General features: G+C 67.4%; 103 protein-coding genes, 4 tRNA genes, 2 pseudogenes and 1 riboswitch (2 of these 110 only partly in view). Of the genes and pseudogenes, 46 read left to right on the forward strand and 63 right to left on the reverse strand.

Annotated elements, in window-relative coordinates:
* On the reverse strand, positions 1 to 268 hold the start of the coding sequence (locus LXN00_RS02760) for an NAD(P)H-hydrate dehydratase (RefSeq protein WP_234504449.1). It extends 1178 nt beyond the left edge of the window; the window shows 268 of its 1446 coding nt (coding positions 1–268); it begins with the start codon at positions 266 to 268; its stop codon lies beyond the left edge, outside the window.
* Positions 269 to 302: 34 nt separating this feature from the next.
* Between LXN00_RS02760 and LXN00_RS02765 the strand changes: the two genes are divergently transcribed.
* Both LXN00_RS02765 and LXN00_RS02770 read left to right on the forward strand, forming a co-directional pair.
* Positions 303 to 1040 carry an SIR2 family NAD-dependent protein deacylase gene (locus tag LXN00_RS02765; protein ID WP_234504452.1) on the forward strand — a complete coding sequence of 246 codons (738 nt, stop codon included), beginning with the start codon at positions 303 to 305 and terminating at the stop codon, positions 1038 to 1040.
* The gene (locus tag LXN00_RS02770) at positions 1027 to 1545 is read left to right on the forward strand and encodes a hypothetical protein (protein WP_234504455.1); all 519 of its coding nucleotides are present in this window, start codon (positions 1027 to 1029) and stop codon (positions 1543 to 1545) included. The genes LXN00_RS02765 and LXN00_RS02770 overlap by 14 nt, the downstream gene beginning before the upstream one ends.
* Here LXN00_RS02770 and LXN00_RS02775 read toward each other — a convergent pair.
* The 11 genes from LXN00_RS02775 to LXN00_RS02825 form a co-directional block, all read right to left on the reverse strand.
* On the reverse strand, positions 1542 to 3026 hold the full coding sequence (locus tag LXN00_RS02775; protein ID WP_234504457.1) for an ABC transporter permease: 1485 nt from the start codon (positions 3024 to 3026) through the stop codon (positions 1542 to 1544). The two genes, LXN00_RS02770 and LXN00_RS02775, sit on opposite strands and share 4 nt — an antisense overlap.
* A 3-nt stretch (positions 3027 to 3029) precedes the next feature.
* Positions 3030 to 4064 carry a thiamine ABC transporter substrate-binding protein gene (locus LXN00_RS02780; RefSeq protein WP_234504460.1) on the reverse strand — a complete coding sequence of 345 codons (1035 nt, stop codon included), beginning with the start codon at positions 4062 to 4064 and terminating at the stop codon, positions 3030 to 3032.
* 19 nt (positions 4065 to 4083) lie between these two features.
* Positions 4084 to 4177, reverse strand: a riboswitch (TPP riboswitch).
* Positions 4178 to 4182: 5 nt separating this feature from the next.
* Positions 4183 to 5031: an alpha/beta fold hydrolase gene (locus LXN00_RS02785; RefSeq protein WP_234504462.1), complete on the reverse strand. Its 849-nt coding sequence runs from the start codon at positions 5029 to 5031 to the stop codon at positions 4183 to 4185.
* Positions 5001 to 5240 carry a hypothetical protein gene (locus LXN00_RS02790; RefSeq protein WP_234504464.1) on the reverse strand — a complete coding sequence of 80 codons (240 nt, stop codon included), beginning with the start codon at positions 5238 to 5240 and terminating at the stop codon, positions 5001 to 5003. The genes LXN00_RS02785 and LXN00_RS02790 overlap by 31 nt, the downstream gene beginning before the upstream one ends.
* A complete protein-coding gene (locus tag LXN00_RS02795) occupies positions 5237 to 5815 on the reverse strand; it encodes a fuculose-1-phosphate aldolase (RefSeq protein WP_234504467.1) in 579 nt (192 codons plus the stop codon). The genes LXN00_RS02790 and LXN00_RS02795 overlap by 4 nt, the downstream gene beginning before the upstream one ends.
* A gap of 57 nt (positions 5816 to 5872) precedes the next feature.
* Positions 5873 to 10447 carry a DNA-directed RNA polymerase subunit beta' gene (gene rpoC, locus LXN00_RS02800; RefSeq protein ID WP_234504470.1) on the reverse strand — a complete coding sequence of 1525 codons (4575 nt, stop codon included), beginning with the start codon at positions 10445 to 10447 and terminating at the stop codon, positions 5873 to 5875.
* Positions 10448 to 10458: 11 nt separating this feature from the next.
* Positions 10459 to 13815 (reverse strand): DNA-directed RNA polymerase subunit beta, encoded by a 3357-nt coding sequence (locus LXN00_RS02805; protein WP_234504472.1) that lies wholly within the window; start codon positions 13813 to 13815, stop codon positions 10459 to 10461.
* 192 nt (positions 13816 to 14007) lie between these two features.
* Positions 14008 to 15276, reverse strand: a complete 1269-nt coding sequence (gene aspS / locus LXN00_RS02810; RefSeq protein WP_234504475.1) for an aspartate--tRNA(Asn) ligase — start codon at positions 15274 to 15276, stop codon at positions 14008 to 14010.
* A gap of 111 nt (positions 15277 to 15387) precedes the next feature.
* The gene (locus LXN00_RS02815) at positions 15388 to 15687 is read right to left on the reverse strand and encodes a hypothetical protein (RefSeq protein ID WP_234504479.1); all 300 of its coding nucleotides are present in this window, start codon (positions 15685 to 15687) and stop codon (positions 15388 to 15390) included.
* A complete protein-coding gene (locus tag LXN00_RS02820; RefSeq protein WP_234504482.1) occupies positions 15674 to 16990 on the reverse strand; it encodes a phospholipase D-like domain-containing protein in 1317 nt (438 codons plus the stop codon). Before LXN00_RS02820 ends, LXN00_RS02815 begins: the two co-directional genes overlap by 14 nt.
* Entirely contained in the window at positions 16975 to 17727 is a 753-nt protein-coding gene (locus LXN00_RS02825) for a TatD family hydrolase (protein WP_234504485.1), read from the reverse strand. The genes LXN00_RS02820 and LXN00_RS02825 overlap by 16 nt, the downstream gene beginning before the upstream one ends.
* Before the next feature lie 78 nt (positions 17728 to 17805).
* Here LXN00_RS02825 and LXN00_RS02830 point away from each other — a divergent pair, with 78 nt between their 5' ends.
* Entirely contained in the window at positions 17806 to 18792 is a 987-nt protein-coding gene (locus tag LXN00_RS02830) for a lipocalin family protein (RefSeq protein ID WP_234504487.1), read from the forward strand.
* A 45-nt stretch (positions 18793 to 18837) separates the two neighbouring features.
* A complete protein-coding gene (locus LXN00_RS02835; protein WP_234504488.1) occupies positions 18838 to 19491 on the forward strand; it encodes a flavodoxin family protein in 654 nt (217 codons plus the stop codon).
* Here LXN00_RS02835 and tsaB read toward each other — a convergent pair.
* Positions 19488 to 20036 carry a tRNA (adenosine(37)-N6)-threonylcarbamoyltransferase complex dimerization subunit type 1 TsaB gene (gene tsaB / locus LXN00_RS02840; RefSeq protein ID WP_234504491.1) on the reverse strand — a complete coding sequence of 183 codons (549 nt, stop codon included), beginning with the start codon at positions 20034 to 20036 and terminating at the stop codon, positions 19488 to 19490. The two genes, LXN00_RS02835 and tsaB, sit on opposite strands and share 4 nt — an antisense overlap.
* A 31-nt stretch (positions 20037 to 20067) precedes the next feature.
* On the opposite strand from tsaB, the gene LXN00_RS02845 reads away from it, so the two are divergent.
* Genes LXN00_RS02845 through LXN00_RS02860 form a run of 4 tightly spaced genes read left to right on the forward strand, consistent with a single transcriptional unit; the run spans position 20068 to position 25663 of the window.
* A complete protein-coding gene (locus LXN00_RS02845) occupies positions 20068 to 21261 on the forward strand; it encodes a carbohydrate ABC transporter permease (RefSeq protein WP_234504494.1) in 1194 nt (397 codons plus the stop codon).
* 49 nt (positions 21262 to 21310) lie between these two features.
* Complete coding sequence (locus tag LXN00_RS02850; protein WP_234505148.1) at positions 21311 to 22444, forward strand: carbohydrate ABC transporter permease; 1134 nt, start codon at positions 21311 to 21313, stop codon at positions 22442 to 22444.
* Between the two features lie 53 nt (positions 22445 to 22497).
* Entirely contained in the window at positions 22498 to 23748 is a 1251-nt protein-coding gene (locus LXN00_RS02855; protein WP_234504496.1) for an ABC transporter substrate-binding protein, read from the forward strand.
* A gap of 52 nt (positions 23749 to 23800) precedes the next feature.
* Complete coding sequence (locus LXN00_RS02860; protein ID WP_234504498.1) at positions 23801 to 25663, forward strand: aldehyde ferredoxin oxidoreductase family protein; 1863 nt, start codon at positions 23801 to 23803, stop codon at positions 25661 to 25663.
* Here LXN00_RS02860 and LXN00_RS02865 read toward each other — a convergent pair.
* From LXN00_RS02865 to hisF, 5 genes are read right to left on the reverse strand one after another with little or no spacing between them, the layout of a single operon-like run.
* Entirely contained in the window at positions 25634 to 26308 is a 675-nt protein-coding gene (locus tag LXN00_RS02865) for a DUF58 domain-containing protein (RefSeq protein ID WP_234504501.1), read from the reverse strand. The genes LXN00_RS02860 and LXN00_RS02865 overlap by 30 nt on opposite strands.
* Positions 26305 to 28065 carry an adenosylcobalamin-dependent ribonucleoside-diphosphate reductase gene (locus LXN00_RS02870; RefSeq protein WP_234504504.1) on the reverse strand — a complete coding sequence of 587 codons (1761 nt, stop codon included), beginning with the start codon at positions 28063 to 28065 and terminating at the stop codon, positions 26305 to 26307. The genes LXN00_RS02865 and LXN00_RS02870 overlap by 4 nt, the downstream gene beginning before the upstream one ends.
* A 9-nt stretch (positions 28066 to 28074) precedes the next feature.
* A complete protein-coding gene (glpX, locus tag LXN00_RS02875; protein ID WP_267962558.1) occupies positions 28075 to 29043 on the reverse strand; it encodes a class II fructose-bisphosphatase in 969 nt (322 codons plus the stop codon).
* 18 nt (positions 29044 to 29061) lie between these two features.
* On the reverse strand, positions 29062 to 29688 hold the full coding sequence (hisIE, locus tag LXN00_RS02880) for a bifunctional phosphoribosyl-AMP cyclohydrolase/phosphoribosyl-ATP diphosphatase HisIE (RefSeq protein ID WP_234504507.1): 627 nt from the start codon (positions 29686 to 29688) through the stop codon (positions 29062 to 29064).
* 4 nt (positions 29689 to 29692) lie between these two features.
* Positions 29693 to 30451 (reverse strand): imidazole glycerol phosphate synthase subunit HisF, encoded by a 759-nt coding sequence (gene hisF, locus LXN00_RS02885; protein WP_234504511.1) that lies wholly within the window; start codon positions 30449 to 30451, stop codon positions 29693 to 29695.
* 55 nt (positions 30452 to 30506) lie between these two features.
* On the opposite strand from hisF, the gene trmFO reads away from it, so the two are divergent.
* Entirely contained in the window at positions 30507 to 31835 is a 1329-nt protein-coding gene (gene trmFO, locus LXN00_RS02890; RefSeq protein ID WP_234504517.1) for a methylenetetrahydrofolate--tRNA-(uracil(54)-C(5))-methyltransferase (FADH(2)-oxidizing) TrmFO, read from the forward strand.
* Here the strand turns inward: trmFO and LXN00_RS02895 are convergent.
* The 6 genes from LXN00_RS02895 to uvrC form a co-directional block, all read right to left on the reverse strand.
* A complete protein-coding gene (locus LXN00_RS02895; RefSeq protein ID WP_234504518.1) occupies positions 31816 to 33258 on the reverse strand; it encodes a Mur ligase family protein in 1443 nt (480 codons plus the stop codon). The genes trmFO and LXN00_RS02895 overlap by 20 nt on opposite strands.
* Entirely contained in the window at positions 33255 to 33863 is a 609-nt protein-coding gene (locus LXN00_RS02900) for a deoxynucleoside kinase (protein ID WP_234504520.1), read from the reverse strand. The genes LXN00_RS02895 and LXN00_RS02900 overlap by 4 nt, the downstream gene beginning before the upstream one ends.
* 1 nt (position 33864) lies before the next feature.
* The gene (locus tag LXN00_RS02905) at positions 33865 to 34464 is read right to left on the reverse strand and encodes a deoxynucleoside kinase (protein ID WP_234504523.1); all 600 of its coding nucleotides are present in this window, start codon (positions 34462 to 34464) and stop codon (positions 33865 to 33867) included.
* Between the two features lie 3 nt (positions 34465 to 34467).
* Entirely contained in the window at positions 34468 to 35511 is a 1044-nt protein-coding gene (locus LXN00_RS02910) for a S1C family serine protease (protein WP_234504524.1), read from the reverse strand.
* A gap of 4 nt (positions 35512 to 35515) precedes the next feature.
* Positions 35516 to 37294: an arginine--tRNA ligase gene (locus tag LXN00_RS02915; RefSeq protein WP_234504526.1), complete on the reverse strand. Its 1779-nt coding sequence runs from the start codon at positions 37292 to 37294 to the stop codon at positions 35516 to 35518.
* Between the two features lie 64 nt (positions 37295 to 37358).
* Complete coding sequence (gene uvrC / locus LXN00_RS02920) at positions 37359 to 39146, reverse strand: excinuclease ABC subunit UvrC (RefSeq protein ID WP_234504529.1); 1788 nt, start codon at positions 39144 to 39146, stop codon at positions 37359 to 37361.
* Between the two features lie 14 nt (positions 39147 to 39160).
* Between uvrC and LXN00_RS02925 the strand changes: the two genes are divergently transcribed.
* Positions 39161 to 40123, forward strand: a complete 963-nt coding sequence (locus LXN00_RS02925; protein WP_234504532.1) for a dipeptidase — start codon at positions 39161 to 39163, stop codon at positions 40121 to 40123.
* Here LXN00_RS02925 and LXN00_RS02930 read toward each other — a convergent pair.
* Positions 40106 to 40510, reverse strand: a complete 405-nt coding sequence (locus LXN00_RS02930) for a PaaI family thioesterase (RefSeq protein ID WP_234504535.1) — start codon at positions 40508 to 40510, stop codon at positions 40106 to 40108. The genes LXN00_RS02925 and LXN00_RS02930 overlap by 18 nt on opposite strands.
* Positions 40511 to 40531: 21 nt before the next feature.
* On the opposite strand from LXN00_RS02930, the gene LXN00_RS02935 reads away from it, so the two are divergent.
* From LXN00_RS02935 to LXN00_RS02945, 3 genes are read left to right on the forward strand one after another with little or no spacing between them, the layout of a single operon-like run.
* The gene (locus tag LXN00_RS02935) at positions 40532 to 41158 is read left to right on the forward strand and encodes an alpha/beta fold hydrolase (RefSeq protein WP_234504538.1); all 627 of its coding nucleotides are present in this window, start codon (positions 40532 to 40534) and stop codon (positions 41156 to 41158) included.
* Positions 41155 to 41520 carry an alpha/beta fold hydrolase gene (locus LXN00_RS02940; RefSeq protein ID WP_234504541.1) on the forward strand — a complete coding sequence of 122 codons (366 nt, stop codon included), beginning with the start codon at positions 41155 to 41157 and terminating at the stop codon, positions 41518 to 41520. The genes LXN00_RS02935 and LXN00_RS02940 overlap by 4 nt, the downstream gene beginning before the upstream one ends.
* 1 nt (position 41521) lies before the next feature.
* A complete protein-coding gene (locus LXN00_RS02945; RefSeq protein ID WP_234505154.1) occupies positions 41522 to 41938 on the forward strand; it encodes a hypothetical protein in 417 nt (138 codons plus the stop codon).
* Here the strand turns inward: LXN00_RS02945 and truD are convergent.
* The 8 genes from truD to LXN00_RS02985 are packed head-to-tail and all read right to left on the reverse strand — an operon-like array spanning position 41935 to position 51303.
* Positions 41935 to 43011 (reverse strand): tRNA pseudouridine(13) synthase TruD, encoded by a 1077-nt coding sequence (gene truD / locus LXN00_RS02950; protein ID WP_234504544.1) that lies wholly within the window; start codon positions 43009 to 43011, stop codon positions 41935 to 41937. The two genes, LXN00_RS02945 and truD, sit on opposite strands and share 4 nt — an antisense overlap.
* A 14-nt stretch (positions 43012 to 43025) precedes the next feature.
* Positions 43026 to 44738, reverse strand: coding sequence for a M3 family oligoendopeptidase (locus LXN00_RS02955; RefSeq protein WP_234504547.1), 1713 nt, complete (start codon positions 44736 to 44738; stop codon positions 43026 to 43028).
* 17 nt (positions 44739 to 44755) lie between these two features.
* Positions 44756 to 45823 carry a branched-chain amino acid ABC transporter permease gene (locus LXN00_RS02960; protein ID WP_234504550.1) on the reverse strand — a complete coding sequence of 356 codons (1068 nt, stop codon included), beginning with the start codon at positions 45821 to 45823 and terminating at the stop codon, positions 44756 to 44758.
* Between the two features lies 1 nt (position 45824).
* Positions 45825 to 47678 (reverse strand): AMP-binding protein, encoded by a 1854-nt coding sequence (locus LXN00_RS02965; protein ID WP_234504552.1) that lies wholly within the window; start codon positions 47676 to 47678, stop codon positions 45825 to 45827.
* A gap of 3 nt (positions 47679 to 47681) precedes the next feature.
* On the reverse strand, positions 47682 to 48431 hold the full coding sequence (locus LXN00_RS02970; RefSeq protein ID WP_234505158.1) for an ABC transporter ATP-binding protein: 750 nt from the start codon (positions 48429 to 48431) through the stop codon (positions 47682 to 47684).
* Positions 48431 to 49207: an ABC transporter ATP-binding protein gene (locus LXN00_RS02975; RefSeq protein ID WP_234504554.1), complete on the reverse strand. Its 777-nt coding sequence runs from the start codon at positions 49205 to 49207 to the stop codon at positions 48431 to 48433. The genes LXN00_RS02970 and LXN00_RS02975 overlap by 1 nt, the downstream gene beginning before the upstream one ends.
* Positions 49207 to 50082, reverse strand: coding sequence for a branched-chain amino acid ABC transporter permease (locus tag LXN00_RS02980; RefSeq protein WP_234504556.1), 876 nt, complete (start codon positions 50080 to 50082; stop codon positions 49207 to 49209). Before LXN00_RS02980 ends, LXN00_RS02975 begins: the two co-directional genes overlap by 1 nt.
* 36 nt (positions 50083 to 50118) lie before the next feature.
* Positions 50119 to 51303 carry an ABC transporter substrate-binding protein gene (locus LXN00_RS02985; protein WP_234504557.1) on the reverse strand — a complete coding sequence of 395 codons (1185 nt, stop codon included), beginning with the start codon at positions 51301 to 51303 and terminating at the stop codon, positions 50119 to 50121.
* Between the two features lie 86 nt (positions 51304 to 51389).
* Between LXN00_RS02985 and LXN00_RS02990 the strand changes: the two genes are divergently transcribed.
* Complete coding sequence (locus LXN00_RS02990) at positions 51390 to 52826, forward strand: lyase family protein (RefSeq protein ID WP_234504560.1); 1437 nt, start codon at positions 51390 to 51392, stop codon at positions 52824 to 52826.
* Between the two features lie 196 nt (positions 52827 to 53022).
* Here the strand turns inward: LXN00_RS02990 and LXN00_RS02995 are convergent, their stop codons facing one another.
* Together LXN00_RS02995 and uvrA are read right to left on the reverse strand one after the other, a co-directional pair.
* Positions 53023 to 53955 carry an NAD-dependent epimerase/dehydratase family protein gene (locus tag LXN00_RS02995; RefSeq protein ID WP_234504561.1) on the reverse strand — a complete coding sequence of 311 codons (933 nt, stop codon included), beginning with the start codon at positions 53953 to 53955 and terminating at the stop codon, positions 53023 to 53025.
* Between the two features lie 66 nt (positions 53956 to 54021).
* A complete protein-coding gene (uvrA, locus tag LXN00_RS03000) occupies positions 54022 to 56880 on the reverse strand; it encodes an excinuclease ABC subunit UvrA (RefSeq protein WP_234504563.1) in 2859 nt (952 codons plus the stop codon).
* 61 nt (positions 56881 to 56941) lie between these two features.
* On the opposite strand from uvrA, the gene LXN00_RS03005 reads away from it, so the two are divergent.
* Positions 56942 to 57973: an SIS domain-containing protein gene (locus LXN00_RS03005; RefSeq protein ID WP_234504566.1), complete on the forward strand. Its 1032-nt coding sequence runs from the start codon at positions 56942 to 56944 to the stop codon at positions 57971 to 57973.
* Here the strand turns inward: LXN00_RS03005 and LXN00_RS03010 are convergent.
* Both LXN00_RS03010 and LXN00_RS03015 read right to left on the reverse strand, forming a co-directional pair.
* Entirely contained in the window at positions 57970 to 58299 is a 330-nt protein-coding gene (locus tag LXN00_RS03010; protein WP_234504568.1) for a tRNA-binding protein, read from the reverse strand. The two genes, LXN00_RS03005 and LXN00_RS03010, sit on opposite strands and share 4 nt — an antisense overlap.
* Positions 58300 to 58343: 44 nt before the next feature.
* Positions 58344 to 58420: transfer RNA gene (locus LXN00_RS03015), tRNA-Ile, on the reverse strand.
* Positions 58421 to 58495: 75 nt separating this feature from the next.
* On the opposite strand from LXN00_RS03015, the gene LXN00_RS03020 reads away from it, so the two are divergent.
* Both LXN00_RS03020 and LXN00_RS03025 read left to right on the forward strand, forming a co-directional pair.
* Positions 58496 to 58687 carry a YgaP family membrane protein gene (locus LXN00_RS03020; RefSeq protein WP_234504571.1) on the forward strand — a complete coding sequence of 64 codons (192 nt, stop codon included), beginning with the start codon at positions 58496 to 58498 and terminating at the stop codon, positions 58685 to 58687.
* Complete coding sequence (locus tag LXN00_RS03025; protein ID WP_234504574.1) at positions 58684 to 59208, forward strand: DUF402 domain-containing protein; 525 nt, start codon at positions 58684 to 58686, stop codon at positions 59206 to 59208. Before LXN00_RS03020 ends, LXN00_RS03025 begins: the two co-directional genes overlap by 4 nt.
* Here the strand turns inward: LXN00_RS03025 and LXN00_RS03030 are convergent.
* The 4 genes from LXN00_RS03030 to LXN00_RS03045 all read right to left on the reverse strand — a co-directional run bounded on the left by LXN00_RS03030 (position 59205) and on the right by LXN00_RS03045 (position 62953).
* Entirely contained in the window at positions 59205 to 60224 is a 1020-nt protein-coding gene (locus tag LXN00_RS03030; RefSeq protein WP_234504576.1) for a hypothetical protein, read from the reverse strand. The genes LXN00_RS03025 and LXN00_RS03030 overlap by 4 nt on opposite strands.
* Before the next feature lie 7 nt (positions 60225 to 60231).
* Positions 60232 to 60780 carry an NYN domain-containing protein gene (locus LXN00_RS03035; RefSeq protein ID WP_234504579.1) on the reverse strand — a complete coding sequence of 183 codons (549 nt, stop codon included), beginning with the start codon at positions 60778 to 60780 and terminating at the stop codon, positions 60232 to 60234.
* A gap of 58 nt (positions 60781 to 60838) precedes the next feature.
* On the reverse strand, positions 60839 to 61846 hold the full coding sequence (locus LXN00_RS03040; protein ID WP_234505161.1) for an NAD(P)/FAD-dependent oxidoreductase: 1008 nt from the start codon (positions 61844 to 61846) through the stop codon (positions 60839 to 60841).
* A gap of 75 nt (positions 61847 to 61921) precedes the next feature.
* Entirely contained in the window at positions 61922 to 62953 is a 1032-nt protein-coding gene (locus LXN00_RS03045) for a zinc-binding dehydrogenase (RefSeq protein ID WP_234504582.1), read from the reverse strand.
* 116 nt (positions 62954 to 63069) lie between these two features.
* Between LXN00_RS03045 and LXN00_RS03050 the strand changes: the two are divergent.
* From LXN00_RS03050 to ttuA, 9 genes and pseudogenes are all read left to right on the forward strand, one after another.
* Positions 63070 to 64813 (forward strand): annotated as a pseudogene (locus LXN00_RS03050) (ABC transporter substrate-binding protein).
* 54 nt (positions 64814 to 64867) lie between these two features.
* Positions 64868 to 65851, forward strand: a complete 984-nt coding sequence (locus tag LXN00_RS03055) for an ABC transporter permease (RefSeq protein ID WP_234504585.1) — start codon at positions 64868 to 64870, stop codon at positions 65849 to 65851.
* A 9-nt stretch (positions 65852 to 65860) separates the two neighbouring features.
* Positions 65861 to 67216 carry an ABC transporter permease gene (locus LXN00_RS03060; protein ID WP_234504588.1) on the forward strand — a complete coding sequence of 452 codons (1356 nt, stop codon included), beginning with the start codon at positions 65861 to 65863 and terminating at the stop codon, positions 67214 to 67216.
* A 72-nt stretch (positions 67217 to 67288) separates the two neighbouring features.
* Positions 67289 to 68308: an ABC transporter ATP-binding protein gene (locus LXN00_RS03065; RefSeq protein ID WP_234505162.1), complete on the forward strand. Its 1020-nt coding sequence runs from the start codon at positions 67289 to 67291 to the stop codon at positions 68306 to 68308.
* Complete coding sequence (locus tag LXN00_RS03070; protein WP_234504590.1) at positions 68305 to 69282, forward strand: ABC transporter ATP-binding protein; 978 nt, start codon at positions 68305 to 68307, stop codon at positions 69280 to 69282. Before LXN00_RS03065 ends, LXN00_RS03070 begins: the two co-directional genes overlap by 4 nt.
* A gap of 48 nt (positions 69283 to 69330) precedes the next feature.
* Positions 69331 to 69957, forward strand: a complete 627-nt coding sequence (locus LXN00_RS03075; protein ID WP_234504592.1) for a CBS and ACT domain-containing protein — start codon at positions 69331 to 69333, stop codon at positions 69955 to 69957.
* On the forward strand, positions 69951 to 71078 hold the full coding sequence (locus LXN00_RS03080; RefSeq protein WP_234504596.1) for an acetoin utilization protein AcuC: 1128 nt from the start codon (positions 69951 to 69953) through the stop codon (positions 71076 to 71078). Before LXN00_RS03075 ends, LXN00_RS03080 begins: the two co-directional genes overlap by 7 nt.
* Positions 71079 to 71082: 4 nt before the next feature.
* The gene (ttuB, locus tag LXN00_RS03085; RefSeq protein WP_234504598.1) at positions 71083 to 71280 is read left to right on the forward strand and encodes a sulfur carrier protein TtuB; all 198 of its coding nucleotides are present in this window, start codon (positions 71083 to 71085) and stop codon (positions 71278 to 71280) included.
* A gap of 1 nt (position 71281) precedes the next feature.
* On the forward strand, positions 71282 to 72241 hold the full coding sequence (ttuA, locus tag LXN00_RS03090; RefSeq protein ID WP_234504601.1) for a tRNA-5-methyluridine(54) 2-sulfurtransferase: 960 nt from the start codon (positions 71282 to 71284) through the stop codon (positions 72239 to 72241).
* Here ttuA and treS read toward each other — a convergent pair.
* From treS to otsA, 3 genes are read right to left on the reverse strand one after another with little or no spacing between them, the layout of a single operon-like run.
* Entirely contained in the window at positions 72238 to 75141 is a 2904-nt protein-coding gene (treS, locus tag LXN00_RS03095) for a maltose alpha-D-glucosyltransferase (protein ID WP_234504603.1), read from the reverse strand. The genes ttuA and treS overlap by 4 nt on opposite strands.
* 17 nt (positions 75142 to 75158) lie before the next feature.
* Positions 75159 to 75848 (reverse strand): trehalose-phosphatase, encoded by a 690-nt coding sequence (otsB, locus tag LXN00_RS03100; protein WP_234504607.1) that lies wholly within the window; start codon positions 75846 to 75848, stop codon positions 75159 to 75161.
* Entirely contained in the window at positions 75845 to 77194 is a 1350-nt protein-coding gene (otsA, locus tag LXN00_RS03105) for an alpha,alpha-trehalose-phosphate synthase (UDP-forming) (protein WP_234504609.1), read from the reverse strand. Before otsA ends, otsB begins: the two co-directional genes overlap by 4 nt.
* Positions 77195 to 77338: 144 nt before the next feature.
* Between otsA and LXN00_RS03110 the strand changes: the two genes are divergently transcribed.
* From LXN00_RS03110 to LXN00_RS03125, 4 genes are read left to right on the forward strand one after another with little or no spacing between them, the layout of a single operon-like run.
* Positions 77339 to 78280 (forward strand): ATP-binding cassette domain-containing protein, encoded by a 942-nt coding sequence (locus LXN00_RS03110; protein ID WP_267962560.1) that lies wholly within the window; start codon positions 77339 to 77341, stop codon positions 78278 to 78280.
* A complete protein-coding gene (locus tag LXN00_RS03115) occupies positions 78277 to 79866 on the forward strand; it encodes an alpha-amylase family glycosyl hydrolase (protein WP_234504617.1) in 1590 nt (529 codons plus the stop codon). The genes LXN00_RS03110 and LXN00_RS03115 overlap by 4 nt, the downstream gene beginning before the upstream one ends.
* Positions 79867 to 79870: 4 nt before the next feature.
* Positions 79871 to 80512: a class I SAM-dependent methyltransferase gene (locus LXN00_RS03120; protein ID WP_234504618.1), complete on the forward strand. Its 642-nt coding sequence runs from the start codon at positions 79871 to 79873 to the stop codon at positions 80510 to 80512.
* Positions 80503 to 81252 carry a class I SAM-dependent methyltransferase gene (locus tag LXN00_RS03125; RefSeq protein WP_234504619.1) on the forward strand — a complete coding sequence of 250 codons (750 nt, stop codon included), beginning with the start codon at positions 80503 to 80505 and terminating at the stop codon, positions 81250 to 81252. Before LXN00_RS03120 ends, LXN00_RS03125 begins: the two co-directional genes overlap by 10 nt.
* A 20-nt stretch (positions 81253 to 81272) precedes the next feature.
* Here LXN00_RS03125 and LXN00_RS03130 read toward each other — a convergent pair.
* Positions 81273 to 81360: transfer RNA gene (locus LXN00_RS03130), tRNA-Leu, on the reverse strand.
* The gene (lnt, locus tag LXN00_RS03135) at positions 81339 to 82670 is read right to left on the reverse strand and encodes an apolipoprotein N-acyltransferase (protein WP_234504622.1); all 1332 of its coding nucleotides are present in this window, start codon (positions 82668 to 82670) and stop codon (positions 81339 to 81341) included. Before lnt ends, LXN00_RS03130 begins: the two co-directional genes overlap by 22 nt.
* Positions 82671 to 82731: 61 nt before the next feature.
* Between lnt and LXN00_RS03140 the strand changes: the two genes are divergently transcribed.
* The gene (locus tag LXN00_RS03140; protein WP_234504625.1) at positions 82732 to 83427 is read left to right on the forward strand and encodes a metallophosphoesterase family protein; all 696 of its coding nucleotides are present in this window, start codon (positions 82732 to 82734) and stop codon (positions 83425 to 83427) included.
* Here the strand turns inward: LXN00_RS03140 and queG are convergent.
* Positions 83344 to 84489: a tRNA epoxyqueuosine(34) reductase QueG gene (queG, locus tag LXN00_RS03145; RefSeq protein WP_234504629.1), complete on the reverse strand. Its 1146-nt coding sequence runs from the start codon at positions 84487 to 84489 to the stop codon at positions 83344 to 83346. The two genes, LXN00_RS03140 and queG, sit on opposite strands and share 84 nt — an antisense overlap.
* Positions 84490 to 84512: 23 nt before the next feature.
* On the opposite strand from queG, the gene LXN00_RS03150 reads away from it, so the two are divergent.
* The 4 genes from LXN00_RS03150 to LXN00_RS03165 are packed head-to-tail and all read left to right on the forward strand — an operon-like array spanning position 84513 to position 87214.
* Positions 84513 to 85517 carry a homoserine dehydrogenase gene (locus tag LXN00_RS03150; RefSeq protein ID WP_234504631.1) on the forward strand — a complete coding sequence of 335 codons (1005 nt, stop codon included), beginning with the start codon at positions 84513 to 84515 and terminating at the stop codon, positions 85515 to 85517.
* 24 nt (positions 85518 to 85541) lie between these two features.
* The gene (gene thrC / locus LXN00_RS03155; protein WP_234504634.1) at positions 85542 to 86597 is read left to right on the forward strand and encodes a threonine synthase; all 1056 of its coding nucleotides are present in this window, start codon (positions 85542 to 85544) and stop codon (positions 86595 to 86597) included.
* A gap of 9 nt (positions 86598 to 86606) precedes the next feature.
* Positions 86607 to 86921, forward strand: a complete 315-nt coding sequence (locus LXN00_RS03160; protein ID WP_234504636.1) for a hypothetical protein — start codon at positions 86607 to 86609, stop codon at positions 86919 to 86921.
* Positions 86918 to 87214, forward strand: a complete 297-nt coding sequence (locus tag LXN00_RS03165; RefSeq protein WP_234504638.1) for a hypothetical protein — start codon at positions 86918 to 86920, stop codon at positions 87212 to 87214. Before LXN00_RS03160 ends, LXN00_RS03165 begins: the two co-directional genes overlap by 4 nt.
* Here LXN00_RS03165 and LXN00_RS03170 read toward each other — a convergent pair.
* Both LXN00_RS03170 and LXN00_RS03175 read right to left on the reverse strand, forming a co-directional pair.
* Entirely contained in the window at positions 87187 to 87525 is a 339-nt protein-coding gene (locus LXN00_RS03170) for a hypothetical protein (RefSeq protein ID WP_234504640.1), read from the reverse strand. The two genes, LXN00_RS03165 and LXN00_RS03170, sit on opposite strands and share 28 nt — an antisense overlap.
* Positions 87518 to 88948, reverse strand: coding sequence for an ATP cone domain-containing protein (locus LXN00_RS03175; RefSeq protein WP_234504642.1), 1431 nt, complete (start codon positions 88946 to 88948; stop codon positions 87518 to 87520). The genes LXN00_RS03170 and LXN00_RS03175 overlap by 8 nt, the downstream gene beginning before the upstream one ends.
* Positions 88949 to 89031: 83 nt before the next feature.
* Here LXN00_RS03175 and LXN00_RS03180 point away from each other — a divergent pair.
* The 3 genes from LXN00_RS03180 (at position 89032) to LXN00_RS03190 (ending at position 89651) form a co-directional block, all read left to right on the forward strand.
* A tRNA-Cys gene (locus tag LXN00_RS03180) sits at positions 89032 to 89106 on the forward strand.
* Positions 89107 to 89113: 7 nt separating this feature from the next.
* Positions 89114 to 89190 (forward strand) — tRNA-Val (locus LXN00_RS03185).
* Between the two features lie 71 nt (positions 89191 to 89261).
* Positions 89262 to 89651 carry an NADH-quinone oxidoreductase subunit 15 gene (locus LXN00_RS03190; protein ID WP_234504644.1) on the forward strand — a complete coding sequence of 130 codons (390 nt, stop codon included), beginning with the start codon at positions 89262 to 89264 and terminating at the stop codon, positions 89649 to 89651.
* Here LXN00_RS03190 and LXN00_RS03195 read toward each other — a convergent pair.
* From LXN00_RS03195 to aceB, 7 genes are all read right to left on the reverse strand, one after another.
* Positions 89648 to 90046: a PaaI family thioesterase gene (locus LXN00_RS03195; RefSeq protein ID WP_234504645.1), complete on the reverse strand. Its 399-nt coding sequence runs from the start codon at positions 90044 to 90046 to the stop codon at positions 89648 to 89650. The two genes, LXN00_RS03190 and LXN00_RS03195, sit on opposite strands and share 4 nt — an antisense overlap.
* Positions 90047 to 90074: 28 nt before the next feature.
* Positions 90075 to 91193, reverse strand: a complete 1119-nt coding sequence (hemW, locus tag LXN00_RS03200; protein ID WP_234504657.1) for a radical SAM family heme chaperone HemW — start codon at positions 91191 to 91193, stop codon at positions 90075 to 90077.
* Between the two features lie 5 nt (positions 91194 to 91198).
* Positions 91199 to 92419 (reverse strand): glycerate kinase type-2 family protein, encoded by a 1221-nt coding sequence (locus tag LXN00_RS03205; RefSeq protein ID WP_234504659.1) that lies wholly within the window; start codon positions 92417 to 92419, stop codon positions 91199 to 91201.
* Between the two features lie 98 nt (positions 92420 to 92517).
* Positions 92518 to 93783 (reverse strand): glycolate oxidase subunit GlcF, encoded by a 1266-nt coding sequence (gene glcF, locus LXN00_RS03210; RefSeq protein ID WP_234504661.1) that lies wholly within the window; start codon positions 93781 to 93783, stop codon positions 92518 to 92520.
* Positions 93784 to 93787: 4 nt separating this feature from the next.
* Positions 93788 to 94837, reverse strand: coding sequence for an FAD-binding protein (locus tag LXN00_RS03215; RefSeq protein ID WP_234504665.1), 1050 nt, complete (start codon positions 94835 to 94837; stop codon positions 93788 to 93790).
* A complete protein-coding gene (locus tag LXN00_RS03220) occupies positions 94830 to 96206 on the reverse strand; it encodes an FAD-linked oxidase C-terminal domain-containing protein (protein ID WP_234504666.1) in 1377 nt (458 codons plus the stop codon). Before LXN00_RS03220 ends, LXN00_RS03215 begins: the two co-directional genes overlap by 8 nt.
* A 71-nt stretch (positions 96207 to 96277) precedes the next feature.
* Complete coding sequence (aceB, locus tag LXN00_RS03225) at positions 96278 to 97840, reverse strand: malate synthase A (protein ID WP_234504670.1); 1563 nt, start codon at positions 97838 to 97840, stop codon at positions 96278 to 96280.
* A 99-nt stretch (positions 97841 to 97939) separates the two neighbouring features.
* On the opposite strand from aceB, the gene LXN00_RS03230 reads away from it, so the two are divergent.
* From LXN00_RS03230 to LXN00_RS03240, 3 genes and pseudogenes are all read left to right on the forward strand, one after another.
* The gene (locus LXN00_RS03230; protein WP_234504672.1) at positions 97940 to 98698 is read left to right on the forward strand and encodes an IclR family transcriptional regulator; all 759 of its coding nucleotides are present in this window, start codon (positions 97940 to 97942) and stop codon (positions 98696 to 98698) included.
* A 59-nt stretch (positions 98699 to 98757) separates the two neighbouring features.
* Positions 98758 to 99093: pseudogene (locus LXN00_RS03235) on the forward strand (heat shock protein transcriptional repressor HspR); the annotation flags it as partial.
* Positions 99090 to 100409, forward strand: a complete 1320-nt coding sequence (locus LXN00_RS03240) for a dipeptidase (RefSeq protein WP_234504676.1) — start codon at positions 99090 to 99092, stop codon at positions 100407 to 100409. The pseudogene LXN00_RS03235 and the gene LXN00_RS03240, both read left to right, overlap by 4 nt.
* Here the strand turns inward: LXN00_RS03240 and LXN00_RS03245 are convergent.
* Together LXN00_RS03245 and LXN00_RS03250 are read right to left on the reverse strand one after the other, a co-directional pair.
* Complete coding sequence (locus LXN00_RS03245) at positions 100403 to 101119, reverse strand: 2-phosphosulfolactate phosphatase (RefSeq protein ID WP_234504677.1); 717 nt, start codon at positions 101117 to 101119, stop codon at positions 100403 to 100405. The genes LXN00_RS03240 and LXN00_RS03245 overlap by 7 nt on opposite strands.
* 12 nt (positions 101120 to 101131) lie before the next feature.
* The gene (locus LXN00_RS03250; RefSeq protein WP_234504680.1) at positions 101132 to 101782 is read right to left on the reverse strand and encodes a Crp/Fnr family transcriptional regulator; all 651 of its coding nucleotides are present in this window, start codon (positions 101780 to 101782) and stop codon (positions 101132 to 101134) included.
* A 48-nt stretch (positions 101783 to 101830) separates the two neighbouring features.
* Between LXN00_RS03250 and LXN00_RS03255 the strand changes: the two genes are divergently transcribed.
* Genes LXN00_RS03255 through LXN00_RS03270 form a run of 4 tightly spaced genes read left to right on the forward strand, consistent with a single transcriptional unit; the run spans position 101831 to position 104919 of the window.
* Positions 101831 to 102460 (forward strand): ABC transporter ATP-binding protein, encoded by a 630-nt coding sequence (locus LXN00_RS03255; protein ID WP_234504682.1) that lies wholly within the window; start codon positions 101831 to 101833, stop codon positions 102458 to 102460.
* Positions 102461 to 102474: 14 nt separating this feature from the next.
* Entirely contained in the window at positions 102475 to 103182 is a 708-nt protein-coding gene (locus LXN00_RS03260) for a purine-nucleoside phosphorylase (RefSeq protein ID WP_234504684.1), read from the forward strand.
* A gap of 1 nt (position 103183) precedes the next feature.
* Positions 103184 to 103999 carry an enoyl-CoA hydratase/isomerase family protein gene (locus tag LXN00_RS03265; protein ID WP_234504686.1) on the forward strand — a complete coding sequence of 272 codons (816 nt, stop codon included), beginning with the start codon at positions 103184 to 103186 and terminating at the stop codon, positions 103997 to 103999.
* A 44-nt stretch (positions 104000 to 104043) separates the two neighbouring features.
* Positions 104044 to 104919 (forward strand): phosphohydrolase, encoded by an 876-nt coding sequence (locus LXN00_RS03270; RefSeq protein WP_234504688.1) that lies wholly within the window; start codon positions 104044 to 104046, stop codon positions 104917 to 104919.
* A 22-nt stretch (positions 104920 to 104941) separates the two neighbouring features.
* On the opposite strand, the gene LXN00_RS03275 is transcribed toward LXN00_RS03270, so the two are convergent.
* The 5 genes from LXN00_RS03275 to LXN00_RS03295 all read right to left on the reverse strand — a co-directional run bounded on the left by LXN00_RS03275 (position 104942) and on the right by LXN00_RS03295 (position 109220).
* Complete coding sequence (locus LXN00_RS03275; protein WP_234504690.1) at positions 104942 to 105379, reverse strand: DUF2267 domain-containing protein; 438 nt, start codon at positions 105377 to 105379, stop codon at positions 104942 to 104944.
* A gap of 79 nt (positions 105380 to 105458) precedes the next feature.
* Positions 105459 to 105665 (reverse strand): dodecin, encoded by a 207-nt coding sequence (locus tag LXN00_RS03280; protein ID WP_234504693.1) that lies wholly within the window; start codon positions 105663 to 105665, stop codon positions 105459 to 105461.
* A 9-nt stretch (positions 105666 to 105674) separates the two neighbouring features.
* A complete protein-coding gene (locus tag LXN00_RS03285; RefSeq protein WP_234504695.1) occupies positions 105675 to 107321 on the reverse strand; it encodes a long-chain-fatty-acid--CoA ligase in 1647 nt (548 codons plus the stop codon).
* A gap of 58 nt (positions 107322 to 107379) precedes the next feature.
* On the reverse strand, positions 107380 to 108333 hold the full coding sequence (locus LXN00_RS03290; protein WP_234504698.1) for an MBL fold metallo-hydrolase: 954 nt from the start codon (positions 108331 to 108333) through the stop codon (positions 107380 to 107382).
* Positions 108330 to 109220 (reverse strand): phosphoglucomutase, encoded by an 891-nt coding sequence (locus tag LXN00_RS03295; RefSeq protein WP_234504701.1) that lies wholly within the window; start codon positions 109218 to 109220, stop codon positions 108330 to 108332. Before LXN00_RS03295 ends, LXN00_RS03290 begins: the two co-directional genes overlap by 4 nt.
* 34 nt (positions 109221 to 109254) lie before the next feature.
* Between LXN00_RS03295 and LXN00_RS03300 the strand changes: the two genes are divergently transcribed.
* A protein-coding gene (locus LXN00_RS03300; protein ID WP_234504704.1) for an ATP-dependent helicase crosses the window boundary here: on the forward strand, positions 109255 to 110172 show its beginning. 1164 nt of this gene lie beyond the right edge of the window; 918 of the gene's 2082 nt are visible here — the first part of the coding sequence; it begins with the start codon at positions 109255 to 109257; its stop codon lies beyond the right edge, outside the window.

The raw sequence follows: 110172 nt of genomic DNA on the forward strand, positions 1-110172 counted from the left end.
GCATGAGGAGGGCATCCCCCCCTTGCCCGCTGGCGGCGTGGACCCGCACGGGCACCCCCCCAAGGTGGAGGTGCCGGGCCAGAGCCAGGCCGTCCCCGCCGTTATTCCCCTTGCCGGCGAGGACCACCGCAGGGGCGTCGCCGAAGAGCTCCCGGTAGACCAAGGCCGCCTTCATCCCCGCCCACTCCATGAGGAGGAGGGTGGGGTAGCCCATCTCCGCCGCTTTCCCGTCCGCTTCCCGCATGGCCTCGGGGGTGAAAAGCCGCATCCCCTTTAGCCTACCGCGCTAGGATGGGGTGGGGATGGAAAGGCTTTCCGAGGCAAGGAAGCGGCTTTCCGAGGCCAAGCGGGTGGCGGTCCTCACGGGGGCGGGCATCTCCAAGCCCTCGGGCATCCCCACCTTTCGGGACGCCGAGGGGCTTTGGCGGAACTTCAACCCCCTGGAGTACGCCATCCCCGAGGCCTACGCCCGGGACCCGGAGAGGGTCTGGGCTTGGTACGCCTGGCGCATCGCCAAGGTGCGGGAGGCCAAGCCCAACCCCGCCCACCACGCCCTGGTGGAGCTGGAGCGGAGGGTGCTCGCCCGGGGGGGGAGCTTCCTCCTGGTGACCCAGAACGTGGACGGCCTCCACGCCCTGGCGGGGAGCCAGAACCTGGTGGAGCTTCACGGCAACATCCTCAGGGCCCGGTGCGAGGCGTGTGGAAAGCGTTTTCCCCTCCCCGAGGCCTTCACGCCCCCGCCCTTTTGCCCGGCCTGCGGCCACCGGGCCCGGCCCGATGTGGTCTGGTTTGGGGAGTTCTTGCCCGAGGGGGCTTGGGAAAGGGCGGAAAGGGCCTTTGCCGAGGCGGACGTGGCCCTGGTGGTGGGCACCAGCGCCGAGGTGGAGCCCGCCGCCTCCTTGGGGCGCATCGCCTTCGCCGCCGGGGCCTACCTGGTGGAGGTGAACCCCGAGCCCACCCCCCTCACCCCCTTGGCCCACCTCTCCTTGCGCCAGGGGGCGGTGGAGGGGCTTGGGGCCTTGGTCTATGGGGAAGGCTAGCCTGCGCCTCCTCGCCGACCTCTGCACCCTGGGCCGGGGTGGGGTGGTCCTCCTCCTCTTGGGAAGGGTGGGGGAGGGGCCGGAGGCCTTGGAGGGGGTGGTGTACCTCCTCCTTCTGGGCTGGACCCTGGACGTTCTGGACGGGGTTTTGGCCCGGGCCTCGAGGCGGCCTTCCCCCCTTGCCCTCTGGGACTACCCCCTGGACGCCGGCCTCGCCTGGGCGGGCTTCGCCTACCTGGTGGGGGCGGGCCTGGTGCCCGTGGGCCTGGGCCTTTCCTGGATGGTCCTGGCCCTCACCCTTCTCCTCCGTTACCCCCACAAGAGCCTCTCCATGCTCCTCCAGGTGCCCGCCACCTTCGCCCCCTTTTACTTCGCCGCCTCCCTCGCCCCCGAGGCCTTCCGCATGGCCTTGCTCTGGGGCCTTTTGGCCCTCCTTCTGGACGGGCGGCGCTTCCTTGGGGTGGTGCGGGAGTTCCTGGAGGGGTTCGGCGCTAGGGCCGCCTAGCCCACCCTGCCCCGCCCCCGGTCCAGGAGGTAGAAGAGAAGCCCGGAGAGGAGGGCGAGGAGGGCCGCCATGGCCAGGGCCTCCCGGAAAGGCCCTTCCCCAGGCCGGCCCAGGCGCTCGTAGATGGCGAGGGTAAGGGTGGTCCACTCGGGCCGCCAAAGCACCAGGCTCGCCCCGAACTCCCCCAGGATGGCGGCGAGGGCCAGGGCTACCCCGGAGGCCAGGGCGGGGCGGAGGAGGGGAAGCTCCACCCTTAGAAAGGCGCGGAAGGGGGTGGCCCCTAGCGTCCTCGCCGCCTCCAGAAGGCTTGGGGGGAGGCTTCGTAGGGCAGGGAGGAGGGCCCGGGCCAGGAGGGGGTAGGCGAGGAGGGCGTAAGCGGTGAGGAGGAGGGCCAAAGAGCCCCGAAGGCCCGGGTAGGCCACCAGGTAGCCAAGCCCCACCGCCACCGGGCTCACCATGAGGGGAAGGAGGCCCAGGAGGTCCCAAAACCCGCTCCGCCTCGCCGCCACCCCGTAGGCCACCCCTAGGGGCAAGGCCAGGAGGAGGGCGAGGAGGCTAAAGCGCAGGGTGTTCTCCAGGGCCAGGGAAAGGGGGGTGAAGTCCTCCGAGGCCCAGGCGGCACGGAGGGCCAGGGGGCTTGCCTGGAGGAAAAGGGCGAGAAGGGGGGCGTAGAGGAGGAGGAAGAAGGCCCCAAGCCCCACGGGATAAGCCCAGGAGGCGGTGGGGAGGAGGGGGCCTGGGGCGAGGGGGTAGGCCCGCAGGCGCAGGTAGAGGAAGACCGCCAGGGCCAGGGTGAAAAGCTGCCAGGCCATGAGGGCGGCCGCCTCGGGGAAGGCCAGGCGGTGGGCCAGGAGGGTGTAGACCTCCACCTCGAGGGTGGCGTGCCGAGGCCCCCCCAGGAGGAGGGGCACCCCGAAGGCGGAGAAGGTGTAGAGGAAGACGAGGAGCCCCGCTCCCCCCAGGGCGGGGAGGAGGAGGGGAAGCCCCACCCTTAGGAAGGCGCGAAAAGGAGTGGCCCCCAACGTCCTCGCCGCCGCCAGGGGCCCCTCGAGGCCCAAGGCCACCGGCAGCAAGACCCTTAGGGCAAGCCCCAGGTTGTAGAAGACCGCCGCCAGGAGGAGGAGGGCGAAGGTGCCGTAGAGGTCCACCCCCAAGACCCCCCGGGGGCCTAGGAGGGCCAAAAACCCCAGGGCCACCACCGGGGTGGGGAGGACGAAGGGGAGGGTGGAAAGGGAAAGGAAAAAGGCCCTTAGGGGAAAGCGCCGCCGGAAAAGGAAGGCCAAGGGGAGGGCGAGGGTGAGGGTGAGGAGGGCCGAGGCCAGGCCGTACCCCAGGCTAAACCGGTAGCGTTCCCAGTAATAGGGGTTGGTCCAGGCGCTCCAAAACCCCTCCCCCAGGCCCAGAAGGAGGACCCGGAAGAGGGGGTAGAGGAGGGCGAAGCCCAGGAAAAGGAGGACCACCCCCCCGGGGAGCCGCGCCATCCCTTAGCGCCGCCCCCGGCGCACCGCCTCCGGGCTTTGCCCCTGGAGGACCACCTTGGTCCACTCCTCAATCCAGCGCTCCCGGTTCTCCGCCATGCGCTTGGGATCTAACCGGACGCTGCCTACAGGTTCCGGGGCGAAGCGGAAGACCTCGGGGAGCCTGGCGTCCCGCCGGGCGGGGTACATCCACATCTCCGTGGGGATGTTCTCCTGTACGGGGCGGGAGAGGAGCCAGTCCACAAGCTTTTTGGCCCCCTCCAGGTTCCTGGTGCCCTTCAGGATGCCCACGAACTCCACCTGGAAGAAGGCGAGCTCGGGGAAGAGGTTCCCCGTGGGGGGCTCTTGGTACTTGCCCTCGGAGTAATAGACCTCGGCGGCGGGGCTTGTGGTGTAGGAGACCACGATGGGCCTGTCCCCCTTGTACAGGGTGAAGTGGGTGTAGTAGGCCTCGCTCCAGCCCTTGGCCACCCGCACCCCGCCGTCCCTAAGCCTGGCCCAGAAGTCCAGGTAGCCGTCCTCGCCGAAGCGGGCCACGGTGGCCATGAGGAAGGCCAGGCCCGGGGAGCTGGTGGCGGGGTTCTGCACGGCGAGGAGCCGGGCGTACTCGGGCCTTGCCAGGTCCTCGGGCCCCTTGGGCAGGGGCCTATTCTGGAAGTAGGCCTTGTCGTAGTTCAGGCTCACCCAGCCGTAGTCCACGGGGAGGGCCCGGAAGGTGGGGTCCAGGAGCAGGGTGGCCTTGAGGTTCCTAATCTCCGGGCTCCGGTAGGGGAGGAGGATGTCCGCCTCGAGGGCCCGGGAAAGAAACGTGTTGTCAAAGCCGTAGAGCACGTCGGCGATGGGGGCGTTCTTGGTGAGGATGGCCCGGTTCAGGGTCTCCCCGGCATCCCCCGCCTTGAGGATGCGAAGCTTGAGGCCCGTTTCCCGCTCAAACTGGGCGACGAGGCCCTTGTCCAGGGAGAAGCTTTGGTGGGTGAGGAGCGTGACCTCTTGGGCCAGGCCGAAGGCCAAAAGCAGAAGGAGCGCCAAGGCTTTCCGCATAAAACCCCTCCTTGTCACCGGGAGGGGCCCGTCACCTTCCCTACGCCGGCATTACCCGGATCAGGTTCCAAGGGTATTTCTCAGCCCCTTTTGGGGCACCCCCGGTGACGCCCTTAGTCTACCACCCTTGGGGGGCGAGGACCTGGGCGAGGGCGGCGCGGAAGGCCTCGCCGAAGGCCTCGGGGGCGTCTATCCAGGGGTAGTGCCCGGCTCCCGGCACCACGCGGATGGGCGCCCTAAGGCGCTCCGCCACCTCCTCGGCGTAGGGGTAGCTGGTGCCGTCCCGCTCCCCCACCACCACCGCCAGGGCTTTGGAGGAGGGGGTGAGGTAGGGGGTGTAGTCCAGGCGCCAAAGCCCGTTCCGCAGGAAGGCCAGGGCGGGGGTGTCGGGCCCGAGGATCCCCGAGCCCTCCGCCAGCCACTCGTACTCCATGCGCCCCCTGGGGCTTGGGAACATGAGCCGGTCAAAGAGGAGCTTGGGCTCGGCCTTTTCCAGGGCGGCCTTGAGGTTTTCCTCGGGGTCTTCCCCTGGGGTGAGGCCCGCCGCCTCCGCCAGGCGGGCGGCAAGCCAAGGGAAGCTCACCCAAGGCCCAAGGAGCAGGGCGCCTTCCGCCTCGGGGTAGCGGCGGAGGACCTCCAGGGCCACCACCGCCCCGAAGCCGTGGGCCAGGAGGCCGAACCGCTCAATCCCCAAAGCCTCGGCCAGGGCCAGGGTGTCCTCCACCAAGGCGTCAACGGTGAAGAGCCTGGGGTCTTGGGGAAGCTCCAGGCTCCGCCCCGAGCCCCGCTGGTCAAAGTAGACCACGCGGAAGCCTTCCAGGTAGTCCTGGAGCCCTTCCCGGAGGACGTAGGCGTTGCCCCCGGGGCCCCCGTGGAGGACCAAGAGGGCGGGGGCGTGCTCGTCCCCCACGTCCTCCACGTAAAGCTCCGCCTCCCCTACGGGGATGTAGCCGATTTCTTCCCGCATCCCCTATAGACTACCCCATCCTCCAGGGTAAAGGCCCAGACCCGAGCCCCCGGGAGGCCTTCCGCCAGGGCCTGGGCCTCCTCCGAGGCCCCGAAGACCTCCAGGAGAAAGACCCCTTCCCCCGCCAGGAGCCAGTAAGGGTGGGGAAGCTTCTGGGCCAGGGCCTCCAGGGCCTTCCGGTCCTTGGCCTCCACGAAAAGCACCCTCATCCCTTCCCCCAAAGCCGATGGTAAAGGAGGACCTCGGCGCTTTCCTCCAGGGTGGTGAGGAGGCTATAGGCCTCTAGAAGGGCCTCTTCCGGCTTCTCCTTGGTTCCCTTGGCGAAGGCCCCGTGCCCCTTGAGGAGGCAGACGGGGTGGTCCCGCAGGGCCTCGGCCACCGCTAGGGCCGCCTCTTCCGTGGCGGAGGTGGTCTTGGGGGAGAGGACGGGGACCTCCTTGAGGTAGATCTGGCCCTCGAGGTCCAGGGGCACAAGTCTTTCCAAGCTTAAGGAAAGGGCCACCGCCACCCGAGGGTGGGCGTGGGCCAGGGCCACGGCGTCCGTGCGCCGGTAGACCTCGCGGTGGATGATGCTCTCCACGCTGGCGCCCGGGGGAAAGGGGCCCTCCAGGGGCACCTCCACGAGGTCCTCCGGGGTAAGCCGCGCCTTCTGCACCCCGCTTTTGGTGATGAGGAAGCCCTCCTTGGTGCGGGCGGAAAAGTTGCCGGCGGTGGCGGAGATGAGGCGCTGGGCGAAGAGGTCTTCCCCCACTTGGCGGAAGGCGGTGTAGAGCCTAGCCAGCATGGCCCCATTATGCGGGAAAAGGCGGCGGGAAAGCCCCGCCGCCCCATAAGCCCGTCCTTAAGCCTGCTTGCCCGGCTGCTCCCGGCGGGGGATGCGGCGGGCAGGGGCCTCCTTGGTGGCCTCCACCGCTTCTTTGCGGGCCTCCTCCAGGGCCTTCAGCGTCTTTTGGTCCACCACCTGGGTGAAGCGCACGAAGTCCGAACCGGTGCCGGCGGGGATCAGGCGGCCCAGGATGACGTTTTCCTTGAGGCCGATGAGCTCGTCCTTCTTCCCGGCGATGGCCGCCTCGGTGAGGACGTGGGTGGTGTTCTGGAAGCTGGCGGCGGAAAGCCAGCTCTTGGTGGAGAGGGCGCTCTTGGTCACCCCCATGAGGAGGGGCTTCCAGGCCACCGGGGTCTTGCCCTCGGCGATGAGCCTTTCGTTCAGGGCCTCCACGTCCCACTTCTCCAGGACCTGGCCTTCCAGGAGGCGGCTATCCCCGGGGTCGGTCACCTCCACGTACTTGAGCATCTGCCGCACCACGATCTCAATGTGCTTGTCGTGGAGCTTCACGCCCTGGGCCCGGTAGACCTTCTGGATCTCGTCCACCAGGTAGCGCTCCACCGCCTCGGGACCCTTGGCCTCGAGGAGCTGGTGGGGGTCAATGGCCCCGCGGGTGAGGGGCTGGCCCGCCTCCACGTAGTCCCCGTCCTTCACCACCAAGCGGGCGTCCTTGGGGAGCTTGTACTCCTTGGCGAAGCCTTCGGACTCCACGAAGACGGAGAGCTTGTCCTCGGTTTCCTCAATGCGCACCACCCCGTCAATCTCGGAGATGACCGCCTTGGCCTTGGGCCTGCGGGCCTCAAAGAGCTCAATGACCCGGGGCAGACCCTGGGTGATGTCCGTGCCCGTGGCCACGCCGCCCGTGTGGAAGGTGCGCATGGTGAGCTGGGTGCCGGGCTCCCCGATGGACTCCGCCGCCACCACGCCCACCGCCTCGCCGATGGACACGGGCCGGGCCATGGAGAGGTCGTAGCCGTAGCACTTCTGGCAGACCCCGTAGCGGGTCTGGCAGGTGAGGGGGCTCCGCACCGGCACCTCCTTGATCTCCCCGGCTTCCGCCCCCTTGATGAGGAGGTTCACGTCCTCCATGGAGAGGTAACGCCCCTCTTCCAGCCGTACCCCCTGCACCTCCACCTCCCGGGCCAGGACCCGGCCATAAAGCCCCGCCTCAATGTCCGAGCGCTTCCTCAGGCGCAGGGAGCGGGTCACCTCGTCGGGCTGGAAGAGGGGGACGGAGATGTAGTTGGTGGTGCCGCAGTCCGCCTCCCGCACCACGATTTCGTGGGCCACGTCCACCAGCTTGCGGGTGAGGTACCCGGAGTCGGCGGTCCTAAGGGCGGTGTCCGCCCCGCCCTTCCGCGCCCCGTGGCTGGAGATGAAGTACTCCAAAACCGTGAGGCCCTCGCGGAAGGAGGAGCGCACGGGCACCTCAAAGGTTTCCCCCGAGGGCTTTTGCATGAGGCCCCGCATGCCGCAAAGCTGGCGGATCTGCTGCGGGTTACCCCGGGCCCCGGACTGGGCCATCACGTAGAGGGGGTTGAAGGGGTAGTTCTCCTCAAAGTTCTTGAAGACCGCCTGGGTGACCTTTTCCGTGGTTTCCGTCCAGAGCTGGATCACCTGGTCGTACCGCTCCCGGTCCGTGAGGAAGCCCATCTCGTAGGCCTGCTCAATCTGGCGGAGCTTGCGGTCGGCCTCCTCCAGGTACTTCTGCTTCTCTGGCGGGATCACGGCGTCGTCAATGCCGATGGTGATGCCGCTCGTGGTGGAAAGGGTGAAGCCGTAGTACTTGAGGGCGTCCAGAAGCCGGGCCGTTTTCTCAATGCCCAGGCGCAGGAAGGACTGGTAGACCAGGTCCTTGAGGGAGTTCTTTTCCTGGGGGACGTCCATCTGCAGGAGCTCCTGGGCCACCTTCTCGTCCCCCACCGCCTCGCCCACGATGCGGGCGAAGAGGATGCGGCCCGGGCTCGTCTCCAGCCGCTTGCCCAGGTAGCGCACCGTGACCACGTCCTGGAGGTCCAAAAGCCCGTGGGCCACGGCCAAAAGGGCCTCGTCGGGGTTGGCGAAGATGAACTTGAGCCGGCCCACGCTGGTTTCCTTGCCCGCCACCTTGATGGGGGCGTTCAGAGCCACCTCGCCCCGTTCGTAGGCGGCCAGGGCCTCCTCGGGGGTGGCGAACTCTAGGCCCGCCCCCTTCTTCTCCCGCCGCACCTGGGTGATGTAGTAAAGCCCCAGGATGATGTCCCGGCTGGGCTTGGCCAGGGGCTCGCCGGAGGCGGGGGAGAGGAGGTTGTGGGCGGAGAGCATCTGGATGCGGGCCTCCGCCTGGGCGAAGGAGGAAAGGGGCACGTGCACCGCCATCTGGTCCCCGTCAAAGTCGGCGTTGAAGGCCTCGCAAACCAGGGGGTGGAGCTGGATGGACTGCCCTTCCACCAAGACGGGCTGGAAGGCCTGGATGCCCAAGCGGTGCAGGGTGGGGGCCCGGTTCAGGAGGACCACCTTCCCGTGGATCACCTCCTCCAGGGCGTCCCACACCTCGTCCTTGATGTCCCGTTGCCGCTCCAGCATGCGCCTCGCCGCTTTGACGTTGGGGGCGATGCCCTTTTCCTCCATCTTCTTGAGGAGGAAGGGCTTGAAGAGCTCCAGGGCCATGCGCTTGGGCAGGCCGCACTGGTGAAGCTTGAGCTGGGGGCCCACCACGATCACCGAGCGGCCCGAGTAGTCCACCCGCTTGCCCAAGAGGTTCTGCCGGAAGCGGCCCTGCTTGCCGGAGAGGATGTCGGTGAGGCTCCGCAAGGGGCGGTCGGAGCCGGGGTTGGTCACAGGGGCCCCGCGGCGGCCGTTATCGATCACGGCGTCCACCGCCTCCTGGAGCATGCGCTTCTCGTTGCGGATGATGATCTCCGGAGCCCCTTGGGCGAGGAGCTTCTTCAGGCGGTTGTTGCGGTTGATGAGGCGGCGGTAGAGATCGTTGAGGTCGCTGGTGGCGAAGCGGCCCCCGTCCACCTGGACCATGGGGCGGAGGTCCGGGGGCAGGACGGGGACGGCCTCGAGGATCATCCACTCGGGGCGGTTGCCGGAGTCCAGGAAGGCCCGCACCACCTCGAGGCGCTTCCGAGCCTTGGCCCGGCGGGCCCGGGAGGGGTGCTTCATCTCCTCCAGGAGTTCCTTCTCCAGCTTCTCCAGGTCCAGCTCCTTGAGGAGGGCCTGGATGGCCTCGGCCCCCATCCGGGCGTCAATGTCGTAGGACTCCACCACCCGCACCACGTTGCGGACCAGGTCCACCTCCACCCGGCCATAGATCTCGCTCTTGACCTTGCCCCCGTCCGCCAGCACGTCCCCGGGGGCTACCCGGTCCCCGGTGGAAACCTCCACGTCGTCCTCAAAGGGGTAGAGCTTGGCCTTCATCACCACGATGCTGGCGGGCTCGTGCAGGTGGACCACGCCTTCGGCCTCGGCGATGACCTCCTCCTCGGGGTCAATGGCGGCCACGATCTTGTCCCCCGCCTCCACCTTGGCCCCCTCCGGCACCACCACGTTCATGTGGGGGGCCACCCGGTACTCCTTGGGCTCGGTCCACTCCAGGGAGAGGGTGAGGTAGACCTGGTCCCCTTCCTCTTCCGCCCCCACCACCTTGGCGTGCATGTGGCGGGGTAGGCGCAAAAGGCCCTTGCCTTCCGCCAGGGGCTGGCCCACCTCCACGATCTCCCCGTGCACCACCTGGGGGGCAAGCCCCACGGGGAGGAAGTAGCGGGCCACGGGCTCCTCGTCTTGCAGGAGGGTGAGGAGGTAGCCTTCCTGGAGTTCCTTAAGCTCCACCACCCCCTCTTCCTCGGCCCGGAGGAGGTAGGGCTCGGGGAGCTCCGCCAGGATCTCCCCGGGCTTGTAGGCCTCCTTCTCCACCCAGGCGGCGAGGGGCAGGCGCAGGGCGGCCCGTTCCTTCTTCAGGTAGTCCACCACCACCCGGCGGGGGAAGCGGTAAAGGGCCACCCCGTCCATCCGGCTCACCACCCCGGGGGCGAGTTCTTGGCCCTTCACCACCTCCTCCCCGTCCTTCACCAGGGCGTCCACCCCCGCGGGCAAGGGGTAGGTTTCCTGCTTGCCGTAGCGGAGCTCCCGGTACTCCTCGTCGCTGAGGAGCTGGCGCTTCTCCACGGGGACGCCGTTCAGGATGGCCCCCTTGGGGTCTAGGACGATGTACTTGCTGAAGTAAAGCACCTGCTCCAGCTCGGTGGCGGAGAGGTCCAAGAGGGTGCCGATCTTGGAGGGTACGTCCTTGACGAACCAGATGTGGGCGGCGGGGGTGGCGAGCTCAATGTGCCCCATGCGGTAGCGGCGCACGATGCTCTTGGTCACCTCCACGCCGCAGCGCTCGCAGACCTTGCCCTCAAAGCGCTGGCGCTTGTACTTGCCGCAGGCGCACTCGTAGTCCTTGATGGGGCCGAAGATGCGCTCGTCAAAGAGGCCGTCCCGCTCGGGTTTGAGCGTGCGGTAGTTGATGGTTTCCGGCTTCTCCACCTCCCCGTAGCTCCAGGAGCGGATCTTCTCCGGGGAGGCCAGGGCAATGCGGACCTTGCGGACTTCCTTTTTCATCTTTCCTCCAGTTAGCGCTTGGATGCCAGCCCCTCAAAGATGTCCACGGGGTTGTCCTTCTCGTCCAGGGTCTGTACGTCCAGGGCCAGGGCTTGCAGCTCCTTCACCAGGACGCGGAAGGACTCGGGCACGCTGGGCTCGGGCACGTCCTCACCCTTGATGATGGCCTCGTAGGCGGCGTTCCTGCCTTCAATGTCGTCGGACTTGATGGTGAGCATCTCCTGCAGGGTGTGGGCGGCCCCGTAGGCCTCGAGGGCCCACACCTCCATCTCGCCGAAGCGCTGGCCGCCGAACTGGGCCTTGCCGCCCAGGGGCTGCTGGGTGATGAGGGAGTAGGGGCCGGTGGAGCGGGCGTGCATCTTGTCCTCCACCATGTGGTAGAGCTTCATGATGAACATCTGCCCCACCACGATGGGCCCCTCAATGGGCTCGCCGGAGCGGCCATCGTAGAGGACCACCTTGCCCTGCATGAAGAGTTCCTTGAGTTGCTCCTCGGGGCTTAGGCCAGGGCTCACCAGGCCAAGTTTTTCCGCCCGGGCCAGGACCTCCCGCTCCCGCTTGTCTACCCCGAAGCCCTCGGCCTTCCGCTTGCCGAAGTAAAGGTCAAAGGCCTCGGCCAAGAGGGCTTTGATCTCCGGCTCCGTGGCCCCGTCAAACACCGGGGAGATGTAGCGCTGGCCCAGGAAGTAGCCCGCCAAGCCCAGGTGGGTTTCCAGGATCTGCCCCAGGTTCATCCGGCTGGGCACGCCCAAGGGGTTCAGGATCACGTCCACGGGGGTGCCGTCCGGCAGGTGGGGCATGTCCTCCACCGGGAGGATCTTGGCCACCACGCCCTTGTTGCCGTGGCGGTTGGCCAGCTTATCCCCCACCTGGAGCTTGCGCTTTTGCGCCACGAAGACCCGCACCACCTCCCGCACCCCGGGCTTGAGCTCCACCCCTGGATCCCCCCGCCTGAGGCGCAGGGTGCCCACCACGATGCCCCCTTCCCCGGGGGGCACCCGCAAGGAGGTGTCCTTCACGTCCCGGGCTTTCTCGCCGAAGATGGAGCGGAGGAGGCGCTCTTCGGGCGAAGGCTCCTGCTCGCCTTTGAAGCTGGTGCGGCCCACCAGGATATCGCCGGGTTTGACCTCGGCGCCGATGCGCACCACGCCTTCCTCGTCCAGGTCGCGCAAGGCGGCCTCGGAGAGGTGCGGGATGTCCCGGGTGATGCGCTCGGGGCCCAGCTTGGTGTCCCGGGCCTCTATCTCGTAGCGCTCAATGTGGATGGAGGTGTAGAAGTCCCGCTTCAGGAGCTCCTCGCTGATGACGATGGCGTCCTCAAAGTTGTAGCCGTCAAAGGGCATGATGGCCACCAGGACGTTCTGCCCTAGGGCCAGGAAGCCCCCCTCCGAGGCGGGGCCGTCCGCTAGGAGGTCTCCCTTCTTTACCCTTTGCCCCACCACCACCCGGGGGCGTTGGTCCAGGGCGGTGCCCTGGTTGGAGCGCACGAAGCGGCGCAAGGGGTGCTCCACCAGGCGGCCATCGGCGTAGCGCACGGTGATGCGGCGCCCATCCACCGCCACCACCTCGCCGTCCTCCTCGGCGTAGAGGGCGGCCAAGGAGTCCCGCACCACCCGCTCCTCGAGGCCCGTCATCACCACGGGGGCCTGGGCGCGGATCAGGGGCACCGCCTGGGTCTGCATGTTGGAACCCATCAGGGCCCGGTTGGCGTCGTCGTGCTCCAGGAAGGGGATGAGGTTGGTGTTCACGGAGAAGACCTGCTTGGGGGAGACGTCCATGAACTCCACCTCCTCCGGGCTCACGATGACGGGCTCCCCCCGCCTCCGCGCCACCACCCGGTCCGTGGCGATGCGGCCTTCCTCCACGGGGGTGTTGGCCTGGGCGATGGTGTAGCGGTCCTCCTCCGTGGCGGTCATGTAGACCACCTCGTCCGTCACCACCCCGTTCACCACCCGGCGGTAGGGGGTGCGGATGAACCCGAGCTCGTCCACCCGGGCGTAGGCGGCCAAGGAGGTGATGAGGCCGATGTTGGCCCCTTCCGGGGTCTCCACCGGGCAGATGCGGCCGTAGTGGGTGCGGTGGACGTCGCGCACATCAAAGCCCGCCCGCTCCCGGGTGAGGCCGCCAGGCCCCAAGGCGGAGATCCTCCGCTTGTGGCGCAGGGAGGAGAGGGGGTTCGTTTCGTCCTTAAACTGGGAGAGCTGGCTGCGGCTGAAGAACTCCCGGATGGCGGCCTCGAGGGGCCGGTTGTTCACCAGCTTGGCCGGGGTCAAGGTGTCCCCACCCATGACCATGCGCTCCCGCACCCCGCGGGCCAGGCGGCTTAGGCCCACCCGGAACTGGTCGGCCATGAGCTCCCCCACGGTGCGGATGCGCCGGTTGCCCAGGTGGTCAATGTCGTCCACCTCGTGGCCCGGCGCCCCTGCGGTGAGGGCGAAGAGGTAGCGGAGGGTGGGCAGGAAGACCTCGTCCTTGAACTCCCCGTCCTCAAAGCGGGCCAGGGTGCGGCCCGAAAGGCGGATGCCAAGCTTCTCCTCGGCCTTGTACCGCCCCGCCTCCCCCAGGTCGTAGCGCCGGGGGTCGGCCAGGAGGCCGTAGAGGTAGGCCAAGGCCTTGTCCTTCTTGGGCGGGTCCCCGGGGCGGAGCAGGGTGAAGAGGCGCACCAGGGCTTCCTCGGGGCGCATGGAGAGCACCGCCTCGTCCAGAAGGCCTTGCACCAGGTCCCCGTAGGCCCCAAGCTCCCGGTTCAGGGTTTCGGCATCGTACCCCAAGACCCGGAGGAGCAGGACCAGGGGGAACTTGCGCTTGTTGACCTTCATGGAGACGGTGCCGTTTGGTTCCAACTCTAGGTCAATCCAAGGCCCCCGCTTGGGCAAGGGGATGATGCTGGCGATGTACCGCCCGGGGCGGGCGGGGTCTGGGGTGAAGTACACCCCGGGGGAGCGGTGGATCTGGGAAACGATGACCCGGTCAGCCCCGTTGATGATGAAGGAGCCGTCCTCGGTCATCAGGGGGATGTGGCCCAAGAAGACCTCGTCCTCCTTGATAAGCCCCGTGTCCTTGTGGATGAGCTGGAGCCGGGCGTAAAGGGGGGCCTGGTAGGTGAGGTCCTTCTGCCGGCACTCATCGGGTGGGAAAGGCGGCTCGCCGATGCGGTACTCCAGGAAGTCCAGGACCAGGCCGCCCTTGCCCTTGTCTCCTTCCTCAATGGGGAAGGTCTCCTTGAAGGCCGCCTGGATGCCCACGTTCTCCCGCTTTTCCGGGGGCACGTCGGCCTGAAGGGCCTTTTTGTAGGAAGCCACCTGGATTTCCGTAAGGGGAGGAAGGGGAATGACCTCTCGGATGCGACCGAACCGCTTAATCTCCATGCGTCACCTCAAAGGGGTAAGCGGGCCGCCCGAGGTAAGCTAACAGGGTTCTTCCGCAAGGGGAGCGCCCCTTGCGGTGGCTGGTTCTTACCGTGCTCCCTTGGCCCGACCAAAGAGCACAAACTCTACCTTACCCCAAAAGCACTTTCCCGTCAACTTAGGACGGGTGCTTTCCCTTAGCAAGCCGTTGGGCTAAGGGGTAAGCCGGTGCCGGTCCCGGGGGAAGGCCCGGGCGTAGCGCACGTTGGGCAGGCCGAGGAGCTTTTGCGTGAGCCGCTCCGCCCCGATGGCGAAGCCCCCGTGGGGGGGCATGCCGTACTTGAAGACCTCCAGGTACCCCTTGAAGCCCTCGGGGTCCATGCCCTTGGCCTTAAGGCTTTGCAAGAGCTCCTCGTACAGGTGGATGCGCTGGCCCCCTGAGGTGATCTCCAGGCCGCGAAAGAGGAGGTCAAAGCTCCGGGTGGTGCCGTCGGGCTCGGGGTAGGTGTAGAAGGGGCGCACCGCCCTTGGGTAGCGGGTGAGGAAGAGCCAGTCCGTGCCCCAACGCTCCTTGGCGTACTGGCCAAGGAGCCTTTCCGCCTCCTCGGAGAGGTCCTGGCCGGCGGGGTAGCCCAGCTCCTCCTTCAGGATGCGCCGGGCCTCGGCCAGGGTCAGGCGGGGGATGTCCTTGGGGAAGGAGGGCCACTCGGCCCCAAGGAGCCGGATCTCGTTCCCGGCAGCGGTGAGGGCTTCTTCCAGCATCTCCTGGAGGAGCGCTTCCTCCAGGCGCATGAGGTCTTCCTCGCCCTCAATGAAGCCCATCTCCACGTCCAAGGAAAGGTACTCGTTCAGGTGGCGGCTCGTGTTGTGCTCCTCCATGCGCCACACCGGGGCCACCTCGTAGACCCGCTCAAACACCCCCACCATGATCTGCTTGTAGAGCTGGGGGGACTGGGCCAGGTAGGCCCTTTGCTCAAAGTAGTCCACGCCGAAGAGCCCCGACCCTCCCTCGGCCCCGGCCCGCACCACCTTGGGGGTGAAGATCTCGGTGAAGTCCTGCCGGTCCAGATAGCGGCGGAAGCCCCGCACCAAGGCGGCCTGCACCTTGAGGGGGGCGCGGGCCTTTTCCCCCCTAAGGGTCACGTAGCGGTATTCCAGGAGGGTGTCGGGGTGGGCCCGCCACTCCTCCTTGGGGATCTCCACCGGGGTGGGTTCCAGGGCGGGGGAGAGGACCTCAAGGTCCTGGGCCTGGACCTCGAGGCCCCCCGGGGCCTTGGGGTTTTCCACCACCACCCCCCGCACCCGCAAGGAAGACTCGGGCAGGGGAAGCTTTCTTCCCCCCGTAACCACCTGCACCACCCCGCTTCGGTCCCGGAGGAGGAGGAACTGCACCTTGCCCAGGTCCCGCCGCCAGTGGAGAAAGCCCAAAAGCTCCACCTCCTCGCCCACGTGCCGCTTCAGGTCCTTCACCAGTACGCGCATCCTTCCCTCCTAAGCGTTTGCCCCCCCGGCCATGGGGGACCGGGGGGGCCAGGTGCACCGCCCCCCAGCTAGCCGTTGTTAAGAAGGCGCGGGCGCATGTTGGGCCTAAGTTTAGGAGGTTTCCCTTGGGAGGTCAAGTTGCTCAAAGGCCAAGACGAGCTCGGGAAGCCGCTCGGGTTCGGCCACGGCGAAGAAGTTCTCCTCCAGCTCCAGCCGGGCCGCCCACTCCCCTGCCACCCCGGCCAGGGTCCTGGGGCCCGCCTCCTCCCGGAGGAAGCGGCGCCTCCGAAGCCGTAAATCCCCTCCTTCCCCGTAGAAGACCTGGTAGACCACCCCGCCCCGGCGCTTTTCCGCATACCACCCCCCCTCAATGGGGCTCACCTCGTAGCCCAGGGCTTTAAGGGCTTCCATCCAGGACCTCCAGGGCCTCGGGGCTTTCCAGGACGATCTCGTAATACCCGGCGTAGAGGACGATGCGCCCCTTGGCCCGCACCCGCTTGCCCAGGTAGCTTTGGGGGAAGGGTTGCTGGAAAAGCCCATAGTTACGGGGGAAGGCCACCAGGCGCAGGTCGCTTTCCCCCGTGCCGAAGTGGAGGAAGGCCACGGTGCCCCGGTCCTCCACCCGCTGGATGACCCCTTCCACCCGGGCCACCCGGCCGAAATGCTTCGGGGCCTCCTGCCAGGGGATGACGCCTTCCACCTCGGGGAGGGCGAAGGGGTTTTCCTCTAGTCCCGCCTGGAAGTCCTTCTCCAGGGTGGCGAGGAGGCGGGCGAAGGCCTCGGGGGCCTCCTTGCGGGCAAGGAGCACGGCGAGCTCCCGGTTGGCGTTCAGGGAGTTGGCGCTCAGGTTCAGGCTTCCCAAAAGGGCCACCTCCCCGTCCTTGACCAGGACCTTGGCGTGGACATAGGGGTCGGGGAGGAAGCGCACCTCGGCCCCCGCCGCCTTGAGCGCCTCCGCCCCCGCCAGGAAGTAGGTGTCCCCGGGCTCGGCGGGGCTTCCCACCAGGCGCACCTTTACCCCCCGGGCCAGGGCCTCCTTCAGGGCCGCCACCACCTCGGGGTCCGCCATGGCCTGGTGTTCCAGGAAAAGCTCCTTCTTGGCCCCCTGGATGAGGGAGAGGAGGACCTCGCGGGCGTTGCCCTCCTTGACCCCGCCCAGGGTGCGGCTTGGGGCCCAGACGAGGAGGGAGCGGGAGAGGTCTAAGCGCTCCCCCTTCCAGTCCGCCTCAAAGACCCGGGCCACCTCGGCCACCTGCTTGGGGTCGTCCAGGATGAGGGCGTATTCCCGGTTGGCGCCGAAGGAGCTTCCCGTGAAGTTCATCGTCCCCACCCAGGCCCACCTCCGGTCCACCACCACGCTCTTCTCGTGGACGAAGACGAAGCGGAAGGGGGTGGTGAGGCGCACCTCCACCCCCCGGTCCTTCAGGGCCTGGTAGACGGCGAGGTCCACCCGCCCGCCCGCGGGCTCCCGCTCCAGGAGGACCCGTACCCTAACCCCCCGGGCCGCCGCCTCGCCCAAGGCCTCCACCAGGTCCATGCGGCTTGGGGTCCAGAGGTAGACCTTGACCAGGATCTCCTCCCTGGCCGAACGGATGAGGTCCAGAAGGGGCTTTACCCCGTCCTCGGGCTCCACCACGAGCCGGGGGGCCGCCAGGGCGGCGAGGAGGAAAAACGCTAGGGCAAAAAGAAGCCTGCGCATCACCACCCAAAGCATACCTGGGCGTTATGGTCCGTGAGGGCCTCCGCCTCGGCGAAGCTAAGCCCCCGCACCTCCGCAAGCCGCGCCAGGGTGAAGCGGACGTAGTGGGGGCGGTTGCGCTTGCCCCGGTGGGGCTCGGGGGGGAGGAAGGGGGTGTCGGTTTCCACCAGGAGGCGGTCTAAGGGGAGGCGCTTCGCCACCTCCCTTAGGGCCTCGTTCTTCTTGTAGGTGAGGGGGCCTGCCAGGCTGAAGTAGGCCCCCACCTCGAGGCCCGCCCGCTCCAAGGCGGGGTGGCCCCCGAAGGCGTGGAGGACCACCCGCTTGGGGCGGTGGAGGAGGAGCCAGGCGGCGAGGTCCTCCTCGGCGCTCCCGTCCTTGCTCCGCACGTGGAGGACCAGGGGAAGCCCCCTTTCCTCCGCCAAGGTCGCCTGGAAGTCCAGGGCCCTTCCCTGGGCGGCCTTGGTTTCCGGCGTCCAGTAGTAGTCCAGGCCCGTTTCCCCGATGGCCCGCACCCGTTCGTGGCGGGCGTAGTGGCGGAGGGCCTCCTCCACCTCGGGGGAGAGGAGCTGGGCGCTCGTGGGGTGGAGGCCGAGGGCGGCGTACACGTTCCCTTGGGCCAGGGCCAGGGTTTTCTCCCAGCGGCCCGGGTCCACCCCGAGGGTGAGGACGGCCCGGAGTTCCGGGAGGTGGGCCTTCACCTCCGCTAGCTCCTCGGGCTCCAGGAAGTCCAGGTGGGCGTGGGTATCGGTCACGGGGATAAGCTTAGCCCAAGGGCCCTGTTGCCGGGGCCACGCCCGCCCCTTCCCGTCCCGGTAGGCTAAGGAGAGGCTATGAAGCGGTTGGCCTTTCTCGCCCTTCTCCTTCCCGCCTGCGCCCCCGCCCTTTTGGGGGTGGACCCCGAAAGGCTTCCCGACCCCAAGGACTGGGACCCGAGGCCCGCTCCCCTGGAGTGGTGGTACGCCTCGGGCCATGCCGAGCCCTACGCCTTCCACTTCGCCTTCTTCAAGGCCTACGCCCCTCCCTCCTACCGCATCCTGGGCTTGCCGGGAAGCCTCTTTGGCGCCTTCCACGCCGCCCACCTGGCCCTCACGGACCTGCGCACGGGGGAAAGGCGCTTTTTGGAGGTTTCCGACCAGGACCTCCTGGCCCCCCGGGGCCGGGCGGAGCCGGGGCCCAGGCTGGAGGTGGGGGGGTGGCGCCTGGAGCGGGAAGGGGAAGGCTTCCGCCTCTTGGCGGGCCCCCTCGAGCTCCTTCTCCTCCCGGAGAAGCCCCCCGTGGTCCACCCGCCCGGCTACTCGGGCACGGCGGAAACGGGGCGGATGTACTACCAGTCCTACACCCGGGCCCGGGCCGCGGGCAGGATTCTCGGGGAAAAGGCCGAAGGGGAGGCCTGGCTGGACCACCAATGGGGGGAGCAGCTTTCCGGGGTCCAGGCCACCTGGGACTGGTTCGGCCTCCACCTTTCGGACGGCTCCGAGCTCATGGCCTACCAGGTGAAGGACGCCCGGGGCCGGGTGGTCCAGGTCCTGGGAAGCCTTGTGGACCCCTTGGGGCGGGTTGAGGCCCTGGACCTCGCCTTCGTCCCCTTGGAGGCTTGGCGAAGCCCCTCGGGCCGGACTTACACCCTTTCCTGGCGCCTCGAGGGCCCGGCGGTTTCCCTAACCCTCAGGCCCCTCTTCCGGGAAGGGGAGATCCTCTCCCGCACCACCCGGGTGGCCTACTGGGAAGGCCCCGTGGCGGGGGAGGGGAGGCTTAGGGGCTACCCCGTGCGGGCCCGGGGGATGGGGGAGTTCGTGGCCGGGGCCTTCCGCCCGTAAATGCGCGTGCTATACTAAAAGAGGTTTAGTGCGTGGGTGATATTTATGGGCTTACGCGTGCTCGGCGTCAACGCATCGGCACGGACGGACGGGTTTACGGCGGAGCTTTTGGACGAGGTTTTGGAGGCGGCCAGGCGCAAGGGCGCCACCACGGAGCGCCTGGACTTGGTGAAGCACCCCTTTCCCTTATGCGTGGGGAACTACTCCCAAGACCCTTCCTCCTGCGGCCCCGAAACCTGCGTGCAGGGGCCTTGGGACGGGTTTGGCAAGGTGGCGGAGCGGATCCTGAACGCCGACGCCGTGGTCTTCGCCACCCCCGTGTACTGGTTTAGCGTTTCCGCCCGGATGAAGGCCCTCCTGGAGCGGATGACCTCCATGGAGAACCAGGGGCTCTTGAACCTGGGCAAGCCCATGGCCCTCCTGGCGGTGGCCGAGGAGGAGGGGGCGAGCCAAGCCTTGGCCCAGATGCTCCTGCCCCTTTCCTACATGGGCTTCGTCCTTGCGCCCCTGGGCCTCGTCTATGCCCACCGGCGGGGGCTTGCCACCTTTAAGGAGAACCCGGAACTGGTGGAGGACGCCCGCATCGCCGGGGAGAACCTGGTCCTCCTGGCGGAAAGGCTTAGGGGGGCCCCCTTCCAGGAGCCCCCTCCCAGCTACACCTACCGGGTTCCCCGCCTCCCGGGGGTGGCCGCCGACTAGAGGTAAAGGGGCTCCACCCCTTCCTGGGCGAAGGGGAGGAGCTCGTAAAGGGCCCGGGGGTCAGGGGGCGGGTCCAGGAGGAGGCCCGCTTGGGGAAGCTCCTCCGCCTTGAGCTTTCGGGGCGGGGCTAGCTCCAAGGGCTTCCCCTCCCGCTTGGCGTAGGTGGCCCCGTAGTAGAGCCGGTTCCTGGCGGTGAAGAGGGGGGTGAGGGGCGGCCCTCCTTCCGCCAAGAAGGGCCAAGAGGCGGCGAGGAGGGAGCTAACCCCATAGACCCGGGCCCCTTGGGCCAAGGCGATGCCAAGCCCCGCCGCCAGGGCGATGCGGAGGCCCGTGTAGGAGCCTGGGCCCGTGCCCAAGACCAGGGCGCCGATCTCCTCCTTTTTCGCCCCCGCTTCGGCCAATACCTCGTCCAGGAGGCCAAAAAGCGCCTCCTCGTGCCGCCTTCCCAGGCGCACCACCCGGCCCACCCCCTCTTCCCCCCGGAAGGCGCCCAGGGCCAGGTAGGGGGTGGCGGTGTCCAGGGTCAGGGTCCACACAAGCCCCATCCTAAAGGGGGTTGGTATACTCCGGCACGGGATGCGGGGGTACCCGTTGCACCTTCTCCTCTCCTTTGGGGTCCTTTGGGCCTTGGCGGTGCTGGCGGAAAGGCTCGGCTTTGCGCCGGCCTTTTTGGTTCCCCTTGGGGCTTTGGCCTATGGCGGTTTGGCCCTTTACGGCCTCCGCTTTGGCCTCCGCCATGCGCTTTTGCTTTTGGGGCTTCTCGCCCCCTGGTTTCCCTGGGCTTCCGTCCTCGTCCCCCTCGCCTTCGCCCTCCTCTTTGGCCGGCGCATGGGGGAGAAGGAGCAGGCGGCCTTTTACGGGTGGGCTTTGGTCTGGCCCGCCCTGGCCCTTCTCTTGGTCTGGCAGGTCTTTCCCACCTTTTACGCCTTTTACCTGAGCCTTTTTGAGAAGGTGAACTTCCTGCGCCCGGCGGCGTTCGCTGGGCTTGAGAACTACCAGATCCTCCTTAGGGACCCGCTCTTTTGGCGGGCTTTGGGCAACACCTTCTGGTACGTGCTCTTCACCGTGCCCACAGGGCTTCTCCTGGCCACCGCCATCGCCATCCTCTTGAACACGGGGGTGGCCTTCCAGGGGTTTTACCGCACGCTTTACTTCCTCCCCTACATCACCGCCCTCACGGCGGCGGCGGCGGTGTGGCGGTGGATCTACCACCCGGAGTTCGGTTTTCTCAACTGGCTTCTCGGCACCCCGGGCCTGGACTGGCTCAACACCCCCACGGGGGTCTTTGCCCTTCTCCTTAGGCCCCTGGGCCTCGAGCCCCAGGGCTTTTGGGCGGGGCCGAGCCTGGCCTTCGTGGCGGTGATGGCCATGAGCGTCTGGCACTTCCTGGGGTACCAGGTGGTGATCCTTTTGGCGGGGTTTCAGGCCATCCCCAAGGAGTACTACGAGGCGGCGGCGCTGGACGGGGCCAACTTCTTCCAGCAACACCGCCTCATCACCTGGCCCCTCCTTTCCCCCACCACCTTCTTCCTCTTCACCCTGGGGGTGATCGGGGCCTTCCAGGTCTTCACCCAGGTCTACGTCCTCACCCCCACGGGGGGGGTCTTGCAGGACACCCTGACCCTGGCCTTTTACCTCTACAACAAGGGCTTCCGCGATTCCGACTTCTCCTACGCCAGCGCCATCGCCATGGTGACCTTCCTGATCATCCTGGTCCTTACCCTGGTGCAGCGGCGGGTCTTGGAGCAGCGGGTGAACTATGAGGTTTAGGATTTCCACCTTCTTGGTCCACGTTCTTCTCCTGGCAGGGGGGCTCTTGATGGCCTTCCCCTTCTACTGGATGCTGGCCACGAGCCTCAAAAGCCCCCAGGAGGCCCTCCAGGCCAAGCCCATCTGGGTGCCGGAGAGGATGAGGCCGCAGAACTGGGTGAAGGCGGCAAGGCTTGGGGATAGCCCCTTGTGGGGGGGCTTGGGCCCTGGGCGGAGCGTGGAGCTTGCCTTCCCGGGGGAGGAGGAAAAGCCCCCCAGGGCCTTCGTGCCCCGAACCCCGGGGGCCTTTTTTGACCCGGTGGCGGACGGGACCCGGGTGGAGGTGGCCTACCGGGAAGGGGCTTGGCGGATCCGCCTCACCAACGCCACGGAAGGGGCCTTCCGGGTCCTGCCCTTGGTGGTCCTTTGGCCCAAGGAGGTGCCCCTTTCCCCGCCCTTGCCCCCCGACGCCCTCCGCTCCCAGGGGGAGGCGTGGCGGCTGGAGTGGGTGAACGCCGTGCCCGGGGCCTTGGGGTACGTGTTCCACAACTACCTCGAGGCCTGGCGGGCCGCCCCTTGGGGCCGGTACTTCTTCAATAGCTTCTTCACCGCCCTGACCCAGGTGGCGGTGGGCCTTTTCCTGGCGGCCTTGGCCGCCTTCGCCCTGGCCCGGGTGCCCTTCCCGGGCAAGGAGGGGGTCTTCGTCCTCATCCTGGCCACCATGATGGTGCCGGGGGAGGTCCTCCTCATCCCCAACTACGTCCTCTTGGCCCGGCTCGGCTGGCTGGACACCTACTACGCCCTGATCGTGCCCTGGCTGGCCTCCGTCTTCGGCATCTTCCTCCTTAGGCAGTTTTACCTCTCCTTGCCCCAGGACCTCTTTGACGCCGCCCGCATAGACGGGGCCGGGTACCTCACCCAGCTTTTCCGCATCGCCTTGCCCCTTTCTTTGCCGGGGCTTGTGTCCTACGGCATCTTCACCTTCCTGGGGGCCTACAACGCCCTCCTCTGGCCCCTCATCGTCACGCAAAGCCCAGAGATGCGCACGGTGCAGCTCGGCCTCCAGGCCTTCGTTTCCGAGGCGGGCTCGGACTACGGGGCCTTGATGGCCGCAAGCACCTTCGTCATCCTCCCGGTCATCCTGGGCTACTTCGTGGCCCAAAGGCAGTTCATCCAGGGCATTGCCCGCTCGGGGCTCAAGTAGCTGACCCTGTTCTGACGCCGGGCGGTATACTCCTATGGGAGGTGTAGAGGCGTATGAAGAAGGTATTACCGCTTGTAGCCCTTCTAGGGCTCGCCCTGGCCCAGCAGGCCAAACCGGAGGACGTCATCAAGGAGCAGTGCGCCAAGGCCAGGGTGGTGGCCGAGCTCTGGCACGGCTTTACCGGCGGGGCCCCGAAGCTCGCCTTGGAGAACCTGGTGGTGGAGTTCAACAAGACCCAGCAGGGCCGTTGCGTCCGCCCCGTGCCCCAGGGGGGGTACCGGGACCTCTCCACCAAGATCAAGGCCGCCTTCGCCGCCGGGAAGGTGCCGGCCATGGCCCAGGCCTACGAGAACAACATCGCCCTCTACCTGGAGGCCAAGGCCCTCTTGCCCATTGAGTCCTTGGGGGTGAAGCTCCAAGGGGTGAACCTCACCTTCCTGAACGCCGTGCGCTTCGGGGGCGTGGTCTACGGGGTGCCCTTCAACAAGAGCATCCAGGTCCTCTACTACAACAAGGACCTCCTGAGGAAGCACGGGGCCAAGGTGCCCACCACCCTCGAGGCCTTCGTCTCCCTGAGCAAGCGGCTTTCCCAAGCGGAAGGGGGCCCCGTGTACTGGTTCCAGCCCGACGCCTCCACCTTCGCCTACTTTTTCTTCAACCTGGGGGGCAGTTACCTAAAAGACGGCAAGCTCGTCCTGAACTCCAAAGAGGCGGTGGAGGCCCTCACCCTCCTGCAGAACGGGGTGAAGGAGGGCTGGGCCAAGGCCATCACCTCCGGCTACATCAACCAGAACCTGGGCTCCGGCCCTTACGCCTTCAGCGTGGACACCTCCGCCGGCTACACCTACTACCGCCAAGGGGCCAAGTTTGACCTGGGGGTGGCCACGCTTCCGGGGAGCAAGGGGCAGGCGGGCTTTGGCCTGGTCCAGGGCACCAACCTGGTGGTCTTCCGCCAGGCCTCCAAGGAGGAGCAGGCGGTGGCCAAGGACTTCCTGCAGTTCGTCCTAAGCCCCAGGGCCCAGGCGGTCTTCGCCACGGCCACGGGGTACGTGCCCGTGACCGAGGCCGCCCTCAAGGACCCCGTCTACCAGAGCTACGTGGCCGAGAACCCGGACTACGCCACCATCGTCCGGCAAAGCCGCTACGCCAAGTTTGAGCCCGCCTTGGCCGAGTGGGAGCAGATCCGCTTTGACATCCTGGGCCAGGCCATCAAGGAGGCCATCCTGAACAAGGTGGACCCCAAGGCGGCCCTGGACAAGGCGCAGAAGCTCGCCGAAGACCTCCTTTCCGGAAAGACCCGCTAGGCCAAAAGCGCTTAGGCCGCCCGCCCCAAGGCGGGCGGTTTAAACTTAGGGCATGCCCAAGGGATACCATGACCGCGTGGCCTTCGTGGACCTCACCACGGGGCGCATCTGGTACGAAAGCTACGGTGAGGGCTTTTGGCGCCGGTGCCTGGGGGGTAGGGCCCTTGCCGCCTACCTCCTCCTCAAGCACGTGCCCAAGGGGGCGGACCCCCTGGGACCGGAAAACGCCCTCGTCTTCGCCCCCGGGGTCCTCACCGGCACCCCCATCTCCGGCTCGGGGCGGAACACCGTGGCCGCCAAGAGCCCCTTGACCGGCGGGTACGGGGACGCCGAGGGGGGCGGCTTCTTCGGGGCTGAGCTGAAGAACGCCGGGCTGGACGCCCTGGTGGTCTTGGGCCAGGCGGAAAGCCCCGTCTACCTGCACGTGGAAGGGGGGGAGGTGGCCATCCACCCTGCCCCCCACCTTTGGGGCAAGGACCCCTTGGAGGTGGAGGCCCTCCTCAAGGAGGCGCACGGGGGGAATACCCGCATCGCCCAGATCGGCCTGGCGGGGGAGAACGGGGTCCTCACCGCCAACGTGATCCACGACCTGGCCCACTTCGCCGGCCGGGGAGGCTTGGGGGCGGTGATGGGGGCGAAGCGCCTCAAAGCGGTTTCCGCCCGGGCAAGGAAGGAAACCCTTCCCCCCTACCACGACCCCGCCCTCCTCAAGGAGCTTGCCCGGCGCATGGCCAAGGAGCGCATGGAGCGGGCGGCGGGCCTGGTCACCATGGGCACCGTGGGCACGGTGAAGCCCTTTAACCTCCGTGGGGTCCTTCCGAGCCACAACTTCCTGGATGGCTTCTTGGAGGGCGCCGAAGCCCTGGACGGCACCAGCCTGGACGCCCTGGGCATCCGCATCGGCCGGGACACCTGCTACGCCTGCGCCATCCGCTGCAAACAGGTGGTGAAGATTGAGGGCACGGGCAAGTACGACGTGCGCCCGGAATACGGGGGGCCGGAGTACGAGGGGCTTGGGGCCCTGGGCTCCACCTGCGGGGTCACCGACCCCTACGCCGTGACCAAGGCCAACACCCTCTGCAACCAGTACGGCCTGGACGTGATCGGGGTGGGGGTGACCATCGCCTGCGCCATGGAGGCGGTGGAGAAGGGCTATTTGGACGATGAGGGCCTGGGCCTCCGCTTCGGCAACGGGGATGCCCTCATCGCCGCCATTGAAAAGCTCGCCCGCAAGGAGGGGCGGCTTGGGGCCCTTTTGGCCCTAGGGGCGAAGCGCTTGGCGGAGGCCCTTGGCCACCCCGAGCTCGCCATGCACGTGAAGGGGCAGGAGGTGCCCATGCACGACCCCCGGTACAAGCGGGCCCTGGGGGTGGGCTATGCCCTTAGCCCCACGGGGGCGGACCACAACCACAACCTCCACGACACCGCCTTCGCCAAGGAGGGGAAGGCCCTAAAGGAGCTCCGCTTCTACGGGGAGGAGTTCCCGCCCTTGCCCATAGAGGACCTTTCCGAGACCAAGATCCGCATGCTCTGGACCAAGACCCGGGAGCGGGGCTTCGTGAATAGCCTAGTGCTTTGCGACTTCGTGCCCTGGACCCCCGAGGAGTGGCAGGAGGCGGTTTACGCCGCCACGGGCTGGCGCCTTACCCCCGAGGAGATGCTGGCGGTGGGGGAGAGGACCTTGCAGCTCACGCGCCTCTTCAACCTGCGGGAGGGGATCTCCCCGGAGGAGGACCGGCTTCCCGAGCGCTTCTTCCAACCCTTCCGGAAAGGGAACCTCGAGGCCCGGCTGGACCCGGTGGCCTTCCGGGAAGGGGTTTTGGCCTACCGCCGGCTTGCAGGGTGGGAGGAGGGCGTGGACCCCAAGCGGCTTGCCGCCTTGGGCCTAGAGGAGTTCCAAAACGCCTTGGCGTAGGAGGGCGGGCAGGGGCGGTTCCCCCACCCTGAGAAGGGCGTACCTGCCCCGGAGGAGGGCGAGGAGGCGGAGGGCCTGGAGGTGCTTCGCCAGGGCTTCCCGGTAGGCCTCCACCTCCTTCTTCCCCACCAGAAGGGCCTCCCCCGTTTCCACGTCCCTTAGGAAGGCTTCCCCGAAGGGCGGCTGGAGTTCCTCGGGGGAGAGGACCTGGACCAGGACCACCCGCCGGGGGAGGAGCCTCGCCCAGGGCAAGGGGTCCAGGCCGTCCGTGAGGAGGACCAAGGTCCCCCTCCCCGCCCCCCAGGCCCCGGGCATCCCCCGCTTTAGGCGGGCCAGAGGGTCCTCCTGCCGGGCGATCCGGAGGAGGAGGGAGGCCACCTCCTCGGCGTAGGCCAGCTTCCCGTGAAGGCGCATGCTCTCGCTTTCGTCCAAGTAGAGGCGGAACCGGGCCCTTTCGGGGGCGGTTTCCAGGCGGGTGTAGAGCCTTCCCGTCTTGGCGTAGGCCCGCCAGTGGACCCGGCGCACCTCGTCCCCGGGGGCGTAGGGGCGAAGCTCAAAGAACTCCCCTCCAAAGCCCTTCCTCCGGGCAAGCCGCTCCCCGGGGTAGGGGAGGTAGGGCTTGGTGGCGAGGCGGTAGCGGGTCATGCCGGCTGGCAGAAGGTGCAGACCCCCACGGGGGGCAAGGGTTCCATGACCTCCTCCCGGCTTCCCTCCCGGAAAACGGTGATCCCCTTGCACCCCTCCTTCCAAGCGGTGAGGAAAAGCCTTTCCACCACCTCCTTGGGGGTTTCCTTGGGCAGGTTCACCGTGGAGGAGATGCTTTGGTCCACGTGGCGTTGCAAGGCGGCCTGGAGGCGCACCCTTTGGAAAGGGTCCACGGTGTGCGCCGTGGGCCAGTCGGGGATGCCGCCTTTTGTGGCCTTGCGGTAGCGTTTAAGGAGGGGGTGCTCTGCCAGGAAGACCTCTCCCCCGGCGTGGCGGAGGTAGGTGAGGGCGAAGATGGGCTCAATGCCGCCCGTCACCCCGGCCAGGATGGAGATGGAGCCCGTGGGGGCGATGGAGAGGAGGGCGGCGTTCCTTAAGCCCTTTTCCACCTTCTGGATGAGGGCTTCGGGGAGGGCCTGGATGAAGGGGCTTTTGAGGTGTTCCCGGGCGTCAAAGGCGGGGAAGGGGCCCTTCTCCTGGGCCAGCCGGGCGCTTTCCTCGTAGGCCGCCTCCTTGATGCGGCGCATGACCTCCTCGGCAAGGCGGAGGGCTTCGTCCCCGCCGTAGGGGAGGCCCAGCATGGCCAGCAGGTCGGCGAGGCCCATGACCCCAAGCCCGATGCGGCGGCTTCTTAGGGAGGCTTCCTTCTGGGCCGCTAGCGGGTGGCGGTTCTTGCCCAGGTCCACCACCAAGTCCAAAAAGCGCACCGCAAGCCGGGTGGCCTCCTCGAGGGCGGCGTAGTTCAAGGAGGCTTGGGGGGTGAAGGGAGCCTTTACGAAGGCGGCCAGGTTTAGGCTCCCTAGGTTGCAGGCCCCGTAGGGCTCCATGGGCACCTCGCCGCAGACGTTGACGCCTTGCACCTCCGTCCCCCCGTACTGGGCCGTGGCCCAGGTGCGCACCCGGTCCCAGAAGAGGAGGCCGGGCTCGGCGCTATTCCAGGCGGCCTCCACCAGGGCTTCCCAGGCCTCCTTGGCCCGGATTTCCGCCCGGATTTCTTCCCTGGGCGTGGTGAAGGAAAGCCGCCAGGGCTCGTCGGCCAGGGCGGCTTCCAGGAAGGCGTCCGTGGCCCTTAGGGAGAGGTTGGCGTGGCGGATCCTCGTGCGCTCGGGGTCGGTTTTGGCCCTGAGGAAGTCCAGAAGCTCGGGGTGGGTGTCGGAGAAGGTGAGCATGAGGGCACCCCTTCGCCCCCCGCTTGCCCCCATGACCCCGGCCAGGGTGGAGAAGAGCTCCATGAAGCTCACCGCCCCCGAGCTTTCCACCCCGGCGTTGCCTACCTTGGCCCCCTTGGGGCGGAGGACGTCGGCGTTGGTGCCCACCCCGCCCCCGTAGGCGAAGGTGCGCATGGCCTCGTCCAGGAAGCGGGCGATGCCCTGCACGGAGTCTTCCCGGATGGGGAGGAAGTAGCAGTTGAAAAGGGTGCTTTTCCGCCAGTTGCCGAGGCCGAAAAGGATCCTCCCCCCGGGAACGAAGCGGAAGTCCTGGAAGAGCCAAAGGTAGGCTTCCTCCATCCCCCGGTCCACCCGGGCGGCGTGGCGGGCGAGGCGGCGCCATAGCTCCGGGGGGGTGGCCTCGAGGGGCCGCCCCTCCCTGTCCCTCAGGGCGTAGCGCTTGAGGAAGACGCTCGCCCGAAGGTCGTCCCCTTCAAAGAACTCCAGGGCGAGCCGGTAGGCTTCCTCTTCCCGGTAGGGCTTGGGCACGCCCTTAGTTTAGACCCTGATGGTGACCCGGGCCCCGGTTTCAAAGAGGTGGATGGAGTCAATAAAGCGCACCACCCGGGTGGCGTGGCCCATGACGATGGAGTGGGTCCTGGCCCCCCCGCCGAAGAAGCGCACCCCTTCCAGGATGTCCCCGTCGGTGATGCCCGTGGCGGCGAAGACGATCTCCTTGCCCGGGGCCAGGTCCTCCGTGCGGTAAACCCGGTGCTCGTCCCCGCCCATGGCCCTAAGCCGCGCCCGCTCCTCCTCGTTCTGGGGCACGAAGCGGGCCTGGATCTCCCCGCCTAAGCACTTGAGGGCGGCGGCGGCCAGGACCCCTTCCGGGGCCCCGCCGATGCCCATGACGGCGTGGACCCCCGTGCCCCGGATGGCGGCGGCCAGGGCGGCGATCACGTCCCCGTCGGAGATGAGCTTGACCCGGGCCCCCGCTTCCCGGATCTCCCGGATGAGCCTTTCGTGCCGGGGCCGGTCCAGGACCACGATGACCAGGTCCTCCACTGAGCGTTGCAGGGCCAGGGCCAAGGCCTTCAGGTTGGCGGAAACGGGCCAGGTGAGGTCCACGAGCCCGGCGGCGGGCGGGGGAACGATGAGCTTTTCCATGTACATATCCGGGGCGTGGAAAAGCCCCCCCTTTTCGCTTAGGGCGATGACGGTCACGGCGTTGGGCAGGCCCTTGGCGGCGGTGGTGGTGCCCTCCACGGGGTCCACGGCGATGTCCACCTCCAAACCCCCCTGCCCCAGGACCTCCCCGATGTAGAGCATGGGGGCCTCGTCCATCTCCCCCTCGCCGATGACCACGGTGCCCCGGATGGGGAGCTCGTTGAGCACCCGGCGCATGGCCTCGGTGCCCGCTTCGTCCACCGCCTCCTTGTCCCCCTTGCCGGCGAAGCGGCTTGCCGCCAAGGCCGCCTGTTCCGTCACCCGCACCACTTCCAGGACAAGCCTGCGCTCAATTTCCATGGTTCCATCATAAAGGGCCTAGCCCTGGGGCCGGTGCCGGGCCCAGAGGGTTTCCGCCAGGTCCTCTAACCCCACCCCCTCCTCCGCCAGGGTGAGGAGGAGGTGGAAAAGGAGGTCCGCCGCCTCGTGGCGCAGTTCCTCCTTGTCGTGGTTCTTGGCGGCCAGGATCACCTCTCCCGCCTCCTCCCCGATCTTCTTCAGGATGCGGTCTAGGCCCGCCCGGTGGAGCCTCGCCACGTAACTCCCCTCGGGAAGCGTCCTTAGCCTTTCCTCTATGGTGGCGTAGACCCTTTCCAGCACCTCCCCGAGGCCGGGGGCGGCGCTTTCCCGGAGGAGAGGGCGGTGGAAGCAACTCCTTTCCCCCGTGTGGCAGGCGGGGCCCTGGGGGAGGACCTTGTAGACCACGGCGTCCCCGTCGCAGTCCAAGAGGACCTCCACCACCTCCTGGTAATGCCCCGAGGTCTCCCCCTTGCGCCAGAGGGCTTGGCGGCTTCGGCTATAGAAGGTGCTCCGCCTGGTCCTTAGGGTTTCCTCCAGGGCTTCCCGGTTGGCGTAGGCCAGGGTGAGGACCTCCCCCGTGCGGGCGTCCTGGACCACCACCGGGACCAGGCCCCTTTCGTCAAAGCGCACCGCCTCCAGGTCCATGCCCCTAGTCTAGCCGCACCCGCACGCCCCTTTCCGCCAGGAAGCGTTTGAGCTCGGGGATTTGGATCTCGCCGAAGTGGAAGACGCTGGCGGCTAAAGCGGCCTCCGCCCCCGCCTGGAAGGCCTCGAGGAAGTGCTCCTCCTTCCCCGCCCCCCCGCTCGCAATCACGGGCACGTTCACCGCCTCCGCCACCTGGCGGGTGAGCCTTAGGTCGTACCCCTCCTTGGTCCCGTCCCGGTCCATGCTGGTGAGGAGGATCTCCCCGGCCCCCAGCTCGGCCCCCCGCACCGCCCACTCCACGGCGTGGAGGCCCGTGGGCACCCTCCCCCCCGCGATGTAGACCTCGGGGAAATCCCCCCGCCACCGGGCGTCAATGGCCAGGACCACCGCCTGGGCGCCGAAGTGGTCGGCGAGCTCCTGGATGAGCTCGGGCCGCTTCACGGCGGCGGAGTTCACGCTCACCTTGTCCGCCCCGGCCAGGAGAAGCCTCCGGGCGTCCTCCAAGGAACGCACCCCCCCGCCCACGGTGAGGGGGATGAAGACCCTTTCCGCCACCTGGGCCACCACGTCCAGGAGGATGGCCCGCTCCTCGTGGGTGGCGGAGATGTCCAAAAAGACGAGTTCGTCCGCCCCCGCCTGGTCGTAGGCCTGGGCCGCCTCCAGGGGGTCTCCGGCGTCCTTCAGGTTCACGAAGTTCACCCCTTTGACCACCCGGCCGGCGTGGACGTCCAGGCAGGGGACGATGCGCTTGGCGAGGCCCATCGGGGCCAGTATAGGCCACTTTTCCCTTCCTCGCCTGGATGGTAGCATCTAAAGGATGGAACGGGTGAACGTGGTGGGCGGGGGCCTTGCGGGAAGCGAGGCCGCCTGGACCCTTTTGCGCTTAGGGATCCCCGTGCGGCTTTTTGAGATGCGCCCGAAGCGCATGACCCCGGCCCACAGCACGGGGCTTCTCGCCGAGCTCGTCTGCTCCAACTCCCTGGGCGGGGAGGGCATGGCCAACGCCAAGGGGCTTTTGCAGGCGGAGATGCGCCTTGCGGGAAGCCTCGTCATGGAGGCGGCGGAAAGGGCCCGGGTCCCCGCCGGGGGGGCCTTGGCCGTGGACCGGGAGGAGTTTGGCGGCTTCATCACGGAAAGGCTTTCCCGCCACCCCTTGTTGGAGCTCGTGCGGGAGGAGGTGGTAGAGATCCCAGAGGGCCTCACCGTCTTGGCCACGGGGCCCCTCACCGCCGAGCCTTTGGCCGAGGCGCTAAAGCGCCGCTTCGGCGACCACTTCCTCTCCTACTACGACGCCGCAAGCCCCGTGGTGCTTTACGAGAGCATTGACCTCAGCAAGTGCTTCCGCGCCGGGCGCTATGGGCAGAGCGCCGACTACCTCAATTGCCCCATGACGGAGGAGGAGTACCGCCGCTTCTACGAGGCCCTGGTGGCGGCGGAGAAGCACCAGCCCCACGACTGGGAAAACCTCCAGTTCTTTGAGGCCTGCGTGCCCGTGGAGGAGCTCGCCCGGAGGGGCTACCAGACCCTGCTCTTTGGGCCCATGAAGCCCGTGGGGCTCAAGGACCCCCGCACGGGGAAGGAGCCTTTCGCCGTGGTGCAACTCCGCCAGGAGGACAAGGCGGGGCGGCTTTGGAGCCTGGTGGGCTTCCAGACGGGGCTCAAGTGGCCCGAGCAGAAGCGCCTCATCCAGATGATTCCGGGCCTGGAGAACGCCGAGATCGTCCGCTACGGGGTGATGCACCGCAACACCTACCTGAACGCCCCGCGGCTTCTCAAGGAGACCCTGGAGTTCAAGGGGGCGGAGGGGCTTTTCGCCGCCGGGGTGCTCGCCGGGGTGGAAGGGTACCTGGAGAGCGCCGCCACGGGCTTTTTGGCGGGGCTCAACGCCGCAAGGCGCGCCCTGGGCCTATCCCCCGTGGCCCCGCCCGAGGAGAGCCTGCTCGGGGGGTTGGTCCGCTACCTGGCCACGGCCAACCCCGAGGGCTTCCAGCCCATGTACGCCAACTGGGGCCTGGTGCCTCCCCTCGAGGGCCGCATGGGGAAGAAGGAAAAGCGGGAGGCCATGTTCCGGCGGGGCCTCAAGGCCTTTGAGGACTGGCTCGCCGCCCTAAACCCCCCTTTGCCCGCTAAAGCCCCCGCGCCCTAAGGGCCTCCTCCGCCACCTCCCGCTCGTTCCAGGGGAGGGCCTCTAGGCCCCTTTCCAGGGTGCGCTCGTGCCCTTTGCCGGCGAGGAGGACCGTGTCCCCTTCCTGGGCCTCGAGGACCGCCTGGAAGATGGCCTCCTTTCGGTCTGGCACCAAGAGGAACCTCCCCCCTTCCCGCCGGGCCGCCTCCGCCAGGGCCCCTAGGATCTCCTCCAGGGGCTCCGTGCGGTGGTCCTCCTCGGTGAAGAAGGTGAGGTCGGCGAGGCGGGCCGCCACCCGGCCGATGTCCTCCCGCCTTTGCCTGTCCCGCTCCCCCGCCGCCCCCACCACCAGGAGAAGCCTTCCCCGGGTGGTGCGCCGCAGGGTCTTTAGCGCCTCCTCCAGGCTTTTCCCGGTGTGGGCGAAGTCAATCACCACCCGAAAAGGGTGTGCCCGCACCACCTCCATCCGCCCCGGCACCCCGGGGAAGGTGGCAAGCCCCGAGAGGACCGCTTCCAGGGGAAGCCCCAAAAGAAGGGCTCCTCCCGCCGCCATGAGGGCGTTTTCCACGTTGTAGGCCCCGAGGAGGGGCAGGAAGGCCTCCCCTTTCCCCCAGGGGCTTTGGAGGCGGAAGCGGAGGCCTTCCTCCTCCTCCCTTACCCCTTCCGCCCGCACCTCCCCCCCGGGCCCCACCAGGAGGTGGGGCCGCTTCTTCAGGGCTTCCAGGTGGGGGAGGGCGGTGTGGAGTACCGCCACCTCCGAGCGCTCCACCAGGAGGGCCTTGGCCCGGAAGTAGTTCTCCGCCGTGCCGTGGAGGTCCAGGTGGTCGTCGGGGTAAAAGCTCACGAAAAGCCCTACCCGGTAGAAAAGCCCCTCCACCCGCTTCAGGGCCAGGGCGTGGCTGGAAACCTCCAGGACCGCCGCTTTCAGGCCCAGGTCGGCGGCCTCCCGCAGGAAGGCGTAGACCTCGGGGGCCTCGGGGGTGGTGAAGTGGCCCACGGGGGGCCTCGCCTCGCCCCCAAGCTTCAGGCCCACGGTGGAGAGGAGGGCGGCCTCCACGCCCCCCGTCTGGAGGAGGTGGTGGAGGAGGCTTGCCGTGGTGCTCTTCCCCTTGGAGCCCGTGACCCCGAGGAGGGTGAGGGCCTGGTCGGGCGCCCCATAGAAGCGGCGGGCGAGGCGGGCGAGGGCCAGGCGGGCGTCCTCCACCTTGAGGTAGGGCACGGGCAGGGAGAGGTCCTTTTCCCCCACCACGGCGATGGCCCCCCGGGCCAGGGCCTCGGGGATGAAGGCGTGCCCGTCCAGGGGCTTGCGGTGGGGAAGGGGTACCCCGGGGACGGCCACGAAGACGAAGCCGGGGGCCACCCGCCTCGAGTCCAGGGTGATCCCCCGCACCGTCTGGGGCGGGGCCTCTAGGCCGAAGGGGGCGAAGAGCTCCTTTAGGGTCATGGCCTCAAGAGGGGGCGGAGGGCGTCCAGGAGGGCCTCCTTGGCCCTTTCGTCCTCCACGAAGTCCACCTGGTCCCCGTCCACCACGTGGACGGGGGAGAGCTCCCAGGAGGCCAAAAGGTCCTCGTATAGCCGGTTCAGGGCGAGGAGGTAGGCATCGGGGATGCCCCGCTCATAGGGGCGGCCCCGCTTCGCAATGCGCCTTCTTAGGGTGGGGAGGCTTGCCCGGAGGTAGATGAGGAGGTCGGGCTTGCGCAGGGCGGGGGCCACGCTGTGGAAGAGCTCCAGGTAGGTCCGCCAGTCCCGCTCGGAGAGGTACCCCTCCCGGTAGAGGTTTTGGGCGAAGACGAAGGCGTCCTCGTAGAGGGTGCGGTCCTGGACCACGCGGGGGCTTCCGTTCACCTCCAGGAGGTGTTGCCGCACCCTTCTCGCCAGGAAGAAGACCTGGGAGGGGAAGGCGTAGGCCCCCATGTCCCGGTAGAAGTCCTCCAGGTAGGGGTTTTCGCTCACCGCCTCGTACACGGGCTTGAGCCCGAAGGTTTCGGCGAGGAGGGCGGTGAGGGAGCTCTTGCCGCTTCCGATGTTGCCGGCGATGGCCACGTACATGCTATACCCCAAGGGAAAGATGGGCCTTCACCAGGGCCACCACCCGCTCCCGGTCGGGGCCTTCCTGGGAATAGTCCCATTGGTCCGCCTCGAGGACCAGGAGGGGATGGGGATAGCGGGCGAAGTGGCGCTCGTAGGCCTCGGACAGGGCCTCCAGGTAGGCGGGGTCCATGTCCGCCTCAAAGGGCCTTCCCCGCTTGCGGATGCGCTCCAGGAGCACGGGAACCGGGGCCCTTAGGTAGAGGGTCAGGTCGGGGGCGGGAAGCCTGGGGGAAAGCTCCCGGTAAAGCTCCAGGTAGAGGTCCCACTCGGGGCCTTCCAGGGTGAGGCTGGCGAAGATGGCGTCCTTGTCAAAGAGGTAGTCCGCCACCACCCCGCCGAAGAGGGGCCTTTCCCTCAGGCGGGAAAGCTGCCGGTAGCGGGAGAGGAGGAAGAAGACCTGCGCTTTAAAGGCGTAGCGCTTCCTGTCCTGGTAGAAGAGGGGCAGGAAGGGGTTTTCCTCCACCACCTCCAAAAGAGGCTCCGCCCCCAGGGCCTCGGCGAGGAGGCGGGCCAGGGTGGTCTTGCCCACCCCGATGGGGCCCTCAATGGCCACGTACACGCTTCACCTCCTGGGCCGGGCCACCATGGTGAGGGTGGCCTCGAGGCGCCGCCCCTCCCGCCAAAGGGTGAGGCGCACCCGGTCCCCGGGGCGGAAGCGGGCGATGAGCCGCACCACCTCCGCCTTGTCCTTCACCGCCTTGCCGTTCACCGCCAGGATCACGTCCCCCAGGGCCAAAAGCCTTCCTTGGGCGTCCCGCTGGGCTCCCCGGAGGCCCGCCCGGGCGGCGGGGCTTCCCGGCTCCACCCGGTCCACCATGGCCCCTTGGGTGGTGGTGAGGCCCACCGCCCTAAGGAGCACGGGGGGAAGCTCGTCCAGGCTCACCAGGCTCGCCCCGAGCCACCCCCTTTGCGGGATGCCGAAGCGCTCCAGGTCCTGGACGCTCTGGGCGGCGAGCTCCGCCGGGATGGCCACCCCGATCCCCCCCACCCCGGATGGCCCCCCCACCACGTCCGCCACCACCCCCACCACCTCCCCCTGGAGGTTCAGAAGGGGGCTTCCCGAGTTGCCCACGGTGAGGGGGGCGTCCGTGAAGAGGTACTCCCCCACCTCGGCCCCGAGGCTCGGGTCGGGGGTGGGGACCTCGAGGGGGCCAATTCCCGAGAGGATCCCGTAGGAGGCCAGGGGCCCCTGGCCATAGGGGAAGCCCACCAACACCACCCCCATCCCCAAGGGAAGGCTCGCCGTGGGCGTTTTGCTAAAGGAGAGGACCCCTGGGGCCTGGACCCCTTTCACCGTGAGGAGGGCCAGGTCAATCCCCGGGTCCACGGCGAAGCGCTCCGCCGGGAAGGTGCGCCCGTCCGTGAGGCGCACGGTGAGGTCTTGGAGGTCCTGGACCACGTGGTAGTTGGTCACCACCCGGAAGGGGCTCACGAAGAAGCCCGTGCCCACCACCTGGTCCTCCCCGGGGGCGGTGGGGGTGCCCTGGATGCGGACCACGGCCGGCAGGGCCTTCTTGATCACCTGGCTTCGCGCCACCTCCTCGGGGGAGGTGAGGCGTTGGCCGAAGGCGGTGAAGAGGAGGAGGGCCAGGAGGGCGAGGCGCATGGCCTTACATTACCTCGGGGGCGGGGATGCCGAGGAGGCCCAGGCCCGCCCTTAGGGTTTCCTGGAGGCGGAGGACCAGGCCGAGGCGGAGCTCCCTCAGGCCCTTGGGGGCGGTGAGGACGGGGGTGGCGGCCTTGCCCCCTTCCTTGGCGTTGTAGTAGGCGTTCCAGGCCGCCGAGAGGTCCAGGAGGTACTGGGCGAGGACGTGGGGGGTCTTCTCCTCCGCCGCCTCCAAGACCGCCTCCTCAAAGTCCAAAAGGCTTAGGGCCAGGGCCCGTTCGTAGGGGGTGGCCTGGGCGAGGTCCGGCTCGCCCCACGCCTCCGCCTTGCGCAGGATGCTGTGGGCCCGGGCGTGGGCGTACTGGATGTAGGGCCCCGTGTCCCCGTCAAAGGAGAGGGCTTCGCTGTAGCGGAAGTCAATCTGCTTCTTGGGCTCCGTCTTCACCATGGCGAAGCGGATGGCCCCGAGGGCCACCATTCCCGCCGCCTCCTCCTTGGCGGGGTGCTCGGGGTTTTTCTCCTCAATGATGGCTAAGGCCCTGCGCTTCGCCTCCTCCAGCACCTCGTCCACGCTCACCGCCACGCCCTTCCTTCCCGACATCTGCTTGCCCTCCAGGAGCACCGTTTCATACGCCAGGTGGAAAGCCCCTTGGGCGAGCTCGGGGTGGCCCACCAGGGCCAAGGCGGCCCGCACCAGGGCCTGGGGGTGGCTTTGGCGGACGTCAATGACGTTGATGGTCTCCCGGGCCCTGGGGGTGTAGGCCTCCCCCTCGGGGGCGCTCGTCCTCAGGCCGGGGTAGAAGGGGTTCTCGTAGGGGCGGAAGCGAAGGCCCTCCAGAAGCCCCATCTTCCAAAACTGGAAGGCGATGTCCTTGGCGTAGTAGGTGGCGGCGCCCCCGGAGCGCACCAGGACGAAGTAGGGGTCCTCGAGGCCCGGGATGAAGGGGCTGGCGTCCATGACCAGGGCCCCGGCGTACTTCCCCTCCTGGGGGCGGAAAACGTAAGGGCTCCCTTCCAAAAGGGCCAAGGCCTTGCCCAAAAGCCCCGCCCGCACGATGTCCGACTCCCAGACCAGGAGGTCGTAGTGGGCGTTCAGGGCGCGCATGGTGGCGAGCTGGGCCAGGAGGATGCGGTTCACCTCTTCCCTCAGTTCCCCCCGCTCCAGGGCGTGGAGGACCTCTTCTATGCCGGGCTGGAGCTTTTCGTACTCGGGGTCTTGGTGGAGGCGCACGTAGGCCCTGCCGGCGAAGTGGTCGTACTTCTCCTTCCCGTCCCAGGTGAGGCCGTAGTGCCTGAGGGCGAAGAGGGTTTCCGCCGCTTGGCGCCCGGTGTCGTCAATGTAGTTGAGGACCAGGACCTCCCGCCCGGCGAAGGCCAGGATGCGGGCCAAGGCGTCCCCTAGGGCGATGTTCCTCAGGTGGCCCACGTGGAGCTCCTTGTTGGGGTTCACGGAGGTGTGCTCAATGAGCACCAGGCCCTCCCTCTTGGGGAAGGGCCGTTTCTCCTTTAGGGCTTCCTTCAGGAGGTCCTCCGTGCGCAGGCGGAAGTTCAGGTACCCCCCCACGGGGATGGCCTCCTCCACGAAGGGGGGAAGCTTCAGGCGTCCTTGGAGCTCCTCGGCGATGGCCTGGGGGGGCTTCTTGAGCTCCTTGGCCAGGGCGAAGAGGGGGACCCCGTAGTCCCCGGGCTTGTCCTTGGGGGCCCGGGCCACCTTGAGCCTCAGGTCCAGGCCCATCTCCTTCAGGGCTTCGTGAATGGCCTCTTCCAGGGCGCGGCGCACCATCAGGGCCCCATCATAAGGGTTTCTCCCCGGGGTGGGGCCTTTGGGGCCAACGAGAAGGGGGCGGCTACGCCCGGTCCGGGTGCGCTTCCCCTAGGGCGGCCTTGAGGGCCTCCGCCGCCTTCCGGTTCATCCCCGGCAGGCGGGCGAGCTCCTCTAGGGGGGCTTCCCGTAGGGCCCTAAGCCCCCCGTAGCGCTCCAAGAGCGCCCGCCGCCTCGCCTCCCCGATGCCGGGGATCCCCTCCAGCACCCTAAGAAGCTCCCGGCTCCGCTCCTTCTGGTGCTGCTTAAGGCCGTTTTGGTGGGCCTCGTCCCGTAGGTGGATGAGGAGCCTGAGGGCGGGGTGGGTGAGGGGGAGGCGGATCTCCCGCCCTTCAGGGGTCACGAGGACCTCCTCCCTCTTGGCAAGCCCCACCAGGGGGAGGCTGAGCCCCGCCCTTTCCAAGGCCCGCTCTGCCGCCCGCACCTGGCCCAGGCCCCCGTCTATGAGGAGGAGGTCGGGGAGGGGCATCTCCTTCAGGCTTCCCGTGTAGCGGCGGTAGACGCCTTCCTCCATGGCCTGGTAGTCGTCGTTCCCCGCCCTTAGGCGCATGCGGCGGTACTCCTGGCGCTTGGGCTTGCCCCCTTCAAAGACCGCCAGGGAGAAGATGCGGGCCTGGCCCTGGAGGTGGCTCACGTCGTAGGCCTCTATGCGGAAGGGGCGGGTGGGCAGGGCGAGGAGGTCCTGGAGGGCCTTCAGGGCGGGGTGGTCTCCCCGGCGCTCCCGGGCCTTGAGCTCGGTTTCCAGGGTGAGGCGGGCGTTCCTTTCGGCGAACTCCAACAGCCTCGCCTTCTCCCCCCGCTGGGGCACCCGGACCTCCACCTTCCGGCCGGCCCGGCGGCGGAGGAGGGCTTCCAGCCCGGAGAGGTCCTCCAAGGGAAAGGGGAGGAGGACGAGGGGGGGGAGGGGGGAAGCGGTGAGGTAGTGGTCCCGGAGGAAGGCCCAGAGGATCTCCTCGTCCGTGGCCTCCTCCTTCTCCACCACCCGGCTGATGCGGCCCAAGACCCTCCCCCCCCTCACCTGGAAAAGCTGTACCACGGCCAGGGCCCCCGCCCGGGCCAGGCCCAGGAAGTCCAAATCCCCAAGCTCCGGGTCAAAGGCCTGCTGGCTCGTGGCGAAGAAGGCCCTTAGGGCCTCTATCTGGTCCCGGATCTCCGCCGCCCGCTCAAACTCTAGCTTTTGGGCCGCCTCCCGCATCTGGGCCTCGAGGCGGGCCAAAAGCCAGTCCACCTTCCCCTCTAAAACCGCCTCCACCTGGCGCACCACCTCCCGGTAGGCCTCGAGGTCCGCCTTGCCCACGCAAGGGGCGAGGCAACGCCCCATGCTGTGGTTCAAGCAGGGGTAGCGCCTCCGCCGCATGGGGTAGCCCGAGTTCTTGCGCAAGGGGAAGAGGCGGTCAATGAGGGTCTTGATGCGCCTTAGGGCCCCCGCCTCGGGGAAGGGCCCAAAGTACTTGGCCCCGTCCTCCTCCACCCGCCGCACCACCAGGAGGGTGGGGAAGGGCTCGCGGGTGAGCTTGAGGAAGGGGTAGTGCTTGTCGTCCTTGAGGAGGACGTTGTAGGGGGGGCGGTGGGCCTTGATGAGGTTGGCCTCGAGGAGAAGGGCCTCCACCTCGTCCCGGGTGGCGATGAACTCCAGGGCCGTGGCCTCCTGGGCGATGCGCTGGGCCTTGCCCTCGGCGTGGAAGTAGCTTCTGACCCGGCCCCTCAAGCTCTTGGCCTTGCCCACATAGAGCACCTCGTCCCCCCGCTTCCAGAGGTAGACCCCGGGGGCTTCGGGAAGGGGGGGAAGTTCCTCGGGCCGCACAAATCCCATTGTAGAGTTTCCCCATGGAGCCCGTCATGGTGGACGCCCACCTGGACCTGGCCTACAACGTTCGGGCCCTGGGCCGGGACCTGACCCTTCCCCTCGAGGCCCTTCGGGCGGAAGACCCCCACCCCGACACCCCCCTGGTCACCCTCCCGAGCCTGAAGGAAGCGGGGGTGGCGGTGGCCTTTGCCACCCTCTTCACTGACCCTCGGGAAGGGGGAAGGGAGGACTGGCTGGAAGAGGTCTACGCCCAGCTCGCCCTCTACGAGGCTTGGGAGGAGCGGGGCCTGGTGCGCCTCCTGCGGGAGGGGAAAGACCTCGCCCTTCACCTCGCCCGCTACCCGGAAGACGGCGTCCTGGGGCTCGTCCTCCTCCTGGAGGGAGCCCACGCCCTGGAAACCCCCGAGGACCTCCTTCCCCTTAGGGAAAGGGGCCTAAGGCTCCTTTCCCTCACCTGGGCCACGCAGAACCCCTACGCCGGGGGGAACGCCGAGGAGGGGCCCCTCACGGAGCAGGGGAGGGCCCTCCTCCGGGAGATGGAGCGGCTTGGGGTGGCCCTGGACCTCTCCCACCTGGCGGAGGAGGCGGCCTGGGAGGCCCTTGGGGCCTATGGGGGGCCGGTCTGCGCCACCCACGCCAACTGCCGCGCCCTCTGCCCAAGCCCCCGGCACCTCTCCGATGCCCTTCTTCGGGCCTTAGGGGAAAGGGGCGGGGTCTTGGGCCTCGTGCCCTTCAACGCCTTCCTGGACCCGGGCTGGCGGCGGGGGATGGCAAGGCTTCCCCTGGAGGCCTTCCTCCGCCACAAGGCCCATGCGGAAAGCCTCCTCGGGCCCAAGGGCGTGGGCCTCGGCACGGACTGGGACGGAGGGTTTGGCCTTCAGGCCACCCCCCTCGGCCTGGAGCGCCACCGGGACCTCAGGGCCTTAGGGGATGCGGGCTTCTTGGGCGGGAACTGGCTGGCCTGGCTAGCTACCTGGTTCTAGGGGCACCACCGCCAGGGTGCACCGGCTTGCGGCGACTAAGCGCTCCTCCTCGTCGTAAACCTTCACCTCCCAGACCTGGGTGGTGCGGCCCACGTGCAGGGGCCGGCCCACGGCCCGGATCACCCCGCTTTGCTTCTTGCGGATGTGGTTGCAGTTGATCTCCAGGCCGAAGGCGGCGTGCCCTGGGGGGCAGTTGAGGAACCCCCCCACGCTGGCCACGCTTTCCGCCAGGGCCACCGTGGCTCCCCCGTGGAGGAAGCCAAAGGGCTGGTGGACCTTGGGGGTCACCGCCAGCTCCGCCACCACCTCCTCGGGGGTGAGCTTCAGGTAGCGCACCCCGAGGGTTTGGTCCAGGGTTTCCCTCTGCAAGAAGGCGGGAAGCTCCATGGCCTGGAGTATAAAGGGGGGGTGGGCGAGGTGCGGCTCTTTCCCGGCCTTCTCTCCCCCCCGGCGGGGCTGGACTTCCTCAGGCTTCCGGCGGAGGAGGGGCTTCACCTGGTGGCCTTCGGGGAGGGGGCCCTCGAGGCCTTGCGGGTGGCCTTCCAGGAGGAGGCCAAGAGCCTCGTGCTCCTTTCCCCCATCCTCCGGCGGGATGCCCTTCTCACCGCCAAGCTGAAGGCCCTTCGCTTCGGCCTGGAAAGGGGCGGGGTGGAGGGGTTTGCCACCATCGGGCGGGCTCTTTTCTTTGGCCCCCTGGCGGCGGGAAGCGAGGAGGTCTTCCAGGTGTGGCGGGAGGGCCTGAGCGAGGAGGGGGTGCGGGCCTGGCTGGAGCGGCTGGAGGGCCTTGGGGACGAAAGGCGCTGGCTCAGGGGCACGAAGGCCCGGGTCCTGGTGGTCCAAGGCGCCCTGGACGCCTTCACCCCGCCCCACCACGGCCAGGAGGTGGCGGACTTCGCCAAGGGGGAGGCTTTGCGCTTCAGCGTGGAGGAAGCGGGCCACCTGGTGCCTTGGGAGGCCCTGGAGGAGGTGCGCTCCTTGGTGGCGGACTTCCTCCTTGGGGAAAGCTTCCGGCTTCCCGGGGGGCTTGCCCTATGAGGCGGAGGGGCTACCTGCACCTTTACGGGCTTCCCCTGGTCTTTGAGCGGGTGGGGAAGGGTCCGCCCGTCCTCCTCCTCGCCGAGGAGGCCTCCCGCTGGCCCGAGGACCTCCCCGAGGGGTACACCTTCTACCTCCTGGACCTCCCGGGCCACGGGCGCACGGGAGGCCCCCCCATGGCTCCGGAGGAGCTCGCCGAGTACGTGGTGGGCTTCCTGGTCATGCTCAACCTGGGCTCGCCCCCCATCCTCACCCGGGGCTTGGGGGAGGCGGTGGGGAGGGTGCTCGCCGAGCGGGGCTATCGGGTGTTCCCTGGGGGTAATCTCACAACAACCTTGTCAAAAGCGTTTAGCGTTTTGTAGGATTTTGGCGGTGGCCCTGGGCTTGGCCTCGGTCCAGTTTTCCTTGGAGAACCGAAAGCCCTCCTTGGCCCTTGTGGGCGGTACCCAGGGCTTTGGGGCGGAGCTTTCCTGGCACTGCCTCCTCTTCCAGCCCCCGGTGGGGGAGGTCCGGCTCGCCCTGGACGTGGCGTATACCGTGGGCGGTGCCTGGAACGGCGCTCTCCTCTTCCGCTACCTTTACCCCGTGGCGGAGGGGCTCAAGGCTGGCGTGGGCCTGGGGGCGGTCTTTCCCGGGTTTAGCGAAGCCAAGTTCTACTTCCGCGCCGACGCCGAGTACGACCTGAAGGCGGCCCTGGGGGCTCCCCTCTTCCTGGGCGGGGACGTGGGGCTTGCCGGCGGGGTCTTGGCCGCCCAGATGAAGCTCGGCTACCGCTTCTAGGCGGGAAGGTCCTGAGGGGGAGGGAGTTCCTCCCCCTCGTTCTCTTCTGGGGCGTCCACCTCCACCTTCATCACCTCCCTTAGGAGGCTTGTGGCGTAGCTCCCCTTGGGGAGGAAGAAGGCGAGCCAAAGGCCTTCCGGGCTTTCCTCGAGGCGCCAGTCCGCAAGGGGTACCCGGATGGGCCGCCTGGCCCCCCGGCGGGCCCTGAACTCCTCCCGCCTCAGGTCAAAGCGGGCCAGGATCTCGTCCTCCAAGGCCCGGGCTTCCCCTTGGGCCTCCGGGTACTTCTTGCCGAAGAGGGGCCCCGTGGCGCTGATCTCTAGCCTCAGGGCCCTTTCCGCCTCCTCCGGCCTTTCCACCAAAAACTCCCCCCCCGTGGCGTGCTTCTTGGCCCAGTCCCCGGGGATGACCCGGTCGTAAAGCCCCCGCTCCATCCTCAGGGCCACCCACTCGTTGAAGAGGAGGCTTTGCAGGCTGCCGATGAGGAAGCGCTTAAGCCAGGGGCTTCCCCGCCCCTTGCCCTTTTTCACGAGCTCGTAGCCCCTCACCGGATTAAGCCCGCCGAGGCCGAAGCGCTGGGGCCCGTAGTAGTTGGGGACCCCCTTTTCCTCCAAGAGGCGCAGGATGGCCTCGGCCCTTTCCCGCTCCTTGGCCCCCCGGATGAGGATCCGGAAGCGGTTGCCCTTGAGGTGGCCCGTGCGGAGCTTGTTGGTGTGGAGGTCGGCGGCGAGGAGCCTCACCCCCTCGAGGTTTTCCAGGAGGCAGAGGGCGTCCTCGTACTTCCTGGGGATGGAGAACCACTGCCGGGTGCGGGCGCGCTTGTCCTTTAGCCCCGCCACCCCGATCTCCTTCTCTGGCACCCCCACCTCGTCCCGCAGAAACTCCAAGACCTCCCGGGTGGTGCGGCCTTCCTTTTCCAGAAAGAGGTAGAGGTGCTCCCCTTCCCCTTGGGGCAGGTAGGCGGGCACCTCCTCCACCTGGAAGTCCTGGGGCTCCACCCGGATGGCCCCCCCTACCCCGGGGAGGTCCTGGGTGAGGAAAGGGTAGCGCTCGGGCCGATAAACGAGGTCCATCCCCCCATTCTCGCCTAGGAGAGGGCCTTTAGCCAAGCCTCCAGGACCCCGAAGCCGTAGCGGAAGAACTCCTCCGAGGCGAGCTCTACCCCCGCTTGCCGGAGGATCTCCTTGGGGCTTTGGCTCTCCCCGGCCTTGAGGACCTCCAGGTACTTGGGCACGAAGGCCTTCCCCTCCTCCAGGTAGCGCCCGTACAGGGCGAGGACCACCAGGTACCCGAGGGCGTAGCTGTAGGTGTAGAAGCGGTAGTGGACGAAGTGGGGGATGCCCGCCCAGGCCGCCCGGTCCAGCTCCGTCCAGGCCACGGCGTCCCCGTAAAGCCTTTCCTGCTCCCGTTGCCAGACCTCGTGGAAGGCCTCCGGGGAGAGGGCGGCTTCTTGGCGGGCCTCGAGGCTCTTCCTTTCAAAGAAGGTGTACATCACCTGGCGGAAGAGGGTGTTGATGGCGTCCTCCAGCCGCTCGGCCAGGAGGAGGGTTTTTTCCTCCCCGGAAAGCCTTTCCATGAGGAGGTCGTCCAGGAGGAGCTCGGCGAAGACGCTGGCGGTTTCCGCCAGGGGGGTGGAGGCCCCGAAGTTGAGGAGGCGTTGCCCCCGGGCCAGGTAGAAGTGCACCCCGTGCCCGAGCTCGTGGGCTAGGGTGTGGGCGCTATCCAGGTCGTCCGTGTGGTTGAGGAGGACGTAGGGGTGGGTGGAGGGAAGCCCCCCGGAGCAGAAGGCCCCGCCCCGCTTGCCGGGCCTGGGGTAGACGTCAATCCAGCGCTTTTCAAAGAACTCCCGGGCGATGGCCTCCATCTCCGGGGAGAAGCGGCGGAAGGCCTCGAGGACCAGCTCCTTCGCCTCCCCGAAGGGCACCTTGGGCTTCTCCCCCAGGGGGGCGAGGAGGTCTTGGCTTGGCGTCCTCTCCAGGCCGAGCCTTTTGGCCTTGAAGCGGTAGTAGGCCTCCACCAAGGGGTAGTGAGCCTCCGTGGCGGCGAGGAGGGCCTCAATGTCCTTAACCTCCACCTCGTCCCTTAGGGCCACGGGCTCCAAGGGGTGGCGGTAGCCCCTTAGCCTTAGCTCCTGGAGATAGTCCAGATAAACCGCGTTAAAGACGGCGCTCAGGGTGGGGGCCTCGGCCAAGAGCTTCCCGTAAAGCGCCCGGTGGGCCTCCCGCCGCACCTCGGGGTCGGGGTCGCGGCGGAGGGCGCGCACCTCCATCTCCGTGAGCTCCTTGCCCCTTAGGGAGAAGCGGAAGCGGCCCGTGTACTCCGTGTAGAACTGGCTCCAGGCGCTCCTGCCCACCAGGGCCTTCAGGTTCAAAAGCTCCTCCTCCCTCTCCGAAAGGGTGTGGGGGGCGTAGGCCCGCTGCCTCAGGAGGAAGTGGCGGAGGTCGGCGAGCCCTGGGTGGTCTAGCAGGGCCTCAAAGGCCTCCTCCGGAAGCCGCCTCAGGGCCACCTCCAGGGGCACGAGGCGGTTTCGCACCTCGGTGAAGCGGTTCCGCACCCGGTCCAGGAGGGCCTTGGCCGCGGGGTCCTGGGTCCGGGTGGCGAAGTAGAGGCTAGCGAAGTTGAGGGGCTTGTAGGCCTTCTCCAGGGCCTCCTCGTAGCGGCGGAAGAGGCTTGGGGCCTTTTCGGGAAAGGAGAGGTCCTCGGGGTTTAGGCCTGCCGCCAGGGCGAGGGCGGCCTCGAGGTCCGCCATGATCCCCGGATCCTCGGGGCCGCTATAGAGGTCGGAAAGGTCCCATTCCACGGGAGCCAGTATAGCCCTTAGTAGGGCAAGGGCCAGGTGCGGAAGTAATTCCGTATCCTGCCCCAGAGGCCCACGAGGCCCAAGGGCTCCAGGATGAGGAAGAGGAGGATAAGAAGGCCGAAGGCCACGTTGCGCCAGGCGGCCAGGGTGGCGGCGTACTCGGGGCCTAAGGCCCCCACGAAGCTATTCAAGACCTCCGGGATGAGGAGGACGAAAAAAGCCCCCAAGACCGCCCCCAGGACCGTCCCCGCCCCGCCCACGATGACCATGGCCAGGTACTGGATGCTCACGCTCAAGGGGAAGTACTCCGGGGTCACCGCCTTGTAGAGCTGGGCCAAAAGCCCCCCTGCCACCCCGGCGTAGAAGGCGGAAAGGGCGAAGGCGAAAAGCTTCACCCGGGTCAGGTCTACCCCTGCCACCCGGGCGGAGAGGTCGTTGTCCCGCACGGCGTTGAAGGCCCGCCCGGCCCGGGTCATGAGGAGGCGCTTGCCGTAGAAGAAGAGGGGCAGGGCGAAGAGGAGGACCAGGTACCAAAGCCTTTCCGGCGTGTCCAGCTTGACGCCCAAGAGCTCCGCCGGGGGCAGGGTGCGCCCCCTGATCCCCCCCGTCACCGCCTCCCAGTTCTTGAAGACGTAGTCCGCCAGGAACTGGAAGGCCAAGGTGGCGATGGCGAGGTAAACCCCTTTAATGCGCAGGGAGGGGAGGGCGAGCACCAGGCCCAAAAGGGCGGCGATGCCCCCGCCCAGGAGGATGCCCAAGGGGGCGAGGGGCCCGAAGAGGTGGCTTGCCGCATAGGCCCCCACGCCCATGAAGGCGGCGTGGCCCAAGGAGATCTGCCCCGCTCCGCCCACCAGGAGGTGGAGCCCCAGGGCGGAGAGGGCGCCGATGGCCACCAGGGTGGCCACGTACATGGGGTAGGGCCCAAGGAGGAAGGGGAGAAGAAGGAGGAGAAGGAGAAAAACCCAGAGGGCGAGCCGCCCCAAGGGGGTGGAGGCGTAGGCCTCGTCCTCCCGGTAGGTTTCCCGCACCGCCCGGGCGAAGCGGCGGCTAAAGGCGTCGGTGAGGCTTTTAGAAAGGGCGTACACCTTACACCTCCTGGACCTCGAGGACCGCTTCCAGCCGCCCTTCCCCCTCGAGGTAGCGGATGGGCAGGCTCACCTCTACCCGGCCCCCCTCCCCGTAAAGGGCCTGGATCACGGGGGCGTAGCGGTGCTCCACCACCTGGCGGCGCACCTTGCGGGTGCGGGTGATCTCCTCGTCGTCGGGGTGGAGTTCCTTGGGCAGGATGGCGAAGCGCTGGATGCGGAGCTTTTCCGGCAGGGTCCGATTCACCATGCGGATCTCCTCGGCGATCAAGGCCCGCACCTCGGGGCGCTCCGTGAGGGAGAGGTAGGTGGTGAAGGGGATGCCCCGCCTTCGGGCCCAGTTCTGCACGTTCTCGGGGTCTAGCTCCACCAAGGCGGTCACGAAGGGCTTCCCGTGGCCCAGGACCACGGCTTCCCGGATGTAAGGGGAGTACTTCAGGCGGTTTTCCAAAAACTGCGGGGCGAAGCGGGTGCCGTCCGCCAACGCCCCCACCTCCTTCACCCGGCCCAGGATCACCAGGTGCCCCCGCTCGTCAAAGAAGCCCGCATCCCCGGTGCGGAAGTAGCCGTCCTCCGTGAAGCTTTCCCGGGTGGCCTCCTCCTGCTGGAAGTAGCCCAGGAAGACCTGGGGGCCCTTTACCTGGATCTCGCCCTCCGGGCTTATGCGCACCTCCGTCCCCGGCAAAGGAGGCCCCACGGTTTCGGGTGGGGCGTCCCCGGTGGCGTGGGCGGTGGTGGCGGCGGCGGTTTCCGATTGGCCGTAGACCTGCCGGATGTCCAGGCCGAGGGCGCGGAAGAAGGTGAAGACCTCGTTCCCCAAAGGCGCCCCCCCGGTGACGGCGATGCGGCAGGCAGCGAGGCCTAGCCTGGCCCTTAGGGGCCTGGCCACCAGGGGGTAGAAGAGGGCCCGCTTGAGGTTTAGCCAAAGCCCCACGGGCTCGCCCCTGAACTCCCGGCTTGCCCCTTCCAGGAGGGCGCCCATCCCCACCCGGTAAACGAAGGCCTTGAGGAAGTCGGCGTCCTGCATGCGGCTTTGGATGAGGCTCGCCATGTCCTCCCAAAGCCTCGGGGGGGCCAGGAAGAAGTCGGGCTGCACCTCCTTGAGGTCCTCCCGCAAGGTGGTGGGGTCCTCGGGGAAGTGGACCGTGGAGCCTTCCACGAGGCTTTGAACCACGGTGAGCATCTGCTCGCCGATCCAGGGCAAGGGAAGGTAGCTAAAGACCCAGGCCCCCTTCTGGAAGCCCAAAGCTTGGCGCAAGGCCTCGTGGCCGGCCAGGAGGTTTTGGTGGGAGAGCATGGCCAGCTTGCTCCGCCCCGTGGTGCCCGAGGTGGGGGCGAGGAGAGCCACCTCCTCCGGGTGGCGCCTTCGCACCGCCTCTTCCCCCAAGCGCGCATCGCCAAAAGCCTGGCTGAACCGCCGCACCTTGCCCCGGAAGTGGCGGCTCATCCCCGCCTCCTCCCAGACCAGGACGAAATCCACCAGGTGGAGGTGGGGGTAGACCTTGTCCAGCTGTTCCTCGTCGGCCACCACGATGCCCCTGGCCCCCGTGAACTCCAGGAAGTAGCCCACCTCCTCGGGCATGGCGTCGGCGTAGATGCCCATGGGGAGGGCGCCCAGGGCCTGGGCGGCGAGCTCCGCCTCCACCCACTCGGGGGCGTTGTGCCCCAGGATGGCGAGGACCTCGCCTTCCTTCAGGCCCAGGGCCTCTAGCCCTCCCGCCAGGCGCAAGACCTTCTCCCAAAGCTCCCGCCAGGAGGTCTTCTGCCAAACCCCAAGCCGCTTCACCCTGAGAGCCGGGGCCTCTGGGGCCTCCTTGGCGTGGCGGTAAAGGTGTTCTAAGAGGGTCCCTTTCATGGCTTAGGCATGGCCCAGGTAGGCTTCCACCACCTTGGGATCCTTTCGTACCCCTTCCGGGGGCCCGTAGTAAAGCACCTCCCCATAGGAGAGGACCAGGACCCTGTCGGAAAGCTCCAGCACGGCCCTTAGGTCGTGCTCCACCCAAAGGAGGGTGACCCCCCATTCCTCCCGGGCGTCCAGGAGGAAGCGGGCCAGGTCCTGCTTCTCCTCTAGGGCGAGGCCCGCCATGGGCTCGTCCAGGAGGAGGAGTTTGGGGCGGCCCGCCAGGGCCCGGGCCACCTCCACCCGTTTTTGCAGGCCATAGGGGAGCATTCCTGCCGGGGCGTGGCGGTAGGGGGAGAGGTGGAGGTAGTCCAGCACCTCCTCGGCCCAGGCCCTAAGCCGCCACTCCCTTTCCGCCTTGGGGAGGCCCAAGGGGTAGCTGGGGAGGGCGAGCTCCGCTCCCAGCTTCACGTTGTCCAACACGCTCATGCCCCGGAAGATCTCTAAGCCCTGGAAGGTGCGGCCAAGGCCCATGCGGGCCCTTTCCTGGGGGCTTTTCCCCTTGAGGCTTTGCCCCAGGAAGACCACCTCTCCCTTTTCCGGCTCGTACACCCCGGAAAGGACGTTGAGGAGGGTGGTCTTGCCCGCCCCGTTGGGTCCGATGACGGCGAAGAACTCCCCCTCGGTCACGGCGAAGGCCACCCCGGCCAGGGCCTTGACCCCCTTGAAGGAAAGGTGCAGGTTTTGGGCCTCGAGGATCACCCCCATCACACCCACCTCTTCCGCCTGCGGTAACGGCGGGCCTGCCGGAAGCCCACCTCCTCCTTGCCCAGGTAAAACTCCATCACGTCCTGGTCCTCTCTGGCAGCCGCTTTGTCCCCCTCAAAGACCACCCGGCCCCGCTCCAAAACATAGACCCGATCCACGATGGCCAGGGCAGCCCGGGCGTTTTGCTCCACCAGGAGGAGGCTTAGCCCTTTTTCCCGCCGGAGGGCGTCCAGGGTCCGCATCACCTCCTCCACCAGCTTCGGGGCGAGGCCCAAGGAGGGCTCGTCCACCACGAGAAGCCTAGGGCGGGTGAGGAGGGCCATGCCCAAAAGGAGCATCTGCTGCTCCCCTCCCGAGAGGTAGCCCGCCTGCTCGTGGCGGCGCTCGTAGAGGCGGGGGAAGCGGGCGAAGACCTCCTCTATCCCCTCCTTGAGCTCCCTGGGGCTTAGGCGGTGGCCCGCCGCCACCAGGTTCTCTAGGGGCGTGAGGTAGCGGAAGAGGGGCCTGCCCTCCAACACCGCCGTGAGGCCCATCCTGGAGAGGCGCACGGGGTCCAGGTGGGTGGTGTCCTGGCCGAGGAAGCGGATGTGCCCGTCCAGAACCCGCCCCTCAAACTTGGAAAGAAGCCCGGCCACGGCCCTCACCAGAGAGCTTTTCCCCGCCCCGTTGGGGCCCAAAAGCGCCACCGCCTCCCCGTCCCCCACCTCCAGGGAAACCCCGTCCAGGGCCAGGATCACCCCGCGGTAGACCACCTTGAGGTTCTCCACGGAAAGCATCACACCCTCTCAATCTGCCGTTCGCCCAAAAGCCCGTAAGGCCTCACCAAGAGCACCAGAAGGACCACCAAGAAGGGCAAGGCCTCGGTGAAGCCCGGGAGAATGGGTTCCAGGTAGCGTTGGGAAAGGGCCTCCAAGACGCCCAGCAAGAACCCGGCGAGAAGCGCCCCGCCCACGGAGTCCAAACCCCCCAGGATGGCCACGGGGAAGACCTTCATGCCGAAGAAGACCAGGTTGTGCCCCACCCCGCTCGCCACCGCCAAAAGCGCCCCCGCCAAGGTGGCGAGGAGGGCGGAAACCCCCCAGACCCCGGCCAGGATGCGGGCGGTGGGGATGCCCAGGGCCAAGGCGGCCACCTCCCGCTCGGAAATGGCCCGTACCAGGATGCCGTATTTGCTCCGCCTTAGAAGCCATAGAAGGCCAAGCCCTAGAGGGAGGGCCAAAAGCAGGTTCCACACCGCCCGGGAGGACACAAACACGCCCCCTGCCTGGAACCCCAGGTCCGGCAGGCTTCCTGCCAGATACTTGAGGTCCGGCCCCCAAAGGAGCTGGACCCCCCCGTCCAGGGCCGCCGCCAGGCCGATGGTGGCCATGATGACCGCCACCACGTTCCGGCCCAATAGGGGCCTTACGAAACCCCGTTCCACCAAGACGCCGAAGAGGAAGGCCAGGGGCAAGGCGCCCAGGATGGCCAAGGGGAGGGGCAGGAAGAGGGCGAAGGTGTAGGTGAGGTAGGCCCCCACCAGCAAGAACTCCCCGATGGCGAAGTTCACCACGCTGGTGGCCCGGTAGACCAGGACGAAACCTAACGCCAGGAGTCCGTAAAGGGCTCCGTTGGCTAGGCCGCCCACGAGGTAGGGCAGGAGGTCGGACACGGATCCTCCAAGGGGGTAGGCCGAAAGGGGAGGCCTTTAGGCCAGCTTGATCCAGTCGGTGATGGCGTTGAAGCGCCCGTCCCGCACGCTCGCCCGGTAGAGCTTGGTGTAGGGCAGGCGGTGATTGACGAACTGGTAGCTCCGTTGCAGGCCCAGGCCGTTGTAGTCCCCGAGCTTTTCCAGGTGCTCCACCAACCCGGCCCGGGTGAGCTTCCCCGCCGCCGCCGCCCGGCGCATGGCCTCGGCCACGGCCAGGGCCACGGCCAGGCTACCCATGTAGTAGGTGGGGCGGTAGGAGGTGTCCCGGCCCTTGCGCTGGCGGAACCTGCGCATCTCGTCCACGGCGGGCACCAGGGTGTCGTACCAGTAGGCGTTGTGGTAGGTGACGGTGAAGCCCTCCGCCGCCGGGCCCGCCCGCTGGATGAGGGCGAGCTCCGCCGAGTAGTACGTGCCCATGAACCGGGCCTGCAAGCCCTGCTCCCGGGCGGTGCGGAGGATGAGGGGCTCCGCGGAGAGGGCGTAGCCTTGGAGGATCACGTAATCGGGGTTGGCCCGACGGAGGTTCAGCACCACGGGGGTGGCGTCGGTGAAGGCGGCAGGGGTTACCTCCTCGTGCACCACCTCCATGCCCAGGGCCTTGGCCCGTTCCTTCACGTAGGGGATGGGGTCGCGGCCGAACTCCGTGTTGGAGTAAACCAGGGCGATGCGGGCCCGGGCCTTCTCCAAGCGGATCTGGCGCAGGAGGGCCTCCATCATGTCGTTGTAGGTGGGGCCGAAGACGAAGATGGTGGGGTAGGTCTTGGGGTCGGCGAGCTCGTTGGCGAAGCTGGTGGCGGAGTAGGGGAGGCCCAGGCGGGCGATCTCGGGGGCCAGGGCCTTGGAAAGCCCCGTGGAGTCCCCGTAGACGAAAAGGAGCTCGTCTGGCCTTTCGCGGGAAAGGACCCGGTTGAAGGCGGCGGTGCCCTTGGCCACGTCGTAGCCCGTGTCCTCCACGATGAGCTCAAGCCTACGGCCGCCGATGCCGCCTAGGACCTCGTTCACGTAGTCCACCCCGTCCACGAAGCCTTCCCGCCCGGCGTTCCCGGCGAAGGCGAAGGGCCCCGTGAGGGGCAGGAGGGTGGCGAGCTTCACCGGCCTGGCCTGGGCCAAGCCGATGTACGGCACGCCCAAGGCCGCCAAGGAACCCACGCCCACTTTCCGCAAAAACTCCCTGCGCTTCATGTTTGCCTCCTTCCCGCTTTGCTTGCGGCCAACATAACACGGGGGCTTTTCCCCCGTCAACGGGCCTTGCGGACTAGGATGGGAGCATGCGCTGGCATGGGGTCTACCGTCGGCACGTGCTTGCCCCCCACTACCGCTTCGCCCGGGAGCGCCTGGTGCCCCACTTCTTTGACGCCCTCACCGCCTATGCCCTAGAGCTTGCCCGCCTGGGCCTCCCCAAGGCCAAGGAGGCGGTGTTCGCCCTGAGGGAGCTTCGCACCCTGCCCCTTCCCAGCTTCACCGGGGAGGTGGAGGACGTCTTCTTCTCCATCCAGCTCCAGCTTTCCGAGCACTGGGGGGAGGAGGTGGCGGGGGCCGTGCGCCGGGGCCTTTCCCGGAACGATCTGGACCTCACCGTCTTCCGCGCCTACTTGAAGGACCAGGTCCTTGCCCTTCTCGGGGATTTTCTGCGCTTGCGGCGTGCCCTCTTGCGCCTGGCGGAGGCCCAGTTCGGCGTGCCCCTCGTCCTCGCTACCCACCACCAGCCGGCCCAGCCCTCCACCTTGGACCACTACCTCCTTGGGGTGGAGGCCCTTCTAGAGCGGGACTACCGGAGGCTTGTCCATGCCCTTGCCACCCTGGACCGCTCGCCCCTGGGGGCAAGCGCCCTGGCGGGCAGCCCCTACCCCGTGGACCGGGTGCGCCTCGCCCACCTCTTGGGCTTCCAGGGGCCCATAGAGCACACCTTGGATGCCGTGGCCGCTGGGGATTACGCCCTAGAGCTCGCCTTCGCCCTGGCGGGGTTGGGGACAAGCCTTTCCCGCCTCCTCACCGACCTCCTGGCCTGGGCGGCCCGGGGGGCCTTTGTGGTGGGGGAAAGCCTCGCCCAAGGGTCCAGCTTCATGCCGCAAAAGCGAAACCCGGTGGTGCTGGAGCACGCCCGCATCCGGGCGGGGAACCTTTTGGGCGGGGCGGGGGTTTTGCCCTACCTCAACCACAATACCCCCTTCACCGACCTCAACGACCACTCCACGGGTGTTTTGGAGCCCTTGGCCAACCTTTTGGCCGAGGCGGAGGCAGCCCTAGAGCTCACCCGGGTAGCCCTGGAGGAAAGCCGCTTTGAGCCGGCCCTTCTCCTGGAGGCCCTTTCCCCGGAGGTCTTGGCCTCGGAGGCGGTGGACTTGCTGGTGCGCAAAGGGGTTCCCCTCCCCGAGGCTTACCGCCGGGTGCGGGGGGCTTTGCCGGGGGTGCGGCCCGAGCTTTTGGGGGTGGACCGGGAGGAGCTGGTGGCCTGGATGAGCCTCGAGGCCTTCTTCGCCCGGCGGGAGGTCCTGGGGGGCGTGGGGCCGGAGGCCAGAAGGAAGGCGCTAAGCGGGGCCAAGAAGCGCCTCCGGGAGGACCGGAAGGCCCTAGCCGCCCTGCGGGCTAGGGTGCGGTTGGCCCGCAGGCGCCTCCTCACGGAGGACCCGGAGGGTCAGGAAGGCGTGGAGGGTCTTGGGGAAGGGGGCGAGGTAAAAGGCCAGGAGGAGGAGTCCAAGCCCTAAAAGCTTGGGCAAGAAGAAGGCCAGGCTTAAGGCGAAGAGAACGGCCGTGAGGACGTAAACCAGGCCCCCTAGCCCCTGCGCCCCCAACCGGGCCAGGGCCAAAGCTACCCGGCCTCCCCCCAGGACCGCAGCGAACCATCCCGGGCGGAGGAACCGTACGCTCATACCCCCTCTTTGGATGGGGGAGGGGGGTATGTCAACGCCCTTGGAAATACGCCACCGTGCGCCGGATGCCCTCCTTGAAGCCCACCTCGGGACGCCAGCCGTGGGCCATGAGCTTTAGGGGCGAAAGCACGCTCCGCTCCAAGTCCCCTGGGCGGGGAGGGGCGGGGTTTACCTCGGGCGTCTTCCCCGCCGCCTCGGCCACGGCCTCCAGCACCTCCTTGGTGGTGTGGCCTTCCCCGGTCCCCACGTTGTAGACCCCTTCTAGGCCCTTTAGGGCCAGGTTGTGGGCCCGCACCACATCCTCCACGTAGATGTAGTCCCGCACGCACCCTTCGTCCCCTGGGTTCTTGCGGGCGTAGAGGGTGACGGGTTCTCCCTTCAGGACCCTTTCGGCGAAGATGGCCACCACCCCCGCCTCCCCGTGGGGGTCTTGGCGGGGCCCGTAGACGTTGGCGTAGCGCAGGGCCACCCATTTGAGGCCGTAGTTCTGGCCATAGGCGGAGAGGTAGTGCTCAAAGCTGGCCTTGCTGGCGGCGTAAGGGCTTTTGGGCCTGGGGGGCCAGGTTTCCTCGGCGCTTTCCCCTTCCGGCACCTCCCCGTAGATGGCCCCACCCGTGGAGGCGAAGACCAGCTTCTCCACCCCCCACTTGCGGCAGGCCTCGAGGAGGTTTAGCCCCCCCATGAGGTTCACCTCAAAGTCCAAAAGGGGGTTTTCCACGCTCACCTTCACCGAGGCCTGGGCGGCCTGGTGGGACACGTGGGTGGGGCGGAACTCGCGGAAAACCCGCTCAAGCCCCTCCCTATCCCGTAGGTCCACCTTGTAGAAATAAATCCCCTGGGGGACGTTTTCCCGCTTGCCCGTGGCCAGGTTGTCCAGGACCGCCACCTCCACCCCTTCTTTCCATAGGCTTTCCACGATGTGGCTGCCGATGAAGCCGGCACCGCCTGTTACCAGTACCCGCATGCTTCCTCCCGGGCCTAAGCCCTAATCCAGGCTACTTTACCGAGGGGGGTTCCCCAAGGCAAGGGCTTACCGGGCTCCCACCTCAATCCTTTCGGCGATCTCGGGGATGCGGGCCAGGAAGACCCCGGTGGGGCTTCCCGAAAGGGCCACCTCCTCCGGGGTCCCCTCGGCCACGATCTCCCCACCCCGGTCCCCGCCCTCGGGGCCCAGGTCAATGACCCAGTCCGCCGTCTTCACCACGTCCAGGTTGTGCTCAATGACCACCACGGTGTTGCCGGCGTCCACCAGGCGGTGGAGCACGTCCAAAAGCTTGGCCACGTCCTCAAAGTGCAGGCCCGTGGTGGGCTCGTCCAGGATGTACAGGGTGCGGCCCGTGGCCTTGCGCCCGAGCTCCGTGGCCAGCTTGATCCGCTGCGCCTCCCCGCCGGAGAGGGTGGGGGAAGGTTGGCCAAGCCGCATGTAGCCGAGCCCCACGTCCACCATGAGCTGGAGCTTACGGGCGATGGTGGGAACGTTTTGGAAAAACTCCAGGGCCTCCTCGGCGGTCATGTCCAGAACATCGGCGATGCTCTTGCCCCTTAGCTTGACCTCGAGGGTTTCCTTGTTGTACCGCTTCCCCTTGCACACCTCGCAGGGCACGTAGAGGTCCGGCAGGAAGAGCATCTCAATCCTCACCGTGCCGTCCCCCCCGCAGGCCTCGCACCGCCCGCCCTTGACGTTGAAGGAGAAGCGGCCAGGGCCGTAGCCCCGCTTCCTGGCCTCCGGGGTCTTGGCGAAGAGGTCGCGGATCTCGTCAAAGATGCCCGTGTAGGTGGCGGGGTTGGAGCGGGGGGTGCGGCCGATGGGGGACTGGTCAATCTCAATGACCTTGTCCAGGTGCTCTATGCCCTCCAAGGCCTCGTAGGCCCCCGGGGTGGTCTTGGCCCGCATGAGCCTTTGGGCCAGGGCGGCGTAGAGGACGTCGTGGATCAGGGTGCTCTTGCCGCTTCCCGAAGGCCCCGTCACGGCCACGAAGCGGCCCAAGGGGATCCGGAGGGTGACGTTTTTCAGGTTGTGCTCCCGGGCGCCCCTTAGGACGAGCCACTTGCCGTTCCCCTTGCGCCTTTCCTTGGGCACGGGGATCTTCCTTTCGCCCCTCAGGTACGCCCCGGTGAGGCTCCGGGGATTTCTTAGGATTTCCTCCAAGGGCCCCTGGGCCACCACCTCCCCCCCGTGGATGCCCGCCCCTGGGCCCATGTCCACGATCCAGTCGGCGGCCCGCATGGTTTCCTCGTCGTGCTCCACCACGATGAGGGTGTTGCCCAGGGCCTGCAGGCGCTTCAGGGTGGCGATGAGGCGCTGGTTGTCCCGGGGGTGGAGGCCGATGGAGGGCTCGTCCAGGACGTAGAGGACCCCCGTGAGGCCGCTCCCCACCTGGGTGGCCAGGCGGATGCGTTGCGCCTCGCCCCCGGAGAGGGTGTTGGCCGCCCGGTCCAGGGTCAGGTAGTCCAGGCCCACCCCCACCAGGAAGCCAAGCCGCTCCACGATCTCCCGGAGGATGGGCCGGGCGATCTGGGCCTGGAAGGGGGATAGGCGCTCCTCAAGCCCCTGGAAGAAGGCCAAAGCCTCCCGCACGGGCAAGGCGGAGACCTCGGCGATGTTCTTGCCCGCCACCTTTACCGAGAGCACCTCCTTCTTGTACCGGGTACCCCCGCAGGCCGGGCAAGGCTTCAGGGACATGAAGCTTTCCAGGGCCTCCCGCACCCCCTCGGACTCCGCCTCCTGGTAGCGCTTTTCCAACCAGGGGATGACCCCTTCGTAGTGCACCTCCACCCGGAAGGTTTCCTTCCCTCCCCGGCGGAAGACCACCTCAAAGGGCTCGGGCAGGCCGTAGAGCACCGCCCGCTGCACCGCCTCGGGCAGGTCCTTGAAGGGGGTTTTGAGGTCAAAGCCCAGGTACTCGGAAAGGGCCCGGAGGCGGTCCCAGAGGTAGCTCCGCCCCGTGTCCCGGCCCCGGGCCCAGGGCAGGATGGCCCCTTCCGCAAGGGAAAGCTCGGGGTTTATGACCAGTTCGGGGTCAAACTCCTGCTTGTACCCCAGGCCCGAGCAGGCGGGGCAGGCCCCGTAAGGGGCGTTGAAGGAGAAGATGCGGGGTTCCAGTTCCTCCAGGACGCTTCCGTGCTCGGGGCAGGCGAACTTCTCCGAGTAAAGCTCCTCCTCCCCCAGATCGGGGTAGAGGACGCGCAGAAGCCCTTCGCCCCGGAGGAGGGCGAGCTCCACCGCCTCGGCGATGCGGGGGCGTTCCTCCTCCTTGAGGACCACCCGGTCCACCACCAGGTCAATGTCGTGCTTCTCGTACTTCTCCAGGTTGAGGCCCTGTGCCTCCTCCAGGAGGTAGATCACCCCGTCCACCCGCACCCGGGCGTACCCCTCCTTCAGGAGTTGCTGGAAGAGTTTCCGGTACTCCCCCTTTCTCCCCCGCACCAGGGGGGCCATGAGGACGGCCCGGGTGCCCTGGGGCTTTTGCAGGAGGCGGTCGGTGATCTCACTGGCGGACTGCTTCTCAATGGGGCGGCCGCAGGTGGGGCAGTAGGCCTGGCCCACCCGGGCGAAGAGGAGGCGGAGGTAGTCGTGGATCTCCGTCACCGTGCCCACGGTGGAGCGGGGGTTGTGGCTCGTGGTCTTCTGGTCAATGGAGATGGCGGGGGAGAGGCCTTCAATGCTCTCCACCTCCGGTTTGTCCATGACCCCGAGGAACTGGCGGGCGTAGCTGGAGAGGCTTTCCACGTACCGCCGTTGCCCCTCGGCGTAGATGGTGTCAAAGGCCAAGGTGCTCTTCCCCGAGCCCGAAACCCCGGTGATGACGATGAATTTGCCCCGGGGGAGCTCAAGGTGGATGTTCTTGAGGTTGTGCTCCCTCGCGCCCCGGATGACGATGCGGTCCATCCGTGGAAGTATACCACCCCTTTGGGGCAGGGGGTAGGGTGGGCGGGCTACAATGGGGGACATGGCTTCCTTCATGCGCCAGGAGGCGGAAGAAGCCCCCCAGGTGGTGGAGAGGCTTCTAAGGGAGAACGAAGCGGAGGTGAAAAGCCTGGCCGCTTTCCTAAAGCGCAAGCCCCCGGCCTTGGCCCTCACCGTGGCCCGGGGGAGTTCGGACCACGCCGCCCTCTTCGCCAAGTACCTCCTCGAGGCCCGCCTGGAGTGGCCCGTGCTCCCCTTGGCCCCTTCCGTCCTCACCCTCTACCGGGCGCGGCCCAAGCCTCCCCACCCCGCCCTCCTCCTCGCCTACAGCCAGAGCGGGGAAAGCCCGGACCTCCTGGAAGCCGTGCGGGCCTACCGGGGGAGGGGCGTCCTCACCGTGGCCCTGGTGAACCGGGAGGATAGCCCCTTGGCGAGGGAGGCGGAGGTGGTCTTTCCCCTCCATGCGGGGGAGGAAAAGGCGGTGGCGGCCACCAAGAGCTTCCTCGCCATGCTGGCGGCCACGGCCCATCTCCTCGCCCACCTCCTGGAAGACCCCCGGCTTAGGGAAGCCCTGCCCGCCTTGCCCGAGGCCTTGGGGCGGGCTTTGGAAACGAAGGGGGACCTGGGGTACCTGGAGGAGGCGGAGGACCTCTTCGTGCTGGGGCGGGGCTTCACCTTTCCCGTGGCCCTCGAGGCGGCCCTGAAGCTAAAGGAGGTGGCGGCCCTCCACGCCGAAGGGCTTTCCTTGGCAGAGTTCCTCCACGGGCCCCAGGCCCTTTTGCAGGAGGGGTTTCCCGTGTTGGCCCTGGTGCAGAAGGACGAGGCCCTGGAAGGGGTTTTGGAAACCCTGGAGGGCCTACGGGCCAAGGGCGCCCACCTCCTGGTCCTCTCCCCCGAGCCCGACGCCTTGGCCCTGGCCCACGCCCCCTTGGCGCTTCCCGTGGCCCTTGCCCCCGAGCTCACCCCGCTTCTCCTCGCCCAGGCCTTTTATCCCTTGGCCGAGGCCCTGGCCCGGGCCCGCGGCCAGGACCCCGACCGCCCCCGGTACCTCAGCAAGGTGACCCGGACCCGCTAGAAGACCTTCTCCCCCAGGGGCACCTCGCGCTCGGGGGTGAGGAGGACCACCCGGCCCCCCTCGTCCTTGGCGCCCAGGACCAGGACCTCCGAGGGAAACCCCCCGATGACCCGGGTGCCCAGGTTCACGGCGCAGACCACCAAACGGCCCACCAGGTCCTCGGGCGTGTAGAGCTCGGTAATCTGGGCCGAGCTCCGCTTTACCCCAAAAGGCCCCAGGTCAATCCAGAGCTTGTAGCTGGGCTTTCGCGCCTTCTCGTGGGGTTCCGCCTTCACCACCCGGCCCACGCGCAACTCCAGGAGCTGGAAAGCTTCCAAGGCGTTCATAGCCCCATTTTGCCAAAAAGGAAAAGGCCCCCAAGGGGCCTCGTTGGTGGGCCGTGCAGGACTTGAACCTGCAACCAACCGGTTATGAGCCGGCCGCTCTGACCGATTGAGCTAACGGCCCACGCCAAGGGCTTATTGTAGCACAAGGCCAAAGGCCCTGGGCCCATGGTGTATGCTTTTCCCCAGGAGGTAAGCCATGACGGTGAACGAAAGCACCGCCGATAGGGTGGTCCGGTTTGTCCTGGCCCTGGTCCTCTTCTACTTCGCCTTCCAGTCCGCTTCCCCGTGGAACTGGATCTTGGGCATCGTGGGCGTGGTCCTTCTCTTCACCGCCATCACCGGCTTCTGCGCCCTCTACAAGGTCTTGGGCATCAGCACCAGGCGGTGAGCTGGCCCCTCGCCCTAGGGGACCTCATCCGGGTGGAGTTCTGGAAATACCCGGAGGAGGTCCTCCACTACTACTGGGAAGCCCGGGTGGTGGAGGTGCGGCCTGAGGGCGTGCTCACCCTCTTGCCCCGCGGCGGGGTTTTCCACCACGTGGCCAAGGGGCGGTCCTTTGCCCTGGACCACGACGCCTACGTGGCCTTTTTCCCAGGGGCCTGGTACTCGGGTGGCCCCGACGTGCGGGAGGGCCGGGTCCTGGAGTACTACTGGAACGTGCAGACCCCGGCGGAGTGGACGGGGAAGGCCTTGCGGCAGTACGACCTGGAGCTGGACGTGAAGTGCCGGGCGGACCACACCTGCGCGGTGTTTGACCAGGAAGAGTTTTTGGCGAAAAAGGCCCTCTATCCCCCCCTTTGGGTGGCGGAGGCGGAAAAGGCGGTGGAGGCCATCTTCCGGCACATGCGGGAAGGGCGTTGGCCGGTTCTGCCCCCGGGGGAGCCCCTTCCTTGGATGGAGCGGGTTTAGGGGAGAAGGCAGGGCGGGTAGGCGCTGCTCGGGGTCTCGGCTCCAGGGCCGTAGACCCGTAGGGGGATGAGGGTTTGGCCCTCGAGGTGCCAGTGCCCTTCCAGGACCACCTCGTAGAGGAGGCCCTTGAAGAAGCCGTGGAAGCTATCCTCCCAGGTTTCCAGGTTCTGGGCCCTTAGGGGGTAGTTGTGCCAGGCGGGGCCTAGGTAGTGGAGCCAGGGGTCCTCGAGGGGCCGGGCATCCTCGGGGGAAAGCCCAAAAATGGCGTTGAAATAGCCCCTTAGGCGGCTTGCCGTGAAAAGGAGGTTGAGGTAGGGGTCCTCCAAGGCCGCCCGGGCCTCGGCCTCCGTGCGGGGGAAGGGCCTTGCGGGGTCCCAGGCGCCAAACCGCCATAGCCTTTCCTCCTGCCTCAGGGCATCCTCCCAGCTCATCTGGGCAAGCCCCAAGGTGCGGCTAAAGGGGGCTTGGCCCTGGAGGGCGGCCAGGTCCTGGGCAAGGGCATCTACCGCCTCCCGCACCCCCCGGGAAAGCCCCAGGGCCTTGTCCCCCCCGTACTGCTCGTTGTCCACGATGGCCGCCAGGGTCCCTTTGGGGATGCGCAAGGCCCCCGCCGCCGCTCGGATTTCCCTGGCGTGAGGCAGGACGTGGTGGGGAGCGATGGGTAGGCCCTGAAGGTTTACCCTTTGCCCCCTGCGGGCCTGCCCGATGGCCTCCACCCACCGCTCGGCAGCGGCCAGGGCAGCCTGGGGTTCGGCAAAGGCCGAGCGCTTCCCCGCCTGCTGGTTGCTTAGCTCCAGGCGCAAAAGCCGGTCATAGGCCCGGGCCGCCCCTTCCCCAAGGAGGAGGTGAAGGCCCGCCTTGTTCCGGAGATGCAGGGCCACAAGCCTTTCCCGGACCGCCTTGGGGTAGGGGAGAAGCGCCCGCAAGCTCGGGGAGGGTGGCGGCTCCGGGAAGGCGGGCGGGACCAAAAAAAGAAGGCCCGCCAGCAGGAGGACGAGCCAGGGCCCAGGGCGCATGGCCCTTTTAGGGCTTGCTTTCTTCCGCCGGGGCCGGGGGGACCTCCACCGTGGCCTCCACGGGATAGCCCACGTAGGTGCGCCGGCCCCCCAGGGTCCTTTCCAGCACCTCCCGCCACTCGGGCAGGTTCAGAAAACGGTCCGCCTGGTTGCGGAGCTCCAGGTCAGCGAGCTCATGAAGGCCCAAGAGGTGGACCTCCTTACCCATGGCCCGTAGGGCGGCGAAGGTGTGGGCCAGGTCCCCAGAGCCGCTCGCCACGATGGCCCGGTCCCAACGGGGGGCGGTGGTGAGGAGGTCGGTGGCGATCATGGCCTCAAAACGGGCCTCCCCCCGGGTGAGGCGGCTTCGCACCGTGTAGCCCATGAAGACCAGGGCATCAATGAAGCGTTGTTGCCGCTCGTCCTCGGGGTCGGTGATGGGCACGTAGTAGAAGGCGTTGTAAAGCTGCTCAGGGGTGGCGAACTGGGTGAGGACGCGCCGGTGGTCCACGTTCCACCCCAAGCGTTTGGCCGCCAGGTACATGTACGAGCCGTCAATGAAGAGGGCAACCCGCATATGCCCCCATGATAGGGCAAACGGCCCCCCCAGGGGTCAACCCTGGGGGGACCAAGCTTTAGACGGGCGTTTTCTCTTCCGCCTTCTCGGAGGAGTGGCCCGGGTTTACCTTGAGGGCCGGGTTAGCGTAGGCGGCGGCGTGGTTGGCAGCGATGGCGGCCTCGCCAAACCCCAGCACGATGAGGGGAAGCTTCCCCGGATAGGTGACGATGTCCCCGCAGGCGTAGACGCCGGGGATGCTGGTGGCCATGGTGGTGTCCACCTTGATCTTATTCTTTTCTAGCTCCAGGCCCCAGTTGGCCAAGGGGCCCAGCTTGGTGAGGTAGCCCGCTAGGATGAGCACGGCGTCCACCTCCAGCGCCAGCTCCTCCTGGGTTTGGTTGTGGAAAATCACCGCCCGCTTCACCCAGGCGTCCCCCTCAATCCGCCGCACCTCGTAGGGGGTGAGCACCCTAAGCTTCCCTTCCTCATGGGCCTGGAGGAGCTCTTTCACGCTGGCCTCGTGGGCCCGGAACTGGGGCCTGCGGTGGATAAGGGTGATTTCCTGGGCGGTGCCCAGCAGGTTGAGGGCCCAGTCCACGGCGCTATCCCCCCCGCCCACGATGAGGACCCGTTTCCCCTGGAACTCCGCCTTGGCCTTTACGGCGTAGTACACCCCCTTGCCCTCAAACTCCTTCTCCCCGGGGGCCCCGAGGCGCCGAGGCTCAAAAGCCCCGACCCCTGCGGCGATAATGACCGCCTTGGCGGTGTAGGTCTGGCCCGCGGAGGTGGTGACCTTGAAGCCGTCGCCCTCCTTCTCCAGGGTTTCCGCCCGTTCCCCCAGGTTGTAGATGGGGTTAAAGGGGGCCACCTGCTCCACAAGGCCCTTCACCAGGTCCTTGGCGTACACCTTGGGAAAGCCCGCCACGTCGTAGATGTACTTTTCCGGATACAGGGCGGTAAGTTGCCCTCCGGGCTCCGGCAAAGGGTCTACAAAGCGGAAGGAAAGCCCCCGCATCCCCACGTAAAACCCTGCAAAAAGCCCCGCTGGTCCCGCACCGATAATGATCACGTCCGTGTGTTCCATGGGCACCACCTCGCCTGGTATTGTACGTCCTGAGCCCTTGAACCACGTCCCCTTTAGAAAAGGGACAAAGCGCCCTTAGTTCACCCGAAGCACCACCTTGCCAAACACCCGCCGCTCCTCCAATAGCCGGTGGCCCTCCGCAGCCTCTTCCAAGGGCAGCACCTGCCCCACCACGGGCCTAAGCTTCCCTTCTTCCACAAAGCGGAGGATGGGGAAAAGGCGGCTCTTGGAGGCCATGGTGGACCCAAGAATGGAAAGCTGGCGGAAAAACACGTGGGCGAAGGGCAACGTCCCCTCGTACCCTGAGGAGGCCCCTGCGATGGCAATGCGGCCGCCATTGGCCGTGGCCTTGATGACCCCTTCAAAGTAGAGGGCCCCGGTATGGTCCACCACCTTGTCCGCTCCTTTGCCTCCGGTGAGGCGGCGCACCTCCTTGAACCAGTCGGGGTGGGTGTAGTTCACGCCCTCGTCGGCCCCAAGCTCCTTGGCCCGGCGTAGCTTTTCCTCGGAGCCCGCTGTGGCGATGACGCGCGCTCCGAAGAGCTTGGCGATCTGGATGGCGGCCACGCTCACCCCGCTTCCCGCCGCCATGACCAAGACGTCGTCCCCGGGGCGGACCTGGAGTTTATCTACCACCATCTGCCAGGCGGTGAGGAAGGTGAGGGGGATGGCGGCGGCTTCTTCAAAGGAGAGGTTGGCGGGCTTCTTTAAGAGGTTCGCTTCCGGCACCACCAGATATTCGGCGTAGGCGCCCCAGCGGTGCTCGCCTAGGATCTCGTACTTCGGGCACAGGTTATCCTCCCCAGCCAAACAGCGCTCGCAGTGGCTGCAGGAAAGCCCCGGGTTCACCACCACCTCGTCTCCGGGGGCGAAGCCCGTGACCCCAGGGCCCACCGCCTCCACCACGCCGCTGGCATCGGCCCCCAGCACGTGGGGAAGGGGTAGCTTGGGGCTCGCCACCCCCTTGCGCACCCAGATGTCCAGGTGGTTGAGGGCCGCTGCCTTTACCCGAAGGCGCACCTCTTTCGGGCCGGGCTCGGGGGTGGGGACTTCCGCCACCTTGAGCACCTCTGGACCGCCTCTCGCCTCCATGACCACCGCTTTCATGGCCACCTCCTTATGAGGGGGATTTTTCCACGAGGGCAGGGGTGGGTCAAGCGTGCTTGACAGGGGCCAAACGGGATGTGTAGCCTTAGCCCCGTAAGGCAAGCGGAGGCGAGAATATGAGAAAAGCCCTGGTCTTGATGGCAGGCCTTATCGTCCTGGCTGGTGTGGCCAGCGCCCAGACCTTCGTCTGGCCGCAGAAGTGGACGGTGGCCAAGCCCTCTGAGGTGAAGCGGGGCGGTACCTTGCGGGCTGCGGTGATCTCCGATTACCGCACCTTTAACCCCTTTATCACCGCAGAGGCGGGGAACGTACCGGCCACCATCTCCCCCTACGGACTGGTGCGCCGAGACCCCACCACCGGGGAGTGGATTCCCTACATGGCGGAGTCCTTTACGGTGAGCCCCAACAAGCTGGAGATCACCTTTAAGATTCGCCGGGGCATGAAGTGGTCGGACGGCCGGCCCATCACCGCCGACGACTGGATCATGACCTGGCGCATCCACACCGACAAGGCGGTGGGCTCCAACAGCTATGATTCCTTCTTCATTGACGGCAAGCCCATTGTTCTCCGGAAGATTGACGACTACACCATCCGTTTCATTTACCCCAGGCCCGATGCCACCGCCTTCGCCGTGGCCGCCTTTACCCCCTGGCCCGCCCACGTCTTCGGCCCTGTTTACCAAAAGGAAGGGGCCGAGGGCATCAAGAGGATGTGGACCCTAAACGAGAACCCGGCCAACATCGTTTCCGCCGGGCCGTGGCTCGTGGAGAGCTACCGGCCGGGGGAGCGCTTGGTCCTGAAGCGCAACCCCGCCTTCGGGGAGTGGAACAAGGACGAGGCGGGGAACCCCTTGCCCTACCTGGACCGCTACGAAATTAAGATCGTGAAGGACACCAACGCCCAGCTGGCGGAGTTCCTGGCGGGGAACATTGACCTAATGGCCCCCTCCACCGTGGACCACATCTCCCAGATCCGCCAGGCCATCCAGGCGGGCCGGCTGGACGCCACCATCAAGGTGAACGCCTCCCCGGTGGCCAGCAGCCAGTTCATGGTCTTCAACTGGAACAAGGCTTCCGACCCCTTCAAGCAAGTTCCGCTCGGATAAGTTCCGCCGGGCCATGAGCCACATCGTGAACCGCCAGGCGGTGGTGGAGATCGTCTACGGCGGCCTGGGCACCCCCATGTACTCCAGCGTCTACCCTGTGCTCACGCAGTGGATCAACCCCAAGGTGCCCAAGTACGAGTACAACCTCCAGGAGGTGGCGAAGCTCTTGGCCGAGCTGGGCTTCACCAGGAAGGATAGGGAAGGGTATCTGGTGGACTCCAGGGGGCGGAGGCTTGAGTTCAACCTCTCCACCAACGCTGGCAACGCCCAGCGGGAGCAGATCGCCAAGCTCATCGTGGACGAGGCCAAGAAGGTGGGGGTGAAGGTAAACTTTACCGCCATTGACTTCAACACCCTGGTGGGCCAGCTTCTCTCCTCGGGGCCCGACCGCCCCTTTGATGCCATCATCATCGGCCTCACCGGCGGTGACTTGGACTGGCCTTTTGGCTCCAACGTGGTCCCGTGCAAGGGCAACCTGCACATGTGGAACAAGTCGGGCCAGTGCCTGGACCCCCGGGAAACCCAGCTGGACGCCCTCTATTTCCGCGGCCGCACCGAGCTGGACTTCAAGAAGCGGGTAGAGATCGGCTACCGCATGCAGGAGATTGAGGCCCAGCTTCTTCCCGTCATCTACATCGCCGGGCCCAACTACCACCCCGCATGGAACAACCGCCTGGGTGGCGAACACCCGGATGCCATCATCAGCGCCATCTGGGGCCAGCGGCAGCTGGAGCTCACCTTCATCAAGAAATGAGCCAAAGCCTTTAGCCCCCGGGGCCAAGGGCCCCGGGGGTCCTTTGGGAAACCCATGACCGCCTACATCCTTCGGCGCATCCTCTACCTGATTCCCACCTTTTTCGGGGCCACCTTACTCGCCTTCCTCATCATCCAGATGGCCCCGGGGGACTACCTCACCCAGCTGGAGCTGGACCCTAAGGTGACCCCCGAAACCATCGCCCGGCTTCGCTCCCAGTTCGGCCTAGACCGGCCCATCTACGAGCAGTACCTCCTTTGGATGAACAACCTCTTGCACCTAAACCTAGGCTATTCCTTCGCCTACCAGGCCCCGGTGCTGGAGGTGGTCTGGCCCCGGGTGGTGAACTCCATGGTCATCGTCATCCCTTCCACCCTTCTTCTCTACCTCGTGGCCATACCCATAGGGGTCTATGGGGCCGTGCGCCAGTACTCCCTGGGGGACCGCATCCTGTCCTTTTTGGCCTACGTGGGCCTTTCCGTGCCCAGCTTCTTCCTGGCCCTCATCGCCATATACGTCCTCCTGCAGATCAAGTTCCACACGGGGGTACTGGTTTTCCCCGTTTCGGGAATGACCTCAAGCGGTTTTGAGCAGATGCCTCCCTTGCGCCAGGTTCTGGACATCGCCTGGCATGCGGTGGTGCCCGTCCTGGTGGCCACGGCCAACGACATCGCCGGGCTTTCCCGGCTCATGCGGGGGCAGATGCTGGAGGTGCTTTCCCAGGACTTCATCCGCACCGCCCGGGCCAAGGGGCTTTCCGAGCGGGTGGTCCTTTACAAGCACGCTTTCCGCAATGCGGTGATTCCCTTCGTGGCCACCCTGGGCGGGCTCTTGCCGAGCCTGATCTCGGGGGCGGGCTTTGTGGAGGTGGTCATGGCCTGGCCGGGCATCACCCCCTTCTTCCTAGACGCCATCGCCAACCAGGACCTTTACGTGATCGCCGGCTTTCTCACGGTGAGCCTGGTTCTCCTCATGGTGGGCAACCTGATCTCCGATTTGCTTTTGGCCTGGGTGGACCCCAGGATTCGCTATGAGTAGGGGGGTCTTGTGGAACGCTTAGCGCCTTCTAGCGGCTTTACCCTGGCCCTTCGCCAGTTCCGCCGCCACCGGCTTGCGGTCTGGGGCGGGCGGATCCTTCTCGTACTTTACCTGATGGCCGCCTTCGCCGGCTTCTTCAGCCCCTACGACCCCAACTACTACGAGCTCTACCCACCCAAGGGGCACCACCCACCCACCCGGATCCACTTCATAGACCCGGAAACGGGCCGGCTGACCCGGCCCTTCGTCTACGCCACGCGCCGGACCATTGACCCGGTCACGTTGCAGCCCCGTTATGAGGAGGATCCTTCCCAAGGGAAGTTCTACATCCGCTTCTTCGTGCGCACCCCAGACCAGCCTTACACCGTGTTTAAGGTTTTTCGCTCGGACCTCCGGCTGTTTGGGGTGGACCCACCCGGAAGGATCTTCCTCATGGGCACCGACAACTTCGGCCGCGACCTCTTTAGCCGGGTGGTCTATGGCGGCCAGGTTTCCCTGACCATCGGCATCCTCTCCGCCTTGGTGTCCTTTGCCCTGGGGCTTCTTTTGGGGGGCATCGCCGGCTACTTTTCCGGCAGGCCCTTCGCCCTTTCCCTGCCGCCGGGGCTTTGGCGGGGTGTGGGGATGGTCCTAGGCCCCCTAAGCCTCCTCCTCTGGCTTGGGGTGGCGGCGGGGGCTTTGTTCCTGGCCTGGTCCTTCGTGCGCCTAAGCCCGGGGAAGGAAGCCTATTCCCTTTTGGTGGACGGGGCGGTGCTCCTTCTCGGGTTGGGGGCGGCTTACCTCATCCTGCGCCGGGTCTTTTCCGAGCCGATCCGTTTGGACCCCGATGACCTCATCATGCGCACGGTGGAGATCATCGCTGCCATCCCAAGCCTTTTCCTCCTCATCTCCCTTAGGGCGGTCTTTCCCACCAACATTGACCCCCTCTTCACCTTTTACCTGGTGGTGGGGCTTCTCGGGTTCATCGGCTGGGGCGGCCTGGCCCGGGTGGTGCGGGGCATCGTGCTTTCCGTGCGGGAGATGGACTACGTGCAGGCGGCGCGGGCCTTAGGGGCCTCGGATGGGCGCATCATCGCCCGGCACGTGCTCCCGGCCACGGCGAGCTACGTGATCGTGAGCCTCTCCCTGACCATCCCGGGCTTCATCCTGGGGGAAAGCGGCCTCTCCTTTTTGGGCCTTGGGGTGACGGAGCCCTATACCAGTTGGGGGCTCCTTTTGCAGGCGGCGCAACAAGGGGGGTTTGCCTCCTTCACCGACCGCCCCTGGGTGCTTTGGCCGGGGTTTTTCATCTTCCTCTCGGTGCTGTCCTGGAACTTCCTAGGGGATGGGCTAAGGGACGCCTTGGACCCCAGGCGGAGGCGTTAGGCTCTTCTCTTTTTATGGGGTATGGCGTATAACGGGTGAGGTGTTTTAGGGGCAGTGCCCGAAGGAGTGCGCATGGACGACAAGCGGCTACTGGAGGTGAGAGACCTTAAGGTCCACTTCTTCACCGACGATGGGGTGGTGAAGGCGGTGGACGGGGTATCCTTCCACGTGGACAAAGGGGAGACCCTGGCGGTGGTGGGGGAGTCGGGCTCGGGGAAGAGCGTGACCTCCCTGGCCATCATGCGGCTCATCCCTACCCCGCCGGGGCGGATCGTGGGTGGGGAGATCCTCTTCCGGGGGAAGGACGGCCAGGTGCGGGACCTCACCAAGCTCTCTGAGGCGGAGATGCGGCGCATCCGGGGGAACGACATCGCCATGATTTTCCAGGAGCCCATGACTTCCTTGAACCCGGTGTACACGGTGGGGGACCAGATCGCCGAGGCCATCATGCTCCACCAGGGGAAAAGCCGGAAGGAGGCCATGGAGCTCGCCGCCCACATGCTGGACCTGGTGGGGATTCCTGAGCCCAAGAAGCGGCTTGCCAACTACCCCCACCAGATGTCCGGGGGGATGCGGCAGCGGGTGATGATCGCCATGGCCCTTTCCTGCAACCCCTCGCTTCTCATCGCCGACGAGCCCACCACCGCCTTGGACGTGACCATCCAGGCCCAGATCCTGGAGCTGATGAAGAAGCTCCAGGAGGAGATCGGGATGAGCATCCTCTTCATCACCCACAACCTGGGGGTGGTGGCGGAGATGGCGGACCGGGTGGTGGTGATGTATGCGGGGCGGGCGGTGGAGCAGGCGGACGTGGTGCCCCTCTTCAAAGACCCCCTTCACCCCTACACCCGGGGGCTTCTCCACTCGGTGCCCCGGCTGGACCTGGCGGCGGAGCATAAGGAGCGCCTCGAGGCCATTCCCGGCAACGTGCCGAACCCCCTTTACCTGCCCCCGGGGTGCGCCTTCCACCCGCGGTGCAAGCACTACGTGGAAGGGCTTTGCGACCGGGAGGTGCCGCCTTTGGAGGACACGGGGGATGGGCGGCAGGTGCGGTGCGTGCGTTGGCGGGAGATCCGGGAGGTTAGGGCATGAGCGGGGTCCTTTTGGAGGTCCAGGACCTCAAGAAGCACTTCCCCATCCGGGGCGGGGTGCTTTCCCGGGTGGTGGGGAGCGTGAAGGCGGTGGACGGGGTGTCCTTCGCCATAAGGCGGGGGGAGGTGCTGGGGCTCGTGGGGGAATCGGGGAGCGGCAAGACCACGGTGGGCCGCACCCTGTTGCGCCTCATTGAGCCCACGGGGGGCCGGATCCTCTTTGACGGCCAGGACATCACCGAGCTACCCAAGGACAAGCTCAGGCCCTACCGCCGCCGGATGCAGATCATCTTCCAAGACCCCTTTAGCTCCCTGAACCCCCGCATGACCGTGGGGGATATCATCGCCGAGCCCTTGGTCATCCACGGGATCGGCAAGACGCCCCAGGAGCGCGCCGAGCGGGTGGCGGAGCTTCTCAAGCTCGTGGGGCTTTCCCCCGACCACATGCGCCGCTACCCCCACGAGTTCTCGGGTGGGCAGCGGCAACGCATCGGCATCGCCCGGGCCCTGGCGGTGGCCCCGGAGTTCATCGTGGCGGACGAGCCCGTTTCCGCCCTGGACGTGTCCATCCAGGCCCAGGTGGTGAACCTCCTCCAAGACCTGAAGGAGGAGCTCGGCCTCACCCTGCTCTTCATCGCCCACGACCTGGCGGTGGTGGAGTACATCTCCGACCGGGTGGCGGTGATGTACCTGGGGAAGGTGATGGAGATCGCCTCCTCCCGGGAGCTCTACCGCAACCCCAAGCACCCCTACACGGAGGCCTTGCTCTCGGCGGTGCCCATCCCCGACCCCACGGTGAAGCGGGAGCGCATCGTCCTCCAGGGGGATATCCCTTCCCCCATCAACCCGCCCTCGGGGTGCGTCTTCCGCACCCGCTGCCGCTATGCCCTCCCCGAGTGCGCCCACACCGTGCCCGAGCTCAAGGAGGTGGCCCCGGGCCACTACAAGGCCTGCATCCGGGACGACATCCTTTGAGGCCCTGGCGGGCAGGGTACCCCCCTTCGTGGGGGGTATACTCGTTTCATGCTGGTCAAGGACGTGATGCGTTCCCCCGTGGTCACGGTGGGGCCGGACGCCACGCTGGAAGAGGCCTACCGCCTCCTCCTGGAAAGGGGCATCCGGCACCTGCCCGTGGTGGCGGAGGGGAGGCTTCTTGGCATCATCACCGACCGGGACATCCGCCTGGCCACGAGCCACCTGAACCCCAAGGGCCCTTGCCCCATCGGCGAGAAGGTGGCGGCGGTGATGACCAAGAAGGTGGTCACCGCCCACCCCCTGGACCCCGTGGAGGAGGCGGCCCGGGTGATGCGGGAGAGGAAGATCGGCTCGCTGCCGGTTTTGGAGGACGGGGCCTTGGTGGGTATCGTCACGGGCATTGACCTGCTGGATGCCTTGCTTGAGCTCACCGGGGTCACGGAGCCTTCGGGGAGGCTGGAGGTCCGCTTGCCCGACAAGGTGGGGGAGCTGGCCCGCCTCACGGGGTTCTTGGCGGGCCGGGGGGTGAACATCCACTCCCTCCTCTCCTACCCGGAGGACGGGGATTTCGTGCGGGCGGTGGTGCGGGTGAACACCTTGGAAACCCACCTCTTGGCGGAGGGCCTGAGGCGGGAAGGCTTTGAGGTGCTCTGGCCCCCCAAGAAGCCATGGTGATCTACCGGGACGAGTACCGCCTCTACAACTTCGGCCCGGACCATCCCTTCTCCCCGGTGCGCTTGGAGATGCTCACCTCCCTTCTCCAGGCCCTGGGGGCTTGGCGGGCGCCCCACCTTCCCCCGGAGGCTACCCGGGAGGAGGTGCTTGCCGTCCACTCCGAGCGCCTGGTGAAGCGGGTGGAGGCGGCAAGCCTTGGGGAGAGGGTGCCGGACCTGGAACACTACGGCCTGGGCACGGGGGACACCCCCGTCTTCCCGGGCATGGACCGGGCGGCCCGCATCCTGGTGGGGGGGACCCTCGAGGGGGCGAGGCGGATCCTTGCCGGGGAGAAGCGGGTGTTGCAACTGGGTGGGGGCCTGCACCACGCCCAGTACGACCGGGCCTCGGGGTTTTGCGTGTACAACGACCTTTCCGTGGCCATCCGCCACCTGACCCGGGCCGGGCTTCGGGTGGCCTACCTGGACATTGACGTCCACCACGGGGACGGGGTGCAGTGGATCCACTACGAGGAGAAGGAGGTCCTCACCCTAAGCCTCCACGAGTCGGGCCGCTACCTCTTCCCGGGCACCGGGCACGTGCACGAGCTGGGCCGGGGGGAGGGGGTGGGGAGGAAGCTGAACCTCCCCCTGGAGCCTTTCACCGAGGACGCAAGCTACCTGGAGGTCTTTGAAGCCTTGGTGCCTTGGGCCCTAAGGGCTTTCCGGCCCGATGTGCTCGTGGTGCAGGCGGGGGCGGACGCCCACTATTTGGACCCCTTGGCGGACCTCCTCCTCACCACCCGGGCCTACGAGAGGCTTTTCCGCCTCATCCTGGAGTACGCCGAGGCCTATGCGGGGGGGCGGGTCCTCTTCACCCTGGGGGGCGGGTATAGCCTGGACGGGGCGGTGCGGGTCTGGACCCTCCTTTACCACGTCTTCCACGGCCTGCCCTTGCCCGAGCGCCTCCCGGAGGGGTGGCTTAGGGCTTGGGAGGCAAGGCTTGGGCGGCCCCTTACCCCCACCCTCCACGACCCAGAGGAGCCCTACCCCGAAATCCCCAGGCGGCTGGAGATAGAAAAGCGGAACCGGCTTACCCTAAGCCGGCTCACAGAGCTCGTCTCCCCCTACCTGCTAGACTAGCGGGGTGAAGGTTATTCTGCGCCTACCCGAGCGCAAGGAGGTGGAGGTTAGGGGGGATAGGCCCCTAAAGGAGGTTCTCCTGGAGCTTGGCCTGAACCCGGAAACGGTGGTGGCCGTGCGGGGGGAAGACCTCCTCACCCTGGACCAGGTGGTGGGAGAGGGGGAGACGATAGAGGTGCTTTCCGCCATCTCGGGAGGCTAGCGTGGTCTGCAAGGTCTGCGGGGAAAAGGCCCAGGTGGCGGTGTCCAGGGGGTTCGCCCTCTGCCGGGCGCACTACCTGGACTGGTTCGTGAAGGAGACGGAGAGGGCCATCCGCCGCCACAATATGCTTAGGCCCGGGGAGCGGGTCTTGGTGGCGGTTTCCGGGGGAAAGGACTCCCTGGCCCTCTGGGACGTGCTAAGCCGCCTGGGCTACGAGGCGGTGGGGCTTCACATTGAGCTTGGCATCGGGGAGTACTCCAGGCGGAGCCTCGAGGTCACGGAGGCCTTCGCCCGGGAAAGGGGCCTGGAGCTTTGGGTGGTGGACCTCAAGGAGGCCTATGGCTTCGGGGTACCGGAGCTTGCCACCCTCTCCGGGCGGGTGGCCTGCTCGGCCTGCGGGCTTTCCAAGCGCTACATCCTCAACCAGGTGGCGGTGGAAGGGGGCTTCCGCGCCGTGGCCACGGGCCACAACCTGGACGATGAGGCCGCGGTGCTTTTCGGCAACCTCCTGAACCCCCAGGAGGACGCCTTGGTCCGGCAGGGGCCGGTCCTCCCCGAAAAGCCGGGCCTCGCCGCCCGGGTCAAGCCCTTCTACCGCTTTAGCGAGCGGGAGGTCCTCTCCTATACCCTCCTTCGCGGCATCCGCTACCTGCACGAGGAGTGCCCCAACGCCAAGGGGGCGAAAAGCCTCCTCTACAAGGAGGCCCTGAACCTGGTGGAGAAGGAGATGCCGGGGGCCAAGCTCCGCTTCCTCGAGGGCTTCTTGGATAAGGTGCAACCAAGGCTCCAGGCGGGGGAGGAGGTGGCCCTAAGGGAGTGCGAGCGGTGCGGCTACCCCACCACGGGGGCCGTCTGCTCCTTCTGCCGCATGTGGGACGCCGTGTACCGGAGGGCCAAGAAGCGGCGGCTCCTTCCGGAGGAGGCCACTTTCAGCCCCAAGGCAGCGGTGCGCCGGGTTTAGCCTTCCTGGGCCCGCCTTCTCCAGCGCTCGTAGATGCGCTCCCGGGCGGGGCGGGCTTCCCGGTGCCGTTGCCTTTCGGCCATTCGGGCCATGGTCCGGACCCAATCTTCCCCGACCCAAGAAGCTTCGGCGGCATCCCGGTAGGCGGAGATGAGGGCGTTCTCCATGAGGAAGTCGCTCACCAGGCCGGGTAAGTCCGGGTGTAGCCCCTCGAGGCTCTCCCAGGCCAGCTCCACCGCCCGTTCCAGGTCATAAGCCAGCCGGGCAAGGTCTTCCAGGGGGCTTCCGTAGCCTTGGGGGCCCAAGGCCAAGAGGTACACTTCCCCCTCTAGGACCAGAAAAGCCCCCAAGCCTCGCTGCAGGAGGGGTTGGGGGCTTCCCCCTTCCGCTTCGGCGAGCGCCCGGTGGAGGAGGGCAAGCCGTACGCCGAGGAGGCGTGCCAACCCCTCTAGCTCTCTGAAGGCCTCCGCCAGGAGGCCCAGGCTCAGGCTTTCAGGGCTATGTCCCTGCAGGCGGGAGAGGCCCTCGCGGGCCAGGGTTTGGGCCACGGCAAAGGCCTCTTGGGGGAGTCCAGGGGGTAGGGTGCCGGTAAGGGCGAGCACCCGCCTTTCGGAGCCCCGCTGCCACACCAGATGACCTTGGGGCGGGAGAACCCAAGGGAGGGAGAGGTGGGGCAAGAGGCGAAGGGTCCGGTCCAGCCCACCATCCTGCACCAATCCCACCTGGAGCCAAACGCCGTCCTGGGCGGCCAGTCCTGGGCGCAGCAGGGTGAGGTTTTCCGGCAGCGGGCCTGGGTGGCTGCCCCGGTAGTAGGCCATGAGGCTACGTCCTTCCAGGCCAGCCGCCAGCCGCTTAAGGAGGAGGGCATAGAAGGTGGGGTCCTGGGAGAGCTCGTAGAGGTACCCCTCCTTAGGCCACGTTTGGGCGAAGAGCCCAGGCATGCCCTCTTTGCGCACGGGGCTGAATCCGATGGGCAGGAAGACTAGGGTCCTCTCGTGGTTTTCCAGGCGTACCAGGGTAAGGTAGAGGGGAGGATCCTTCTCCAGCCGGAGGGCGTCCAGTAGGGTGGCGCCTTGGGGCCTTAGGGGGAGCCAGCTTCGCTCCCCCAGGGCCCTAGCCAGCGCTTTGAGGAAGGCATCCTGCCCTTCCTTGTCCGCGAGGGTCTCTATAAAGAGCGTTTCCGGACCTTCCCGCAGGGGCACGAGGGGTAGCTTTTCGGGTGCAGCCTCCTCTGCCCAGTCAGGGATCTGGACCCTAAGGGTCTCCACGTGCTCCTGGGGTACGAGGGAGAAAAGGGCGAAGCCGTGTGGACCAAGGGCGAGCCGGTAGGGTCCTTCAATGGGGGGAAAGGGGGATTGGGAGAAGAGCTCCAGGGGCACGAGGCCCTGGTAGGGATCCAGGGGCAGGTCAAAGGCCTGGGCGTAGCGGGAAAGGTTGGCCACCACCAGGATACGCTCCCCTTGGTACTCCCTGAGAAAGGCCAAAATACGGCGGTTTTCCACGGGAAGAAGGATCAGGCTTCCTCGTCCCAAGGTTTTGGCGTGCTGCTTTCTGAGGCCGAGAAAGCGGCGGATGAAGTTTAGGAGGGAATGGGGGTTATCCTCTTGGGCTTCTACGTTGACGAACTGGTAGCTATAGGGGCCTTCGCCTATGGGTGGCAGGAAGAGCCGGTGGTGAGGAGCTCGGGAAAAGCCAGCGTTGCGGTCTGCGGACCACTGCATGGGAGTCCTGACCCCGTTGCGGTCGCCCAAGAAAGGGTTGTCGCCCATTCCGATCTCGTCCCCGTAGTAGATGATGGGCGTACCCTTGAGGGTGAACAGGAGAGCGTGAAGGAGTTCATAACGCCTTCGGTCACCACCCAAGAGGGGCATGAGCCGGCGGCGGATTCCGAGGTTGAGGCGGAACCGGGTATCCGGGGCGTAGACTTCCCACAGGAACTCCCGCTCTTCCTCCGTTACCTTTTCTAGGGTCAGCTCGTCGTGGTTGCGCAGGAAGAGGGCCCACTGGGCCGTTTCCGGGATTCCCTCGGTTTCTCGGAGCATGGTTTCTATGGGCCCCCGGTCCTCCCGGCGCAGGGCCATGAAGAGGCGGGGCATGAGGGGAAAGTTATAGGCCATGTGGACCCCGTCCCCGTCGCCAAAGTAGGGGAGGGTTTCCTCAGGCCACATGTTGGCCTCGGCGAGGAGCACCTTCCCGGGGCCATAGCGCTCCTCCAGGGCGCGGCGCAGGCGCTTGACCGCGGCGATGGTTTCGGGGAGGTTTTCGCAGGAAGTTCCCTCGCGCTCGTAGAGGTAGGGGATGGCGTCCAGGCGGAAGCCGTCTACCCCCAGGTCGGCCCAGAAGAACATTACCTGGTGCATAGCCCGCTCTACCTCGGGGTTATCCCAGTTGAGGTCGGGTTGGTGGTGGTAGAAGCGGTGCCAGTAGTAAGCCCCCGCCACCGGGTCAAAGGTCCAGTTGGAGGTTTCAAAATCCTGGAAGATGACCCGGACCCCTTTGTACCTCTCCGGCGTGTCGCTCCAGACGTACCAGTCCCGTTTGGGGCTTCCGGGCTTCCGCGCTTCCTGGAACCAGGGATGGTCTATGGAGGTGTGGTTGAGGACAAGCTCTATGATGACCTTGATCCCGCGCTCGTGGGCCTCATCCAGGAAGCGTTGGAAGTCCTCGAGGGTGCCGTGGACGGGAAGGATCTGGTAGTAGTCCGAAATATCGTACCCGTCGTCCCGCAGGGGGGATTGGAAGAAGGGCATAAGCCAAAGAGTATTCACCCCCAAGGACTCCAAGTAGGGGAGCTTTTGCCTCAGGCCCTCAAAGTCCCCATACCCGTCGTTGTTGGCATCAAAGAAGGAGCGCACGTGGAGTTGGTAGATGACCGCATCCTTGTACCACAGAGGGTCCACTTCTTTACGCTAGGGGGCTAGAGATAAGTTTTCAAGTAGGCCATGACCGTATCCACGTCCCGAAGCCTTCCCGCGGCCGCCGTAAACCCTGGCCCCACCTTGAAGGTGAGACCCTTCTTCCGAAGCGCCCGGAAAGCGGCTTCGTCCGTGCGGTCGTCGCCTATGTAGATGGGGGTGTGGTCTGGGTAGCGTTCCAAGAGCCTTAGGACGGCCTGTCCCTTATTGGCCCCCCTGGGCTTTAATTCCAAGACCTTTTTCCCAGGGAGGGCCTCGAGGCCTAGGCTCCTCAGAAGGGGGATTACACCCCTTAGCCACCTCCGCAGGCAACGTTGGGTCTGGCCCTCGTCTGGTGCGCCCCGGTAGTGGAGGGCCAGGGCGAAGCCCTTGTCCTCCACGAAAACTCCAGGGCACCGGGGAAGGTTTGCCCGGAGGGGGGATAAATCTATGTGGTACAGGAGACGACTTTCCCCTCCTAGCACGCCTTCCTCCACCCCGTGCCCTCCCACCACGGCCAGGCCCGGAAGGGGAAGGAGGAGCTCTAGGTCCTTTACCCTTCTGCCGGTGATCACGTAAACGGGGTAACACTCCCTTAGGGCTCTTAAGATTCCGGCGGCCTCGGGGTGGGGCAAGGCTTCCTCGGGCCTGGGAGCAAGGGGGGCTAGGGTTCCGTCGTAGTCTAGAAGGAAGATTAGCCTTTCCCTTTTCATTTTCTCTTTAAGGATTCCAGGAAGCGTAGCGCCCACCCTTGGACGTCCATCTGGGATATGCGCTCCTTAAGGGCGGATAGGCGTTCCTGCCTTTCGCGTTGGGGCATACGAAGGGCCTGGTCCAAGGCGGCGGCTATGCCGTCTAGGTCGTACGGGTTCACCAGGATGGCCTCCCGCAGATACTCGGCGGCGCCGGCCAGGTTGGAGAGGACGAGCACGCCGTTTTGGGAGGTGTAGGCGTACTCTAAGGCCACAAGGTTCATCCCGTCCCGTAGGGGGGTTATGAGGGCCACATCGGCAGCCAGGTAGAAGGCGGCCAGGTCCTCTTGGGTATAGGTTTGGTAGAAGTAGCGCAGGGGCACCCAGTCTTCCCGTAGGAAGCTGCCGATGATGCGCCCTACCACCTCGTCCACCTTGCGTTTGAGCTCCCGATAGGCGGACACGGAGGTGCGGCTTGGGGTGGCGATTTGGAAAAAGGCTACCCGCCCACGCCAGTGGGGATAGGCTTGCAGGAAGCGCTCGTAGGCCAGTAGGCGCTCCAAGATGCCCTTGGTGTAGTCCAGGCGGTCCACTCCCAGGATGAGGTGGTTCGTTCCTGCAAGGCGTTTGAGGGCCTGGGCGTGGAGGTGGACGTGGGGTTGGCGGGCAAGCTCGGCGAAGCGTTGGCTGTCAATCCCGAGGGGGTGTACTTCCACCCGCACCCACCTCTCTCCCACCTGTACCCTTTGGCCTGTCACGGTGTACCCATAGTAGGCGGCGGTGCGCAGGAAGTTTTCTGCGTATTCCTGGGTATGGAAGCCGATGAGATCGGCGCCTAGAACTCCCTCTACTAGGGAGCGGCCCCAAGGGAGGATACGGAAGACCCCGCTAGAGGGCCAGGGAATGTGGAAGAAAAACCCAATCCGTCCGGATATGCGCTCGCGCAAAAGGCGAGGGAGGAGGAGAAGGTGGTAGTCCTGCACGAAGACCGTATCCCCTTCGCGGTAGATCTGAGCTACTTTGTCGGCAAAGCGGCGGTTGGCCCGTTGGTAGTCCAGGTAGAACTCCCGACGGAGCTCCACTTTCTCCAGGAAATAGTGGCATAGGGGCCAGAGGACGCGGTTGGAAAAGCCCCCGTAGTATCCTTGCCACTCCTTTTCAGGAAGGGGAACCTCTTCAACGCGCACCCGCCCATCGTGGAGTGTGGTACCCGGGTGGGGTTTGAATCCCGTGCTGGCTGCGACCCATGTCCCCCCCTGGGCTTCCAAAACGGGAAGCAGGGCCGTGGCCAGGCCTCCCACCGCCGGCACCAGGCCTTGGGGCGTTCGGCGAAAGGGAGCACGGTTGGCCACGATGATGAGACCCATGTTTTTCATGATAGCCCGCGGGTGGTTTGTTTGTGAAATGTTGGAAAATGCTAAAGAACATTTACGAAGCCTTCACAAAATCTGCACGCTCCTTAACTCGGGACAGTCTGCGGGCAAAAGCCGTTCTTGGAAGGGGATTTTCCTTTGCATGGTCGGGAGACGTTTGGGATGGTTTTCCAACACTTCGCCCTCCTTCCCCACCGCACGGCCTTGCAGAACGTGGCCCTGCCCTTGGAGCTTAAGGGGTATTCCCGCCGGGAGCGGGAGGAAAGGGCTCGGGCTTGGCTTGCCCGGGTGGGCCTCGAGGGCTATGAGCGGCACTTTCCGGCCCAGCTTTCCGGAGGGCAAAAGCAACGGGTGGGCTTAGCCCGCGCCCTTTGCGCCGACCCACCCGTTCTCCTCATGGACGAGGCCTTTAGCGCTTTAGATCCCTTGATCCGAAGGGAAATGCAGGATGAGCTTTTGCGCTTGCAAAAGGATCTTAGGAAGACCATCCTCTTCGTGACGCATGATCTAGACGAGGCACTGCGGCTTGGCGACCGCATCGCCATCATGCGGGATGGGGAGGTGGTGCAGGTGGGTACCCCTGAGGAAATCCTTGACCGTCCGGAGGATCCGTATGTGGAAGCCTTTTTGGAGGGGGTTAACCCGGCAAAGGTATACCGCCTGGGGGCGATCTTGCAGGAGCCGGTCACGGTTACCTTGGGGCGGGATGGGGTGCGGGTGGCCCTGTACCGCATGGGGCGGATGGGGGTGGCCAGCGCCTATGCCGTAGACCCCAACGGGTCCTTCCTGGGGGTGGTGCGGGCTGAGCGGTTGGCTCAGGCCCTTAGGCTTTGGGGGAAAACGCCAGACCTACAGCAGTTTGTGGAATCTATTCCCACTTTGAACGTTCAACAAACCCTAGAGAAGGCCTTGCCCTTGGCGGCGGGGGCGGAGTTGCCTGTGCCGGTGGTGGATGAAGAGGGACGCCTTCTGGGCATCGTCACCCGGGAGCGGCTTCTTGGCGCCATGGCTAGGCGCTCTCTTCCCACCCAAACGCCCCCTTTGCCCGAGGGCGACCACGGGGTAGACTCCGGAGCATGAGCTGGTGGCGGGAAGCGGTTATCTACCAGGTCTACCCCCGGAGCTTCCAGGATACGAACGGGGACGGCATCGGGGACCTCGAGGGCGTAAGGCGGCGCCTCCCTTATCTCAAATCCCTCGGGGTGGACGCCCTCTGGCTTTCCCCCTTCTACAAGAGCCCCATGAAGGACTTCGGCTACGATGTGGCCGATTACTGCGATGTGGACCCCATCTTCGGGAGCCTGGAGGACTTTGACCGCCTCCTTCAGGAGGCCCACGCCCTGGGGCTAAGGGTCCTCATAGACCTGGTGCCCAACCACACCTCCAGCGAGCACCCTTGGTTTTTGGAGTCCCGCGCCTCCCGGGAAAGCCCCAAAAGGGACTGGTACATTTGGGCCGACCCCGCACCCGACGGGGGCCCGCCCAACAACTGGCAGAGCTTCTTCGGCGGCCCCGCCTGGACCCTGGACGAGGGGACGGGGCAGTACTACCTCCACCTTTTTCTGCCAGAGCAGCCCGACCTCAACTGGCGGAACCCCGAGGTGCGGGAGGCCATGCACGAGGTCATGCGCTTCTGGCTCCGGCGGGGGGTGGACGGGTTTCGGGTGGATACGCTTTGGCTCTTGGGCAAGGACCCCCTTCTGCGGGACGAGCCTGGAAGCTCCTTTTGGCACCTGGGCTTGCCGGATCGGGCGCGCCACGAGCACCTCTATACCGAGGACCAACCGGAGACCTACGCCTACGTGCGGGAGATGCGCTTTGTTCTGGACGAGTTTTCCCAGGATGGGCGGGCGCGCGTTATGGTGGGGGAGATCTACCTGCCCCTCCACCGGCTTGTGCGCTACTATGCCGCCGGGTGCCATCTGCCCTTCAATTTCAGCCTGATCACCCAGGGCCTACCCGATTGGCGGCCCGAGAACATCGCCCGCATCGTGGAGGAGTACGAGCGCCTCCTCACCCGCTTTGACTGGCCCAACTGGGTCCTGGGCAACCACGACCAGCCCCGCCTAGCCTCCCGCCTGGGGGAGGCCCAGGCCCGGGTGGCGGCCACCCTCCTCTTCACCCTGAGGGGCACCCCCACCTGGTACTACGGGGACGAGCTCGCCCTCCCCAACGGGGAGATCCCCCCGGAGAAGGTGCAAGACCCCGCCGCCCTAAGGCAAAGGGACCGCCAGGGCGAGCACGGCCTTCCCCCGGGCCGCGACCCCGAGCGCACCCCCATGCCCTGGGACGACTCCCCCAACGCCGGCTTCTCCACCGCCGAGCCTTGGCTTCCCCTCAACCCCGACTGGCAAAGGCGCAACGTGGCGGCCATGGAGAAGGACCCCCGTTCCATGCTCCACCTGGTGCGCCGCCTCATCGCCCTCAGGAAGGACCCTGGCCTCCTCTACGGGGCCTACCGCACCTACTGGGCCCGGGAGGGCGTTTACGCCTACCTGCGGGGGGAGGGGTGGCTCGTGGCCCTGAACTTCACGGATAAGGAAAAGGCGCTTCCCCTTCCTCGAGGGGGACGGGTGGTCCTCTCCACCCACCTGGACCGGGAGGAGCGGGTGGGGGACCTCCTTCGCCTCAGGCCCGATGAGGGGGTGGTGGTGCGGCTAGACTGAGGGCGTGGAGGACCCCTTCCACGGCCTGGCGGAGGCCTACGAGGCCTGGTACGAGACCCCCTTGGGGGCCTACGTCATCGCCGAGGAGGAAAGGGCGCTAAGGGCCCTCCTCCCGCCGGGGGAGAGTCTTTTAGAGGTGGGGGCGGGAACCGGGTACTGGCTCAGGCGGTTTCCCTACCGGGAGAAGGTAGGGGTGGAGCCTTCGGCCGCCATGCGCCGGGTGGGGGAGGAGCGGACTCCCGGGGTGGAGTGGGTGGCCGCCCACGGGGAGGCCTTGCCCTTTCCTCCTGGGCGGTTTGACGTGGTCCTCCTCTTCACCACCTTGGAGTTCGTGGAGGACGTGGAGGAAACCCTGAGGGAGGCCAGGAGGGTTCTTAGGCCGGGCGGGGCCTTGGTGGTGGGCCTCCTCGAGGCCCTCTCCCCCTGGGCTGCCCTCTACCGCCGCCTGGGGGAGAAGGGGGTGCGCCCCTGGACCCACGCCCGCTTCCTCACCCGGGAGGACCTCACCGCCCTCCTGGGCCCCCCGGAGGCGGAAGGGGAGGCGGTCTACCTCGCTCCGGAGGCCAAACCCCCGTACGAGGAGGCGGACCGGGCGGGGAGGCGGGCGGGGAACCGCCCCGCCCTATACTTAGGGCGATGGCGCTAAAGGCCCTTTTCGCCCTTTACCCCCTCCGGCAAGGGGATTACCGTGCGGTGGAAAAAGCCCTCCTGGCCCTGGAGGGAAGCGGCGTGGAGCACCGGGTCTTCCCCACCCACACCGAGCTTTCCGGGGAAGAGGCGGCGGTCTTTCGGGCGCTAGAGGGGGCCTTCGCCGAGGCGGCGGAGGAGGGGGCTGTGGTCCTGTGGGCCCTCCTCACCAACGCTTGCGAGGCCCAAGACCCCTTCCGCCTGCCCGAACGCCTAAAGCGCTTTCCCCCCTTGGAGGTGGCGCGGCGTGCCCTCGAGGGCCTTGAGGCCAAAAGCGCCCTGGACATCGGCACCGGCACAGGGGTCTTCGCCGAGGCCTTCGCCGAGCTCGGGCTTTTCGCCGTGGGCCTGGACCCTCGGACCGACCGCCTGGAGGTGGCCCGGGCCAAGGTGAAGGGGGCCCGTTTCGTGGAGGGCAGGGCGGAAAGCCTCCCCTTTCCCGAGGGAAGCTTTGACCTAGCCTTCTTTGGCCTCTCCCTCCACCACCTAAACCCCGTCCCCGCCCTCAAAGAGGCGGCGCGGGTGGCCCAGCGGGTGGCGGTGCTGGAGTGGCCCTACCGGGAGGAGGAAATGGGCCCGCCCTTGGCCCGGCGCCTTTCCCCGGAGGCCCTTCGGGCCCTCTTCCAGGAAGCCCTGGGGAGCCCACCCCGCCTCCACCTGGAGGCGGGGTACACCCTGGCCCTCTGGGAAAAAGCGTGAAGGCCCCTTGCGGGGCCCTTTGGTGCCGGGGGCGGGACTCGAACCCGCACGCCCTCATCGGGCAACAGATTTTGAGTCTGCCGCGTCTACCTGTTCCGCCACCCCGGCAGACGCACCCTAAGGATAAGGCCAAGGAGGAAAATGGTCAACGCCAGGGCCACCGCCCAGTCCCCAAAACGCACGTAGGGGGTGGGGCTTTCCCGAAGGGCGTAGGGGGCAAGGAGGAAGCCTTCCCGGTGGGGCGGGATGGCGGCCACCACCCGGCCCCAGGGGTCCACGCTGGCGGTGATGCCGTCGTTCCCGGCCCTAAGGAGCCAGAGGCCCGTTTCCACCGCCCTAAGCCTTCCCATGGCGAAGTGCTGGCGCCCCCCAAAGGAGGAACCGAACCAGGCGTCGTTGGTGAGGAGGACGAGGACCTTGGCCCCTTCCCGGGCCAGGCTTCGGGCCACGGAGGGGAAGACGGACTCGTAGCAGATAAAGGCCCCGTAAGGCCCCAAGGGGGCAAAACCCTTCCCGGGGGCGCGGTCGGCGAGCTCCCCTAGGCCGAAGGCGCGGAAGAAGAAGCCGTAGACTCCGCCCAGAACCTCCCGGAAGGGAAACCGCTCGCCAAAGGGCACCAGGCGCACCTTATCGTAGTGGGCCAGGACCTCTCCCCCTTGGTAGAGGACCGCCCGGTTGGGGCCAAAGAGGTTGAGCCCGGTGATGAGGGGGCGGTCTTGGAGGAGGGCGTCTAGGCCCTCGGGGATGCGCCAAATGGCGGTTTCCGGCCAGACCACAAGCCCCGCTTCCGGGTGCTGGGCGAGGCCCTCTTGGGTAAGGCGGAGGTAGACCTTTTCGTCCAGCTCCCCTTGGACCTTGGCCAGGGGGTTCAGGTTTCCTTGGACGAGGAGGGCCCACCGGTCCGCCGGCGCCTCCGGCAGGGGCCAGAGCCAAAGGAGGGCCCAGGGGAGGAGGACCCAGGGGCGCCTATGGGCGAGGCCATAGGCGGTGAGGAGGACGAGGAGGGAGAGGAGGTAGACCCCGCCCCAGGCGGCGAGCGCCCGCCCCGGGGCCTCCACCAGGGCGTAGCCCAAAAGCCCCCAGGGGAAGGCCAACTCCCCTTGCTCCGTGAGCCACTCCAGGACCACCCACCCCCCGAGGCGGGCTAAGGGCGAGGGGGTGAGGCCGAAGAGGAGGCAGAAGGAGAGGGCCTTGAGGAGGACCAGGGGCAGAAAAGGGAGCGCCCCTAGGGGGCCGAAGAGGCTTGCGAAGCTTTGGGGAAGCCAGATGAGGTGGAGCCCAAAGAAGCCCAACCCGGCGAGGAAGCCTTCCCGGAAACCGCCCCGGAGGAGGAGGGCGAGGGGCAAAGGGGCGAGGAAGCCCAAAGGGAAGGGGGGAAGGGTGAGGGCCAGGGCCAGGCCCAGGAGGAAAGGGCGCACCCTTTCACCATACGGTTCCTCTGTGAGATTGACCAGGCGGGGGCTATGGCAGAATGGTCCCATGCGCCTCGGGGTCCTTTCCGATATCCACGCTAACCTGCCCGCCCTCGAGGCCGCCCTCGAGGCCCTCCGCACCGAGGGGGTGGACGAGGTCCTGGTCCTGGGGGACATCGTGGGCTATGGCCCCCATCCCCGCCAGGTGGTGCGGCGCCTCATGCAGGAGGGGCTTCCCGCCATCGCCGGGGCCTGGGACCTGCGGGTGGCCTACCCCGTGGACCACGCCCTCCCCGAGGGCCTGGGCAAGGCCACCTTGGACTGGACCCGGAGCCAACTGGGGGAGAAGGAGCTCGCCTACCTCCGGTCCCTCCGGCTTTCCCACCGGCGAAGCTACGGGGATACCCGCCTCGTGGCCTTCCACGGCAGGCCGGGCCGCCCCGAGGAGGGCGTGGACCTCCTGGGCCCGGCCCGGGAGTTCCTGGCCCTCTTGGAGCGCTACGGGGCCAAAGCCCTCCTCCTCGGGGGGCGGCACCTGCCCCTGGCGCGGCGGGTGGGCCAGGGGCTCGTGGCGGACCCGGGGAGCGTGGGCCTAAGCCTCTCCGGGGAGCCGGGGGCCGATGCCCTCGTCCTGGACACGGACACCCTGGAGGCCCGCTTCCTCAAGGTTCCCTACGACCTAGGGCCCCTTCTCTTTGACCTGAGGGCCTGGGGCCTGCCCCAGGCCCTGGAGAAGGTTTACCGCACCGGGCGCTTCCAGTAGGGCTTGGGCGTCCCGGCGTATATCGGGCTCGGGGTCCTTTAGGAAGCCCTCTATGGGCTTTCCCGCAAGGAAGAGGGCGTGGAGGGCGGTGCGGCGCACCAGGGGGCTTGGGTCCTGGGCGGCTTCCCGCATCAGGTCTTCCCCCAGGCCCAGGTTGGCCAGGACGATGAGGGCGTTCCGGGCCATGCGGGCCCGGCCGGGCCTTAGGAAGGCGGTGCCGGCGTACTTTCTCTGGAAGGCGTGCCCCGAGAGGCGGAAGAAGTCCCGAAGGTCCGGGTGGGCCAGCTCGGGCTCGGGGGCAAAGCCCCGCCAGGCCTTGCCGAACCGCTCCCAGGGGCAGGCTTCCCCGCAGAGGTCGCACCCCAAGAGCCATTCCCCTATCCCGGGCCAAAGCCTAGGGGGGATGAAGCCCTTGTGCTCCACGGTGAGGTAGCTCACGCAAAGGCGGGCGTCCAGGGTGCCGTCCCCTAGGAGGGCCCCCGTGGGGCAGGCGGGGAGGCAGCGGGTGCACCGGCCGCAGCGGAAGGGGTGAAGGGGGGAGGGCGCCACCTCCAAGGAGGTGAGGAGCACGGCGAGGAAGGCGTGGACCCCAAAGCCTTGGGAGAGGAAGTAGCCGTTTCGCCCAATCCAGCCCGTTCCCGAGAGGGCGGCCAGGGTGCGCTCGGAAAGGGGCCCGTGGTCCACGTAGCCCTTGGCGAAGACCCCAAGGCTTTCCGCCACCCGCTCAAGCCGCCTAAGCTCCTCCCCCAGGAGGAGGTGGTAGTCCCGCACCCAGGCGTAGCGGGCTACCCGGCCCACCCGGAGGCCCCCAGCGGGCTTCCCGGGGTCGGGGAAGGCGTAGGGGGCGAAGAGGAGGAGGGCGCTTTGGGCCATGGGGAAGCGGCGCCTTGGGTCAAAGCGCTCCTCCACGCGCCTTTCCAGGTAGGCCATGCCCCCGTGCCGCCCCGCCCCAAGCCAGGCCTGGAACCTCGCCTGGGCTTTCTCCTGGGGGGCGAGGGGGGCCCAGGCCACCCCTAGGCCCCGCTCCAAGGCGGCCTCTTCCAGAAGGGCCTTGGCCTCCACCCCCTTAGCCTATAATCCCTTCCATGGAACGGCTAAACCTCGCCCTCCTTGGAGGGGGCACCGTGGGGAGCGCCTTTTACACCCTGGTCCAGGAGCGGCAGGAGGAGCTCGCCGCTTTAGGCTTTGTCCCCCGCTTCCTTGGGGTGTTGGTGCGGGACAAGGCCAAGCCCAGGGCCATTCCCCAAGAGCTCCTCCGGGTGGAGCCCTTTGACCTCCTGGAGGCGGACGTGGTGGTGGAGGCCCTTGGGGGGGTGGAGGCGCCCTTGAAGCTCGTCCTCCCTGCCCTCGAGGCCGGCATCCCCCTCATCACCGCCAACAAGGCCCTCTTGGCCGAGGCCTGGGAGGTCCTTCGCCCCTTCGCCGAGGAGGGCCTCCTCTACCACGAGGCGAGCGTCATGGCGGGCACCCCCGCCCTCTCCTTCCTGGAAACCCTGAGGGGGAGCGAGGTCTTGGAGCTCCACGGCATCCTGAACGGCACCACCCTTTACATCCTCCAGGAAATGGAAAAGGGCAGGACCTACGCCGAGGCCCTGGCCGAGGCCCAGCGCCTGGGCTACGCCGAGGCCGACCCCAGCCTGGACGTGGAGGGAATAGACGCCGCCCACAAGCTCACCCTCCTCGCCCGCCTCCTCCTAGACCCCGGCTTCCCCTTCTCGGAGGTGGCGGCCAAGGGGATTACCCGCCTCACCCCGGAAGCGCTAAAAGAGGCGGAGGCCCAAGGGAAGCGGGTGCGCCTGGTGGCAAGCCTCTACGGGGCAGGGGGCAGGTGGCGGGCGGAGGTGGCCCCCCGGTACCTGCCCCAGGGCCACCCCTTGGCCCAGGCCCAGGGCAACGCCCTTTGGGTGCGCACCCACCCCTTGGGGGAGGTCTTCGTCACGGGGCCCGGGGCGGGGGGTGGGGCCACGGCGAGCGGGCTTTTCGCCGACCTCCTCCGCCTCCTCTCCGGGGCCCCGGGGCACCTGCCCGCCCCCCGGGCCAGGCCGCCCCTGGCCGAGGGAAACCCCTTCCCCGAGGTCTTGACCCGCTAGCCCCTTCCCTGGGAGCATATCCCCATGCGCCTTCCCCTCATAGAGCGCTACCGCCCCCACCTGCCGGTTTCCGAGAGGACGCCGGTGGTGAGCCTCCTGGAGGGCTCCACCCCCTTAATCCCCCTCAAGGGCCCCAAGGAGGCCCGGGAGAGGGGCATCCGGCTTTTCGCCAAGTACGAGGGCCTGAACCCCACGGGGAGCTTCAAGGACCGGGGGATGACCTTGGCGGTTTCCAAGGCGGTGGAGGCGGGGGCGGAGGCCATCGCCTGCGCCAGCACCGGGAACACCGCCGCCTCGGCCGCCGCCTACGCCGCCCGGGCCGGGATTCGGGCCATCGTGGTCCTGCCCGCCGGGTACGTGGCCCTGGGCAAGGTGGCCCAAAGCCTGGTGCACGGGGCCCGCATCGTCCAGGTGGAGGGGAACTTTGACGAGGCCCTAAGGCTCACCCGGGAGCTCACGGAGCGCTACCCCGTGGCCCTGGTGAACTCCGTGAACCCCTTCCGCCTGGAAGGCCAGAAGACCTTGGCCTTTGAGGTGGTGGACGAGCTCGGGGATGCGCCCCACTACCACGCCCTCCCCGTGGGGAACGCCGGGAACATCACCGCCCACTGGCAGGGCTACAAGGAGTACCACGCCTTGGGGAAGGCTAGGCGGCTTCCCCGCATGCTGGGCTTCCAGGCGGCAGGGGCGGCCCCCTTGGTCCTGGGGCACCCGGTGGAGAAGCCGGAAACCCTGGCCACCGCCATCCGCATCGGCAACCCGGCGAGCTGGGAGGGGGCGGTGCGGGCCAAGGAGGAGTCCGGCGGGAGGATAGAGGCGGTCACGGACGAGGAGATCCTGGCCGCCTACCGCTACTTGGCGGAGGAGGAGGGCATCTTCTGCGAACCGGCCAGCGCCGCCGCCATGGCCGGGGTGTGGAAGCTCCTTAAGGAAGGCCGCCTGGAGCCGGAAAGTACCGTGGTCCTCACCCTCACGGGCCACGGCCTCAAGGACCCCGCCACGGCGGAACGGGTGGCGCGGCTTGACTCCCCGGTGCCGGCCACCCTCGAGAGGGTGGCGAAGGCCGCAGGCCTCTGGTAGGCTTCGGGTATGCCGGAGGCCAAGCGCGTCCGAAAGAAGGTGCCCGAGCCCTTCCCCGGGGCCTACTACCTGGCGGGGGCCATCACCATCCTTCTCATGCTCCTTTTCCTCTACCTGGGGGCGAGCCTTCCCCCGGGGGTAGCGGGGTTTTTGGTGGCCTTCGTCCTGGGGCTCACCGTGAACCCCAAGTACGTCCCCTTTTTCCTCCTGGCCGGGGTCTTCTCGGCGGTCATGGGGTTTTTAGGGCGGGAGCCCCAGGTGGCCTGGGGCGGGGTGGCCCTGGTCCTTTCCCAGGTTTTGGTCCGCCGCTTCGTCCAGGAATGAGCCCGAACCGCCTTTCCCAAGCCCTTGCCCTCTTTGGGGTGGCCCTTTACGCCTACTTCCTCTTCCTGCGCCCAAACCAAGAGGGGATGGCCCTGGCCGTGGGCCTCTTCGTGGCCACCATGGGGGTGGCCTATGGGGAGAAGCCTTTCCCCGTGCCCTTTTTCCTGGGGCTCTACGGGGTGCTTTTCCTCCTCCAGCTCCTCTTCGGCCACCCTTGGCCCTTCCTCCTCGGGGGGGCCTTGGGGCTTGGGCTTCCCTACCTCCTCTACCGCTTGCGGAAACCCGCCAAGTAGAGGAGGCTTCCCAGGAGCATCCCTTCCCCCAGGGTGGGGAGGTAGAGGAGGAACTCCCTTACGTCCAGCCTTAGGTAGAGGAGGAGGGGCCAGGGGGTGAGGGCCCAGGCCAGGTCCGGCCGCCCGTAGCCCGCCGCCAGGAATAGCCCCGCCCCAAGCCCCCTGAGGTAGGCGAGCCAGCCCGAGCCCAGCTCGTTTTGGTAGACGAAGTAGAGGAGGTTTAGCCAGACCCCCACCGCCCAAAGGGGCAGGCGCCTTTCCAAACGGAAGGCCAGGGCGAGGAGGAGGGAAAAGGCTAAGGCTTCAAGCACGGGCCACCTCCGCCTGGCCCCGGGCCTCGAGGTAGGCCACCAGCACCTCCAGGGCCTTCTCCACCGCCTCGTCCAGGTCCTCCCCGGGGATGAGGGGGATGCCCTCCTCCTGGGCCCAGAGGAGGAGGCGCTCTTGGATCAGGCGGATCTCGGCGAAGTGGGCCAGGTACTTTTCCTTGGGCCGGGCGTGGCCCGTTTCCCGGTCCCGGAGGCGGAAGCGGTCCTGGTGAAGCCTTTCGTCCTGCAGGTAGACCAGCATGGGCACGGTGAGGACCCGGTCCTGGTAGGGGTGTTCCAGGTAGCGGGGCACCACGTGCACCCCCTCGAGGACGATGGAGGTCCCCTCCAGGGCGCTCCGTTCCTGGATGGCCCTGAGCCCCACCGCTACCCGGGCCACCTGGTCCAGAAAGCCCCTCAGCACCCGCGCTTCGTGGCTCTCTTGGGAAAGTTCGGGCAGGAGGGCCTTCCAGGCCTCAAAGGTGGAGAGGTGCAGGGTGGGGAGGAGGTCCTTGGACAAGGAGGCGCGGAAGACCTCCCGCACGGCGTCCGAGGGGACGATGTGGGTGATGCCCAGGCGGTAGGCCAAGGCCGAGGCCAGGACGCTCTTGCCCACCCCCGTGACCCCGCCGATGAGGATGTGCACGGGCCGGGCGCTCCGGCGGAGGTGCCTTAGGAGGAGGTAGCGCCGGGCCACCTCCTCCCCCGCCTCCTTGAGAAGGGCCTGGTAGACCCTTTCCCGAAGCTCCGGGCGGCGGATCACCTTAAGGCCTTCCCGCCGCAAGGCCCCCTCAATCTCCCGGGCCAGGCGGTAGGCCCCCTCCGGGGAGAGGCCGATGCCCATGAGGGACTGGGCCAGGATGCCCTTGGAGAAGGGCATGCGGGGCTCGCCGCCCTCCTCTTCCACAAAGAGCTCCCCGGCGAAGGCCCGGCGTTCCAGGTAGCGCCGCCTCGCCGCCTGGCCCTTGGCCTTGGCCACCTCCTGGGCCACCACCTCCTCTAGCCTGCGGGCGGCGATCTGCCGCACGCCCTCCTGGCGTAGCCTTTCCTCCACCCGTTTGGCGAGCTCGTGGGCTTCCTTTAAGGAAAGCCCCGCCTCCTCCAGGCTCCGCACCAAAAGCCCCTTGGAGAAGGGGCGGCGCCTTTTGCCCTCCAGGACCAGGATTTCCTCAAAAGGCAAGGTCCTTTGGGCCAGGGCCTCCGCCGCCTCCTTCCCTAGGGCCTTGGCGGCTTCCGCCAAGAGGACCTGGCGGAGGTACCTCGGGGTTACCTCCTTGCGCCCCTCCTCCTTAAGCCTTTCCTCCACGGTGTGGGCCAGGGCCTGGGCGGCCTCGAGGGGGACCCCTAAGGGCAGGAGGGCTTCCAACAAAAGCCCCTTGGAGAAGGGCCACCGCCCCCGCCTGAGGCGCACGAAAACGTCGCTCATTGCCTGGCATCATAGCACCTTTCCCTTGGTTATGGGCTTTCTTGACACTCCTCGTGGCCCCGTGCTAAGCTACCTTACGGCTTGGCGCCGTAGCCAAGTGGTAAGGCAGAGGTCTGCAAAACCTCCATTCGCCGGTTCGAATCCGGCCGGCGCCTCCAAAAGCGCGGGCGCGTAGCTCAGGTGGCCAGAGCACTACCTTGACACGGTAGGGGTCGGTGGTTCAAGTCCACTCGCGCCCACCAGGCTGGACCCCCAGGGATCCCCCTGGGGGTTTTCGGTTTGCGGCGAGGCTTCCTCGGGGTATACTCGGGCCATGAGCGCGGCCCACGAACGCGAGCTGTACCAGGCCTGGGTGGAGCTCCTTTCCTGGATGCGGGAGTACGCCAAGGAAAGGGGCGTCCGCTTTGAAAAGGAGGCGGACTTCCCCGACTTCATCTACCGCATGGAAAGGCCCTACGACCTCCCCACCACCATCATGACCGCCTCCCTTTCCGACGCCCTGGGTGAGCCTTTCCTCCTCGCGGACGTTTCCCCCCGCCACGCCAAGCTGAAGCGCATCGGCCTCCGCCTGCCCCGGGCCCACATCCACCTCCACGCCCACTACGAGCCCGGCAAGGGCCTGGTCACGGGGAAGGTCCCCCTCACCAAGGAGCGCTTCTTCGCCCTGGCGGACCGGGCCCGGGAGGCGCTGGCCCTGGCCTAGACTTGGCTGATGGTCCCTTGGGCCAAGGCGATGAGCCGGGGTTCGGGCTCCTCGCTGTAGGCCTCCCCTTGCACCACGGCGAGGCGCTTCCCGGCGTGGACCACCCGGCCTAGGGCGCGAAGCCTTTTCCCCTTGGCCGGGCGGAGGAAGTTCACCTTGAACTCCACGGTGAGGACGTTGGGGCCCAGGGCGAGCCCCCCGGCGAAGGTGAGGGCGTTGTCCAAGAGGGCGCTAATGACCCCCCCGTGGACCACCCCCAGGTGCTGGTAAAACTCGGGCCGCACCTCTAGGGCGAACTCCACTACCTCTCCCTCCACCCGCACCACCTCCGCCCCCAGGTGCTGGGTGAAGGGTTGGGCCTGGGCCACCTGTTCTGCCAAGGCTTTCAGGTCCATGGGCCACCTCCTTAGACTTGGTCAAAGTTTAGCCCGCCCCTTCCGGGCCTTCAAGGGCTTCCCAAAGGGCCAGGACCACCCGGTGGAGGAGGGGAAAGGCCTTGGGGGTGGGGCGTAGCCGCTTTCCCTCCACCCGAAGGAGGCCGGCTTCCGCCAACTCCCGGGCCCGCCCTGCCAGGCGGGGGAAGAGGGTGAGGCCTACCCTTGCCTCCACCTGGGCCACGTCCACCCCCTCCCGAAGCCTTAGACCCAGCATGAGGCTTTCCTTGGCGTGCTCCAGGGGGCTTATAGGCTCTTCCCTTGGGGCTTCTTTGGCGAGCCAGCGGGGGAGGGGAGGGTGGGTGCGCCTCAGGGCGTAGGCTGGGCCTTCCCCGGGGTACTGCCCGGTGGCGGAAGGCCCCAGGGCGAGCCAGAAGCCGTTGCGCCAGTAGACCAGGTTGTGCTGGGCCTCCTCCCCAGGGCGGGCGAAGTTGGAAACCTCGTAGCGTTCTAGCCCTGCTTCCCCCAGGATCTCCTCCGCCCGCTCCATGGCCCAGGCCTCCCGTTCCGGATCCTCCCTTAGCCCCAGGAGGGCGAAGGGGGTTCCCTTCTCCACCTGCAGGGTGTAGGCGGAGACGTGGCCTAGGCCAAGGCTTGCCGCCTCCTTTAGGTCCTTCTCCACGTCCTGCATGGGGAGGCCCAGGATGAGGTCAAGGGAAAGGCGGAAGCCCGCTTCCAGGGCGAGCTCCACCGCCCTCAGGGCCCCCTTGCGCCCGTGGGCCCGGCCGAGGAACCGGAGCACCGGGTCCTGGAAGCTCTGCACCCCCAAGGAGAGCCGGTTGACGCCCAGGTCCTTGAGGAGCCGGAGCCGGGCGGGGCTCAGGGTGCCGGGGTTGGCCTCGAGGGTCACCTCTGCCCCTTCGGCCAAGGGCCAGGGGAGGGCCTGGAAGAGGGCCAAAAGCTCCTGGTCCCGCAGGTAGCTGGGCGTGCCCCCGCCCAGGTAGAGGGTCTTTAGAGGATGGGGGTAGCGGGCGTGGAGGGCTTCCGCCTCCTCCCTAAGGCGCCTCAGGTAGGCTTCCACCCACCCAGGCCCCCGGCGCACCACGTGGAAGTCGCAGTAGGGGCAAAGGGTGGGGCAGAAGGGGACGTGGACGTAGAGGCTCGTCAACCCCTTCAGTCTACCAGGAGGAGGCGAAAATCGTTCAGGTTCGTGCCCGTGGGGCCCGTGTGGAGGAGGGTGCCTATTTCTTGGAAAAAGCCCAGGCTATTGTTCTCCTCCAGGAAGGGCCTGGGGTCTAGGCCCCGCGCCCAGACCTCGGGCGTGAGGAGGGCGCCCGCCGCCCCGCTATTCCCGTCCAGGCCGTCGGAGTCCGCCGCCAGGGCGTAGAGGGGCCTTGGGAGATGGGCGTAGAGGGCGAGGAGGAACTCCAGGTTCCGCCCCCCCTTGCCCCGGCCCGTCACCCTCACCTGAGCCTCTCCCCCCGAGAGGAGGAAAAGGGGCTTGCGAAAGGGCACCCCGTGGGCGCGGATGGTCTCCGCCAGCTCGGCGTGGAAGCGGGCGAGGGCCCTGGCCTCCCCCCCGAAGCGGTCGGAGAGGACCACGGCCCGGTGGCCTTGGCCCTTCAGGAAGGCCTGGGCCGCCCTTAGAAGGTGGAGGTTCGTGCCCACCAGGCGCCAGGTGAGGCGCCTAAGGGCGGGGTCTTGCGGCTTGAGGGTTTCGGGAAGCCGCCCCTCGGCCCCCGCTTCCAGCACCGCCCGGGCCTCGGGAAAGGCCAGGCCGTACCGCTCCAAGACCGCCAGGGCCTCCAGGTAGGTGGCGGGGTCGGGGTGGAAGGGGCCGGAGGCGATGACGCTGGGGTCGTCCCCGGGGACGTCGGAGAGGAGGAGGGCGTGGACCCTGGCCCGGGTGGCGAGGAGGGCTCTTCCCCCCTTGATGCGGGAGAGGTGCTTGCGCACGGCGTTGATCTCCCGGATGCTCGCCCCGCTTTGGAGGAGGGCCTGGGTGAGGGCCTGCTTTTCCTCCAGGCTTATCCCCAAAGGGGCGCACCAGAGGGCGCTCCCGCCCCCGGAGAGGAGGGCGAGGACCCGGGCCTTGGGGGAAAGGGCGGCGAGGAGGCTTAGGACCTCCTCCGCCGCCCGCACGCTTTCCCCATCGGGCACCGGGTGGCGGGCGAAGACCGCCTTCAGGCCCAAGGGGTCTTGGCCTTGGGGCAGGGTGAGGTGGTAGGGGACCTCCCCGTACCGGTCCAGGGCCGCCCGAAGCATGGGGGCCGCCGCCTTGCCCACGGCGAGGACCAGGTCGGGCCGGGAAGGGGGAAGGGCCTTTAGGGTGAGGCGGTAGGGGTCCGTGGCCTGCAGGGCGTGGAAGAAGGCATCTTTCAGGAGAGTTTCCATGCCAGGTCGGTTGGGTCAAAGCCCTGGTCCTTATAGAGGAGAGGGGCTTCCTCCACCTGGGCCATGGCGGAGCTCAGGCAGTCCCCTAGGCTCGCTTTCTACCTGCCCTCGAGGGGACTCTTCCCCTCGTAGAGGAGGGCCAGGAGTTCTGCCGTGTGGAGGACGGGGATGCCCTGGAGGTAGGCGCTAATCTGCGTGAGGCAGCCGATGTTGCCCGTAACCACCAGGTGGGGTTCGGTGGCCTTAAGGTTTTCCGCCTTGCGCTTCCCTAAGGCCTCGGCGATCTCCGGCTGGAAGAGGTTGTAGGTGCCGGCGGACCCGCAGCAGAGCTCCCACTCCTTGGGTTCCAGGATCTCTACCCCCGCCGCCTTCAGGACCCTCCGGGGGGCCTCCCGCACCCCTTGGGCGTGGGCCAGGTGGCAGGCGTCGTGGTAGGCCACCCTTAAGGGGGTCTTGGGGGGTGGGGGCGGGGTGAAGCCGAGCTCGTCCAGGATGACGGTGAGGTCCTTGACCTTGGCGGCCAGGGCCTTGGCCTCTTCCTCCTCGGGCTCCCCCAGGAAGAGGAGGGGGTATTCCTTCATCCCCGAGCCGCAACCGGCGGCGTTGGTGACCACGTAGTCCACGTCCTGGAAGGCCTTTAGGTTCTTGCGGGCGAGGGCCCTTGCCCCCTCCTTGTCCCCGGCGTGGAGGTTTAGGGCTCCGCAGCAGACCTGTTCCCGGGCCACCACCACCTCCACCCCGTTTTCCTGGAGGACCCGGAGGGTGGCCTCGTTGATGGAGGGGCGGAGGACCCTCTGGGCGCACCCCAGGAGGAGCCCCACCCGGGCCTTCCTCTCCCCCTTGGCGGGGTAGACCTCTAGGTAGGGGGCTTCCTCCGGCAGGCGCTCGGGGAGGAGGGCTAAGGGCGCCTTAAGGGGCTTGGGCAGGGGCAGGGGCTTAAGGAGGGGCTTAAGCCGGGTGGCCAGCGCCGCCAGGGGGCGGAAGCGCTCGGGGTAGGGGAGGGTGCGGAGGAGGGCTAGGCGGTAGGCCCTTTCCAGGGGGTAGCGGTGGCGCTTCTCCTCCGTGTGGAGGCGGAAGGTGGCGATGAGTTCGCCGTAGGGCACCCCGCTCGGGCAAGCGGTGACGCAGGCCTGGCAGGCCAGGCACCGGTCCAGGTAGGGGAGGGCCTCCTCCAGGGGCAGGGCCCCTTCCAAGACCTCCTTCATGAGGAAGATGCGCCCCCTGGGGGAGTCCATCTCCTCCTGCAGGACCACGTAGGTGGGGCAGGTGGGGAGGCAGAAGCCGCAGTGGACGCAGGCCTCTATGGCGTGGGCCATTACCTCCCCTTCCTTGCCCAAGGCTTCCACGGGAATGCGGTGTTGCATGCTCTCACCCTAAGGGAAACCGGCCCGTGGGGTCTAGGGCCCGCTTCAGCTTGGCGAAAAAGGCCTCGGGGGGCGGGGGGTAGAGGGGGTCTTCCGCCCCGCGGAGGACCAGGTGGGGAAAGCCCGCCCGCCTTAGGGCCTCTAGCCCCTCGGGTCCCGTGCCGGCGTAGAGGACCTCCCCCCCGTCCAGGTAACGCCTAGGCCCCAAGGGGAGGGCCTCGAGGCGGGGGATGGATAGAGGCCCCGCCGGCACCTTCACCCAGATGGGGCTTTCCTCCAGGAAGCGGAGGTCCCGCACCCCCTCCCAGTGGGCCTCGTCCTCCTTCAGGACCTCGGTCCTTTGGGCCCCCTCCTGGGCCAGGAGGCGCTTTAGGCCCTCCAGGCGGGCCGCCACGCTCCCGGGAAAGCCCCCCAGGCGGGCCTCGAGGGTGGCGGGGGGGATGAGGTCCAGGGCCAGGAGGTCCAGGGGGAGGAGGCGTAGCCTTTCCAGGGCGGAAAGGGCCTCGTGTAGGCCTGGCATCTCCGCCCGGAGGGTCCTCGTGGCCCTAGGGTAGGGGAAGACCTTGAAGGAGAGCTCCACCATGACGCCAAAGGCCCCCAAGGAGCCCACCATGAGCCGGTGGAAGGGGAAGCCGGCGGCGTTTTTCACCACCTTGCCCCCGCCCCGCACCACCCTCCCTTCCCCGTCCACGAAGCGCACCCCCAGGAGGAAGTCCCGCACCCCCCCAAACCGGTGGCGCAAGGGCCCGGAAAGCCCCGCCGCCACCGTGCCCCCCAGGGTGGCCCCCTGGGCCTTTAGGGGCGGGTGGAAGGGGAGGTACTGCCCGTGGGCCCTTAGGGCCTCCTCCACCTCGGCGACGGGGGTGCCGGCCCAGGCGGTGAAGACGAACTCCTCGGGCTCGTACTCCAGGATGCCGGAAAGGCCGAGGGCTAGCTCCACCTCCCCCTCCCGGGGGGCGGAGAGGGCGGGCTTCGTTCCCCCGCCCCTGGGCCTCAGGCGGGGGTAGGCCCGCACCGCCTCCACCACCTCGGCCAGGGTGGAGGCCCTAACCATGGACCACCTCCGGGAGGACCTTGCCCCGGTTGGCGAGGCCCTTGGGGTCCAGGGCGGCCTTCACCCTCTCCATGGCGAAAAGGTCCTCCTGGGCGAACATCTCCGGCATGTAGGCCTTCTTCTCCACCCCGATCCCGTGCTCGCCCGTAAGGGACCCCCCAAGGCGCACGCATAGCCTCAGGATCTCTCCGGCCAGGGCCTCGGCCCGCTCCAGCTCTCCCGGCTTTTTGCCGTCGTAGAGGACCAGGGGGTGGAGGTTCCCGTCCCCGGCGTGGAAGACGTTGGCCACCCTAAGCCCGAAGGCCTGGGAAAGCCTTTGGATTTCCCGCAAGGCCTCCCCCAGGCGGCTTCGCGGCACCACCCCGTCCTGGACCAGGTAGTCCGGGGAAAGCCGGCCCACGGCGCTGAAGGCCGCCTTGCGCCCCTTCCAGATGGCCTGCCGCTCCGCCTCGCTTTGCGCCACCCGCACGGCGTAGGCTCCGCTTTCCCGGATCACCTCCTCCAGGACCCGGGCCTCCTCCGCCACCTCCTCCTTGGGGCCTTCAAGCTCCACGATGAGGAGGGCTTCCGCCTGCGGGTAGCCCGCCCGCACCGCCTTCTCCGCCGCCTCAATGGCCAGGCGGTCCATGATCTCTAGGGCCCCGGGGAGGAGGCCCCTTCGGATCACGAGGCTCACGGCGTCGCCCGCCTTTTCCAGGCTGTCGTAGGCGGCGAGGAGGGTGTGGTAGGCCTCGGGCTTGGGGAGGAGCCTTAGGGTGATCTCCACCGCCACCCCCAAAAGCCCCTCCGTGCCCACGAAGAAGCCGTGGAAGTCAGGGCCCACCCCCTCCAGGCTTTCCCCCCCGAGGCGCACCACCTCCCCTTCCGGGGTCACCACCTCGAGGCCCAGCACGTGGTTCGCCGTCATCCCGTACTTCAGGCAGTGGGCCCCCCCCGAGTTGAAGGCCACGTTGCCCCCGATGGTGGACACGGGCTGGCTGGAGGGGTCCGGGGCGTAGTAGAGGCCGAAGGGGGCCGCCTGGCGGGAAACCTCCAGGTTCACCACCCCAGGCTCCACCACGGCGATGCGGGCGGTGGGGTCCAGCCTGAGGATGCGGTTCATACGGTTTAAGGCAAGGACGATCCCCCCCTCCACGGGCAAGGAGCCGCCGCTTAGGCTGGTGCCGCTCCCCCGGGCCACGAAGGGGACGCCGTGGCGGTGGCAAAGCCGCACCACCTGGACCACCTCCTCCTTCCTCTCCGGCAAGACCACCGCCAGGGGGCGCCTGCGGTAGGCGGTGAGGGCGTCGGACTCGTAGGGGGCGAGGGCCGCCTCCTGGGTGAGGACCCTGCCCGGCAAAAGGGCCTTGAGTTCTTCCAAAAAGCCCACGGCTTCCCTCCTTTCCTCCCACTTTAGGGCAAAAGGCGGGGAAGCTCCCCGCCCCTTCCCCGCCCTTGGCCTTAGTCCAGGTACTCGTAGGCCACCAGGGTGAGGAACTCTATGAACTCCTCCGAGAGGACGAGCTTGTCCAGGATCTCCTCCGCCTCCTTGTACCGCTCCTTCTCCCGGCCCCCCAGCTTGGCGAGCTCCTCCTCCTTGATCCTTTGGTAAAGCTCCGGGGTCACGGTGCGCCCGTCCTCCAACTTGGCTTCCCGGTGGACCCACTGCCAAAGCTGCGCCCGGCTGATCTCGGCGGTGGCGGCGTCCTCCATGAGGTTGAAGATGGCGGCGGCCCCGTTCCCCAAAAGCCACTGGTTCAGGTACTGCAGGGCCACGGAGACGTTGTTCCTCAAGCCTCCCTCCGTCACCTTCCCCCCGGGGACCTCAAAGTGGAGGAGGTCTTCCGCCTTCACTTCTACATCCAGGCGCTTCACGTGCTTCTGGTGGGGTTTATCCCCCAGGTAGCGGTCAAAGACCTCTTGGGCCACGGGCACCAGGTCGGGGTGGGCCACCCAGGTGCCGTCAAAGCCTTGGGAGGCTTCCCGCTCCTTGTCCGCCCGCACCTGCTGGAAGGCCCGCTCGTTCACCTCGGGGTCCTTGCGGCTTGGGATGAAGGCGGCCATGCCCCCGATGGCGTGGGCCTCGTGGATGTGGCAGGACTTCACCAGGAGCTCGGTGTAGGCCTTCATGAAGGGCACGGTCATGGTGACCTGGGCCCGGTCGGGGAAGATGGGGGCGGTGGTGGCGAACTTCTTGATGCAGCTGAAGATGTAGTCCCAGCGGCCGGCGTTGAGCCCGGCGGCGTGCTCTTTGAGCTCGTAGAGGATCTCCTCCATCTCAAAGGCCGCCAGGATGGTCTCTATGAGCACCGTGGCCCGGATGGTGCCCCGGGGGATTTGGAGGTAATCTTGGGCGAAGTTGAAGACCTCGTTCCAGAGGCGGGCCTCGAGGTGGCTTTCCATCTTGGGCAGGTAGAAGTAGGGCCCGCTTCCCCGCTTTAGGAGCTCGTGGGCGTTGTGGAAGAAGTAGAGCCCAAAGTCAAAGAGGCTAGCGGAGATGGGCTCCCCGTCCACCCGCACGTGCTTTTCCACCAGGTGCCAACCCCGGGGGCGCACCACCAGGGTGGCGGTCTTCTCCTTTAGGCGGTACTCCTTGCCCTCGGGGGAAACGAAGTCAATCTGGCGGCGCACGGCGTCGTAGAGGTTCTTCTGCCCCTGGATGACGTTGTCCCAGGTGGGGGAGAGGGCGTCCTCAAAGTCCGCCATGAAGACCTTGGCCCCGGAGTTCAGGGCGTTGATGATCATCTTGCGGTCCACGGGGCCGGTGATCTCCACCCGGCGGTCCAGGAGGTCCTGGGGGGCCTCGGCCACCCGCCAGTCCCCGCCCCGGACGAAGGCGGTTTCCTGGAGGAAGTCGGGCTTTTCCCCGGCCTTGTACCGCTCCCAAAGCTCGTGCCGGCGGGCAAGAAGGGCTTTCCGCACTGGGTTGAACTCCCGGTGCAGGGCCACCACGAACTTCAGGGCCTCCTCCGTCAGCACCTCCCTAAGGAGGGGGTGGTCTTTGGTGATCTCCACGCCCTTCATGGTGCCCCGAGCTTACGGGGGCGGGGCCGGGTTTGTCAATAGACGGAATGCTTTTTCACATCTTGAAAAACTGCCCGGGCCATGCTAACCTAAGCCCCCGTGCCGAGGCCGAGGGAAAAGGGGGCAAGCGAGGTCAAGACCCTGGAAAAGGGGCTACGGGTGCTGGAGGCCTTGGCGGAGGCCAGGGAAGCGGGGCTTGCCGCCTTGGCCGAGGCCACGGGGCTATCCAAGAGCACCCTTTACCGCCTCCTCCAGTCCTTGGCCCGGCGGGGCTTCGTGACGGAGGAAGGGGGCGTGTACCGGGTGGGGCCCAGGGCCTTCGCCGTGGGCCAGGCGTACCTGCGGCCGGACCTCCTCTCGGCGGCGCGCCCCGAGATGGAGGCTTTGTCGGCGGAAACGGGGGAGAGCGTGAACCTGGCGGTGCCCTGGGAGCAGGAGGCCCTGTACCTGGACCAGGTGGAGGGGAGGCAACTGGTGCGCCTCTTCACCGCTCCCGGTAGCCGGGCCCCCCTCCATGCCACCGGGGTGGGGAAGGTCTTCTTGGCCTATAGGGGGGTGCCGGAGGGCCTGCGCCTTACCCCCTTCACCCCCCACACCAAGACCCGCCTGGAAGAGCTCTTGGAGGAGCTAGGGGAGGTGCGGGCCCAAGGGTACGCCCTGGACAACGAGGAGAAGGAGCTGGGGGTGCGGTGCGTGGCCGCCCCTGTCTTCGGCCCTTCAGGGCAGGTGGTGGCGGCCATCTCCCTCTCCGCCCCGGCGAGCCGGCTTTCCCTGGAGGCGGCCAGGCTCCTCGCCCCCCGGGTGATGGCGGCGGCCAAGCGCGCTTCGTTGCGCCTAGGGTTTTCAGGGGGCGTATAATGAGAAGGGTTAGTAGGGTTTAGCGGGAGGAGCTAAAGACCATGGACAGGGTCACGGACAAGGACCGCCCGGTCTATGTGATTTCGGTGGCGGCGGAGCTGGTGGAGATGCACCCGCAGACGCTAAGGCTTTACGAGCGGAAGGGGCTCATCAAGCCGAAGCGGTCTGGTGGGAAGACGCGGCTTTACTCGGAGCGGGACATTGAGAAGTTAAGGGAGATCCGCCGCCTGACGCAGGAGTTGGGGGTGAACCTGGCGGGGGTGGAGGAGATCATGCGGCTCAGGGCTGAGCTCGAGGCCCTGCAGGCCCGCTTTGAGGCCGAGGTGGCAAGGCTTAAGCTTCTCCTCCTGGAAGAGGGCAAGGCCTTGGCGGAAGAGGGTAGCATGGGGGCGTGAAGACGCTAGCGCCCCTTTTGGAGTTCCTTTCCATCCCCTCCGTATCCACCGACCCCGCCCACAAGGAGGACGTGCGCCGGGCGGCCCTTTGGCTTAAGGACCGCCTCGAGGCCTTAGGCTTCCGCGCCGAGCTTTCGGAAACGCCCCTCCACCCCATCCTCTACGCCGAGCGCCTCCTGGACGAAAAGGCCCCCACGGTCTTGGTCTACGGCCACTACGACGTCCAGCCCCCCGATCCCCTGGAGCTTTGGGAAACCCCGCCCTTTTCCCCGGTGGTGCGGGAGGGGCGGATCTACGCCCGGGGTGCCTCCGACGACAAGGGGCAGCTTTGGGCCCACGTGGCCGCCCTGGAGGGCTTGGCGGCGCGGGTGAACGTCAAGTTCTTGGTGGAGGGAGAAGAGGAGATCGGAAGCCCCCACCTCCTCCCCTTCGTGCGGGAAAACCGGGAGAGGCTCCGGGCGGACGTGGTCCTCGTCTCCGACGGGGCCATGTTCGCCCCCGAAACCCCTACCCTCACCTACGGCCTAAGGGGGCTTTGCTACCTGGAGGTGCGCCTTCAAGGGGCCAGGCGGGACCTGCACTCCGGGGCCTTCGGGGGGGTGGCCCCGAACCCCATCCAGGCCCTGGGCTGGCTCCTCGCCCGGCTTAAGGACGAGAAGACGGGGAAGGTCCTCATTCCCGGCTTCTACGATAGGGTGCGGCCCGTTGCCGAGGAGGAGAAAAGGCTTTGGCCCCCTTTGGACGAGGAGGCCCTGAAGCGGGAGCTTGGGGTGGACCACCTGCCGGGAGAAGAGGGCTACGCCCCCTTGGAGCGGCTTTGGGCGAGGCCCACCCTGGACCCGAACGGGGTGTATGGGGGCTACCAGGGGGAGGGCTCCAAGACCGTGATTCCCGCCGAGGCGGGCCTGAAGCTTTCCATGCGCCTGGTGCCGGACCAGGACCCCGAGGAGGTGGCCGAGCTCACCGAGGCCTACCTGAGGGAGATCCTTCCCCCTGGCTACCGCCTTTCCCTGAAACGCCTCCACGGGGGTAAGCCCGTCCTCACCGACCCCCATAGCCCCCCCATGCGCCTCATGGCCAGGGCCCTGGAGGAGGTCTGGGGCAAGCCCCCGGTCTACGCCCGGGAAGGGGGGACCATCCCCGTGGTGGCGGAACTCCAAGAGGCCCTTAAGGCCCCCATCGTCCTCTTGGGCCTAGGGCTCAACGACGATAACCTGCACGCCCCCAACGAGAAGTTTGACCTCCTCAACCTGGAAAAGGGCATCGCCGCCATAAGGCGCTTTCACGAGCTCTTGGCGGAGGAGGGCCTTCAGTAGGCCCGCTTGAAGATGAGGGCGTCCCCCACCCGCCCAGAGAGGATGGGCACGGCGGCGCTCTTGGCCACCTGGGCGGCGAAGGGGACGTCCCCCTCCAGGCCCACCCCCTTGAGGGCCTGGGCGGCGGCGGAGAGGCTTAGGGCCTCCAAGGGGTCCTGGTAGGCCCGCTTGACGGCCAGGGCGATGCGGGCCCCGTCCTCGGGCTCCACCTCGCCCAGAAGGCCCAGGTACTCCGCCAAGACCCCGGCGGTGTAGAGGTCGTCCAGCCCGGCCCGCCCCTCCTTGCCGGCGCAGAGGATGGCCACCTCCTCCGTGGCGAGCTCCCGCGCAAGCCGGGCGGCGGCGTGGGCGTTGTAGAGGGAGGCCAGGAGGACGTGCTTGCCGGTCTTGGCGGCGGCGTGGGCCGCCTTGGTGCCGTTGGTGGTGCTCATCACCACCACCTTGCCCCCCACGGGGGCCTCGAGGGCCTCCCGGGGGGAGTTCCCCAGGTCAAACCCCGGGGGCTTTAGCCCCCCCACCTCCCCCGCCAGGACCACGTCCTCGTCCTTGAAGGCCCGGGCGGCCTCGAGGCTATCCACCAGGTACAAGGCCTCCGCCCCCGCCTCCAGGAGGCAGGCGGCGGTGGTGGTGGCCCGGATCACGTCCACCACCAGGACCACATCGGGGTACACCGCCCCTTCGCTCGGAAGCACGTCCACCCTTAGGCGCAAGGCGCACCTCCCTTAGACCAGGCCGAAGGCCACCTCTTCCAGAAGCCGAAAGTCCCGCACCTCCACCTCCCCCGGGGCCAAGGCGAGGACGCCCTTTTCCTTTAGGTCGTGCAGGACCCGGGTCACCGTTTCCCGGCTCGCCCCCGCCAGGGCCGCCAGGTCCTGGTGGCGCAGGCGGAACCGGGGGCCATGCCCCTGGCGGTGGAGCTTGAGGAGGGCGTAGGCCACCCGGCTTTGCGCCTCCTCAAAGGCCAGGAGGTCCATCTCCACGTTGAGCTCCCTCAGGCGCCGGGCCAGGATGCGGGCGAGGTTGTGGGCCAGGAGGGGCAGGCGGCGGATGAGGGCCAGGTAGCTTTCCCGGTAGAGGGCGAGGAGGTGGGCGTCCTCCTCGGCCTCGGCGCTGGCGCTCCTTTCCCCTTGGTCCAGGAGGCTCATCTCCCCGAAGACCTCCCCGGGGCCCAGGAAGCCCAGGGTCTTCTCCTGCCCGCCCAGGTGGGTGCGGTAGAGCCGCACCCGCCCCGCCTCCACCAGGTAAAGGGCCTGGCCCAGGTCCCCCTGCTGGAAGATGGCCTTCCCCTTGGGGAAGAAGAGGGGCTGGAAGTAGGAAAGGGCGAGCTCCACCTCCTCCGGGGCCAGGTCCTGGAACAAGGGGCTTCCCCGCATCGGTCCTACTCTAACCGAGGCTTCATCTTTTGCCTAGAGGATGAGAGGGTGCGCCCGGTCCTCGAGGCCCAAGACCTCGGCTTCGCCTACGCCAACGGCCCCCTCTTCCGGGGGCTTTCCTTGCGGCTAGGGCCTGGGGAGGCCCTCGCCGTGCTGGGGCCTTCGGGAAGCGGCAAGACCACCCTCCTCCACCTCCTTGCGGGGCTTCTTCCTTTGCAGGAGGGGGAGGTGTTCTGGGAAGGGACGCCCATCCGGGGACTAAAGGAAGAGGTCCTGGCCCGGCGCAGGCTCTGCTTTTTGGGCCTCGTCTTCCAGCACCACTTCCTCTTCCCCGAACTCACCGCCTTGGAGAACGTCCTGGCCCCCGGGTACTTGGCGGGACGGGTGGACCGGGCCTGGGGCCTTTTCCTCTTGGAGCGCCTAGGGCTTGGGGCGCGGGCCCACTTCCTGCCGCAGCGGCTTTCCGGGGGCGAACGGCAACGGGTGGCGGTGGCCCGGGCCCTTTACCTCAGGCCCAGGCTCCTCCTGGCGGACGAGCCCACGGCGAGCCTGGACCGCCACCAGGCCCGGGAGGTCCTGGCCCTCATGCGCGCCTTGGCGGGGGAGGTGGGGGCGGCCCTGGTCCTCGCCACCCACGACGAGACCTTGGTGGAAGGGCTTCCGGCCCTCAGGCTGTAGTATCCTTAGGCGGTATGAGTCCCATCCACGTGCGGGGCAAACCCGGGGATGTGGCGGAACGGGTGCTCCTTCCCGGGGACCCGGGCCGGGCGGAGTGGATCGCCAAGACGTTTTTGGAAGATCCGGTGACCTACAACACCCACCGGGGGCTTCTGGGCTACACCGGGCGCTACCGTGGGGTGCCCGTTTCCGTGCAGACCACGGGGATGGGGGCTCCCTCCGCCAGCATCGTGGCGGAGGAGCTCATCCAGCTTGGGGCCCGGGTCCTCCTCCGGGTGGGTACCTGCGGGGCGGTGGACGGGGCCCTGGCCCCTGGGGACCTGGTCATCGCCCAGGGGGCGGTGCCCTTGGACGGGGCCACCCGCCAGTACCTTGGGGGACTTCCCTACGCCCCCGTTCCCGACCCTTCCCTCTTCCGCGCCCTTTGGGCGAAGGCGGCGGAGCGGGGCTACCCCCACCACGTGGGCCTGGTGGCCACCGAGGACGCCTTTTACGCCACCACCCCCGAGGCGGCCCGCGCATGGAGCCGTTTTGGGGTCCTGGCCTTTGAGATGGAGGCGAGCGCCCTCTTCCTCCTGGGCCGGATGCGGGGGGTGAAGGCGGGGGCCATCCTTGCGGTTTCCAACCGGATCGGCGACCCCGAACTCGCCCCGCCCGAGGTGCTCCAGGAGGGGATAAGGCGTATGGTGGAGGTGGCCTTATTGGCCCTGCTGGAGGTGTAGCATGGAGCACGAACACGAGCACGAGTTCATCCTGGAAATCCCCGAGTTCCAGCACCTCTCCTACGAGGTGGAGGGGAACATCGCCCTGGTGACCCTAAGGCGGCCCGAGGCCCTCAACGCCCTATCCCGGGAGGTCCTGGAGGAGCTCGCCCAGGTGGCGGAGGTCATCCACCAGGATCCCGAGGCCCGGGTGGCCATCTTCACGGGGGAGGGGAGGGCGTTTGCCGCTGGGGCGGACCTCAAGGAGATCGCCGCCCTTAAAGACCCCTTCATGGCCCGGGAGTACGCCCTTTTGGGCCAGCAGGTCTTCGCCGAGATCGCCGCCTTGCCCATCCCCACCATCGCCGCCATCCACGGGTACGCCTTGGGCGGCGGGCTGGAGCTCGCCCTGGCCTGCGACCTGCGGGTGGCGGCCAAGGGGGCCAAGCTGGGCCTTCCCGAGGTGGGCTTGGGGCTCATCCCCGGCTTTGGCGGCACCCAGCGCCTGCCCCGGCTCATCGGCCGGGGGCGGGCCTTGGACCTCATCTTCACCGGGCGGCACGTGGAGGCGGAGGAGGCGCTCCTTTTGGGCTTGGTGAACCGGGTGGGGGAGGACGCCCTGGAAGAGGCCAAGAAGCTCGCCCAGAAGATCCTGAAAAACGCCCCCATCGCCCTGGCCCTGGCCAAGGAGAGCGTGGTGCGGGGCGAGGGGCTGGACCTGGCGGAGGCCTTGGAGATTGAGGCGGACCTCTTCGGCTACGCCGCCGCCACGGAGGACATGAAGGAGGGGGTGCGGGCTTTCCTGGAAAAGCGGGCGCCGGAGTTCAAAGGGGAGTGAGCCCCTTTCCTTTTGCAGGGCCCGGTGTAAGGTGAGGGGTGCGCATGACGGGAGAACGCGTGGTCCACGTAGCTAGCCCCAAGGCCAAGCTCTACGCCGAGGCCGACCAGGCCATCCGGGAGCGCCTCAGGCCTTTCCCCAAGGCGCTTAGGGCGTACGAGCTCTTGATCCAAGATCCCGAGGCCCGGGCTGGCTGGAACATGGCCAACTACATCACCATGCGCAAGCTGGGCTACAACGACCACGGCCGGGTCCATGCCCTCCTCACCGGGGCGGCCAGCGTGGCCATCCTGGGCCTCTTGGCGGAGGCGGGGGTGCGCCTGGACACCCTCGAGTCCGGGGCGGGGGAGCTGGAGGACGCTTATGTGGTGGTCCTCCTCTCCACCATGCTCCACGACCTGGGCAACCAGGTGCACCGGGACCACCACGAGGCCTTCGGGGTTTCCTTGGCCCTGCCCATCCTGAACCGCATCCTGGAAAAGATCTACCCAGACCCCGAGCAACGCACCGCCTTAAGGGCCCTGATGCTCCATAGCATCTACAGCCACGACCTCTCCCCCGAGCCCCTCACCATAGAGGCGGGCATCACCGCCGTGGCGGACGGCACGGACATCACCAAGGGCCGGGGGCGGAAGGCCTTCGCCCTGGGGAGCATTGACATCCACTCCATCAGCGCCCTGGCGGTGGACGAGGTGCGCATCCTTAAGGGCGAGAAGGTCCCGGTGGAGATCCAGGTGACCATGAACAACTCCGCGGGCATCTTCCAGGTGGAGGAAACCCTCACCAAGAAGGTCTTGCGGAGCCCCTTGCGCCCCTACGTAACCGTGGTGGCCATGACCGAGCCCAATGGGGCCCAGGACCAGCGGATCGTCCACCGGGTGCGCCTGCACGAAACCGAGGACCGCTTCGTCCTGGACTAACCCCCCCGCCTGGGGGGCTTCCCTAGCCCTCGGGCCAGAGCCCCCTTAGCTCCTTGGGAAGGAGCTGGCGGACGTCTGCTATCTCCCCTTCGGCCACCCTCTGCCCCAAGACCTTGAACACCGCCTTCACCGCCCTTTCGGGGTCCACCGCCGGGCCGGATGGGGTCTTGAGCTCCCGGGCCACGTGGGCCAGGAACGCCTCCTTGTGCCGCTCCTTTAGGGGCTTGCCCGTGGGGTCCCAGCCCTCGTAGTAGATGCCCCGGATGAGCATGGGGAGCTGCGCCCCGAGCTGGGCTACCTCCTCCACGGGCAAGCGGTCCCGGAGGGCGTGGAGGACGGCCCGGAGGGCCATGTAGGCCCGGTGGCGGTCCTCCGTGCCCAGCTCCTCCATGATGGCCTTGAGCCAGGTGTGGGTCTTGTGGAGGGTGGTGTCAAAGACCTCCAGACCGGTGGCGCTCATACCCCTTCACCCCCTTGCCCTTAGCATATCTCTTGAGCGAGGATTTGTAAAGGGGTGTGAGCTTTGGGCGCAGAAGCGATTACTCCTCCAAGCGGAACCCCACTTCCAGCACCACCTGGTACTCCTTCACCCCCTCCGGGCCGATGGTCCCCCGGATTTCCTTGACCTCAAACCAGTCCAGGTGCCGGAGGGTCTTCTGCGCCCGCTCTAGGGCGGTTTGGATGGCCCCCTCGAGGCTCTCCTGGCTCGTCCCCACCAGCTCCACCTTCTTGTAAACCTTGCCCATGGGGCTATCCTACCGCCTTGGCCCGAGCGCTTTGGTGAGCTCCCGCTTCAGGATCTTCCCCACGCTGGACTTGGGGAGGCTTTCCCGGAAGACAATGATGCGGGGCACCTTGTAAGCGGCCAGGTGTTGGCGGCAGAAGGCCTCAATGTCCTTTTCCGTCACCTTGCCCCGGTACTCGGGCTTGAGGACGAGGAAGGCGGCCACGGTTTCCCCGCGGTAGGGGTCGGGGACGCCCACCACGGCGGCCTCCTGGACGGCCTCGTGGGTGTAGAGGACCTCTTCCACCTCGCGGGGGTAGATGTTGTAGCCGCCGGCGATGATCATGTCCTTTTTGCGGTCCACGATGTAGAAGTAGCCGTCCTCGTCCATGCGGGCCATGTCGCCGGTGTAGAGCCAGCCGTCCTTGAGGGCCTTTTGGGTTTCCTCGGGGCGGTTCCAGTAGCCTTTCATGACGTTGGGGCCCTTGACGATGAGCTCCCCCACCTCGCCCAAGGGCACTTCCTTCCCCTCCTCGTCCACCACCTTGGCCTCCACCCCGGGGAAGGGAAGGCCCACGCTCCCGAGCTTTCTTGGGCCGTGGAGGGGGTTGCAGTGGGTGACGGGGCTCGCCTCGGTCAGCCCGTACCCCTCCACCAGCTTGGCCCCGGTGAGGGCCTCAAACCGCTCCGCCACCTCGAGGGGCAGGGGGGCGGAGCCGGAGATGCAGGCCCGGACGCTCCTTAGGTTGCGCTTCTCAATCCCGGGGAAGTTGTTGAAGGCCACGTACAGGGTGGGCACCCCGGGGAAGAGGGTGACCCCGTGCTTCTCAATGGCCTCCACGATGGGCCCGATCTCGGGGCGGGGAAGGAGGACCAGTTTGGCCGCCCCCAGGAGGGCCAGGTTCATGGCCACGGTCATGCCGTAGACGTGGAAGAAGGGGATGGCTCCCAGAACCACCTCTCCCCCCTCCCGGAAGTCGGGGATCCATGACCGCACCTGCAGGGCGTTGGAGGAGAGGTTGCGGTGGGTGAGCATGGCCCCCTTGGCCACCCCGGTGGTGCCCCCGGTGTACTGCAAAAGGGCCAGGTCGTCCAGGCTCAGGGGCACGGGGCTAGGGGTGCCGGGCTTGAGGAAGCGCCGCCAGGGGATGCCCTCGAGGGTCTTGGGCCACTGCCCCTTGCGCTTGAGCATGAGGGGGTAGAGGAGGTTCTTGGGGAAGGGAAGGTAGTCCTGGATGCCCGTGCGCACCAGGATGCGCACGGGGACTTCCTCCTTCACCTCTTGGTAGCGGGGAAGGAGCTGGTCCAGGATGACCAGGGCCTTGGCCCCCGAGTCCCGAAGCTGGTGGCTTAGCTCCCTAGGCGTGTACATGGGGTTGGTGTTCACCGCCACCCCCCCCGCCAAGAGGGTGCCGAAGAAGGCCACCACGAACTGGGGGGAGTTGGGGAGCATGATGGCTACCCGGTCCCCTGGCTCAAGCCCCGCCTCTTGGAGCCCTTTGGCGAAGGCCTCCACCTGGCGAAAGAGGGCGGCGTAGGTAAGACTTCGCCCCAGGAACTCCAAGGCCACCTTCTTGGGGTAGCGGCGGGCGTTTTCCCGCAGGGCCTCGGTCAGAAGCCGGGGCGTGGGGGCCTCTTTGGGGACCCCGGGATCGTAGTGTGCGTACCAAGGATGCATGGCACCTCCTTGAACCGGGTCAAAGTTTACCGCCCGGCCCTCGCCGGGGCAAGGGGCGTTAGGCCCGGAAGTAGCGGTACGGGGGGCCTTCCCGCCCCACCGCTCCCTCCTTTCGCAGGTACTCCAGGTGGGCGAGGGTTTCGGCGAAGGCGAAGCGGCGCCCGGCGGCGTCCAGGTCCTGGGGGAAGAGGAGGAGGGAGAGCTCCCAGGCGGTTTTGGGGCTTTCCAGGTGCGTGAGGAGGGCTTGGAGGCGCTCCTCGTGGTGGGCGAGAAGCGCTTGTGCCCGCTTTCCGATGTCCCGGATGGGGCCAAAGTGCCCGGCGTAGGCCACCTGGGCGGGGAGCCCGGCCAGGCGCTTCAGGGAGCTTAGGAAGTCCTCGAGGGGGTTTTCCCGGGTGTAGGCCCAAAGGCCCACGTTGGGGGAGACGTGGTCCAAAAGGGCGTCCCCCGCCAGGAGGACCCCTTCCTCCTCCAGGTAAAAGGCCACGTGCCCATCGGCGTGGCCGGGGGTCCAGAGGACCCGAAGCCGCCTCCCCGCCACCTCCAGGACCGCCCCGTCCTCGAGGGCCAGGGGCGCCTTGGGCGGGTGGACCCGTTCGCGGGTCTTGGCCATGGTTTCCCGGATGCCCAAAAGGGCCTCCTCGGGGGTGCCGTGGTCCAGGAAAAGCCGCCAGGAGGCCTCCTCAAAGGCCTCGGGGGTGAGCCAGAAGCGGTGGCCCCGGCCTAGCTCCTCCGCGTGCAGAAAGACCCTCGCCCCTAGGCCCTCAAAGAAGCCCGCAAGCCCATAGTGGTCCGGGTGGTGGTGGGTGAGGAGGACGGTTTTCACGTCCTGGAAACAAAGCCCAAGCTCCGCCAGGTAAAGCTCCAGGCTCCCTTGAGCGGTGCGGGTGGCCAGGGCGGTGTCCACCAGGGCCACCTCTCCCTTTCCCTTCAGGAGGTAGAGGTTCACCGTCTTCAGGGGGTACGGGATGGGGACGGGGAGCAAATAGACCCCGGGCAGGATTTCCCTCATAGGAGGACCCCCAGGAGGAGGAGGGCGGCGAGGAAGGGGTCTTGCTCCTTCAGGTGCCAGGGGAAGCGGAAGCCCCCTTCCCCGTCCCCTTCCACCCCTTGGCCGCCCAGGGCTTCCTTCAGGTGGCCCAAAAGGGCCTCGTCCCCCAAGGGCTCCCCCCCGGGGAGGTAGACCCTAAGCCGGCAGGCGTCCCCGTCCAGGGCCAGGCCCAGGGTGGGGGGCTCTTGGGCCTTGAGGAGGACCTGAAGGGTCTTTAGGTTCTCCGGCTTTGGGTCCGGGTCCACCCCGTAGAAGAGGGGGTGGGGGAGGGGGTGGATTTCCCGGAGTTCGGCCTCGAGGCCCAAACGCTTCCACACCCCGGGCAGGACCCCGCCCCCCGCTCCCCCCATGGCGTCCAGATAGACCACGCCCTTCTTCTTGGGCACCTCTCCGGCGCTTTGCGCCAGGTGCTCCAGGTAGGCCCGCTTCACGTCCAAGGGGACGAAGCTTCCCCGGGTGGCCGGGGGGTCCAGGAAGGGCACCGCTTCCCCGGGAAGGGGCCTCCCGGGGAAAAGGCGGAGCTTGACCCCTTGGAAGCGGGCGGACCTCCGCCCCGCCGTGAGGTAAAGCCCCGCCGCCTCCTGCCTCTCCAGGGCGAAGCCAAAGAGGGGAAGGGGGGAAGGCCCGGAGAGGAGGAAGGCCTCGAGGCCCATTGCCGCAAGCACCCCCGCCGCCTCCTCCGCCATCTCCCGGGCCAGGAAGCGGGCATCGTAGCCCACCACCACCCGCCCCATGCCCTCTTCCTTCAGGCGCTCGCCAAACCCCGCCGCCAGGCGCCCTAAGGCGGCGAAGGTGAAATCCTTGGCCAGCTCGCCGAGGAAGCCTTCTTGGGTGGGACGAAGCTCCATGTTCCCAAGTCTACCCCGTGGTAGACTCCACCCCGTGGACGAGGCCCTCCTCTCCTCCCTTAACGAGGCCCAGCGCCAGGCGGTCCTCCACTTCCAAGGCCCCGCCTTGGTGGTGGCGGGGGCGGGTAGCGGCAAGACCCGCACCGTGGTCCACCGGGTGGCCTACCTCATCGCCCACCGGGGGGTCTTCCCCACGGAGATCCTGGCGGTGACCTTCACCAACAAGGCGGCGGAGGAAATGCGGGAGCGGCTTAAGGGCATGGTGAAGGGGGCGGGGGAGGTCTGGGTTTCCACCTTCCACGCCGCCGCTTTGCGCATCCTCCGCGTCTACGGGGAGCGGGTGGGCCTAAAACCCGGCTTCGTGGTCTACGACGAGGACGACCAGACGGCCCTCCTCAAGGAGGTCCTGAAGGAGCTTGGCCTCTCCGCCAAGCCGGGGCCCATCAAGGCCCTCTTGGACCGGGCCAAGAACCGAGGGGAGGCCCCGGAGGCCCTCCTTTCCGAGCTTCCCGAGTACTACGCCGGGCTTTCCCGGGGGAAGCTAAAAGACGTCCTTCTCCGCTACCAGGAGGCCCTTAAGGCCCAAGGGGCCTTGGACTTTGGGGACATCCTCCTTTACGCCCAGAGGCTTTTGGAGGAGGACCAAGAGGTGCTCAAGCGGGTGCGGAAGAGGGCCCTTTTTATCCACGTGGACGAGTACCAGGACACGAACCCGGTGCAGTACCGCTTCACCAAGCTCCTGGCCGGGGAGGAGGCCAACCTCATGGCGGTGGGGGACCCGGACCAGGGCATCTACTCCTTCCGGGCGGCGGACATCAAGAATATCCTCCAGTTCACGGAGGACTTCCCGGGGGCCAAGGTGTACCGCCTGGAGGAGAACTACCGCTCCACGGAGGCCATCCTGCGCTTCGCCAACGCCGTCATCGTCAAGAACGCCCTGCGCCTGGAGAAG

The sequence above is a fragment of the Thermus brockianus genome, from assembly GCF_021462505.1.
Lineage (GTDB): Bacteria > Deinococcota > Deinococci > Deinococcales > Thermaceae > Thermus > Thermus hydrothermalis.

Bases quoted from the DNA above. Each gene is read 5' to 3' on its own strand.
- LXN00_RS02765 (WP_234504452.1), top strand. From the start codon at position 303: ATGGAAAGGCTTTCCGAGGCAAGGAAGCGGCTTTCCGAGGCCAAGCGG.
- LXN00_RS02770 (WP_234504455.1), top strand. From the start codon at position 1,027: ATGGGGAAGGCTAGCCTGCGCCTCCTCGCCGACCTCTGCACCCTGGGC.
- LXN00_RS02775 (WP_234504457.1), bottom strand. From the start codon at position 3,026: ATGGCGCGGCTCCCCGGGGGGGTGGTCCTCCTTTTCCTGGGCTTCGCC.
- LXN00_RS02780 (WP_234504460.1), bottom strand. From the start codon at position 4,064: ATGCGGAAAGCCTTGGCGCTCCTTCTGCTTTTGGCCTTCGGCCTGGCC.
- LXN00_RS02785 (WP_234504462.1), bottom strand. From the start codon at position 5,031: ATGCGGGAAGAAATCGGCTACATCCCCGTAGGGGAGGCGGAGCTTTAC.
- LXN00_RS02790 (WP_234504464.1), bottom strand. From the start codon at position 5,240: ATGAGGGTGCTTTTCGTGGAGGCCAAGGACCGGAAGGCCCTGGAGGCC.
- LXN00_RS02795 (WP_234504467.1), bottom strand. From the start codon at position 5,815: ATGCTGGCTAGGCTCTACACCGCCTTCCGCCAAGTGGGGGAAGACCTC.
- rpoC (WP_234504470.1), bottom strand. From the start codon at position 10,447: ATGAAAAAGGAAGTCCGCAAGGTCCGCATTGCCCTGGCCTCCCCGGAG.
- LXN00_RS02805 (WP_234504472.1), bottom strand. From the start codon at position 13,815: ATGGAGATTAAGCGGTTCGGTCGCATCCGAGAGGTCATTCCCCTTCCT.
- aspS (WP_234504475.1), bottom strand. From the start codon at position 15,276: ATGCGCGTACTGGTGAAGGACCTGAAGCGGCACGTGGGCGAGGAGGTG.
- LXN00_RS02815 (WP_234504479.1), bottom strand. From the start codon at position 15,687: ATGGAAGCCCTTAAAGCCCTGGGCTACGAGGTGAGCCCCATTGAGGGG.
- LXN00_RS02820 (WP_234504482.1), bottom strand. From the start codon at position 16,990: ATGCTTTGGGTGGTGATGCGCAGGCTTCTTTTTGCCCTAGCGTTTTTC.
- LXN00_RS02830 (WP_234504487.1), top strand. From the start codon at position 17,806: ATGAAGCGGTTGGCCTTTCTCGCCCTTCTCCTTCCCGCCTGCGCCCCC.
- LXN00_RS02835 (WP_234504488.1), top strand. From the start codon at position 18,838: ATGGGCTTACGCGTGCTCGGCGTCAACGCATCGGCACGGACGGACGGG.
- tsaB (WP_234504491.1), bottom strand. From the start codon at position 20,036: ATGGGGCTTGTGTGGACCCTGACCCTGGACACCGCCACCCCCTACCTG.
- LXN00_RS02845 (WP_234504494.1), top strand. From the start codon at position 20,068: ATGCGGGGGTACCCGTTGCACCTTCTCCTCTCCTTTGGGGTCCTTTGG.
- LXN00_RS02850 (WP_234505148.1), top strand. From the start codon at position 21,311: ATGGCCTTCCCCTTCTACTGGATGCTGGCCACGAGCCTCAAAAGCCCC.
- LXN00_RS02855 (WP_234504496.1), top strand. From the start codon at position 22,498: ATGAAGAAGGTATTACCGCTTGTAGCCCTTCTAGGGCTCGCCCTGGCC.
- LXN00_RS02860 (WP_234504498.1), top strand. From the start codon at position 23,801: ATGCCCAAGGGATACCATGACCGCGTGGCCTTCGTGGACCTCACCACG.
- LXN00_RS02865 (WP_234504501.1), bottom strand. From the start codon at position 26,308: ATGACCCGCTACCGCCTCGCCACCAAGCCCTACCTCCCCTACCCCGGG.
- glpX (WP_267962558.1), bottom strand. From the start codon at position 29,043: ATGGAAATTGAGCGCAGGCTTGTCCTGGAAGTGGTGCGGGTGACGGAA.
- hisIE (WP_234504507.1), bottom strand. From the start codon at position 29,688: ATGGACCTGGAGGCGGTGCGCTTTGACGAAAGGGGCCTGGTCCCGGTG.
- hisF (WP_234504511.1), bottom strand. From the start codon at position 30,451: ATGGGCCTCGCCAAGCGCATCGTCCCCTGCCTGGACGTCCACGCCGGC.
- trmFO (WP_234504517.1), top strand. From the start codon at position 30,507: ATGGAACGGGTGAACGTGGTGGGCGGGGGCCTTGCGGGAAGCGAGGCC.
- LXN00_RS02895 (WP_234504518.1), bottom strand. From the start codon at position 33,258: ATGACCCTAAAGGAGCTCTTCGCCCCCTTCGGCCTAGAGGCCCCGCCC.
- LXN00_RS02900 (WP_234504520.1), bottom strand. From the start codon at position 33,863: ATGTACGTGGCCATCGCCGGCAACATCGGAAGCGGCAAGAGCTCCCTC.
- LXN00_RS02910 (WP_234504524.1), bottom strand. From the start codon at position 35,511: ATGCGCCTCGCCCTCCTGGCCCTCCTCCTCTTCACCGCCTTCGGCCAA.
- LXN00_RS02915 (WP_234504526.1), bottom strand. From the start codon at position 37,294: ATGGTGCGCCGCGCCCTGGAAGAGGCCATTCACGAAGCCCTGAAGGAG.
- uvrC (WP_234504529.1), bottom strand. From the start codon at position 39,146: ATGGGATTTGTGCGGCCCGAGGAACTTCCCCCCCTTCCCGAAGCCCCC.
- LXN00_RS02925 (WP_234504532.1), top strand. From the start codon at position 39,161: ATGGAGCCCGTCATGGTGGACGCCCACCTGGACCTGGCCTACAACGTT.
- LXN00_RS02930 (WP_234504535.1), bottom strand. From the start codon at position 40,510: ATGGAGCTTCCCGCCTTCTTGCAGAGGGAAACCCTGGACCAAACCCTC.
- LXN00_RS02940 (WP_234504541.1), top strand. From the start codon at position 41,155: ATGAGGCGGAGGGGCTACCTGCACCTTTACGGGCTTCCCCTGGTCTTT.
- truD (WP_234504544.1), bottom strand. From the start codon at position 43,011: ATGGACCTCGTTTATCGGCCCGAGCGCTACCCTTTCCTCACCCAGGAC.
- LXN00_RS02965 (WP_234504552.1), bottom strand. From the start codon at position 47,678: ATGAAAGGGACCCTCTTAGAACACCTTTACCGCCACGCCAAGGAGGCC.
- LXN00_RS02970 (WP_234505158.1), bottom strand. From the start codon at position 48,431: ATGGGGGTGATCCTCGAGGCCCAAAACCTGCACCTTTCCTTCAAGGGG.
- LXN00_RS02975 (WP_234504554.1), bottom strand. From the start codon at position 49,207: ATGCTTTCCGTGGAGAACCTCAAGGTGGTCTACCGCGGGGTGATCCTG.
- LXN00_RS02985 (WP_234504557.1), bottom strand. From the start codon at position 51,303: ATGAAGCGCAGGGAGTTTTTGCGGAAAGTGGGCGTGGGTTCCTTGGCG.
- LXN00_RS02990 (WP_234504560.1), top strand. From the start codon at position 51,390: ATGCGCTGGCATGGGGTCTACCGTCGGCACGTGCTTGCCCCCCACTAC.
- LXN00_RS02995 (WP_234504561.1), bottom strand. From the start codon at position 53,955: ATGCGGGTACTGGTAACAGGCGGTGCCGGCTTCATCGGCAGCCACATC.
- uvrA (WP_234504563.1), bottom strand. From the start codon at position 56,880: ATGGACCGCATCGTCATCCGGGGCGCGAGGGAGCACAACCTCAAGAAC.
- LXN00_RS03005 (WP_234504566.1), top strand. From the start codon at position 56,942: ATGGCTTCCTTCATGCGCCAGGAGGCGGAAGAAGCCCCCCAGGTGGTG.
- LXN00_RS03010 (WP_234504568.1), bottom strand. From the start codon at position 58,299: ATGAACGCCTTGGAAGCTTTCCAGCTCCTGGAGTTGCGCGTGGGCCGG.
- LXN00_RS03020 (WP_234504571.1), top strand. From the start codon at position 58,496: ATGACGGTGAACGAAAGCACCGCCGATAGGGTGGTCCGGTTTGTCCTG.
- LXN00_RS03030 (WP_234504576.1), bottom strand. From the start codon at position 60,224: ATGCGCCCTGGGCCCTGGCTCGTCCTCCTGCTGGCGGGCCTTCTTTTT.
- LXN00_RS03035 (WP_234504579.1), bottom strand. From the start codon at position 60,780: ATGCGGGTTGCCCTCTTCATTGACGGCTCGTACATGTACCTGGCGGCC.
- LXN00_RS03040 (WP_234505161.1), bottom strand. From the start codon at position 61,846: ATGGAACACACGGACGTGATCATTATCGGTGCGGGACCAGCGGGGCTT.
- LXN00_RS03045 (WP_234504582.1), bottom strand. From the start codon at position 62,953: ATGAAAGCGGTGGTCATGGAGGCGAGAGGCGGTCCAGAGGTGCTCAAG.
- LXN00_RS03055 (WP_234504585.1), top strand. From the start codon at position 64,868: ATGACCGCCTACATCCTTCGGCGCATCCTCTACCTGATTCCCACCTTT.
- LXN00_RS03065 (WP_234505162.1), top strand. From the start codon at position 67,289: ATGGACGACAAGCGGCTACTGGAGGTGAGAGACCTTAAGGTCCACTTC.
- LXN00_RS03070 (WP_234504590.1), top strand. From the start codon at position 68,305: ATGAGCGGGGTCCTTTTGGAGGTCCAGGACCTCAAGAAGCACTTCCCC.
- LXN00_RS03075 (WP_234504592.1), top strand. From the start codon at position 69,331: ATGCTGGTCAAGGACGTGATGCGTTCCCCCGTGGTCACGGTGGGGCCG.
- LXN00_RS03080 (WP_234504596.1), top strand. From the start codon at position 69,951: ATGGTGATCTACCGGGACGAGTACCGCCTCTACAACTTCGGCCCGGAC.
- otsB (WP_234504607.1), bottom strand. From the start codon at position 75,848: ATGAAAAGGGAAAGGCTAATCTTCCTTCTAGACTACGACGGAACCCTA.
- otsA (WP_234504609.1), bottom strand. From the start codon at position 77,194: ATGGGTCTCATCATCGTGGCCAACCGTGCTCCCTTTCGCCGAACGCCC.
- LXN00_RS03115 (WP_234504617.1), top strand. From the start codon at position 78,277: ATGAGCTGGTGGCGGGAAGCGGTTATCTACCAGGTCTACCCCCGGAGC.
- LXN00_RS03125 (WP_234504619.1), top strand. From the start codon at position 80,503: ATGGCGCTAAAGGCCCTTTTCGCCCTTTACCCCCTCCGGCAAGGGGAT.
- LXN00_RS03140 (WP_234504625.1), top strand. From the start codon at position 82,732: ATGCGCCTCGGGGTCCTTTCCGATATCCACGCTAACCTGCCCGCCCTC.
- LXN00_RS03150 (WP_234504631.1), top strand. From the start codon at position 84,513: ATGGAACGGCTAAACCTCGCCCTCCTTGGAGGGGGCACCGTGGGGAGC.
- thrC (WP_234504634.1), top strand. From the start codon at position 85,542: ATGCGCCTTCCCCTCATAGAGCGCTACCGCCCCCACCTGCCGGTTTCC.
- LXN00_RS03160 (WP_234504636.1), top strand. From the start codon at position 86,607: ATGCCGGAGGCCAAGCGCGTCCGAAAGAAGGTGCCCGAGCCCTTCCCC.
- LXN00_RS03165 (WP_234504638.1), top strand. From the start codon at position 86,918: ATGAGCCCGAACCGCCTTTCCCAAGCCCTTGCCCTCTTTGGGGTGGCC.
- LXN00_RS03175 (WP_234504642.1), bottom strand. From the start codon at position 88,948: ATGAGCGACGTTTTCGTGCGCCTCAGGCGGGGGCGGTGGCCCTTCTCC.
- LXN00_RS03190 (WP_234504644.1), top strand. From the start codon at position 89,262: ATGAGCGCGGCCCACGAACGCGAGCTGTACCAGGCCTGGGTGGAGCTC.
- LXN00_RS03195 (WP_234504645.1), bottom strand. From the start codon at position 90,046: ATGGACCTGAAAGCCTTGGCAGAACAGGTGGCCCAGGCCCAACCCTTC.
- LXN00_RS03205 (WP_234504659.1), bottom strand. From the start codon at position 92,419: ATGGAAACTCTCCTGAAAGATGCCTTCTTCCACGCCCTGCAGGCCACG.
- glcF (WP_234504661.1), bottom strand. From the start codon at position 93,783: ATGCAACACCGCATTCCCGTGGAAGCCTTGGGCAAGGAAGGGGAGGTA.
- LXN00_RS03215 (WP_234504665.1), bottom strand. From the start codon at position 94,837: ATGGTTAGGGCCTCCACCCTGGCCGAGGTGGTGGAGGCGGTGCGGGCC.
- aceB (WP_234504670.1), bottom strand. From the start codon at position 97,840: ATGAAGGGCGTGGAGATCACCAAAGACCACCCCCTCCTTAGGGAGGTG.
- LXN00_RS03250 (WP_234504680.1), bottom strand. From the start codon at position 101,782: ATGCGGGGAAGCCCCTTGTTCCAGGACCTGGCCCCGGAGGAGGTGGAG.
- LXN00_RS03260 (WP_234504684.1), top strand. From the start codon at position 102,475: ATGAGTCCCATCCACGTGCGGGGCAAACCCGGGGATGTGGCGGAACGG.
- LXN00_RS03265 (WP_234504686.1), top strand. From the start codon at position 103,184: ATGGAGCACGAACACGAGCACGAGTTCATCCTGGAAATCCCCGAGTTC.
- LXN00_RS03270 (WP_234504688.1), top strand. From the start codon at position 104,044: ATGACGGGAGAACGCGTGGTCCACGTAGCTAGCCCCAAGGCCAAGCTC.
- LXN00_RS03275 (WP_234504690.1), bottom strand. From the start codon at position 105,379: ATGAGCGCCACCGGTCTGGAGGTCTTTGACACCACCCTCCACAAGACC.
- LXN00_RS03280 (WP_234504693.1), bottom strand. From the start codon at position 105,665: ATGGGCAAGGTTTACAAGAAGGTGGAGCTGGTGGGGACGAGCCAGGAG.
- LXN00_RS03285 (WP_234504695.1), bottom strand. From the start codon at position 107,321: ATGCATCCTTGGTACGCACACTACGATCCCGGGGTCCCCAAAGAGGCC.
- LXN00_RS03290 (WP_234504698.1), bottom strand. From the start codon at position 108,333: ATGAGGGAAATCCTGCCCGGGGTCTATTTGCTCCCCGTCCCCATCCCG.
- LXN00_RS03295 (WP_234504701.1), bottom strand. From the start codon at position 109,220: ATGGAGCTTCGTCCCACCCAAGAAGGCTTCCTCGGCGAGCTGGCCAAG.